The organism is Nocardioides sp. (assembly GCF_030150155.1).
GTDB lineage: Bacteria > Actinomycetota > Actinomycetes > Propionibacteriales > Nocardioidaceae > Nocardioides.
The window spans coordinates 1-110,217 of sequence record NZ_JASLGR010000018.1 but is presented as its reverse complement, the minus strand read 5'-3'; the positions used below and the strand labels follow the sequence as shown (position 1 = coordinate 110,217).

Here is a 110,217-nt window from a genome sequence, read left to right as displayed (position 1 = left end):
TCGACGAGGTCGTGATCGAGGGTGGTGCGGCGGTCGGCGTACGCGGTGCGGTGCTGGAGCCCAGTGGGATCGCCCGCGGGCAGGAGTCCAGCCGGGTCGAGGTCGGCGAGTTCGAGCTGCGCGCCCAGGCCATCGTGGTCACCAGCGGCGGCATCGGCGGCAACCTCGACCTGGTCCGCAAGAGCTGGCCCGAGCGGCTCGGCAAGCCGCCCAAGAGCATGGTGCGCGGCGTCCCGGCGCACGTCGACGGCCGGATGATCACGATCACCGAGGCGACCGGCGCCCGGGTGATCAACCGCGACCGGATGTGGCACTACGTCGAGGGCATTCGCAACTGGGACCCGATCTGGGGCGACCACGGCATCCGGATCCTGCCCGGTCCGTCGAGCATCTGGCTCGACGCCACCGGTGAGCGGCTGCCGGCACCGTTCTTCCCCGGCTTCGACACCCTCGGCACCCTCAAGCACCTGCGCCGCACCGGCCACGACTACTCGTGGTTCGTGCTGACCAAGTCGATCATCGACAAGGAGTTCGCGCTCTCGGGCTCGGAGCAGAACCCCGATATGACCGGGAGGTCGGTCAAGGGCGTCCTTGAGCGGGCCCGCAAGGGACCCGACCCGGTGCACGCCTTCATGGAGCACGGCGAGGACTTCGTCGTCGCCGACACGCTCGCCGACCTGGTCGCCGGGATGAACCGGCTCGCCGACGTCGAGCCGACCGGTCCGCAGCTCGACGAGCACCGGCTGCGCCAGATCCTTGAGGCCCGCGACCGGCAGATCGCCAACCCGTTCGCCAAGGACGCTCAGGTCACGGCGCTGTACGCCGGCCGGCACTACCGCGGCGACAAGCTCAGCCGGGCGGCCAAGCCGCACCGGATCCTCGACCCCGAGCACGGCCCGCTGATCGCGGTGAAGCTGCACCTGCTCTCGCGTAAGACCCTCGGCGGCCTGGAGACCGACCTGGCGGGACGCTGCCTGACCAGTGACGGCACGCCGCTGCCGGGGCTCTACGCGGCCGGCGAGGTCAGCGGCTTCGGCGGCGGCGGGATGATGGGCTACAACGCACTGGAGGGCACCTTCCTCGGCGGGTGCCTGTTCAGCGGTCGCGCTGCGGGCAGGGGGGCAGCCGCGGACCTGTGATGCTCAGGCGTGGGTGCCGCTGAGGTTGAGACCGACCACGCCGCCGATGATCAGCATGATCGAGACGACCTTGATCCAGTCCAGGGTCTCGTCGAGGAAGATCGCTGCCAGCACGGCGGTGGCGGCGGTGCCCGCACCGGCCCAGATCGCGTAGGCGACCGAGACCGGGATGTCCTTGACCACCACGGTGAGCAGGTAGATCGCGCCTGCGTAGCCGGCGACCACGAGCAGGCTCCACAGCGGGTCGGTGAACCCCTTGGCCTTGGGCAGGGCGAGGCTGGCCATCACCTCCACGGCGATGGCTCCGGCGAGCAAGAGTCCTGCGTACATGTCGATCCTCCAGGTGTAGCGCTCGCTACAACGGAGCAACTGTAGCACTCGCTACACTCGCCCCATGACGCGTCGCGAGGATCTGCTCGACCGGGCCACGGACCACGTCGTGGCCGAGGGCCTGATCGGCCTGACCCTGCGCCCGGTCGCCGCCGCGATCGGGACCAGCGACCGGATGCTGATGTACCACTTCGGCTCCCGTGACGGCCTGGTGTCCGCCGTACTGACACGGACGGAGGAGCGCTCGATCGACGCCCTGGAGGCGCTGCCCGCCGTCGACGGGGTCGCCGCCGGGGTGCGGGCACTGTGGGAGGCCTACCAGCAGCCGCCGCTGTCGGGCTGCCTCTCGGTCTACCTCCAGGCCGCGGCCACCGGACTGATCGGCTCGGAGCCGTACCGTTCGATCGCGCGCGAGGTGAACCAGCGCTGGGACGATGCCCTGAGCCGGTACGTCGTCCGCTGCGGCGCCCCGGCCGAGCGTGCCGCCCGGGTCACGACGCTGGTCGACTCGGCCCTGCTCGGCTTCTATCTGGACCTGCCCACCGAAGTTTCCGAGGAATTAACACAGGGCGTGCACGACCTCGCCGAGGCCGCTGAAACCCTCGCTACAGTGCAGCGGTGACTGAGCGACTCAAGGCGGTCTCCGCCCCCACCATGCACCTGTGGCTGATGCTGGTGCTGACCTTCACCACCGGGATCAACGACGCAGTCGGCTACCTCGGACTGGACAAGGTGTTCACCGGCAACATGACCGGCAACGTGGTCGTGCTCGGCATGGCCGTCGTGGGTGGCAACGGCCTTCCGGTGGTCGGCCCGGCGCTCGCCCTGGTCGGCTTCATGGTCGGAGCCGCCCTCGGTGGTCGGGCGTTGCGCCGCTCCGGTGCTGCCTGGAGCCCGATCTGCACCGGGATCTTCGGGGTGGTCGCCGTCCTCATGCTCGCGCTCGGGATCACCCTGCTGATCGACGGCGACCGGCCGGTCAAGCCGCTGGAGGTCACCATCACCACGATCGCCGCCGTCGCGATGGGGATGCAGGCCGCCGCGGCCCGCCACATCGCGGTCAAGGACGTCACCACCGTCGTGGTCACCTCGACCCTGACCGGTCTGGCCGCCGACTCCCGGTTCGGGTCGGGCAAGGGCGGCGGCTCGGGTCGGCGCTTCGCCGCGGTCGCGCTGATCCTGCTCGGCGCCCTGGTCGGTGCCGCACTGCTCAAGGCCCACCTCGGGCTGGCGTTGCTGCTCGCCGGGGTGCTGATCGCCGGTGCCACCGCTGTCGGCGAGTGGCACCGACGCCTCACTGCATGAGCCGCCAGACCCGGTCCCGGCTCATCGGGAGCTCGTAGGGACGGCGCCCGATCGCGTCCCGGACGGCGTTGGCCAGCGCCGGGGCGACCGGGTTGTACGGCGCCTCGCTCATCGACTTCGCACCCCGGGCACCGGTGGTGTCGTAGGTGTCGGCGAAGAGCACCCGGGTCCGCGGCAGGTGCCCCATCTGCGGCAGCCGGTAGTTGCGCAGCGTCCGGGTCAGCACGACACCCTCGCGCAGCACGATCTCCTCCTGCAGGGCCGTGCCCAGCGCCTGGGCGGTGCCGCCCTCGACCTGGCCGGTGAGCTGCTCGGGGTTGATCACCCGGCCCGCGTCGACGGCCTGGACGCTGTCCAGGATCGCGATCTCCCCGGTCGCCGGATCGACGGCGACCCGGAAGGCGTGCACGTTCCAGGCCAGGGAGCGCAGCGAGCCGTCGTGGGTGCCGGTGGCGGTGATCGGCTCGGTCGGGGAGGCGGTGGCGCGCAGCCGGGTGACCTCCATCGCGGCACGGTGCACCGCGACCCCGGCGACCACCGATCCGGCCGAGCCGAACGCACCGGTGTCGTAGCCGCTGGTGTGGGTGTCGGAGACCACCAGCCGCACGCGGCTCGGGGCGATGCCCAGCTCCTCGGCGACGATCTGGACGTGCACGGTCGCGGTGCCGTTGCCGAACTCCGCGGTGCCCACAGCAACCTCGGCCGTCCCGTCGGGGAACAGCGTCACCCGGGCGTGGGAGTAGTGCCCGCGGGGCGGCATCGTCGCGATCATGGTCGCCGCCATGCCCTCACCGACCCGCCAGCCGGCGTACCGCTCGGGAAGCGGCCCGCGGGACTCGGCCAGCGCGGTCTCGGTCAGGTCCAGGCACTGGCCCAGGCCGTAGGAGCCGAAGACCACGTCGGTGTCGGGGGAGTGGCTGGCGACGATGTCGTCGCCGGGGACGACCACGTTGCGCCGGCGCAGCTCCCACGGCGAGATCCCGACCTCGCGGGCCAGGTCGTCCATCGCCGACTCGACGGCGAACTGCACCTGGCCCAGGCCGTAGCCGCGGAACGCCCCCGAGGGCAGGTTGTTGGTGTAGACCACCTCGGCATCGACCCGCTTGTTGGCGACTCGGTAGAGCGCCACCGACTCGTGGGTGGCGTGGAACAACACCCCGACAGCGTGGTTGCCGTAGGCGCCGGTGTCGGACAGTACGTCGATCGAGATCGCGCTCAGCACGCCGTCGGCATCGGCACCCAGCTCGACCGCGACCCGCATCGGGTGCCGCACCGGGATCGCGGTGAACTGCTCCTCCCGGGTCATCTCCAGCTGCACCGGGCGGCCCAGGCGCAGGGTCGCCACGGCCACGACGTCCTCGACCAGCAGCTCCTGCTTGCCGCCGAAGCCGCCGCCGACCCGGGCGGCGATCACCCGGATCGTGGCGGGGTCGCGGCCCAGGATGTGGGCCAGCTCGTCACGGACCAGGAACGGCACCTGGGTCGAGGAGCGCACCACCAGGGTGCCGTCGGGCTCGATCCACGCCCGCGCCCCGTGGGTCTCCAGGGAGACGTGGCTGATCCGGGCGGTCTGCCAGCTGCCGCTGACCCGGTGGGTGGCGCTGGCCAGTGCCGCGGTGACGTCGCCGATCTCGCCGTGGTTGCTGGCCACCACGTTCCGTTCCGGCTCGCTGATCCGGCTGGTCGCGGCGTCCTTGTCACCGTGCAGCAGCGGTGCTCCGGGACGGCGGGCCTCCTCGGGGTCGAAGACCGCCGGCCGCAGCTCGTAGGTGACCTCGACCAGCGCCGCGGCCCGCTCCGCGATCGCGACCGACTCGGCGATGACGGCCGCCACCCGCTGGCCGTGGAAGCGGACCACCTCGTCGAAGAGCCGGGTGTCGTCGGGGTCGTCCAGCCGGTTGTCGTGGCGCCCCGTGGAGTAGAGCACGCCGAGGTCGTCGGCCGGGGTCAGCACCGCGACCACTCCGGGCAGCGCCTCGGCAGCACGGGTGTCGATCGCGGTGATCACCGCGCTGGCGTGCGGAGCACGGACCAGCTTCACGTGCAGCACGCCGGTGTCGGGCAGGTCGAGGGTGTACGGCTCGGCCCCGCACACGATCCGCTTGGCGGCCGGGGCGCCGATGGAGCGCCCGAAGCCGCCCGCGGTCTCCGCGGGGTCTCCCGTCGGGGTCACGGTGCAGCGTCCCGCGAGCGCGTCCTTGATCGAGCGATAGCCGGTACAGCGGCACAGGTTGCCCTTGAACGAGCGTTCGGCCTCCTCCTCGCGCGGTGCGGCGTCGAGGGCGGTCGCGGTGACGACGTACCCGGCGGTGCAGAAGCCGCACTGGAAGCCGGCTGCCTCGACGAAGTTGCGCTGCCGGGCACTGAGGGCGTCCGGGGTGCCCAGGCCGGAGGCCGTGGTGACCTCGGCGTCGATCGCCCGCATCGCCGGGGTGATGCACGAGTGCACCGCGCGGCCGTCGAGCAGGACCGAGCACGCGCCGCAGTCGCCCGCGTCGCAGCCCTTCTTCGGGGCGAGGTCGCCCTGGGCGCGCAGGAACGTGCGCAGGCACTGTCCGGGGGCGGGGATCGCGTCGACCTGGCGGCCGTTGAGCTTCATCGGGACTCCTTGCTCGTGCCGGTGGTGACGTCGGTGACGGTTGTGACCGCTGCGACCGCCTCGACCGCGAGGGTCTCGGTGGTGGCGCGGCGCCAGTCCGGGGCACCGTGCACGTCGTCGTACCAGTGCTGGATGGTCTCCAGGGCGGCGCGGACGGCCTCCGGTGTGGGATCCGGGCCGAGGTCGAGCACCCGAGGTGCCGGGGTGGAGGCGGTCACGGTCAGCAGCACGGTGGTCGGGGTGCGACGGGCGATCACGAGCGCCGCCGAGCGCCCGTACGTCGTCAGCGAGACCCGCCGCATGGCGTACCGATCCGCGAGGGCAGGTCCGGCGACCTCGACCGCCCGCAGCACCTCACCGGGGGCCAGCGACGTGGTCAGCACCCCCTGGACGAGGTCGGCGACCGGCTCGCGCCGCTCGCCCCCCTCCGGGGTCCAGATCACCGCCTCGGCGCCGAGGCCGGAGAAGAGCGAGATCATCGCTCCGGCGGGCAGGGCCAGGCACAGGTTGCCGCCGACGGTGGCGGCACCCTGGATCTTGAACGACATCAGGAACGCGTCGGCGCACTCGCGCACCAGGGCCGCGATCGGGGTCGGCCACGGCGCGGTCTGCACCTGCGCGATGGTGCAGGTCGCCGCGATCCGCAGCCCACCGTCGGGCAGCGGCTCGGCGGCGGGCCAGTTCAGTGCGGTCAGGTCGACCAGCCCGCTGACCGAGGGCTGCGGCTCGGAGAAGAGCCAGGTGCCACCGGCGACCAGCCGTTCCCCGGCGGCCAGCCCCAGACCGGTGCGGTCGCGCGGGGTGCGCCAGGAGTCCACCCAGGCCAGGTCCACTACTCCTCCACCTCCCCGATCTCGTCGTAGGCGCCCGCGATCCGCGAGACCCGCTCGTGGGCGGCGGCCCCGCGGGCCGAGAGCACTCCGTCGGCCAGCACGCTGGCCAGTGCGGCCGCGGCGGCGTAGGAGTCGAACGCCAGGCTGGTCTCCACCTGGCACTCCAGCCAGAGGTCGACCTGGGCGAGGTGGCCGACGTGACCGGTCACGGTCGGATCGGCGATCAGGATCACCCGGGCGCCGGTGGCGCGGGCCCGGACCAGCAGGTCACCGAAGATCCGCGGGCGACGCCGGATGCCGACCACCAGCAGCACCGAGCCGGGACCCAGCGAGGCGAGGTCCTCGCCGATGGACTGGCCCGGCACCGGACCGACGGTGACCGCACCGCGGGCCTGGATCAGGTGGTGGCGCAGGTTGAGGGCGACCGAGTGGCTGCCCCGCCAGCCGAGGATCACGACCTCGTCGGCCTCGGCCAGCCAGGCCACCGCGGTGGCGACCCCGGGCTGGGTGATCGCTGCGGCGACGTGAGCCGCCTGGGTGGCGGTGAGCGTCTCCAGATCGGGGACGCCGTCGACGCGCTGGGGGAGGCCGGCGCTGCGCAGCGTGCGGACGTGCTCGCGGACCTCCTCGAAGTCGGCGAAGCCGAGGGAGCGGAAGAGCCGCGACATGGTCGCCTTCGACACCCCGGCCAGCTCGGCGAGCTCGGAGGCGCGGTAGGTCGCCAGGTCGTCCAGGTTCGCCATCAGGGTGTCGGCCGCCCGCCGCTCCTGGGGGGAGAGCTCGGCGTGGGCCCGCGCGATCCGCTCGTCCAGACGCATCGCTCAGCCCTGTCCGGGGGTGCCGGTGCGTGGGGGCCAGGTCTCGGCGACGGCGAGCACGGCGGCCTCCAAGGCGTCGAGGGCCCGGGCGACGTCGATCTCGCGCACCGACTCACCCGGGTGGTGGCTGATCCCGTCGAAGCAGCGCACGAAGAGCATCCCGATGTCGGCGACCTCGGCGATCGCCATCGCGTCGTGGCCGGCCCGCGACCAGATCCCCATCGGGGTGTGGCTGTCGCGGTCGTCGGTGGCACCGATCCCGTCGATCACCGCCTGCTGGAGCCACGGGGCGCACGGTGCCGCGGTGGCAGCGTGCGTCTCGACGTACGCGAAGCCGAGGCCGCGCGCCTCGCACTCGGCACCGATCTGGGCCACGATCGTGTCGAACATGGTGTCGCGCTCGGCGTCGGTGGCCGCCCGCAGGTCGAGGGTGAAGTCAGCCCGGCCGGCGATCACGTTGACCGCTCCGGGGTGGGCCTCGATCTTGCCGACGGTGGCGATGCACTCGCTGGCCCTGGCCAGCCGTTCGATCGCCACGATCGCCTCCGAGGCGCCCACCAGGGCGTCCTTGCGTCGCGGGTACGGCGTCCCGCCGGCGTGCCGGGCCTCGCCGAGGATCGACAGCACGAAGCGCCGGGCCCCGGCGATGGTGGTGACGTAGCCCAGCGAGCGGTCGGCGGCCTCCAGCAGCGGGCCCTGCTCGATGTGGGCCTCCAGGTAGGCCACGATCGACTCCGGGCTCCGGGCCGCGTCGGCGATCCGGTCGGGGTCCAGGCCGAAGTCGAGGAACGCCTGGCGCAGGGTGATCCCGGCTGCGTCGGTCTGCTCCCACCAGGCGGGGTCCCAGCGTCCGGCGACCGACTGCGAGCCGAGCAGCGCCTTGCCGAACCGTGCGCCCTCCTCGTCGGAGAAGCCGACCACCTCGAGCGCGAACGGCAGCGCCGTGCCACGCAGCCGCTCGGCGACGGCGATGGCCAGCATCACGCCGAGCATCCCGTCGTAGGAGCCGGCGTCGGGGACGGTGTCGAGGTGACTGCCCAGCACCAGAGCCGGGCCGCCGGGCACGGGGCCCTCGCGGCGGCCCCACTGGTTGCCGGCGGCGTCGACCCACGGCGCCAGTCCGGCCTCGGCCATCCACTGCGCCGTCTGGGCGTTGGCTGCCGCGTGCTCGGGGGTCAGGTAGGTCCGCTCCAGCAGCCCGGGGTGGGCGGTGAAGGCGTCGAGGGCGGCGCAGCGCGCCAACACCTCGGCAGCGTCGATGGCACCGGTGTCGATGGCGGTCACTGGTAGACCTCCTCGGCAGCGCGCACACCGCCGTCGGCGGCCAGGGTCACGCCCTCGGCGCGCAGCACCTGACCGAGGGCGGCGAGGGTGGTCAGCACGGCGTCCTTGCGTGCGTTGTAGCCCATCGTCCCGATCCGCCAGACCTTGCCGTGTAGGGGACCGAAGGAGGTGCCGATCTCGATCCCGAAGTCGTCGAGCATCGCGGTGCGGACCCGGTCGCCACCGGAGGACCCGAGCGCGTCGGGGATCCGGACCGCGACGACGTTGGTCATCTTGTGCGCCAAGTCGCCGAAGGTGTCCAGCCCCAGGCCGGTGACCCCGGCGAGCATCGCCTCACCGTGCAGAGTGTGTCGTGCGACGGCGGCGTCGACCCCCTCTTCGACCAGCAGGCTGGCGGCCGCGTGGGCGGCGTACAGCATCGAGGTGGCCTCGGTGTGGTGGTTGAGGCGACGGGGGCCCCAATAGTCCATGATCTGCGCCAGATCGAAGTAGTTCGACGCGATCACCGGACGGGTGCGGCGACCTTCGGCGGTGTCGTCGTCGGCGGTGCGGACACCGGCCTCGACCTGCTTGCGGGCGTTGATCCGCTCTGCGGCGGCCGGGCTGATCGTGATCGGAGCCGAGCCGGACGGACCGCCGAGGCACTTCTGCAGCCCGGCAGTGGCCACGTCGATGCCCCAGGCGTCGGTGTGGAACTCGTTGCCGCCGATGGAGGCGGTGGCATCGACGTAGAGCAGCGCCCCGGCGTCGTGGGCGATCCGGCCCAGGTCGGCCAGCGGCTGGCACATCGTGGTCGAGGTGTCGCCCTGGACGATCGCGATCAGGTCGGGGCGGACCCGGGCCACCGCCGTCTCGATCAGCGCGGGGTCGACCACCTCGCCCCACGGGACCTCCACGGTGTGCACCTCGGCACGGCAGCGGGTGGCGATCTCGACCAGGAGGTGGCCGAAGCGACCGAAGATCGGCACCAGCACCCGCATCCCCGGCTCGATCAGGGAGACCAGGGCCGCCTCGATCCCGGCCCGGGAGGTGCCGTCGACCAGGAAGGTCTGCTCGTGGGCGGTGTCGAAGACGGTGCGGTACAGCGCCATCGTCTCGGTCATGGTGTCGGTCATGAACGGGTCGAACTGACCCACCAGCTGCAGGCTCATCGCCTGCAGCACCCGGGGGTCCACGGTGATCGGCCCCGGCCCCATCAGCAGCCGCGGCGGGACCTGCAAGGGGGACCGGTGGGTCGGATCGGTCATGCGCTCACCTCATCGGGTCGGCGGAGCTGGGTGCCCCAGCTCCAGTCGGGGTGCTCGACGTCGAGGGCGTTGCCGCGCACGATCGAGCGGGTCACACGGCCACCGAGGCGGAGGCCGTCGTAGGCGGAGATCGGGTTCTTGTGGGCCAGCCGGGCTACGTCGATCCGCAGCTCCACCCCGGTGTCGTAGATCGCCAGGTCGGCGTCGGCCCCGACCTCGATCCGGCCCTTATGGGACAGACCGACCAGGTCGGCGGTGGTGCGGCTCATCCAGCGGCTGACCTGGGCCAGCCCGAGGCCACGACGTCGTGCCTCGAAGGCGACGGCGCTGAACCCGACCTGGAGACCGGAGACACCGCCCCAGGCCTGCTGCAGGTCGCCGTCGCCGCGGGTCTTCTCCTCGACCGTGGCCGGGGAATGGTCGGAGACCACCACGTCGATGATCCCCTCGCGCAGCGCCGCCCACAGTGCCTCACGCGTGCCGGAGTCACGGATCGGGGGACAGCACTTGAACTGGGCGCTGGCGTCGGGGATCGTCTCGGCGGCGAAGGTCAGGTAGTGCGGGCAGGTCTCCACCGTCAGCCGCAGGCCCTCGTCCTTGGCGTCCTTGATCAGGTCCAGGGGCTCGGCGCTGGCCAGGTGGAGCAGGTGCACCCGTGCCCCGGTCTCCCGGGCACCCTGGATCACCGTCCGGATCGCGGCGACCTCGGCCGCGTCGGGGCGCGAGACCAGGAAGTCACGGTAGGCGCGGCTCGGCGGCGTCGGGGCCTCGGCGAGCACCGTCGGGTCCTCGGCGTGCACGATCATCCGGCCGTCGAACCGGGCGATCTCAGCCAGGGCGCGGTGGAACTGCGGTGTGCTCAGGGGCGGGAACTCGTCGACGCCGCTGGGCGAGAGGAAGCACTTGAAGCCGAACACCCCGGCCTCCCACAACGGCTCCAGGTCGGCCAGGTTGTCGGGCACGGCGCCGCCCCAGAAGCCGACGTCGACCATCAGCTGCTCGGCGGCCGCGGCCTGCTTGCGCCGCAGCCCCGCCACCGTGGTGGTCGGCGGGATCGAGTTGAGCGGCATGTCGATCAGGGTGGTGGCGCCCCCGAGAGCAGCGGCCTCGGTGGCCGAGGAGAACCCCTCCCAGTCGGTGCGGCCGGGCTCGTTGATGTGGACGTGGGTGTCGACGATCCCCGGGACGACGTACGCCGTCTCGGGGACGCGCAGCACCACGCCTTCGACCTCGGCGTCGGCCCCCTCGATCGAGGAGATCACGCCCCGGTGGAACCGGAGGGTCGCAGGGACGAAGGTGTCGCCGACGAGCACCCGGGAGGCGCTGACGGCATCGATGCGCATCGCGAGGACCTCAGGCGAAGGCGGGGATGCCGGCCCAGGCCCGAGGCTGGGGGGCATGGTCGTCGTCGACCACAGTGGTCTGGATCAGGCCGTAGCACCGGTCCGCGGCGTAGAAGACCTCGCCAGGGTTCTCCAGACCGAACGGGGCCAGGTCGACCACGAAGTGGTGCTTGTTCGGGCACGAGATCCGCAGCTCGACGATCTCGGGGAACGCCTCCAGCACGGCGGCTCCCATCGCGTAGATGGTCTGCTGCAGGGCCAGGGAGTGGATGTCGGCGAAGGTGTCGAGCAGGACCTTCTTCACGCCGTCGTAGAGGGCGTTCCAGTCCCGATCCTGGCCCGCGGCGTCGTCGGCGAAGCGCCACCAGGCCGTCACCGAGGTCGCCATGATCCGGTCGTCGGTCTCGCCCAGGGCGGTGTAGCGATCGCGCGGGAAGCCGTGGAACTCGCTGCCGGTGGACTTCATCACGACCAGGTCGCTCAGCCCGGCGACCACGAAGGTCTCGGCCTGCTCACCCGAGCCGTAGGTCTGCACCACGCAGGTGCGGGTCTCGGTGCCGGTCCGGGCGAAGGAGTGGCCCGCGCCCAGGGTGCCCTCGCCGATCCGTGACCAGGCGAACTCCTCGGCCTTGAACCAGGTCGAGTCGACGTACGGCTGCTCGGCCCAGTAGCGCGAGAGCCCGATCAGGAACTCCTCGACCGAGGTGATGCCCCACTCCCGGGCCTTGGCGTAGACGGTGTTCTTCTGGGTGTCGGTGGCGTGCACGTGGGAGTTGTCGCCCTCGGTGAACGCGGTGTCGAAGTCGCCGCGCAGCTGGGTGGTGACGTTGAGGTCGTGCAGCACGTGCACCTGGCCCGCCTCGTCGGCACTGGGGTAGCCGGCCGGTCGATCGACCTTGACCAGGCGGACCTCGGCCTTGCCGTACTGGTTGGCGCCTACCTTGATCGTCACGTGAAGAGTCCTTCCAGGCGTCGCAGGGCGATCTCGCCCAGGTTGCTCGCCGTCACGGCGAGCTCGGTGGTGGGGTCGTTCGTGAGCCGCTGCTCCAGGAGCGCCAGGAGCTCCTCGGCCGTGCGCCCGGCCGCGCGGACCAGGTAGATCCGGCCGAAGCGCTCCTCGTAGGCTGCGTTCCCGGCCTCGAGCCGGGCGGCCAGCGTGGCGCTGGCCAGGCCCAGGTCGGCCTGCTCGGCGTGGCTCATCGCCGCGCTGGCGCCCTCGCCCCGGTGGCGCTGGCCGATCCGGGGATGGTCGGCCAGAGCGCCCTCGACCTCGGCGTCGGTCCAGGTCGAGACCTGGATCCGGGCGCGCTCCAGGAGCGCGCCGAGATCGGCGTACGGGCGATCGGCGACCACCTCGCGGGCGAAGGAACCGATCGCCACGCACGGGGCGATCAGGGCCTCAGCGACGGCCGCCGAGGCCGTGTTGAAGTCGTCGAAGCTGCTCACATCGTGAGCGTAAGAAACGGATGTTTCAGAAGCGTGTCAGTTGTTTCACGACTGACAACACGTCCTTGTCACGTCCCGGAGCGGCGATCAGACAGACCCCGCACGGCAGCCCTTCGGCGGTCGTGAGCGGCACGGTGACGGCCGGGAGACCGCCCAGGCCGGCGATGCTGGTCAGCCGCATCGTGGCCTCGCGGATCGCCTGGGTGTCCTCGCTCGGACGCGGCGCCACCGAGCTGGCTGCGGGCAGCACCAGGATCCGGTCGCCGACGAAGGCGCGGATCGCGTCGCGGGCGACGTCGGCGGCCTCGGCAGCGGCTTCGGCGGCCTCGTCGGTGACGTCGCGTGCGGTCTCGAACCGTGCGCGTACGTCGTCACCGAGCGTGTCCAGCCGGGTGGCGAGCCACGCGCCGTGCACGTCCCAGGCCTGCTGTGCCTGGAAGGTGACGTAGACCTGACGCCAGGCCTCCAGGTCGGCGTCCCAGCGCTCGCGGCGCGGTGCGGCGGGCAGGGCGTCGATCCAGGCGCGGATCGCGGCGGCGACGTCGGGCTGGGCGAGGTCGAGCAGGCTGTCGACGACGACCAGGTCGGCCGGGGTCGCGCTCGGCACCCGGTGCGAGCCGGGGAGCAGTGCCTCGCCGACGCTGGCGAGCAGGGCCGCGTCGCGGGTCATCCAGCCGACGGTGTCGAAGGTCGGGGCCAGCGGGAGCAGGCCGTCGACCGGGATGGCCCCGTGGCTGGTGCGGATGCCGTACAGGCCCTGGTAGGCGGCCGGGACCCGGATCGAGCCGCCGGTGTCGGTGCCCAGGCCGATGCTGGCCTGGCCGAGGCTGACCGCACTGGCCGAGCCCGAGGAGGAGCCGCCGCTGATCCGGTAGGGGGCCTGCGGATTCGGCGGGGTGCTGTAGTGCGCGTTGGTGCCGGCCAGGGAGTAGGCGAACTCGTCGGTGCGGGCGATCCCGCGTACATCGGCGCCCTCGTCGAGCAGGCGCTGCACGGCCCAGGCGTGGGTGGTCTCCGGGGTGGCCTGAGCCAGCCAGGCGGGGTTGCCGGCACCGATGGGCTGGCCCGCGACGGCGTACAGGTCCTTGACGGCGACGCTCTCCCCAGCGAGGTCGCCCTCGGTGTCACCGGCCACGAGCGGGTCGCCGACGACCCGCCAGATCCGGGTGTCCAGGGCCGGTGCGGGGACCGAGACGTGGGCGGCGGTGACCTTCCAGCCGTCGTCGAGGCGGGCCCAGAGCTGGCTCTGCTGGCCGCGTCCACCGGTGGCGAGCTCGGTGACGGCGACGATCAGGGCGTGGTCGGCGTCGATCGCCTGGACGTGGGTCTGGACGATTCGCCTCCAGGGCTTGCCGTCGGCGGGGACGGCGCGGTTGCCGCGGAAGGCGCTGATCTGGTCGTGCCCGACCAGGAGGCCGTTGGCGTCACCGCGCAGCGTGCCGGGGCCGGGGGCGAAGAGTCGGTCCAGCTCGGCGAGGTCGTTGGCCATCAGGGCGCGCTCGTACGCCCAGAAGGCCTCCTGGAGCGTGTCGTGGGGGTCGCTCATGCGAAGTCCGACTTCCTGATGGTGGCGTGTACGCCCTTCACGATGTCAACGACCTGGCTGATACGGAAGTCCGTGGCCGCCGAAAGATAGGCGTAGGCGAGCCGCTGATCCATCCCGAAGCGGGCCTGGATCAGGGCGATCGCTGCCCGGACCGCCTTCCGCATCGCCTCGTCGAGGTCCTCGTCCATCCCGGTCGGGATCAGGAACTCGGCTGTCTCGGCCAGCGGGCCAGTGAGCTCGCCGAACTCGCGCAGGGCGTCCTCGCGGGCGATCACGGTCAGGGAGAGGGTGGCGCGCAGGCTGGCCTCCATCGCGGTCAGGCTGACCTCGCCGTCGCCCTGGGCGAAGTGCGGGTCGCCGACGTAGGCCAGCGCCTCGTCGACCTGGACGGGGAGGTAGAGCGTCGAGCCGGCGGTGAGGAGCCGGATGTCGATGTTGCCGCCGTGGGAGCCGGGCGGCACCGAGTGCGGCCGCTGGCTGCCGGGCACGGCAACGCCCATCACGCCCAGGAACGGGGCCAGCTCGAACCTGACGCTCGGCGCCTCGCCCTCGTGGCGGGGGAGCAGCCCGAAGCGGCCGTCGTCGGAGACGGAGGCGAAGGCGCTGTAGACCGGCGCGTCGTCCAGCGGGTAGGCGTCGGGCAGGGCGCCCTTGGCGTGCCGGTTGCTGATCACGCCGTAGGGCACGCGGGGGAGGGTCTCCTCGACGGTGAAGGCGAGCAGGTCGCCGACCCGGGCGCCCTCGACCGCGATCGGCCGGGAGACGACGTGCGGGCCGTCGACGCCGAACGTGCGCGGGTAGTCGCTGGCGGCCAGCTCGATGGCGTCGCGCAGCACCTCGGTGGCGCCGTGGCGGGTGAAGAAGGCCTCGGGATCGCGGCCCTGGTCCTCCAGGAGGCCCTCGTGGCTGAGGGTGTCGATGGTGAGTCGGGTGCCCGAGGCGACGCTGAGGATCGGGGAGTCAGCGGCGCACGGGAGCCGGCCCCACAGGCTGGTCTCGACCCCGGAGGGGAGGTACGTCGTCGAGGTGATCGGTCCGGCGCCGGGCTGCAGTGCACTCACGGTCGGTGACCCTAGGGGCCGAATGTTTCAGGCTTGTGAGACGACACCCCTCACAGCACGAAGGCGACCGACAGCGCGACCGCGACCAGGCAGATCCCGGCAGCGATCCAGCCGGTGAAGCCGAAGCCCGGCAGCGGCAGCCCGAGGCGCATCGCCTTCTCGGTGCGGGCCCAGCGGATCGAGGCGCCGACGGCGATCGCCCCGGCGCACAGCAGCAGGGCGATGACCAGCACCGTGCGCACCCAGACGGTCTCGGGGACGCGCAGCGAGTGCAGCGCGACCGCACCGGCGATGATGCCGAGGCAGGTGCGGACCCAGGCCAGGAAGGTGCGCTCGTTGGCGAGGCTGAAGCGGGGGTCGGGCTCGTTGCCGTGGGAGTAGACCGCGCTGGGTCGGCGCTCGGGCCTGTCGCTCATGGGCTTCAGTGTGGCGGGTCCAGATGAACAGCGGAGGTTACTGGTCAGTAATATCAAGAGCATGGCGCAGTACGACGACGACATCGCGGTGCAGGCTCTGGGCGAGGGACGGTTCTCGGCCGACCTCCTGGGGGAGTGGACGGTCGGGGGTGGCCTCAACGGCGGCTACCTGCTCGGCGTGATCGGCAACGCGATCCGCCAGGTGGTGCCGGCCAAGCCCGACCCGATCACCGTCAGCGCCTTCTACCTCGGCCCGGGGCGCCCCGGACCTGCCGAGGTGGTCACCGAGATCAAGCGCGACGGCGGCTCGCTGGCCGTCGTCGCCGCGGACCTGGAGCAGGAGGGTTCGAAGCGGATCAGTGTGCTGGCGACGTACGCCGATCGGGCATCGATCAGCGGCGAGGTCCACACCACTGCCGTCGAGCCCGAGCTGCCGCCGGTGGAGGCGTGCGTCTCCACCGACGCGATGGGCCCGGCGATGCTGGAGATCGCCCCGATGTACCGCAAGTTCGAGATGCGCTTCCCGGCCTCGCGGGTCGGCTGGGCCCAGGGCGCACCGAGCGGCGAGGGGATCATCGAGGCCTGGTTCCGCTTCCGCGACGACCGCCCCGCCGACGCCTTCTCCCTGGTCACCATCGCCGACCTGCTGCCCCCGGTCGCCTTCGACCTGGGCCTGCCCGGTTGGTCGCCGACCCTGGAGCTGACCGTCCATGTCCGCGGGGTCCCTGCCCCGGGCTGGCTCAAGGTCCGCCACGCCACCCGGAACCTGGCCGACGGGATGTTCGAGGAGGACTGCGAGATCTGGGACTCCGCCGGCCGCCTGGTCGCGCAGAGTCGGCAGCTGGCGCGGACGCCCCGCGCCTGAGTCATTCGACGACGACGCCGTTCTCGACGACGCCCAGCGCGGTGCTGTCGCGTTGGATCCGGTACACGTCCGGGCCTGAGGACGTTGATCCCTGCCCTCCGAGGACGGCGACGACGTCGCCCAGAGCCTTGATCCCCGTGAGGGCGACGTCGATGTCCTCGGTGCCGTTGAAGGGAAGCATGACCTTGACGGTGTCCTTGCCTGCGACCTTCGGGCCCCAGGCGTCATCGACTGCGATCGTCACCGTCACCTCGCGCCAGTCGGCGTCCTTGCTGTCCACGGGGACCGGCGTGCCGGCAGCGAGTTACTCGCCGCTCTCGTCGCTGGCCACCGTGCCTGCGAAGGCCACGACTGCATCGATGACATGGCCGTGAATCACCCCGTCGGTCACAGGCTGCGGTGTCGCCCCGTCCACGATCACGGTCTGGTTGGGCAGGTACTCCGCGAGAGTCTGCGCGTAGTCGGAACCATCGGCTCCTGTGGCGCGGGCGCGCAGAGAGCTGATGACAGCCGTCGCCGCGTCATGCTCCTGCCCGGCCTTGGAGTTGTCCGAGCAGCTGGTGAGGCCTGCCGTCACGACCGGCAAGGCGAGAAGTGTGCCGAGGATCCGGTATCGGGTGTTCCGTGCCATCGAGACTCCCTGTCGGGCTGGCGGGTTGAGGGATGCGGACTGGGGTCAGTAGTAACCGTCGATGTGTGGGCTGAGCCGGGGTGGATGCACGCACCGGCTAGTCCCCTGACCAGCCCCAGACGTAGATCTCGGTCGGACGCCCGTCATCGTGCAGCGTGGCGATCCGTCCGCTCCAGGGTTCACCGATGAGGTCCTCGAGCGGGTTCTGTGGGCCAAGGGCCAGAACCCGATCCACGTCGGCCGTGGTGGGATGCTCGGTCGCGAACGTCGACAGGTACTCCGCTGCGGTCAGCGGCTGGATCGCTCCTGATCCGCCGTCGGCGTCGATGCCCTCCGTGTCGAGGACCGAGTGCGTTCCCGACTCCCAATACTCCTGAAGCCCCTGGGCGGCGCTCACGTCGTCGAGGGTGGTGGGAGTGGGCGCTTCCTCATCGTCGTCCTCGAAGGGCCAGATGAAGGCACCGGTGGCCACCACGTGCTCCTTCAACGCGTGCAGCGACGCCGCCTCGTCCGAGGTGTAAGGGAATCGATAAGACCAACCTGAAGCGCCCATGCCCTGCCACTCGTTTGTCCGCTGGGAGTCCTTCGTGACTCCTGGCGGGAGTTCGCCCATGCTTCCAGGCACTATGGTCCATTCTTCCCGGTATCGGCAGGTTCTCGGCGAAAGGATTGTCGATGGAGTTCGGTCCCCACGTAGCGCCGGCTGGGCTGGCGGCGATCATCAACCTTGAGGTCCCGACGGACCCAGCCGTCTGGGAGGAGGTGGTCCGGCCGTGGGCTGAGGGTGGTGTGGCGGCGTTGGCCTCGGGGGCGGTGGAACGGTTGCTTGCTGCGCCGGCGTTGACGACGAGGAATCTGGCTCGGAACACGGAACCGCTTGGGCTGCCGGGCACGCCGTGGGGATCCCTTTCGGTAGAACCGGAGGACCGCCGTCGGAGCGGTCCGTTGTACGCCTGGACGAAGCCGACGTGGGCGAAGTTCCTCAAGGCGTTAGGCGAGAACCCGCGTCATCTTGGGGTCTCGTTCTGCAGTCTTGATGAGGAAGGCTTCAGCGGCGGAGGAGTCACGTTCCGGTTGGCTGCGGGTCTGGGAGTTCTCCCTCGGGGGTGGGGCGCCCTGACTCTGTTTCAGAAACCGGTCGGCGACGCTGAGAGAGACGACGTGGCTCAGAGGTGGGTGGATTTCGTGAGGGATTTCGTTTCGTCGGTGCCGGTCCCGGTCGCCTTCGGATCGATCGATCAAGATTTGAGCGTTTATCAGACGCCGTTCGAGGAGTCCACGCGGACGAGGTTCGGTGGGGCTTTGGGGACCGGTTTCCTTCGAGGCTATTCGTGGGTCACGATCGTGGGTGCCAGTGCGATGGAGCGGATCGGCGGGATCGAGGCGTTGCGCTCTTCGGGTGCGTTCGTCTCTGTGGACGAGGTGGGGTTCGGCTCGGTGATGGTCCAAGCGACCGAGCGGCTCAGTGACTACGACGAGGAAGCTGTTCGTCGTGTGTTCGAGGCTCTGGCACCAGCGCTTCCGGCAGGCAAGGCGCACCCGACCTTCGACGCTCGCGCGCGGCTGGTCCTGAGGGACGCAGCGGAGGTTGCTCCACGCTAGGTCGTGGCCTTGGAGGCGCGGGGCGCTCCAGCCCCGACGCGACCAGACCGACCACCCCGACTAACCTGCCGCACATGGAGCCTCAGTCCCAGCCCAGCCGCCTCGGGCCCCGCGGTGTCTTCTTCGATGAGGACGCTGCCCGCACGGTGATCGCCCGGCTGGGTGCCGAGGGGTGGGAGAGCGAGCTGAGTCGCGACCACTTCTCCGGCGAGGACGACGACGAGGACCATCCCTGGACCGTGACCACCGACGCCCCCGGCCTGGTGCTGGAGATGATGGTCGACGAGTTCGACGGCTGGTTCGAGGACGCCCCGAGCGTCGAGAGCAGCCCGCTCCCACCGCTCCCGCCCCTGGATCTCCCGGCGGCCCCGAAGCGCATCAAGCGCCCCGACCTAGGATCGAACCCGTGACCCGACCTGCCCAGCGCCTCCTCCTCGTCCACGCCCACCCCGACGACGAGTCGATCGGGAACGGCGCCACGATGGCCAAGTACGTCGCCGAGGGCCGCGGCGTCACCCTGGTGACCTCCAACGCCGGGGAGATGGGCGAGGTTCTCGTCCCCGAGCTCGAGCACCTGGCCGCCGACCGCGACAACACGCTCGGCGAGCACCGCCGCGGTGAGCTCGCCGACGCGATGGCGGCCCTCGGGGTCACCGACTACCGCTTCCTGGGTGGCTACGGCACCTACAGCGACTCCGGGATGGCCTGGCACGAGGACGGCCACGCGATCGCGGCACCGAACACGCCCGACAACGCCTTCTCCAAGGTCGACCTGACCGAGGCCGCCGACAAGCTGGTCGCGATCATCCGCGAGGTCCAGCCACAGGTGATGGTGACCTACGACCAGTTCGGCGGGTACGGCCACCCCGATCACATCCAGGCCCACCGGGTGGCGATGTACGCCGCCCAGCTGGCCGCCGTGGCGTCGTACAGGTCCGACCTCGGCGAGCCCTGGGAGATCTCCAAGATCTACTGGAACGCGATGTCGTGGTCGATGATGCGCGACGGGATGAAGGCTGCCCGCGACGCGGGTGTCGAGACCCCGTTCAGCGGCACCGACCTCGACGGTCCGCCGCCGTTCTTCGCCGTCGACGACGACGCGATCGCGGCCCGGATCGACGGCACCGACCACTTCGACCAGAAGATGGCTGCGCTGCGGGCCTACCCGACCCAGATCGCCGCCGACGGACCGTTCTTCTCGATGGCCAACGCCCAGGGCGGCTCCGCGTTCGGCTACGAGGTGTATCGCCTCGCTGCCGGGACAAAGGGCCCGACAGGGCCGAGTGGGTTCGAGGAGGATCTGTTCGCGGGCCTGTAGCCTCGCAGGGTGGGTGATCTCTTCTCTGACGACACGGCAGAACGTCCGGTGGTCACGGCTGACACGGCGAAGTCTGACCGCAAGCGGGGGATCGGAGCCTTCGTCGCGGTGATCGTCGCGCTGCTGGTCGTCGTCGGTGGCGTCTGGGCGGGTGCGTACGCCTTCGCCGACAACAAGCTGCCGCGCAACACCAAGGTCGGCGGCGTCGACATCGGCAACCTCAGCCCTGCCGCGGCGCAGAAGAAGCTCACCACCACCCTCGCTCCGACCGCCGAGCAGAAGGTCACCGTCACGGTCGGCTCCAAGAGCGTCCAGATCACGCCGCAGGCCGCCGGGATCACGCTCGACGCCGCCGGCACCGTCGCCGAGGCCGGCGTCGGACAGAGCTGGAACCCGAAGGACCTGTGGAACCACTACACCGGTGGGTCCACGATCGCGCCGGTCGTCACGGTCGACAAGGCCGCCTTCGACAAGGCGCTGGCCAAGGTCAACTCCGGGGTCGGCGTGGCGAAGAAGGACGGTGCCGTCGCCTTCACCACCGACGGCGTCAAGGTCACCGACGCCGTCGTCGGCAAGGGTGTCGATGCCGGGGAGCTCCAGGCCGGTCTCACCGAGGCGATCACGACTTCGTCGGGTCACCGCAGCCTCGACCTCAAGGTCGTCGACGACGTGCCCGCGATCGACTCCGACGACGTCCAGAAGGCCGTCACCGAGTTCGCCAACCCCGCGATGTCCGGACCGGTCACGCTCACCTTCGGCAAGTCCCCGATCGTGCTGCGCCCGGCGCAGTACGCCGGCCTCATCTCGCTCAAGGCGACCGACGGCTCCCTCGTCCCGACCGTCGACGCGACCAAGTTCACCGCCCTGCTCAAGGCCTCGACGGTCGCCCGCGCCGACGCACCGGTCGACGCCACCGTGGTGCTGCGCAACGGTCACCCGACCGTCGTCCCGGCCAAGCCCGGTGTGAGCTTCGACGCCGAGCAGGCCCAGACCGTCTTCACCCAGCTGCTCACCAAGCCCGAGGGCCAGCGCACCGGCACGATCAACTCCAAGACCGCCGACCCGGCGGTCTCCACCGCCGACGCCGAGGGGTGGAAGATCAAGGAGAAGATCTCCAGCTTCACCACGTACTTCCCCTACGCCGAGTACCGCAACATCAACATCGGGCGGGCCGCCGAGCTGGTCAACGGCACGATCATCAAGCCCGGTGAGACGTTCAGCCTCAACGGCACGGTGGGGGAGCGCACCCGCGCCAACGGCTTCACCGACGGCTGGACCATCCAGGAGGGCGTCTTCAAGTCCGACCTCGGCGGCGGTGTCTCGCAGATGGCGACGACGACGTTCAACGCCGCGTTCTTCGCCGGCCTCCAGGACGTCGAGCACCACGCCCACTCGCTCTACATCTCGCGCTACCCGGTCGGTCGCGAGGCCACCGTGGCGTGGGGCGCCAAGGACCTCCGGTTCAAGAACAACACCCCCTACGGCGTGCTGATCCGGGCCGCGATCAAGAAGGCCACGCCTGGCAGCCAGGGCGTGCTGACCGTCTCGATGTGGTCCACGAAGGTCTGGGACATCACCACCAGCACCGGGGCACGGTACGCCTCGACGCCGTACAAGAAGCGCGACATCGCCGGTGACAACTGCGAGGCCACCGTCGGGGCCAACGGCTTCCAGATCGACGTGAAGCGCTACTTCCACAAGCCGGGCCAGAAGGCAGTGGTCAAGACCGAGAACTTCCACACCACCTACATCCCGCAGGACGCGGTGACGTGCACCGGGACGGTCAAGAACCCGGCGTAGCCACCACGCTCGGCGTCTCGACGCTGATCGCCTTGGCGATGTCGCGGACCGCCTGACCCGACGCCGCCCAGTCGCCGACCATCTCCTCGCGCTCCAGGGTGCGGCCGCGGCGGACCTGGACCCACCAGCGCTTGCCGAAGAACATCCGGCCGACGATGGCGAAGGGGAGGACGGCGAGGATCAGGATGAACTCCACCCCGGTCAGCATCACCAGGATCAGGATCGGGGCGAGCAGCACGAACAGAAGCCCGAGCACCAGCGCGAGCGCCAGCCCGGCCAGGTCGTCGACGCCATCGATGCCGTCCAGGATGCTGGTGAGATCGCGGTCGGGCTTCAGCTTGCGTGCCTTCGGGTTCCACGGCACCCACCGCCGATGCACCCGCCACGTCTGACCCGACGGGTCCTTCACCTTCATGCCGAGAAGTCTGGCGCACCCAGGTAGCGCAGCGTGTGGTGGTGGGAGAATCCGAGACGCTCGTAGAGGTCGAACGCGCCGGTGTTCTCGGTCTCCACGTGCAGCCAGGCGGTGCGAGCGCCCTGCTCGGCACCCCACTCCAGCAGCGCCGCCATCAGCGTCCACGCCACACCGCGTCGCCGATGGTCGGGGGAGACCGCGAGCTGGTGGATGCCCAGCCAGTCCCCGTCCAACGCCGCCTCCCCGGTGCCCCAGACCTCCCCGGCGGGGCCGGCGGTGATCACCACGCGCGGCCCGTCCACCGCGACCGACAGCGGGGCCGCCGGCTGCCGTCGTACGCCGGCCAGCCGCAGCGCCCGGGAGACCGATGCCAACGCCAGGTGGGCGTCAGCCCCCTCGATCGGCGTCCAGCCCAGCGCACGTAGGGCGGCCTCAGTCGGGGAGTCGAGCTCGACCTGAGCCAGCGCCGGACGTCCGCGCTCGGCGTAGAACGCCTGCACCCGCTGGGCTGCCAGCGAGAGGTCCAGACCGGGATCGCCCAACGCCAGACACGAGTTGGCCCGCTTGATCAGGCGCCGCGCCCCGTCCCCGGCAGCCGCCGGGTCGTAGTCCCGATCGGTGCGCAGCTCCCACTCGCCCAGCCCGATCCGCTCCACCCCGGGCCAGATCGGCCCGGCATGGGACTCCGCCTGGCGCGCCGAGACCCGGAGCCGGACCGAGGGGCGCGGCGGCACCGGCTTGCCCGAGACGATCAGCTCGATCGGGACCGCGACCGGAGCCCCGGAGGCCGGCTGCACGACGCACAGACCGTCGGCCCACGACGTACACACGCCGAGCACATCGGTGAAGGCAGGTCCGCCGGTAGGACCCTTCCGGCCCGGGACGAGGCGGCGCACGACGATGCGGGAGCCGACGACATGTGGACCCAGGGCGGTGGAAGGCACCTGCACAGATTAGGCTGGCTCTGCATTTCCTTTGGCCTTACCCATGCTCCCTCAGGAGGATCCAGATGACCTACGTCATCGCCCAGCCGTGTGTCGACGTGAAGGACCGCGCCTGTGTCGACGAGTGCCCCGTCGACTGCATCTACGAGGGCAAGCGGATGCTCTACATCCACCCCGACGAGTGCGTCGACTGTGGCGCCTGCGAGCCGGTCTGCCCGGTGGAGGCGATCTACTACGAGGACGACACCCCCTCGGAGTGGAAGGAGTACTACGACGCCAACGTGAAGTTCTTCGACGACCTCGGCTCGCCTGGCGGCGCCACCAAGATGGGCGTCATCGACAAGGACCAGGCCTTCATCGAGGCACTGCCGCCGCAGAACACCGACCACTGACCCGGTCGGGCCCCGCATGTACCAGGTCTCGCGTCAGCTCCCCGACTTCCCGTGGGACAACCTGACGTCGTACGCCGCCACCGCCCGCTCGCACCCTGACGGGATCGTCGACCTCTCGGTGGGCACACCGGTGGACCCGACGCCCGCCGTCGTGCAGAAGGCGATGGTCGACGCCGTCGACTCGCCGGGCTACCCGCTCACCATCGGCACGACCGAGGTGCGGCAGGCGGCGATCGACTGGCTCGCGCGCAACCACGGTGTCACGGGGCTCAGCCTCGATGCGGTCATCCCGGTGATCGGCTCCAAGGAGCTGATCGCCTCGCTGCCGCTCCACCTCGGTGTCGGCCCCGGCGACCTCGTGGTGTTCCCCGAGCTCGCCTACCCGACGTACGAGGTCTCAGCTGCGCTGGTCGGCGCCGACACGCTCGCCGCCGACTCGCTCACCGCGATCGGGCCGGCCGTGCCGAAGATCCTGTGGATCAACTCGCCGTCCAACCCGACCGGCAAGGTGCTCCCCGTCGAGCACCTGAAGAAGGTCGTGCAGTGGTGCCGCGAGCGCGGCACGCTGCTCATCTCCGACGAGTGCTACATCGAGTGCGCCTGGGACGCCGAGCCGGTCTCGGTGCTCCACCCCGACGTCTGCGGTGGCTCCCACGAGGGCATCCTCGCGGTGCACTCGCTCTCCAAGCGCTCCAACCTGGCCGGCTACCGGTGTGCCTTCGTGGCCGGTGACCCGGTCGTGATCGGCGAGCTGCTCGCGGTCCGCAAGAACCTGGGCCTGCAGATGCCCGGTCCGCAGCAGGTGGCGATGGTCGCCGCGCTCTCCGACGACGAGCACGCCGCGGCCCAGGCCGAGGTCTATGCCGCCCGCCGGCTCAAGCTGCGGGGCGCCTTCGAGGCGGCCGGCTTCACGATCGACGACTCTGAGGCCTCGCTCTACCTGTGGGCGACCCGGGGCGAGTCCTGCTGGGACACGGTGGCCTGGCTCGCCGAGCGCGGCATCCTCGCCGCTCCCGGCGACTTCTACGGCACCGCCGGCGCGCAGCACGTCCGGATCGCGTTCACCGCGACCGACGAGCGCGTCGAGGCCGCGGTGGCACGCCTCACGGCGTAACGGTCAACACCAGGGGGCCGGGGCTCTTCGCATTCGCCGAAGCCCCGGTCCACTGCTCTTTTCCGGACCAGACCCGGCCGTCGTACTTCACGCTGGTGACGCCGAGCCGGTTGGCGTAGGCCACCGTCCACTGCGCGATCGCCCAGCCGGTGGCGGCGTTGGCGGGGGTGAGGGTGACGGCCCGGCCGGTGATCACCGGGGTGCCGGCATGGGTGCCGAACGTGCGGACGAGCTTGGCGCGAACCGTGGTGGCGCTGCCGGCCTTGAACGAGCCGAAGCGGCAGGAGAACGCCGCCGGGCTCTGCCCGGTCAGGGCGCTGGCCAGCGCCCGTGCACCCGGCTCGTGATCGGCGTACGCATCGGGGAAGGCGCTGCGCTGCACCTTCTGCGCGGCCACCGTGATCTCCATCGTCTCGTAGCCCTTGACCCGCACCAGCGCGTCGTAGAACGCGTTGGTCGCGTAGGTCTCGTCGGTGATCTGCTTGGCGGTGCCCCAGCCCTGGGAGGGGCGCTGCTGGAAGAGCCCGAGGGAGTCGCGGTCGCCGTAGTTCAGGTTGTAGAGCTTCGATTCCTGGTACGCCGTCGCCAGCGCGATCGTCGCCGCCCGGGCGGGCAGGCCCCGCTTGACCGAGATCGCGGCGATCAGGGCGGCGTTGCGGGCCTGCTCCGGGTTGACCCGGGCATCGAGCGAGTTGACCGTGGCACGGCACTCGTCGGGGAGGAGGCGTGCCGCCTTGTCACCGAACTGGCGCCAGGCCACTGTCGCTGCTGCCGCCAGGAAGGCGACAACGACGACGGCGGTGAAGAGACGTCGCATCAGAGCCCTTGTTCGTCGCGGGAGTTTCGCGATTCATCCTCCCCGACGCGCCCAACATGTTCTAATTCGACGTCGTGTCGAGGCGTCATCGGTGGGTTCTGGTCGTGCTGGCCCTGGTGCTGGCGACCCTGGTCGACTCCGGAGCCTCGGCGGTGGCGGCCGGGCAGGACGTGCCGGGGCCGAGCCTGAAGGCCACGACGACGAAGACCGCGACCGCCTCGACCTCTGCGGGCCTGCGGCTCCGCCCGGCCCACCCGACAGTGGGGGAGCGGACCCAGGTCAGCGGCACGGCCCCGGGCCGGCGTCGCCGCGCCGTCATGCTCCAGGTCGCCTCCGGTGGCCGGTGGAGCACGCTCAGCCGCTCCACCGCACGCCGCAGCGGGGCGTTCACCCTGGTCCGGAGGGCCACGGCGACCGAACGGCTCCGGGTGGTAGCGCCGCGGGTGGCAGGCTCGCGGCACCGGCGCGGGCTGGCCCGCTGGGTCTCGCGGACGGTGGTGCTGACCCCGAGAGCCGCCACGGTCACGAGCCCTGCCACACCGACGCCTCCCTCGACCTCGACTCCCACTCCGACCCCGGAGGCCGCCCCGACGGTGGTCCTGGACGCTGTCGCGGCGGTGATGGTCGAGGGGCTGGCGACGACCGTCGGAGCCCGGGTCACCCCGATCGTTCCGGGGCGCGGCGTACGTCTCGAACGGGCTGAGGGCACCGACTGGGTCACCGTCTCCACGGCGCCGCTCGCTGCCGACGGCACGGTCGCGCTCCCCGTGACTCCCGGCGCTGCCGGCACTACCGAACAGCTCCGCGCGGTGGCTGAGGCCGCCGATGGGTGGAGCGCCACCGTCGCCTCCGCGGCGGTGCCGGTCACGGTCCAGGCCGGGCTGGCCCGGGTGGACCTCACCACCGACGACGCGCTGCCGATCGGCGCGGCGGTCGACCGCGATGGCGACGGTGACGTCGACCTCGACGACAAGTTCGCCTACACGACCGGGGCGATCGCGGTGGCTCCCCGCGGCTCGACGGCGACCGCGGTCCCGGCGCTCGGCTCGCGGTTCCGGGTGCGGGGCAACTCCACCTCCTGGGTGCTGGTGAAGCTGTCATACAAGATCAAGCTGGACACGAAGGCAGCGCTGCTCGGCCCGGGCGGCTCGACGTCGAAGAACTGGGTGCTGCTGGCGAACTTCTACGACCGCTCGCTGCTGCGCAACGACCTCGCCTTCGAGACGGCGCGGCGAATGGGGATGGCCTGGACCCCGCGGATGACCAACGTCGAGGTGTGGCAGAACGGCACGTACGTCGGCGTCTACCAGCTCGGCGAGAGCATCGAGACCAACACCGACCGGATCGCGATCGACGTCGACGGCGACAACGCGAAGGGGTCGAAGGCGGCCAACGGCGGCTACCTGCTCGAGATGGACTCCTGGCCCGACTCCGACCCGCATCTGACCACCGGCCACGGGGCCCAGGTCTTCCTCAAGGAGCCCGAGTACGACGTCGCCTCCGACGCCGACCCCTACCTGGCGGGAGTGAAGACCTCCCTCGACGAGCTCGAGTCGGCCCTCTACGGACCGGACGTCACCGACCCGGTGATCGGCTACCGCGCCCTCGTCGACGTCGACTCGTTCGTGGACTGGTACCTGGTCAACGAGCTGACGAAGAACGTCGACGCTGGCTTCAACAACAGCGTCTGGCTCTACCGCGGCAACGGTGGGCGGCTCACGATGGGGCCGGTCTGGGACTTCGACCTGTCGGCCGGCAACGGTGCGGTGGGCGGGGTCGACGACCCGACCGGGTGGCTGCTGCGCAAGCTCCCGCTGACCTCACCGATCAGCCCCTCGATGTTCACCGGCCCCGAGGGGCACTGGCTCAACCGGATGCTCGTCGACCCGTGGTTCGTGGGTCGGGTCCAGGAGCGGTGGTCGCAGGTGCGCACGGCGCTCCTCGGCTTGCCCGACTACCTCGCAGCGGAGCGTACGTCGCTGGCGGCCGGTGCCACCCGGAACTTCGGGCCGGTTGCGGCCGGAGGTGCGGGGATGCCGCTGGGGGCGACGTTCCTCGACGGTGCGGGTCCGTTCTTCGCCACCTGGGGGGAGAACGTCGATCACCTCGACGGGTGGCTGCGGGAGCGGCTCGCCTGGATGGACGAGCAGCTCACCGCAGCCTGAGCACGTCAGTTGGCGTGCAGCGCCTCGTTGAGGACGATGCCCTCGCCCTGCCAGGCCACGGCCTCGATCGCACCGGAGACCGAGTTGCGGCGGAAGAGGATGTTGGAGGCACCGGAGAGCTCGAGCGCCTTCTTCGTGGTGCCGTCGGCGAGGGTCACCTTGGTGCCGGCGGTGATGTAGGTGCCGGCCTCGATGACCGCGTCGTTGCCGAGGGAGATCCCCAGGCCGGAGTTCGCGCCGAGCAGGCAGCGCTCGCCGATCGAGATGACCTGCTTGCCGCCGCCGGACAGGGTGCCCATGATCGAAGCGCCACCTCCGACGTCGGAGCCGTTGCCGACCACGACGCCGGCGCTGATCCGGCCCTCGACCATCGAGGCACCGAGCGTGCCGGCGTTGAAGTTCACGAAGCCCTCGTGCATCACGGTGGTGCCCTCGGCCAGGTGGGCGCCGAGCCGGACCCGGTCGGCGTCGGCGATCCGGACGCCCGAGGGGAGCACGTAGTCGGTCATCCGCGGGAACTTGTCCACGCCGTAGACCGCGACGTTCTTGCCCGCGGCCTTGAGCCGGGCACGGGTGAGCTCGAAGCCCTCGATCGCGCACGGACCCTCCGAGGTCCAGGCGACGTTGGCGAGCAGGCCGAACTGGCCGTCCAGGTTGACGCCGTGCGGGGCGACCAGACGATGGGAGAGCAGGTGCAGTCGGAGCCACACGTCCGGGGTCGTGGTCGGAGCGGCGTCGATGTCGATGGACACCAGCTCGACCTTCTTCTCGACCTTGCGCAGCGCGTCGGTGCCGGCCAGCGCGAGCAGCTCGGCCGGTGCGGCGGCGTCGGCCGGGGCCTCGCCGAGGGCGGGCGCCGGGAACCAGGCGTCGAGGACGGTGGCGTCGGAGTAGGTCACGAGGGCGAAGCCCCAGGCAGTAGTCACGTGGAGTGAGTTTAGGGGAGGTCCCCGCCCGCGGGCCCCTGTGGATAACCGACGCCCAGCATCCGGGATCCGTGTGAGGGTGGCCCCTACACGGGTTGGCGGTCACACTGGAAGGAGTCTGCATGTGTCTGTCGCATCTGGAGCCGCGATGTCAGTCCCCGTGGAGGAGCCGCTGCGTCGGGTCCGCATGTCCTGGGAGGAGTTCCTCGCTCTTCCGGACCATCCGCGCGCGGAGTGGGTCGACGGCGAAGCGGTGCTCCAGGTGACGCCCCCGGTGTGGGGCCACGGCTCGACGCAGGCGAGGGTGTGTGCCCTGCTCCTGGAGCACTTCCCGCAGGGGCACGTCGCGGTGGAGGCGTTCCTCCAGCTGCCGCGCAACCGGGTCAGGCTCCCCGACGTGATGATGATCGCGCAGCCGCCCGGCGCCGACGGCTGGGTCCGGACGGCGCCGCTCCAGGTCGTAGAGGTGCTCTCGCCCTCGACCCGCACCGAGGACACCGTCGGCAAGTACGCGGAGTATCTCGAGGGCGGGGCCGAGCACTACTGGATCCTGGACCCGGAGTCGGTGACGCTGGATGCCTGGCGCAACGTCGGGGTCGACGGGGTGCGGGCCTGGGAGTCGATGCTCCATCTGGACGCCGGCCACCCCGTCGGCGAGGTGGAGGTCGCCGGCGTCGCGGTCGGGCTCGACCTGGACGTGCTCCTCCGGCGGTGAGGTGAGGGTGCTGTCGGCCACCGGCGGTCGGACACTGTTGGTCGCTCGTTCCGTCACGGTTCGGGCTGCGGCTCGCCGAGACTCCTAGCGTTCCTGCCCGGTGGGGGGAACCATCGAGTGAAGTCGGAGAGTCCAGTGCGTCTCAGTACCCGTATCACCAGCATCGCCGCCACCGTCGCGGTGGTGCTCCTGCTGGCCAGCCAGGCCGCGAACGCCGCCTACTACAACACCTACGCCGACGTGGCGAGCACGCCCGACGTCTCGGGGGCCACGTCCACCCAGGGCTTCGCCGCCGGCAGCACGTACCTCTACTCGGTCAAGACCCGCAGTGCCCAGGACGACGACCGTGCGGTGATCTACCGGGTGAACAAGGACACCGGCGCCACCGAGGTGATGACCAACGGCACCGACGGGCTGGGCTACAACACCTGGCTCGGGCACGCCAACGACATGACCATCGTCGACATCGACGGCGACCACCACCTGTTCGTCGTCACGATGGCGGCCACCGGCGCGCAGCTGGTCAAGCTGCGCTACGACGGCGCGACCTACTACAAGGTTGGCTCGTACGCGATCGAGCTCAACGGTGCGGTCAAGGCCGTCTCGGGGATCGCGAAGAGCAGCGTTACCTCGACCGCGATCAACTTCCTGTTCAAGAGCGGCACGCAGATCTACACCGCCTCGCTGCCGCTGCGGGCCAACTCCGGGACGATCGCGCTGACCAAGGCGTTCTCCCTCGACATCGCCAACGCGCAGGTCAACGGGGCGACCGTCTCGAACATCGGCGACTACCTCACCCAGGGCATGTTCTACGACGCCGCCCACGACACCCTGTACTTCCCGCTCACCCTGGAGAACCGCAGCATCGTGCTGGTCTACCCGGGCGTGACGCCGAGCAGCACCGGGACGGTGTCGGCCGCCTCCGACCTCTCCTTCCGGATCACCTCGTCGAAGTACACCCTCTTCGAGATCGAGGGGGTCGGGGTGAGCAACGGGACGCTGTGGTTCAACACCAACCGCGCCAACGCCGACGGCGGGTTCGACGCCGTGCACTCCTTCGACGGCTACACGGTCTCCTGACCGCACCCCGTCACAGACCGGTACGGCCGTCGAGGCACTCGCGCAGCAGGTCCGCGTGGCCACAGTGTCGGGCGTACTCCTCAACCAGGTGGACGAGGATCTCGCGCAGGCTCAGGTCGGCGCCGTGCCGGTCTCGACGGAGGTCGCCCAGATCGACCCCGTCGAGCCGGTCCAGGCTGCCGTCGGCGTACTCGCGCCAGGTCCGCCACCGGCCGAACGCCTCCTCGACGCTGGCCCGGGTCGGCTCCACCCGGTGGAACCCGCCGGTGGGGTCGTCGGCGTCGAGGCGCTCGATGCCGAGGTCACCGTCGATCACCATCGAGAACCAGTAGTGCTCCACCCGCGCCATGTGTCGGACCAGGCCGAGCAGGCTCAGGTCACTGGGCGGCACCGACCGGGTGGCGAGCTGCTCCGGGCTCAGGTCCTGGCACTTCATCTCCAGGGTGAGGCGGAAGTTGTCCAGATAGTCGCGGTACGTCGCGAGCTCCCCGACCGCGCCACTGTCACCGCGCGGGTCGTCCTGCGGGGCGACGAACATGCCATCGAAAGCCATCACCCCAGCCAACCCGCAACGGCGGCGGAAGGGAAGTGGATTTCGGCAGCCGGCCTTGCGTGACCCTAGAGGTCGGTCCGTCCGTCGAGGCATTCGCGCAGCAGGTCGGCGTGGCCGCAGTGCCGGGCGTACTCCTCGACCAGGTGGACCAGGATGTCGCGCACCGTCGTGGTGGCGCCGTCGCCGTTGTAGACCACGACCCGGGCCATGTCGGCGTCGCTCTGGGCGTCGAGCCAGGCGTCGGCCCGGGCGATCTCGTGGTGCCAGGCGTCCATCGCCTCGCTCACGCACGCCAGCGACCCGTCCGCCCCGTTGAACTCGATGTCGGGGTCGGACGGGTCGGTGAACGGCCGAGGCTCAGCGAGGTTGCCCTGTAGCGCCCGCTGGAACCAGGTCTGCTCGACGTACGCCATGTGACGGACCAGGCCGAGCAGGGACAGCGTGCTCGGCGGGACCGCGCGGGTGGCGAGCTGGGCCGGTGTCAGGTCCGCGCACTGGCGGGCCAGGGTGGAGCGGAACTGGCCCAGATAGGTGCGGTACGTCGAGAGCTCACTCATGGCACCAGTGTGCGACGAGCCCCCTCCGGTCGTCGCACACGGGTGCCGCGGCTCAGCGTGCGAGCGAGGACAGGTGACGGACCAGGGAGCGGCTGGTCCGGCTGGTGGCCTTCACGTAGGAGGCGACGTCGTCGGTCGACCCCTCGTTGGAGGTGGTGCTGACCAGCAGCAGCCAGCGACCCGAACGGGAGACCTGGTCGATCTTGAAGCCGACGGAGTAGTCCCAGGTGCGGGTGACGGTCAGGCTGGGCGCGCCGGTCTTCGCCGTCACGAAGCCGACGTTGAGCTTCTTGCTGGTCTGACCGCAGGTGCGAGCGACCCGGGCGACGCGGTTCTGGGCGCGGGTGGCGGCCTTGGCCGTGCTGTAGTGCACCAGGGTGCGGATCGAGGAGGCCTGCGGGTCCTCGGCGCCGGCGGTGAGCGACTGGGTGGCGCCCTTGCCGGGCATCACCTGGGTGCCGCAGAAGCTGAGCCGGTGCGCGGCCTTGAGGCCGGTGGTCGGGCCCCAGCGGGTGATGTGGCCGTCGGCCTTCGGCAGGCCCTTGGCGATCGGGAAGGAGGTGATCGGCTTGCCCGCGGTGGCCGTCGAGGCGGTGGAGGAGCCCGACGTCGTGGGGGTGGCTGAGGCCTGCGAGATCCCTGCCGTGGTGGTGGCGAGGGTGAGACCGGTCAGGGCGAGGGCTGCGAGTGTGACGCGTGCCCGAGAGGAAGTAGTCATACTCCACTGACGCACAGCGGGCCGGTGAGGTTGCGTCCTGTACGCCGTGTCGTGGTGGTTACCCAGATTGGGGGAGACCCGGCGTGCTCGTGCTCGTACCCGTGCCCGCTGCGGCACCGTCCTCGCGCAGGCTGGCCTTGATCTCGTTCTTGAGCACCTTGCCCACCTTGGACCGCGGCAGGTCGGGCCACACGAAGACCTCCTTCGGGGTCTTGACCGAGCCGATCCGCCCCTTGACGAAGGCCTGCAGGTCAGCAGGGTCAGGAGAGGCGCCGGGGACCGGCTGCACGACGGCCACGACCCGCTCGCCCCACTTGTCGTCGGGCAGGCCGATCACGCCGCAGTCGTGCACGTCGGCGTGGGCCAGCAGGGCCTGTTCGACCTCGGTGGAGTACACGTTGAAGCCACCGGTGATGATCATGTCCTTGGCGCGGTCGACGATCTGCAGGAAGCCGTCGGCGTCGAGGTGGCCGATGTCGCCGGTGTGGTGCCAGCCGCCGGCGAAGGCCTCGGCGGTCGCCTCCGGGTTCTTGTAGTACCCCGCCATCACCAGGGAGCCGCGGACACAGATCTCGCCGTCGGTGCCGGTCGCGACCGGCTCGCCGTCGGAGCCCAGGATCGACACGGTGCACAGCGGCGTCGGCCGTCCGGCCGAGGTCAGGCGCTCGGTGGCGATCGAGCCGTCGGCCCGGCGGTGGTCGGCCGGTGCCAGGGTCGCGATCATCATCGGTGCCTCGGTCTGGCCGAACAGCTGGGCCATCGGGCCGATCCGGTCCAGCGCCTCGGCCAGACGGCTCGGGGACATCGGGGCGGCGCCGTACCAGAAGCACTCCAGGGAGCCGAGGTCCGTGGCGGGCAGATCGGGGTGGGCCAGGGCCAGGTAGATCAGGGTCGGCGGCAGGAACGTGTGCGTGATCCGGTGGCGCTCGATCAGGGCGAGGAACTCGGCGACATCGGGATGACGCATCACCACGATCTCGCCGCCGCGGGCCAGCACCGGGAAGCAGAGCACGCCGGCGGCGTGGGTCAGCGGGGCCAGGGCGAGATACCGGGGTACGCCGCTGAAGGGATAGCTCATCAAGGTCAGCGAGGTCATCGTCTCCAGGTTGGCGCACGTCAGCATCACGCCCTTGGGCCGGCCGGTGGTGCCACCGGTCCCGACGATCATCGCCAGGGTGTCGCCCGGCGTCGACGGGCCGGACGACCCCGACGGCACCGGCGGCGCGGTGGCTGCCCTGGTGGCCAGGAAGTCGGCCCAGGTCAGCACTCCGGCGAGGTCGGGCAGGTCGGCGTCGAAGCAGACCAGGGTGGTCAGCCCCGGCAGCCGATCGCGGATCTGGGCGACCAGCGGGGCGTAGGCGGAGTGGAAGATCAGCGCGACGCAGTCGAAGAGCTCCAACAGCTCGCGGTTCTCCTCGGCCTCGTTGCGGGGGTTGATCGGGCACCACACGGCGCCGGCGGCGCTGATCCCGAAGACACAGCTGAACGCCGTCGGATCGTTGGCCGACAAGATCGCGACGCTCTGGCCCGGCCGCACGCCGCGGGCCCGCAGGCCCGCGGCGATGGCGTCGCTCAGCTCGACCACCGTGCGGTAGGTCCAGGTCTCGCCGTCGGTGGTGAGGCAGGGCGCCTCCGGGGCGAGCGAGGCGCCCTTGTGCAGGTAGTCGACCAGGCGCATCGTTCAGGCCTGCACCGTCAGCACCGGGGCCATCACCAGGCCGAAGGAGCGCAGCACCCGAGCAGCTCGTGGTGGCCGAAGGCCTGGCAGCCCGAGGCGAAGCCGACCCGTCGCGGTGGCGTCTGCAGCAGTGAGTACGCCGCGAACGCCTGCATCAACCCGGTCTGCTTGTAGTTCGAGTTCCCGTGGATGACACAGTGCGCCCGGCCCAACGGCCCCGAGGCGTGCACCGAGTCCAGGGACTTGTTCAGCCGCGGGTTCTCCCGCGGCGGCATCTGGTTCATCACCTGGGCGGCGGTCGCGGTCAGGGCGGCGTCGCGGTCGGCGTCGTTCATGTCCTTGGTCGCCTCCAGGGCGGCCGCCACGATCTGCGGCACGCCGTTCATCAGGGCGGCGTTGAAGACCCCGCCCTGGGCCTTCACGTTCGCCACCCGCGGATCGCGCTTGAACCAGACCGGGTGCGACGTACCGCCCCAGGGCAGCGAGAGCGCGAGCTCGTGCTGTCCGGGGACCACCAACGGGACCAGGCCCTGGTTCGGGTCGAAGTCGACGTACTGGTTCTGCTCCAGATAGTGCGCTGCCGACGTGGCGGCGTTGACCAGGATGGTCCGGGTCGAGGCGATCGTCGGGCTGCCACCCCAGAACACCGCGATGTCGAGGGTGTCCAGGCCGGGCTGGTCCAGGCACAGCTGTGCGGCGATCTCGCCGGTGGTGTACATCTGGGCCAGGCCCGGGGAGAGCAGCAGCCCCGCGGCGGCGAAGTCGGCGCCGTAGGTCTCGTCGCAGCTGATCAGCCAGTCCTGCTCGCCGGTGGTGTCGGTGTAGTGCGCGCCGGCGGCCAGGCACGCCTGGACCACCTCGTGGCCGTGGGCGCTGAACGGCCCGACGGTGTTCAGCACGACCTTCGCGCCGGTGAAGAGCCGGGTCAGGGACTCGACGTCGTGGCTCACCTCGACGATCTCGTAGTCGGCCGTCTCGATCCCGGGGACGTGGGCGTTCATCGAGGCCGTCAGCGTGTCGGCGCTGCGTCCGGCGGCGATGAACCCGACGCCGTACTCACGGAGGTACTCGCACACCAGGCGTCCGGTGTAGCCCGAGGCCCCGTAGACCACGACCTGCTTGTCACTCGTGCTCGTCATCGCACTCACATCCCCATCCCGCCGTCGACCGGCAGCCCGATGCCGGTGATGAACCGGGCCTGGTCCGAGGCCAGGAAGACCACGGCGTCGGCCATGTCGGCGACCTCGCCCAGCCGGCCGGCGGGGGTCTGGTCGATCACTCCTGCGACCGCGGCGTCGGGGGAGTCGAAGAGGCCGAGGGCCGCCACGTCCTGGGCGAGTCCGGCGCCCATCGCGGTGGGCACCAGGCCCGGGTAGACGCAGTTGACCCGGACGCCGTAGCCGAGCTTGCCGGCCTCCATCGCCGCGACCCGGGTGAGCCGGTCGACGGCGGACTTGGTCGCGGAGTAGCCCGCGATCCCGGGGAACGCGATCGTGGCGGCGACTGAGGAGATGTTGATGATCGTCCCGCCGTGACCGGCAGCGCCGCCGGGGCGCATCGCACGCAGCCCGTGCTTGACCCCCAGGGCGGTGCCGAGCACGTTGATCTCCAGCATCCGACGCAGGCCGTCGGGCTCGATCTCGGTGATCAGGCTGGTGATCTCGACCCCGGCGTTGTTGACCACGATGTCGAGGCCGCCGCACTGGTCGACGGTCCGCTCGACGGCGGCGATCCAGTCGGACTCCTGGGTGACGTCGAGGTGGACCGAGCCCGCCCCGCCGCCGAGGCCGGCGGCCACCGAGGCGGCCAGGTCGTCTTGAACATCGGCGACCATCACCCGGGCACCGGCTCCTGCCAGTGCCTGGGCCATGCCTTCGCCGAGCCCTTGGGCAGCGCCGGTGACGAGTGCTACCCGTCCTGTCAGATCAGTCATCGAACGTCCTCCGAGTCGGTGCAGTGAGGTGATGTGCCTCACACTCCGTCCGATCTTGACGACTGTCAAGATTTTTCTGGACAGTCGTCAAGATTGAGGGTGGAGGACGTACGCTGACCCCATGAGTGCCGCCGCCGTCCGTCAGGTCGACAAGTTCGATCAACGCCGAGCCCAGCTCGCCGCGTCGGCTCTGGCGACCCTGGGGGAGCGTGGCTACGCCCGTACCTCGCTGCGCGAGATCGCCCAGAACTCGCCGTTCTCACACGGCGTCGTGCACTACTACTTCGCCAACAAGACCGAGCTGATCGTGCACTGCGTGCGGGAGTACAAGAAGGTCTGCGTCACCCGCTACGACGGGGTGATCGACGCTGCGGTGGACGCCGACGACCTCGTCGCGCGGTTCGCCGACAAGCTGGTCGAGACCCTGTGCGAGGACGTCGCGATGCACCGGCTCTGGTACGACCTGCGCACCCAGTCGATGTTCGAGGACGAGCTGCGTGCTGACGTGCTGGCGATCGACCATGCCCTGGAGGAGATGATCTGGCGGGTCGTGCAGCGGTACGCCGATCTCGCCGACCGCGAGCCGGTCTTCGACCCGCCCGCGGCGTACGCGCTGCTCGACGGGCTCTTCGAGCAGGCGGTGCTCGCCCATCTCGCCGATCGCCCCGCGGCCGAGGCCCTGCGGCTGCGTGCGGCTCAACTCATGCCATTGCTGCTCGGCTGAGCGGGTAGCATGGGCACACAGCGTTCGAGCCGTCATCAGCGGCGAGCTCCGGGAAGAACAGCCCTCCTGACCAGGGGAGCCCAGTAGAACCCGGCGGGTGGCCCGTCACAGCCTGCTTCATGAGTGGTCGATGAAGGTCGGCAAACCAGGTGGTACCGCGGTCCTGACGGATCGTCCTGGTGGGCAGAGCAGACCGACCACCAGGAGAGACCCGATGACCTATCCCAAGGTCAGCACCGACCCGTCGCACGACGGCGTTCCCGCCAGCCCCCGCTTCCCGCAGATCGAGGAGCGCGTGCTCGCGTACTGGAAGGACGACAGCACCTTCCAGGCCTCGATCGACGCCCGCGACCCCGGTGAGAACGGCTCCAACGAGTTCGTCTTCTACGACGGCCCGCCGTTCGCCAACGGTCTGCCGCACTACGGTCACCTGCTCACCGGCTACGTCAAGGACATCGTCCCGCGCTACCAGACGATGAAGGGCAAGCGCGTCGAGCGCCGCTTCGGCTGGGACACCCACGGCCTGCCCGCCGAGCTCGAGGCGATGCGGCTGAACAACATCAAGACCACCGACGAGATCGTCGAGATGGGCATCGACAAGTTCAACGCCGCCTGCCGTGAGTCGGTGCTCAAATACTCCGGCGACTGGCAGTCCTACGTCACCCGCCAGGCCCGCTGGGTCGACTTCGACAACGACTACAAGACCATGAACCCCGAGTTCATGGAGTCGGTGATGTGGGCCTTCAAGAGCCTCTTCGACAAGGGCCTGATCTACGAGGGCTTCCGGGTCCTGCCGTACTGCTGGAACGACGAGACCCCGCTGTCCAACCACGAGCTGCGGATGGACGACGACGTCTACAAGATGCGGCAGGACCCCGCCGTCTCGGTCGGCTACGACGTCACCGGTGGCCCGGTGGCCGAGCTGGTCGGCGCCAAGCTGGTGATCTGGACGACCACCCCGTGGACGCTGCCCTCCAACCTCGCAGTCATGGTCGGCTCCGAGATCGAGTACGTCGCTGTGGAGTCCGCCCAGCCCACCGGGACGCCCGAGCGCTACATCCTGGCCGCCGCCCGGGTGGATGCGTTCAAGAAGGAGCTCTTCGCCGAGCTCGACGAGGCTCCCGTGGTGTGGCGCGGCACCGGTGCCGACCTGGTCGGCCTGACCTACACGCCGCCGTTCTCCTACTACCTCGGCCACGAGAACGCCTTCCGCGTGGTCGCGGCCGACGACGCCGTCACCACCGACTCCGGTACCGGCCTGGTGCACACCGCCGGCGCCTTCGGTGAGGTCGACAAGGAGATCACCGACCGCGAGAACATCGTCGCGGTGATGCCGGTGGGCAAGGACGGTCGTTTCACCGCTCCGGTGACGGAGTACAAGAACACGCTCGTCTTCGACGCCAACAAGCCGATCATCGCCCACCTCAAGGCCGTCACCGCCGGCAACACGGAGGCCGGCGCTGCAGGATCCGTCACGCCCGGCACCGTGCTGGTCCGCCAGGAGTCCTACGAGCACTCCTACCCGCACTGCTGGCGCTGCCGCCAGCCCCTGATCTACAAGGGCGTCTCGTCCTGGTTCGTCGAGGTCACCGCGGTCAAGCAGCGGATGCTGGAGCTCAACCAGCAGATCAACTGGACCCCGGAGCACATCAAGGACGGCCAGTTCGGCAAGTGGGTGGAGAACGCCCGCGACTGGTCGATCACCCGCAACCGGTTCTGGGGCTCCCCGGTGCCGGTGTGGAAGTCCGACAACCCCGACTTCCCGCGGATCGACGTCTACGGCTCGTTCGAGGAGATCGAGCGCGACTTCGGTCGGCTCCCGCTCAACGCCGACGGCGAGCGCGACCTGCACCGCCCGTGGGTCGACGAGCTGACCCGGCCCAACCCCGACGACCCCAGCGGCGCCTCCACGATGCGGCGCGTGGCCGACGTGCTCGACGTCTGGTTCGACTCCGGCTCGATGTCGTTCGCCCAGAACCACTACCCGTTCGAGGCCAAGGACTGGTTCGAGCACCACTTCCCGGCCGACTTCATCGTCGAGTACATCGGTCAGACCCGCGGCTGGTTCTACACCCTGCACATCCTGGCCACCGCGCTCTTCGACCGACCGGCGTTCCAGTCCTGCATCAGCCACGGCATCGTGCTGGGCTCGGACGGCAACAAGATGTCCAAGAGCCTGCGCAACTACCCCGACGTCTCCGAGGTCTTCGACCGCGACGGCGCCGACGCGATGCGCTGGTTCCTGATGGCCAGCCCGATCCTGCGCGGCGGCAACCTCGTCGTCACCGAGACCGGCATCCGTGACTCGGTGCGCCAGGTGATGATCCCGCTGTGGAACAGCTGGTACTTCTTCAGCCTGTACGCCAACGCCGCCGGCATCGACGCCGAGTGGTCCACGGCGTCGGAGGACTCCCTGGACCGCTACATCCTGGCCAAGACCCGCGAGTTCGTCGGCACCTACACCGCGGCGATGGACTCCTACGCGATCGCCGAGGCCTGCGAGGCGACCGGGGAGTTCCTCGACGTCCTGACCAACTGGTACATCCGGCGTTCGCGCGAGCGGTTCTGGTCCGAGGACCGCGACGCGTTCAACACCCTCTACACCGTCCTGGAGGTCACCACCCGGACGATCGCGCCGCTGCTGCCGCTGGTCACCGAGGAGATCTGGCGCGGCCTGACCGGCGAGCGCTCGGTCCACCTGGCCGACCTGCCCACGGTCGAGGACCTGCCCGGCGGTGCCGAGCTCGACGCCCTGGTCGCCGCGATGGACACCGTCCGCGACGTCTGCTCCACCACCTCGGCGCTGCGCAAGGCCCGCAAGTTGCGCAACCGGCTGCCGCTGGCCGGCCTGACCATCGTCGGCCCCGGCATCGGTGGCTTCGAGGCGCTGGTCGCCGACGAGCTCAACCTCAAGTCGGTCACCCTGCTCGACGCCGACGCGCCCGAGGCCGCCTCCTACGGCGTCTCGCAGAAGCTGTCGGTCAACGCCCGCGCCGCCGGTCCGCGGCTGGGTAAGGACGTGCAGCTGGCGATCAAGGGCTCGAAGTCCGGTGACTGGTCCGTCGCGGCCGACGGCACCGTGACCGCCGGTGGCCTGGCCCTGGTCGAGGGGGAGTACACCCTGGAGACGGTCGCCTCGGCCGACGGAGAGGAGACCGCTGTCGCGATGCTCCCGGCCGGCGGCTTCGTCGTGCTCGACACCGTGGTGACGCCCGAGCTCGCCGCCGAGGGTCTGGCCCGCGACCTGATCCGTGCGGTCCAGAACGCCCGCAAGGAGGCCGGTCTGGACGTCTCGGACCGGATCGAGCTCGTCGTCGCCGGTGGCGACGAGGTGCAGGCTGCGGCCACCACCCACGGCGACCTGATCGCCCGGGAGACGCTGGCGACGACGTACGTCGTGGGCGAGACGGCCCAGGGTGCCGCCGTCACCGTCGGTGACGGCCTCAGCGCCACGGTCGCGGTGACCAAGGCCCACTGACCCCGTACGACGCAGCACGGCCCCTCCCCGACGGGAGGGGCCGTGCTGCGTTTCTCGGGCTGTGAGGCTGCTCAGTGGGCGGCGCCGGCCGCCAGCCAGGTCAGCAGGGTGCGCGCCCCGAAGGCGGTCGGGCCCTGCGTCCACTCGTCGCGATCGGCGGGAGCGTCGCCCACCGAGGCGATGTCGAGGTGGGCCCAGGGCAGGCCACCGGTGAAGTGCTGGAGGTAGAGCGCGGCCGTGATCGAACCGGGGCCGCCGGCGGAGTTGTCGCCGTCCCCGATCGTGGCCGAGATCCGCTCCTCGTACAGGTCCGAGAGCGGCAGCCGCCACCACGGCTCGCCGGCTGCGGCACCGGCGTCGCGGATCGCGGCAGCGAACTCGTCGGAGGTGGCGAAGAGACCACCGAGCTGCTGGCCCAGGGCGACCTTGACCGCACCGGTGAGGGTGGCGATGTCGAGGATCGCGTCGGGCTTGATCTCCCGCACGGCGTAGGACAGTCCGTCGGCCAGCACCAGGCGCCCCTCGGCGTCGGTGTTGTTGACCTCCGAGGTCCGCGCGGTGGCGTCGCCGGGGTAGTGCCGCAGCACGTCGCCCGGACGCATCGCGGCACCGGAGACCAGGTTCTCGGCGATGCAGAGCAGGCCGACGACCTTGACCGGGACGTCGAGCGACTGCAGCGCCGCCATCGTGGCCAGCACGATGCCCGCACCGGTCATGTCGCGCTTCATCGTGCCCATCGACTCGCCCGGCTTGAGGTTGTAGCCGCCGGAGTCGAAGGTGATGCCCTTGCCGACCAGCACGATGGTGGGCGTCTTGCGCGAGGACTGCGCCGGCGTGTAGTCCAGCCGGACGAACCGCGGCGGGTTTGCCGAGCCCTGACCGACCCCGAGGATGCCGCCGAAGCCCTCGCGGGTCAGCGCCTCCTCGTCCCAGACCTTGATCTGGAGACCGGCCGCGGCAGCGGTCGCCTCGGCCTGCTCGGTCAGCCACTGCGGCGACTTCACGTTGGACGGGACGGTCGCCAGGAACCGCGCCTGCCAGCCCGCCTCGGCGATAGTGACGGCACGGTCGCGGGCCTCGGCGTACGCCGGGTCGAGCTCGGCCAGCACCACGGTGCCGACCGGGGTCGACGCGGGTCCGTCGGCACGCCAGTCGAACGAGAACGAGGCCAGCACGACCCCGGTGACGAACGGCTCCAGGCCGACCTCGGGCTCCACGGCGGGCACCGAGGTGTGCACGGTGGCGCGGTCGCGGACGGCACGGGCCAGTGCGGCGCCTGCCTTGCGGAACTCGTCGACGCTCGCCGAACCCACCCCGACCAGGAGCACCTGGCGGAGGGCGGGGTTCAGCGGGGTGCCCGAGGGGACCGGGAGGCTGACGATCTCACCGGCCTTGCCCGTGGCCTTCTCGAACTCGAGTGCGGCGAGCAGGTCGATCTCGTCGGCCAGGCTCGCAGAGCCCGGACCGAGCACGAGGGCGTCGTCCTCGCGCAGCACCGGCAGAGCGACGATCTCGGCACCGGCGAGGTGCGGATCGCGTCCGTCGAGCGTGATGCTCGGGGGAGTGACCTGGGCCGGCAGCTCAGGCAAGGGCTGCGTTGAGGGCGCCACCGAGGGAGGCGACCTCGTCTGCGTTGAGCTCGACGACCAGGCGTCCGCCACCCTCGAGCGGGATACGCATGACGTAGCTCCGGCCTTCCTTGGTGACCTCCATGTCGCCGTCACCGGTACGTGGCTTCATCGCCGCCATCTGCGACCTCTTCCTGTGCGGCCCGACGAGTCGGGCAGGGTCAAGGACCCCGAGTGTGGAACTCCATGATCCCACATCGACGAATCAGAGGGCCAACGTTCCACCCAGGTCCGTGATTCGTCACACCCGGACGCGACTGCTCAGCGGCTGCTCGGCGACCGGTCGGCGGCCGTCGGGAGACGGCTCGGCGGCGTCAGATCTTGCTGGTCACGTAGGCGAACGTGAACCAGCCGACCACGATGAAGAGCGACAGGTGCGCGGCGATCGAGAGCCACGGGGTGGTCGACCAGGAGTCGGCCGAGGTGGACAGCGCGGCGGCACGCTTGCCACGGGCACTGGGCTTCCAGCGGGCCAGCAGGAACAGGCCGGTGATCGCCACCACCCACCAGCAGCCCAGGCCGATCACGCCGACCAGCGAGGTCCAGTCCGAGTCGGAGGAGGCGACCAGGAAGATCAGCCACAGCACGAAGCCGATCCCGCCCAGCCAGGTGTGCAGGCGCAGCGTCAGCCCGGGGTGGGTACGACGCAGCCGCAGACGGGTCAGCAGCACCACCAGGCCGGCCAGCAGGCTCAGGGCGAGGGTGATGCTCAGGGGCAGGGTGAAGTCGCGCACAACGGGACGGATGCTAGTGGTCGTCGCCGCGGTCGGCGACTTCGGGCGTCTCAGTCACCGGATGATCGGTCGACTCGGGGGCGCTGGTGGACTCCGTCGAGGGCTCCGTGGTGGGCTCGACCGGGGGCTCGATCGCCTGCTCGGGAGCGGGCTCGACCGCCTGCTGCGGGGCCTGCTGCCGGGCGGCGGCCAGCTGCGCCTCCAGCCGCGCCACCAGGGCGTCGACCTCGCTGGTGCGGTAGCCCCACACACTCATCGTGAAGCGGACCGAGCGCAGATCCTCGGGCCCGAGGTCGCGGGTCGTGGGCAGCAGCACGTCGCGCCGGTCGTCGTACGTCGGCGCGAGGCCGTCCCCGTGACCGGCGGCGACCACCACGACCGCCCCGAGCAGGAGCACCACGATGATGGCGAAGATCCACAGCATCGGCGCTACTCCTGGGTCTGGGCGTCGCGGGCGCGCACCATCAGCTCGACGGCCTCGTCGACGTCGTCGGTGATGGTCAGCATGTCGAGGTCGCTCTGCTTGATCCGGCCGTCGACCAGCATCGTGTCGCGCATCCAGTCGACCAGGCCGGTCCAGGCCGACACGCCCATCAGGACGATCGGGAAGCTGTTGATCTTGCCGGTCTGGGCCAGCGTCATCGCCTCGAAGAGCTCGTCGAGGGTGCCCAGACCACCGGGCAGGACGACGAAGCCCTGGGAGTACTTGATGAACATCGTCTTGCGGACGAAGAAGTAGCGGAACTCCATGCCCTGGTTGACGAAGTCGTTCATCGAGGTCTCGAAGGGGAGCTCGATGCCCAGACCGATGGACTGGCCGCCGGCCTCGGTGGCGCCCTTGTTGACCGCCTCCATCGAGCCCGGTCCGCCGCCGGTGATGACGGCGAAGCCGGCCTGGGCCAGGGCGCTGCCGACCTTGACGCCGAGCTCGTAGGTGGGGTGCTCGGGGGCGGTGCGCGCCGAGCCGAAGATCGACACGGCCGGGCCGAGCTCGGCGAGCTGGTCGAAGGCCTCGACGAACTCGGACTGGATCTTCATCACGCGCCAGGCGTCGGTGTGGTGCCACCCGGCCGGGCCACGGCTGGCCAGCAGGCGCTCGTCGGAGGTGGTCCCGGGGCGGGCCTCGTTGAGTCGGGGTCCGTTGAACGTGCCGCGCATCAGTTGCCTCCCAGCCACGCGCTCAGGGCGCGCTCGCAGTGCTCGATCTCGGCCACGCGCACGTGCTCGTCGGCCTTGTGGGCGAGGAGCGGGTCGCCCGGCCCGTAGTTCACCGCCGGGATCCCCAGCGTGGTGAACCGTGCCACATCGGTCCAACCGAACTTCGGTGCCACCTCGCCACCCACGGCCTGGATGAAGGCCTGCGCCGCGGGCCGGTCCAGACCGGGCAGCGCGCCCGGAGCCGAGTCGGTCAGCACGACGTCGTACGGCGCGAAGAAGTCGCGCACGAAGGCGAGCGCCTCGGCTTCGGAGCGGTCGGGGGCGAAACGGTGGTTGACGGTCACCACGCACTCGTCGGGGATCACGTTGCCGGCCACCCCGCCGGAGATGAAGACCGCGTTGAGTCCCTCGTGGTAGGTCAGGCCGTCGATCACCGGCTGGCGGGCCTCGTAGGCCGAGAGCCGGGTGAGGATGTCGGCGGCGGCGTGGATGGCGTTGGAGCCGACCCAGCTGCGGGCCGAGTGGGCTCGCTCGCCGGTGGTGCGGACCTGGACCCGCAGAGTGCCCTGGCAGCCCGCCTCGACCCCGGCGTTGGAGGGCTCCATCAGGATCGCGAAGTCGCCGGCGAGGACCTCGGGGTGTTGCTGGGTGAGCAGGTTGAGGCCGTTGAGGCTGGCCTCGATCTCCTCGCAGTCGTAGAGCACGAAGGTGAGGTCGCGGCTCGGCTCGGTCAGGGTGGCGGCCAGCCGCAGGATGACGGCGTCGCCGCCCTTCATGTCGCAGGTGCCCAGGCCGTGCAGGATCTCGCCGTCCAGGCGCGAGGGGAGGTTGCCGTTGACCGGCACCGTGTCGAGGTGGCCGGCCAGGATCACGCGCTCGGCGCGACCCAGCTCGGTGCGGGCCACCACGGTGTTGCCGAACCGCTCCACCCGGAGGTGGCCCAGGGCCCGCAGTGCCGCCTCGACGGCGTCGGCGATCGGCCCCTCGTTGCGGCTCACCGACTCGATGTCGACCAGCTGACGCGTCAGCGTGACGACATCGGTGGTCAGGTCGAGGGGAGCGGCAGTCGAGGTCATGCCCCTAGTCAATCAGCCTGCCACTCGCGCTTGGCGAGCAGCAGTCCGTCGCCGATCGGCAGCAGCAGCGGCACCAGGCTGTCGTGGGCGGCGATGGTGCGACCGAGGTCACGCACCGCCATCGTCTCGGCGTCACGCTGCGAGGGGTCGGGGACCTTGCCCGACCGCAGCGCGTTGTTGAACGCCACCACGCCGCCGGGGCGCAGCAGCCGCAGGGCCTCGGTCAGGCAGGCCTCGGACTCCTCGATGTCGGCGTCGACGAACATCAGGTCGTAGTGGCCGTCGGTGAGCCGGGTGAGCACGTCGAGGGCGGCACCGCTGATCGTGCGGGCACGCTGGGTGGGGATGCCGGCCGCGGTGAAGGTCTGGCGGGCGAAGCGCTGGTGCTCGGCCTCGATGTCGATCGAGGTGAGCACGCCGTCCGAGCGCATCCCGCGCAGCAGCCACAGGCCCGAGACGCCGGTGCCGGTGCCGACCTCGATCACGGCGCGGGCGTCGAGGACGGAGGCGAGGAAGCGCAGGGCGCTGCCGACGCCGGGGTTGACCGGTGTGATCCCGGCGTTCGCGGCCCGCTCCCGGGCGGCGACGAGGATCTCGTCCTCGGGCACGAATTCGTCGGCATAGATCCAGCTGGCAGCACTGATCGGGTCGCTCACGGTTCCCAACCTAACGTGAGCGCCGGGTAGCGTCGGGAACGAAACCCCGTGCAGGCTCGTTGACAACTCTCAGAGAGCCTTCAGATGAGGTTCGTAGTGTGAGGATCCCCGGACCGATCGGTCGGGGGAGAAGGAGCAGAGACATGTCTCTCTTGGAGAGTGATGCGCTGGCCGGCGTCCCCACCTGGGACGAGGTCGTCGAGCAGCACTCAGACCGCGTCTTCCGGCTGGCCTACCGGCTCACCGGGAACCGGCCCGACGCCGAGGACCTGACCCAGGAGGTCTTCGTCCGCGTCTTCCGCTCGCTCGACACGTACACGCCCGGCACCTTCGAGGGCTGGCTGCACCGGATCACCACGAACCTCTTCCTCGACCAGGCGCGCCGTAAGCAGCGGATCCGCTTCGACGCGCTCTCCGACGAGCGGGCCGACAAGCTCGCCTCGGCGCAGCCGACCCCGGACCTGGCCTTCACCGACCAGCGCTTCGACGACGACATCGAGGCCGCTCTGCAGGCGCTACCGCCGGACTTCCGTGCCGCGGTCGTGCTCTGTGACGTCGAGGGCCTCTCCTACGAAGAGATCGCCCAGATCCTCGGTGCCAAGCTCGGCACCGTCCGCTCCCGGATCCACCGGGGCCGCTCGATGCTGCGCGAGGCGCTCGCGCACCGGGCGCCCAAGGCCGGTCGCCTGCGCTACTCCGGGCCCAAGGTGCTCAGCTGGGGGTCGAAGTCGTGAGCATGTGGCAGGTGGGCGGTCACCTCGGTGACCGCGCCAGTGCGCTGCTCGACGGCCAGCTCTCCGAGGCTGACTCGGACCGGGCCTGGTCCCACGTCGCCACCTGCCAGTCCTGCAACGACCTGATCGAGCGGGAGAACTGGATCAAGCGCCGCCTCGCCGGCCTGACCTACGACCCGGCCGCGGCCTCCGACGGCCTCAAGGGCTCCCTGCTCGGTGCCGGCGGCTGCGAGCCGGGCGCCTTCTTCGGGGCCGAGCACCACCGTCGCAACGTCGCGCTCGCCGCGATCGGCGGCAGTGCCGTCGGCGCTGCGGTGATGGGCGTCCTCGCCCTCGGCGCGGCCCCGGCCAGCGCCCCCACGATCGCCCCGACCACCGTCAGCGGGATCGCCTCGTCGGTCTCCTCGCCGGTCGTCGACGTCCGCAAGCCGTAGAGGCTGAGCGCGTCTGCCCCCGCTGGCCCCGCTCAGGGGCCAGAATGGCGGGGTGACCGAGCCGACGTCCGATCCCTGGGGCCAGCCCCTGCCGCCCGCCGCGCCGACCGGACCCGTCGCCCCGGTGCCCGCACCCCGGGCTCGGCCCAGCGGCTGGGTGTGGCCCGTCGTCGCGGTGCTCGGCCTGCTCTGCGGTGCCGTCGGCGGTGTCGGGGGAGCGGCGTTGTGGGACCACTACGGCTCCGACGACTCGAGCTCGGCCACGACGTCGTACGACGGCGGCTCCACGATCGTGCAACAGGCGCCGATCGACCCGGCTGACGCCTCGGTGGTCACCGTCGCCCAGACGCTGCTGCCCTCCACCGTCCAGATCGTCGCCGAGTACGGCGGCCAGGATGCCGGTGCGACCGGCTCGGGCTTCGTCTTCGACACCGCCGGGCACATCATCACCAACAACCACGTCGTGGCCGCTGCGGCCAAGGACAAGGGCCCCGTCTACGTGATCGACGGCGAGGGCACCAAGGTCAAGGCGACGATCCTGGGCCGCTCCACCGTCTACGACCTCGCCGTCCTGGACGCGCCGAAGGCCAAGGGGCTCAAGGCTGCCTCCCTCGGAGCGTCCGAGGCGCTGCGGGTGGGAGAGCAGGTGGTTGCGATCGGCTCACCGCTCGGGCTCTCCTCGACGGTCACCAGCGGCATCGTCAGCGCCCTCAACCGACCCGTCTCGACGGGCGACTCCGCCGACGACCTCAGCTACATCAACGCGATCCAGACCGACGCCGCGATCAACCCGGGCAACTCCGGCGGTCCGCTGGTCAACCTGCTCGGCCAGGTGGTCGGCGTCAACAGCGCGATCGCGACCGCCGGGGGCAGCGGCTCGACCGAGTCGGGCAGCATCGGTGTCGGCTTCGCGATCCCGATCGAGCAGGTGAAGGTCACCGCCCAGCAGCTGATCAGCAGCGGCAAGGCGACGTACCCGATCATCGGCGCCAAGGTGAGCACCGTCGGCGACGACCCGACCGGCGACGGCGCGGAGGTGATCTCGGTCGAGCCGGGCTCACCCGCGGCGAAGGCGGGCCTGGCCAAGGGCGATCTGATCACCAAGGTCGGCGACCAGGTGGTGCGTGACGGGGTCGGCCTGATCGTGGCGATCCGCACCCACCTGCCCGGCCAGACCGTCGAGGTGCGGGTCAACAGCGCGGGCAAGGACAAGGTGCTCAAGGTGACCCTGGCCGGCCAGTCCGACTAGCGGAAAGCCGCCAGGTCACTCCGCAGCGTCGGCGTCGGCCTCGGCGAACGGGTGGGTGTCGACGAACTCCCGGGTCTCGGTGTAGAGCCCCTGGATGAACTCCTCCAGCTTGGTCGCCTCGACCCGCCACTGGCCGCGGCCGCCGAGCTTGATCGCCGGCAGCTCGCCGCGCCGCACCAGGGCGTAGACCTGGGCGCTGGAGGTGTTGAGGACCTCCGCGACGTCGGCGAGGGTCAGGAAGCGGGGAGTCCCTGGCATGGGGACCATGTAACCACTTCGAGCCAACCTCCCGGCGTGGGCCTGTGGAAAAACCCGAACTCGCTGACAGGCAGCGGATCGGCGTTCATGATGTCGGCGTGACGAGAAATCTCGGGCTTGTCGCGACGCCTGGAGCTCCCCTGGCGACTCGCGCGTCACGCGCCGGCTGGCGTGACCCCCGACTCTGGGTGGGAGTGGCGGTCGTGGCCGTCTCGGTGATCCTCGGTGCACGGCTGCTGGCCGACAGCGACGATCGGGTGCTGGTCTCGGTCGCCTCGGGCGACATCGCGGCCGGCACCGCGCTGGCCGACGTCGACCTCGACAGCACCGAGGTGGCGGTCTCCGACCGGGTCGCGGCGACCCTGATCGGGCCGGGCAGCGACCTGGGTGACGGGCTGGTCTTCGCCCAGCCGGTCCGGGCCGGGGAGCTGGTGCCACGCTCGGCACTGAGCCCCGCCACCGCGACCGGACTGGTGCAGGTGCCGATCTCCGTCGACCCCGACCAGGTCCCGCCCTCGGTCGGCCCCGGTGGCGTGGTCGACGTCTACGTGCTCGAGCGCGGTGCCCGGCTCGGGGCCGCGGCCGAGCCGGCGCTGGCGGCGGCCAGCGTCGTGGAGGCTTCGGCGGCCGACTCGGCGATGGTCTCCACCGGAAAGCGACAGCTCGTCGTCGCGGTCCCCGACGAGGACGCGCAGGCGTTCTTCGCAGCCCTCGGTGCCGCCGACCAGCCCACCGTGACCGTCGTACGGCGGCAGTGATGCGTCGGGGCATCCTGGTGCTCGCGGCCGGAGCGGGCTGGGAGTCCGAGGCGCTGGCACTGCTCGAGGGCGAGGCCCGCACCGTCGTGCTGCGCCGGTGCGTCGACGTCGACGACCTGCTCGCCTCGGTGACCCTGGGCCAGGCCGACGGCGCGCTGGTCAGCCTCGACGCGCCGGGCCTGGACACCGACGCCGTCGCCCAGCTGGGCAGGGCGGGGGTGCTGGTGGTGGCCGTCGCGGCCGGACCGTCGGAGGCGGCCCAGGTCCGCGCCCAGCGGATCGGGATCGGGCTGGTGCTCGACGACGGTGCGCTGGGGAGGCTGCCCGACCTGCTCGCGCACGGCCCGACAGCCCGCCAGGATGAGCGCGATCACCGCGCTCCCGGTGAGGAGGCCCCCGAAACCCTCCCGCCGACCGCAGAGTCCTCAGCGCAGGAGAGCACGTGCCGGGTGCTGGCGGTGTGCGGCGCCCGCGGGGCGCCCGGCGCCTCCACCGTCGCGCTGGCCACGGCCGCCACGCTGGCCGCCGCGGGGGAGCGCGTCACCCTGATCGACGCCGACCCGCTCGGCGGCTCACTCGGACAGCAGCTCGGCGTCCTCGACGAGGTCTCCGGGCTGCTCGCGGTGGGACGGCTGGCGGCCTCGGGCCGGATCGCCGAGGGCTGGCAGAACGCGGCCCGGACGGTGGCGCCCGGCTGGCAGGTGCTCACCGGGGTGCCACGTCCCGACCGCTGGCGTGAGGTGCCCGAGGGGGCGCTGAGCACCCTGGTCGAGGCCGCCTCGGGGTGGGGCTGGGTGGTGGTCGACGTCGGCACCGACACTCGGAGCGAGGTGCTCGACCTCGCCGACGAGGTGGTCCTCGTCGGGCTGCCCGACCCGGTCGGTCTGGGCCGAGCCTGCCGGTCGCTGGCCGACCTGGAGGAGCACGGCGTGAGCGGCGTACGGGTGGCGCTCAATCGGTGGCGGGACTCGCTCGGCACGCGCGAGGAGGTCGAGGGGGTGCTGCGTCAGGTCGGTGCCCCGACGTCGGTGCACCTGCTGCCTGAGGACACCGCCGCCGCGGACCGGGCGCTGCTTGCGCAACGCTCCGTGGTCCAGGTCGTGGGCAGCTCGGCGCTGACCCACGCGCTGCTGGGCCTGGGCCACGCACAGACGCCCGCCCTGACCCCGGCGGTGAGGCCGAGGAGGGCGGGCGCCGTCGCCCTGATGCCGGGGCTCAGGAGGAGAACAGCAGGTACAAGCCACCGGCGGTGAAGGCGACCATCGCGAAGAGCAGTGGCAGCTGACCGGTGAGCTGGTGGCGTTTGGGCAGCACCGCGATCGAGCGGTCGTGCGCGGCGATCACGCCGAGCACGTGGCCGATCACGACCGCGGAGACCTTGATCACCGCCAGCAGCGTCGGGTGGTAGGCGAACCAGTAGCTCACCGACCAGTCGCCGGTGCCGAACCAGTTCGATCCGTCGGAGAACGGGTCGCTGACCTTGATCAGGGTCGCCTTGCCGCCCTCGAGCAGGTAGGTGAGGTAGTGCGCGACGACGTACGCCACGATGATCGGCAGGATCGAGTGCGCGAACGTCGCCGGCAGCGAGCGTCGTGAGCGCTCCGGGCCGACCCCGGTCGCCATCGTCGCGCCGACGAAGATCAGGCCGACCAGCACACACATGCCGAGCAGGCCGGCGAAGTTCACCAGCGTCGGCGCCCAGCTGTGGGCGTTGATGAAGTCGTTGCTCTGGAAGAACTTCACCCAGGTCGGCGAGTCCTTGAACGAGTCGAACCCGGTCGACCCGAAGAGCACCGCCGCCACCGCCACCAGGCCCGGACGCGGCACCACCGTGGCGAGGTTCGCCAGCGGCGAGCGGAGCCAGAGCCGACCGTCGTGGCGACCCCAGATCGACAGCTTCGCGACCAGGGAGCTGTACACCTCGAACGGGTCGGCGCGGGCGTAGAAGACGTTGCCCCACAAGGCGCCGCCGACCAGCATCACCGCAACGTAGACCGCACACCACAGCCGGACCGGGCCGAGCTCGGTGGAGTTGGGGTAGACCAGCTCCATCCAGACGAACGCGAACAGCCCGAGCGCGGCGGGCCAGTGACCGAGCCACTCGGGGTAGCGGTACAGGCCGTGCTCGGGGTCGTTGCCGGTGAGCTTGGACAGGCCGGCGTTGATCGTGCGGACCGGGCTGATCGCCTTCCAGACCGGACCGAAGAAGAGGGAGAGCGGGACCAGGCCCACCCACCACCAGATGTAGTAGATGCCGAAGAACGGGTTGGTCAGCAGGTCCTTGCCGAAGACCGCGACCATCACCGTGTAGGCGAAGATCGCGAAGCCGACGACCCGCCACAGCACCTTCCACGTCGTCGAGGCGACGACGGCCGAGAGCAGCAGCGGGGCGGGCCGGCCGCGAGCGGCGTTCGCCGGGCCGTCGTACCGCGGAGTGCGCCAGGCCAGCGCCAGCACCGAGAAGGAGAGCACCAGGGCCGCGACCGCACCGGCGATCGCGAGCTCCCGCGGGATCGGGAGGTCGCGCGCACCACCGATGCCGTGCGCGGCCATGCCGCCGGGGACGGCCGTGATCACGGCCGCCGCGAGCGCCGAGCTCACTGGACCTGGAGCTGGACGATGGTCTTGTTCAGGCTGTGCGACTCCACTTCGATCACACCGGCCCGGTCGAAGCTGCCGACCTCGAGGATGGTGGTCCCCTTGTTGTAGGTCAGCTCCTTCTCGGGGTCGGAGTGGACGTGGATCTCGCCCTCGGAGTCCGAGGTGACGACGAACTGGATGGGTTGACCGATCTTCACACTGACACGGTCCCCGTTCGGGGTGATTGAGTTCCCCTCGACGTTGATAGTGATCTTCTTGACCGCGTCGGTGGCGGCCGTCCCGCCACCGTCGGAGGAGCCTCCGCAGGCGGACAGGCTGAACAGCGCGGTCAGCGCCGCGAGCATGACAACGATCCGTCGCAACACTCTGTCAGAATCGCATGTGAGTCTGAGAGGGGACCAAGAGCCCCCAGAGAGTTGGAGGTCGCGCACATGGGGGACCGCCTCACGCCTCGGGATCTGACCTTCCTCGTCGAGGAGCGCCCGTCAGCCCCGCGGCACAACGCCACGGTCGAGATCTTCGAGCCCGGACCCGAGGGATTCCGGTACGACGACCTCGTCGCGCTCGTCGAGGATCGGCTCTCGTTCGTGCCGCGCTACCGGCAGAAGCTCCGGTTCATGCCCGGCGGGGTGGCCAACCCGGTCTGGGTGGACGACCCCGCCTTCGACATCAGCTACCACGTCCGGCTCTCGGCTCTGCCGCGTCCGGGCTCGGCCGAGGAGCTCGAGGACCTGGTCGGGCGGATCGTCGCCCGGCCCCTGGACCGGCAGCGGCCGCTGTGGGAGATGTACCTGATCGAGGGCGTCGACGGCGGTGAGAGCGGACGGTTCGCGATCCTGACCAAGTCCCACCAGGCGCTCGTCGACGGTGTCGAGACGATCGACCTGGGTCACCTCCTGCTCGACCTCAAGCCCGACGTCGACCTGCTCGGCGAGGACGTCGGCCACGCCCCACCCAGCGCCCGCCCGACCGCGATGCGGATGCTGCTCGGCGTCGCCCACGACGCCCTCACCGACCCGCACATGGTGCTGGAGACGGTCAGCTCCCGGGGCCTGGTGCTGGCCCGCGCCGTCAACCGGGCCGCCCGGCTCAGCCGCGGCCAGGAGCGCATCACGCCGCTGACCGGCCGGCTCTCCCAGCAGCGTCGCTTCGTCGGCGTCGACACCCCGCTGGCCGACCTACGTCGGGTCCGGTCCGTCCACGGCGGCACCGTCAACGACGTCATCCTGGCCGTGATCGCCGGAGCACTGCGCTCGTGGCTGATGAGCCGGACCGAGTCCGTCGGCGGTCTGCGCCAGCTCCGTGCCGTGGTGCCGGTCGCGGTGATCGACGAGAACGAGGAGGCCACCTCGCTCGGCTCCCAGATCGCCGTCCACGTCGTCGACCTGCCGGTGGGCGAGGCCAGCCCGGTGGTGCGGCTGCACCAGGTGTCGTGGTCCTTCGAGTCCCACCAGGAGGCAGGTCGCGGGGTGCCCGCCTCCCGGCTGGCCGGGATCACCGGCTTCGCGCCGACCACCTTCCACGCGGTCGGCAACCGGGCCGCTGCGGCCCGCCCCGACGACTCCTACCACCTGGTCGTGACCAACGTGCCGGGCCCGCAGACACCGCTGTACGCCGCCAGTGCCCGTATGGTGGCGACCTATCCGGTGCCGCCGCTGACACCGGGCCATGCGCTGACCATCGGGGTGACGTCGTACGACGGCACTGTGTATCTCGGGATCAACACCGACCGTGACCTGATCCCCGACACCGAGACGCTGCGGCAGTGCTTCGTCGAGGCCATCGACGAGCTGGTCGACAGTGCCTCGGGGACGCGGCAGCGGGCGCCGCGCGGCCGCGCACCGGGCACCACCAGCGACACCCCCTCGACACAGACAGGCAGCGATTCGTGAGGCTCTACCTTCCCGCCACCCTCGAGCTGCTCGCCCAGTGGCACGCCGCCGGCGAGGTCGCCGCGACCGAGGACGCCTTCGAGGCGCCCGACGACACCGAGGAGGGCGAGTACGCCGCCCTGATGAGCGCCGCCGATGCCTCGGCAGCGCTCGGTGGCCGCGGCGGTCGACGGGTGGTGCTGGTCCTGGACGGTGCGCTCTCGCCCTACCCGGTGACGAGTTGGGCCGCGGTCCACGCCGACGTCAGCGACCGCGGTGCCGACGCCGATCCCGACGAGGACCTGGGCTGGTTCGCGATTCCGGAGATCCCGGACCTACTCTGAGGGCGTGATCGCGCAGCTCGTCCTCTGGCACCTCGGCGCCCTGCATCCGATGGAGAAGGGCCTCACGCTGGGGCTGGCGTTCGGCCCGTTCCTGATCCTGTTCGTGGTGATCGCGGTCCGGCGGCGTCAGGACCAGGCTGCCGAGTCCGCTGCCGAGCGCGCCACGGGGGAGCAGGCCGACGCCGCCGAGGTCAGTGGCTCTGGAGCCACTCCTGACCAGCCTGGGACTCCTTCGCCAAGGCCTTGAGCAGCAGCTCGCGGATCATCGCCTCGACCTTGCCGCCCACCAGCGGCACCTTGGCGGAGATCTCCAGCATCACCCGCTGAGTGGTGGTGCCGTCGGACTCGGTCAGGGTGAAGGTCCCGGTCGCACCGCCCGGCTTGCCCGGCACCGTGATCTCGACGGTCGCGTTGGTCGGGCTCCACTGCTCACGCTGCACGATGGTCAGGCTCTCGCCGACCAGCTTGCGGGCGAAGGAGGGCACCTTGTCGGTGGCCTGGGCGTACTCGACCTTGACCAGGTCTCCGCTGATGTCGACGGTGCTCGTGACGGCGTGCTGGGCCTCGCACACCTGGATGCGGAACGCCGGGTCGAGCAGCATCGCCCGTACGTCGGCGAGCGGGGCGGGGTAGGTCCACGAGTGCGTGAGCGACGTCGTCATAGCCCCATCATGCCGGGTCGCTCGGCTCAGCCCGTGGCTGCCTCTCCCCGATGGGCCTTGGCGTCGGCGACGGACTTCTGCAGCGCCGCGAGCAGGTCGACGACCTGTGCGGTGGGCTCGGTGGTGACCTCGGGCCTGGTGATCTCGCCGCCCTCGATCTTGCGCTGCACCAGGTCGTGCACGGCGGTGGCGTAGTCGTCCTCGAACTCGCTGGGCTCGAAGTCGCCCGAGAGCGTCTCGACCAGCAGGTGGGCCATCTGCACCTCGGCGTCGCTGACCTCGCCCTCGGCGTCGCTCAGCAGGGCGAAGGACGGGGTCCGGATCTCGTCGGGCCACATCAGGGTCTGGAGCGCGATCACGTCGTCGTACACGCGCAGGAGGGCGATGGTGGTGCGCTGGCGCAGGGCGACGGTCACGACGGCGACCCGGTCGGTGTCGCGCAGCGCCTCGCGCAGCAGCCGGTAGGGCTTGACCGCGGTGGTGTCAGGCTCGAGGTAGTAGGACTTCTCGAACATCAGCGGGTCGATCTGCTCGCGCGGCACGAACCGCTGCACGGCGATCTCGCGGCTCGACGTCGAGGGCAGCGAGGCCATGTCCGAGTCGGTCAGGATGACCATCTCGCCGTCCTCGGTCTCGTACCCCTTGGCGATCTCGGAGTAGGCCACCTCCTCGCCGTCCAGGGAGCAGGTCCGCTGGTACTTGATCCGACCTCCGTCGGCGGCATGGACCTGCCGGAAGGAGAGGTCGTGGGACTCCGTCGCCGAGTAGAGCCGGACCGGCACGTTGACCAGACCGAACGAGACGGCGCCCTTCCAGATCGCTCGCATTGCTCCATCATGCCGTCTGGGGCGTCAGGATGGGACCCATGCGTGTCGATGTCGGCGGTCGGGTGCTCACGCTGAGCAACCTGGACAAGGTGCTGTACCCGCGTACGGGCACGACCAAGGCCGAGGTGCTCGACTACTACGCCCGGGTGGCGCCGCGGATCCTGCCGCAGCTGCGCGAGCGCGCCGTGACCCGGGTGCGGTGGCCCGACGGGGTCAGTGGGCAGAGCTTCTTCGAGAAGAACGTGCCCTCGCACGCTCCCTCGTGGCTGCGCACCGTGCAGGTCGGCCGGACCCGGTTCCCCCTGATCGACGACGTCGCCGGGCTGACCTGGATGGCGAACAGCGCCGCGCTGGAGCTCCACTCCCACCAGTGGCGGGTCGCCGCCGACGGTACGCCGGACGCCGCCGACCGACTGGTCGTGGACCTGGACCCGGGGGAGCCGGCCGGGCTGCCCGAGTGTGCCCAGGTCGCACTGGCGGTCCGGACGCTGGTCGGCGGCCTGGGTCTGGAGGCGTACCCGGTCGCCAGCGGCAGCAAGGGGATGCACCTCTACGTTCCGCTGCCGACCCCGGTGCCGGATCCGTCCGGGGTGGCCCGCCAGATCGCCGAGCAGATCACCGCAGCGCTGCCGGCTTTGGTGGTCACCTCGATGGCCAAGCAGCGTCGCAGCGGGAAGGTCTTCTTCGACTGGTCGCAGAACAACGCCTCCAAGACCACGGTGACACCGTGGTCGCTGCGCGGTCGGGATCGTCCGATGGTGGCGATGCCGCTGACCTGGGACGAGGTCGAGGCCGGGGCCGAGGACCCGCTCGCGATCGAGCAGGTCTCCCTGGCCGAGGCCCTGCGTCGGCTCGACCAGGCACCGGAGGTGCCCTGACCTGCGCTGACCTGCGCTGTTCTCCTGCGAGGGGTGCTGGAGCGCGGTGGACGCGGGAACGTCACGATGCCGCAGGTGTCGCTTACCATTCCGACATGGCTCATACGGTGCTTGTCGTCGAGGACGAGGAGGACATCGCGTTCCCCCTCGTCCGCACCCTGGAGCGCGAGGGGTACACGGTCACGTGGGTCGACAGTGGGACGAAGGCGCTCGAGGAGCTCGGCGCCCGTCCCACCGACGTGCTGATCCTCGATCTCGGGCTGCCGGACATGGATGGACTCGACGTGTGTCGCACCGCTCGGGAGAGCGGCTACGACGGCGCGATCATGATCGTCACCGCCAGAGCAGGTGAGCTCGACCGGGTGGTCGGGCTGGACTACGGCGCCGACGACTACCTGTCCAAGCCGTTCGGTCTGGCCGAGCTCCAGGCCCGGGTGCGTGCGCTGCTGCGTCGTACCGGCAGCAACGGCTCCGACGGCCTGCCCGAGGGCGCCCTGCGGATCGACGTCGGCGCGCGCCGGGTGCACACCGGCTCGACCGAGGTGGCGCTGACCGGCAAGGAGTTCGACGTGCTCGCGGTGCTCGCCGCGCAGCGCGACAAGGTCGTCTCCCGGGACCGGCTGATGGCCGAGGCCTGGGACGAGAACTGGTTCGGATCGACCAAGACGCTCGACGTGACGATCGGGCGTCTTCGTCAGAAGCTGGAGAGTGCGGGAGTGACCGACAAGGTCGTCGCCGTGCGTGGAGTCGGTTTCCGCCTGGAGGGCGGAAACCGGGATGCGTAGACGCCTCACCCTCAGCTTCGTCCTCCTCGCCCTGCTGCTGTGGGGCGTCGTCTTCGCGCTGCGCTCGATCTCGCTGACCTCCTCGGTCACCGATCGCGAGCGCGAGGAGGTCCACCAGGCCGCGACCAGCATCGCGGCGGCGGTCCGGGTGCAGGCCGCGGCCGGCGGTGAGGTGACGCCGTCGTTCCTGGACAGCTTCCGTGCCGACGACCAGATGGTCAGGCTGCGGTGGCGCTCGGGGGCGACGGTGGTGAGCAAGGGCAAGGCCTTCGAGGGCAGCCCGGACCCGAGCCTGTCCAACGACATCTGGTCGGCGATGGAGCTGTCCAACGGCTATGTGATCGTCAGCCAGGCCCGCACCGTGGTCGGCGAGATCGTCTTCAAGGACCCGTGGCTGGTGGTGCTCTCCTTCCTCGGCCTCGGTGCTGCGGCCGCGCTCAGCGGCTCGCTGGTGGCCCGTGCGCTGGCCTCGCCGTTCCGCAAGCTCGCTCAGGCCGCCGGAGCGTTGGGCCGGGGGCGGTTCGACCTGGACCTGCCGCGCTCGCGGATGCCGGAGGTGCAGGCGATCGCGGCGGCGTTGAAGACGTCGGCCTCCCAGCTCCAGGACCGGATCAGCCAGGAGCAGTCGTTCGCCGAGCATGCCTCCCATGTCCTGCGTACGCCGCTGACCTCGCTGCGTCTGGAGCTCGACGACCTGGCCATGACCGAGTCGATCCCCGACCATGTCCGTGACGCCCTGGACCGATGCGTGCAACGGATCAACGCCCTGGACGTGGTCACCGGCGAGCTGGTCGAGCTGGCCCGGCAGACCTCACGGGTGCCGGGGGCCGAGATCACGGTCGCGGAGCTCGTCACGGGCTGTTCGCAGCGCTGGGCCGACGAGCTGGCGCACCATGACCGGGAGCTGGGGCTGTCGACCGAGGGGGATCTGGACGTGCTGTGCACGCCGGGCCCGCTGGAGCACCTGCACGAGCTGTTGCTGGTCGATGTGCTGCATCGGTCCCGTGGCGACGTACGGCTGGGGGTGGTGGCCGACGGTCGGGCGTTGCGGATCTCGATCACCTCGGACCATCCGGCGCGGATCCGGGGGACGGTCCGGGGTCCGGGGTCGACGTTCCTGCAGGCGCGTGCGGTGGTGACGGCGTTGGGTGGTCGGATGGAGGGCGATCAGTTCGACACCGGGGTGAACCTGCTGATTCCGCGTCGTTAGCGCGGTTTGTGTCGGGAATCTTGTGACGGTGGTGACAAGTTTCCGAATTGCTTGATCGGCGTCTCTCCACAGGGGGTCAAAAGTCCTCTGGCCGTGTTCCGTGTGGATGCCTACTCTCCGGTGGCAGTGGCTCCACTCGGGAAGGGGTTCCGGTCATGGTGGCTGGGCTGGCACTGTCGTTGGTCGACACGCTCGACGCCTCCGTGCGCGATCGCGTACGTCGTGAGGGCGTCGATCCGCAGCTGGATCATGCTCTGGTCCGCAGGATCGCCGAGGCGGTGGTGCGTGACCACGACCAGCGGGCGATGACCGGTGCGGTGGCGTCGGTGCCCGATGCTGCCGAGGTGGTGGCCGAGCTGGTCGCCCGCGTGGCGGGGTTCGGGCCGTTGCAGACCTTCCTCGACGACGAGTCCGTGGAGGAGATCTGGATCAACGGTCCCGATCGGGTCTTCATCGCGCGGGCCGGGCGGCACGAGCTGACCAACGTGATGCTGAGCCCGGACCAGGTCGAGGAGCTGGTCGAGCGGATGCTGAAGTCCTCGGGCCGCCGCGTCGACCTGTCCCAGCCGTTCGTGGACGCGATGCTGCCCGGTGGGCACCGGCTGCACGTGGTGCTGGAGGGGATCAGCCGCGGGTTCGCGGCGATCAACATCCGCAAGTTCGTGGTGCGCGCGGCGCGGCTGCGGGACCTGGTCGAGCTGGGGTCGCTCACGCCCTCGGCAGCGGAGTTCTTGGAGGCGTGCGTCAGGGCCGGTCTCAACATCGTGGTGGCCGGGGCGACCCAGGCCGGCAAGACCACGATGCTCAACTGTCTGGCCGCCGCGGTGCCCGGCGGCGAGCGGGTGGTCAGCGCCGAGGAGGTCTGGGAGCTGCGGTTCCCGCATCCGGACTGGGTAGCGCTGCAGTGCCGCCAGGCCGGGCTCGAGGGCACCGGCGAGGTCACCCTGCGCGACCTGGTCAAGGAGTCGCTGCGGACACAAATGGCTAGTTCTCGCATCATGAACACTGGTGGTGCGTGGCTGGCTGAGGCTTGAGTTGGATGCCCCTAGGATTCTTCCGTGACGGGCGGCGGCGCAGCGACCAACTCGGGTATCGACTTCCAGCATCGGGTTGGCGCATTGGCGTTGGTCGTGATGGCAACCGACATTGTCGATCTCAGCCTGGTCGGACTGGGCGGTGTGGAGGAACGCCCATCCGAGGCTCGGTTCGAGACCGCCGACGGCATCGACGACATCGTCCTGATAGTCCCGGGAGGCAGGGTTCTGATTCAGGCCAAGAACACGCTGTCTCTGTCGACGGGCGAAGACTCCGAGTTCGCGAAGGTGATCCGCCAGTTCGTGCGACAGTCCCGCGACGGCAGCAGTGGGGACGATCGGTATGTCCTGGCCGTTTCGCCCGGCGCCTCCAGCAAGATCCGATTGGACCTCAAGAAGCTCTGTGAGTCGATCCGGCTGAACGAAAGCGGTAGGGATAAGAATCCGCTCACGAAGAACGAGCGCGACGTACTGGACGTCGTGAACGCGCATATCGATCGCGAGTTCACGAGTCTCACTGGCGCCGCCTGCGACGAAGGAACGCGCACGGCACTGCTTCGCAAGATGCATGTTGAGACGCTCGACCTGGCAGACGGTGGCGTAACTGAGCGGCTAGCGGTGACAGCGCTGGCGCCTGTGGCGCTCACCGACCCGATGCTGTTGTGGCGCAACCTCGTGGCAATCTGCCTGGGCCTGGCTCGAGGAAGACTCTCGATCGACCTCGGAGGTCTGCAGTCCCGAGTGGGGGCGCTCATCACGATGCGGTCCGGAGAACAGGTGGGTGGCCCGGACACCCCAGAGACGTTTCGCATTCAAGTTGAGCAGATGGGCGACGTGTCGATGGGAAGGGAAGTCCTGCTCGTCCACGACGAAGAGTTGGACAAGACAATCCTTGCTGACGTCCGCCGGTTTGATGACTCCGGAGATAGGCGGATCAAGTTTGTCGACGGCTACGTGGAGTTAGCCAACGGCGTCAGATGGAAGGTTCTCCGTCGAACAGCGACGTACCGCGGGATGGAGCGTGAGATCGAGGACGGCCTGCTGACCGAGGATCACGAAGTCATCATGATGCCCGGAAAGTTTGACGATCCTGAGGCGGATCCGGTGGTGCGGGCGCACGCCGACGCATTCCGCCGCGCGGTACACGAGAACGCCGACTTTCTGACTTGCCTGGTTTGCGGACGCCAGGTCTCGGAGCATTCCGCTTACACGGTCGAGATCGATGAAGATACACATCCCTACGAAGCCGGTGTGGTCCATCGCGACTGCTTGAGGCCAACTCATCGCATTTTGGGAGTGATCGGAAGCGAAGGCCTTGCCGAGCATCCCTTACTCACTGACTTCGACTTTCGAACCTGGATCAAGCAACTCAGGAGCGGACAAGGCTTGTTCAACTCCGCTCGCGATGGCCGCCGCCTATCGGGCGTGACCCCGATCGCTTGGAACCCGGACAACTCCTCGCGAGAGACCGGTGGCTATGGCGTCGCATACGACCTGGATGACGGGAGCACTCGATACGTCCTGGTACGCGGCAGAGTGCATCGCGCGTCGCGAGCTCAGGCAGAGCGGGAAGCGGCTGAGATGAACGCGAGCATCGAGCGCGCAAAGGAAGCGGGCGACCCCTTCTGCGCGGATGAGCATGGCTTCGGAAACTACTCCCACATGGTCTCGGCTGAGACTCCCAACCCTCCGAAGGTCGTCTCGGCCTCGGCGCGAGAAATCACACGCGCAACGGTGGCTGCGCACAGCACTGTCGAAAACTTCTACGCCCCGCTCGTCTGTTTGGCAGATCGCGAGAGCGGCTCCATGTATGCCATCGGTGATGCCGTGGTCCTATTGACCGACCCGCTGCGGCTCGATGCGTTCCTCGAGAACTGGCGACAAGCGGGGTTCGATTTCGACGCTCCGGCCACAGTAATCTTGGCTGAGGATCGCGATTTCGATCTGTTTGTGCGCGAGGCCGAGGAAGAGTCGATGATCGTCGTGATCGACCCCTTGTTTGACGCCGAGGGAAACCCGATCGCCGGATACCGAGTCACCAATATGAAGTCGCTAGTGGCGAAGGCAGCCGCCGATGGAACCGCCGAATGAAGACTTGGAGCCCCTGTCCTTCACGTACCGCCGTTCGTAAGTTTGGACGCTGAGAGTGGACGGCGGGCGTCGACCGCCATGTAGCGGAGCGCCTTACCGACATCCGATGCGCACTGTTTCACGCGGTCGGGAAGTTCCTTCATCCTGTCCTCACTCGCCTTGTTGTTGCGATAGCGAATAGCGAGAAACCATCCCTCGTTCGCTTGGTCCGACACCAAGTAGCTCGGCAACTGTTGCTCAAGGCCGTTCCAGAACTTGCCGTTATGCGCCTTCTTGATCTCAATCAGCAGGCGCTTGGATGAACCAGACGAGATCTTGAAGTCGACAGGTCCGCGACCGAGGTCGACTTCGCGATCAACCTCCACATCGAAGAGTCGCAGGTAGTGCTGCGCCATGGCGACGAACATCAACTGAGCGGCACTCTCAGGCTTTTCGGTTCCGTCCGAGTTCCAGAGCATCTGCCAGCCGCCCTGTTGCTCCAAGAAGTGCTTGTACTTCTCGAGAACTTCCCGGACGAGGTCAGACAACTCTGCCTGCGTCTTGGGGATCTCGAAACCCTGAAGAGCATGCATCATGGCGAAGGCCACCGGCGGTCCGTCGAAGTTGGCCACGCCCTTGGGGTCATCCTCGAAGTCGTAGCCCGACAGATCGCTACGACTGGTCTGTTGCCGTGCCCAGTCTCTGACGCGCTCGGGACGTCGTCGTGCGAACTCGACGATGTGGCGCTTCGCGACGTGTTGGCCGACCTTCAGGTTCAACTGAGTCCTGATGTCGTCGTTCAACCCGCTGTCGAACCAATCGTCCGCGTTCAGGACAGGAAGATCGTTAAGCAGCCTGCGGGGGAGGAGGAGGATCGGATCCCCGGTCTCGGGATTGCTTGGCAGGTCGGCCATGACGTCGAGCCAGCGATTCTGTTTGATGTCGAAGCCAGCGCGCCGAATCTTGAACGTCTCGGTGGGCAGGCCGTGCCGCTGTACGACCTGCTGGGTGTAGGCGATGAACTCGGCCTTCAGGACGTTGCAGGCAGCGTCAGAAATGCGGTCTGCGCCGAATCCTTCGTTCAGGATGCCAATCTCCTCGATGTGCTCAGGTTGCGTGAGACCGGCGGCGATGGAAACAGCGATTCCGTCTGCGATCTGACCCGCCTGTCCGCCGCCTGATCCCGAGCCTCGTGTTCCGCTCTTGGTGTACCCCAGACCGAACTCGTAGGGCTCTGGGAACGTGAGAACGGACCGAGCGGTCCTAGCTGAAAGCGAGTTCGGTCCGCTGGCCTTGGCCACCAGCGTGTAGGCATGAGCGAAGTGCTTCACCAACCTGGCGTGTTGCTTCTTCCAATGACCACCGGCGGCGAGCAGCAGGAACGGGTCCAGGAAGAGGGCTGTGTCGATGGTGAGGTGCGGATCAAACCAGTCGTCCGCGTCTGTGAGGGTGATGCCAAACGCCTCTGAGAAGCGCATCCGTTCTCCTGTCAGTCCTCGTGGCCAGCTTGCGAATGAGCTTCTATGGTTTGGGGTCGGATTTCCTCGCGCGCAACTCCGCTGGCGTAATGATGGGCCGGTGCCTGTGCAGCACTCGATGGCACGTAGGGCAGACCAGAGCAAGATCACTCATCGTCGTGACGCTCTCGCCGATCTTGTGGAGGGGCACGACGTGGTGGACGTCGATGACGCCCTCGACGCCGTAGGCCTCCGATGACTCGAAGTCGCAGACTTCGCAGGCGAGGCGACCCGTCTTCCTGAGCACGGCCGCCTTCTTCTTGGCCACTAGCTTTCGGTCCCGCTCGTAGCGCCGGTGCTCTCGGAACAGGATGCGCCCCTCGGCAGCCTCGTACTCTTCGTCCTCGCCGGTGTCTGCCGGTGCGTCGTCCGTCTCGCCCCGCGCACGGATGAGGGCGACTGCCTGGGCAAGCTCGTCGGGTCGGTGTGCCCAGTCCTGCCAGACTGACCGATCTCCGGCGGCGCCGTGGCCCATCCCCTTGCCCTCGTGGTTGGGGTCGATGGATGAGAAGTTGTGGAGTTTGAGCGCGACACCGGAGGGGTTCCGGAAGCGCGGCACTGCGCGAATCTCTTCCGGGAAGATCCGAAGTGATCGGAGCTCTGCGCTGAGGTCAGTGACAACCTTCGTGGTGGCGCTGTAAGAGATCTGGCCGTGCGTGCGCAGGTAGAGGTCGAGAGCCAGCATCAACTCATCGACGGACCAGTCCGGGAGGTTCACAGGGCGAGTGACCAAGAAGCCGAGCTTCTCGAGCCGGTTTGCGACCGTGCTGTCTCCACCGGAGAAGTCGCCAGCGCTCAGGAGCTCACCGTGCTGGTAGCGGTGCGCGACGCCTGTGATGGCCTTCGAGTCGTAGCGCTTGCCGTCGAGCTCGATGAAGTAGTCCCTGGCCGGGTGGAAGCCGTACTCCTCGAGGAACGCGTCCCGCCCTCGCTCGTCGAACTCGGCCATCGCCTTGCGTACTGCATCAGGGTCGGTCAGGTCCGCGAGCGCCATAGGTGGAACCTAACCACCCATTCTCCGTCATTTGCCTGGAATGCGCGGAACAGCTCGTGTTTCGCCAGAGCGTGATAGGTAGTGGTTTCGGTTTGACGTAAGGAGAACGGGGACTTCATGCCGAACGTGTTCGCTGTGTACGTGGCCGCCAGCGAGGTGGGTCAGCGCAATCTCGAGGCGGGTCTGCGGAACCTCGTGTGGGGATGGCGGGACTCGGTGCTGGACAGGAAGGACCACCGCCAGATTGTGAGCCAGATCCGGCCAGGCGATCTCCTCATCATGGGGACCCAAGGTCCAAACCCTCGGGTGGCCGAGGGTGGTTGGGACACGGCCCGTCTGGGCCGCGCGCTCTTCCTGCGATTCACCTCATCGCTGCATCAAGGGCAGACCCCGGTATGGCCGGATGAGATCGATGCTCGTGCGGTCCTGTACCCCAACAGGGTCGCCTTCGAGGTGCTGTACGAGGTGCGCGCACCAGAGGTCGTCACCCTGGAGCCCGCTGTATTGGAGGCCCTCCGCTGGTCGGCGAACACCCAAGGCAGTGCCGTGCTCGTTGACCTTGCCGACGATCGCGCGCCGCAGATCTCGATCGTCGAGCAAGACGGCCCCGACGACGGACAACTCGATCACACGGGAGAGTTCGACGCCCTGGCCCAGGTGCTCGTCCGTCGTGAGCAGCGCAAGCTCCGCGCCCGGAAGTTCGGGGATCGGACGGAACTCACCTGCGCGGTGTGCAGCAAGACGTATCCCGCCCGACTCGTGCGAGCAGCCCACATCAAGCGACGCTCTGCCTGCACGCCCGATGAGCTTCGGGATCTGAACAACGTTATGCCTGCTTGCGCTCTTGGGTGCGACGAGATGTTCGAGCACGGCTTCCTCGCTGTCGACGACACGGGGCAGGTCGTCGCACACCGCCCTTCCACCGGTGACCTTGCGTCCGCTGTAGGCGACCTCGCCGGTCGGCGGTGCTCTGCGCACGACAACGCCTCGCGAGGCTACTTCGCCTGGCATCTGGCCAGCCACAACTAGCCGATCAACTCGAATACGCTCGCCACGTGGACCACGATCTCGAACATCTGGCAGCCCGAGTGCGGGACTTCGCGGATCGGCGCGACTGGGGCCAGTTTCATAGCCCGAGGAACCTCGTTCTCGCCTTGGTTGGTGAAGTCGGTGAGCTGGCGGCCGAGGTCCAGTGGCTCACCGACGACGAGGTCGTGGCGGCCCTAACGAAAGCGGAGTCCCGCTCGCGAATTGAAGACGAGCTCGCGGACGTTCTGATCTACCTCACCCGGCTTGCTGATCAGTGCGACATCGACCTCGTGGCGGCTGCCCACGCCAAGGTCAACCGGAATGAGGAGCGCTACCCCGAGAGCAAGGCCAAGGGCGTGGCTACTAAGTACACGGACATCTAGTCGCTGTCGCCCGCCAACCGTGCCCAGGCCACGGCTCGACGCAGCTCGAACTCTGCATCGGCCAGGTGTCGGCGGTCCTCGTTCATCCTGGCATGCAAGCGCTCGCGCCGATCGTCGATGACGTCGGACCCGAGGAATCGTTCAGCCTGGTAGGCCTTTGAATTCCTGAAAAGAGTAGCGGCGATCGACGCGATGGCTGCAGGGTCGTCCGTGCCGTCTGGACCCATCCGTCGCGCATGGACTTGTTCTGCGGTGAGCCCTGCCCGCTCCAGCGCCTCTGTTACGCCCGGCGCCCATGCGCCACCACGCAGGGGATCGTAAACGAAGTCCACGTGCAGCCTCAGGCGCCGGTAGAGACCGCGTCGCCGGTACTCGGGGCGGGTCCACGCGAAGTCGCTGACCGGCTGTTCGAGACCGGGCAGGAAGGTCAGAAAATACAGGGCGGCCGCCTCGCTTGAGTCCGGATCGAGTAGCCCCACGGTGATGGCATGAGGCGCGGCCCGCCAGCCATTGAGAATCGGTGACTGTTGCCCAGCGTCCAGAGGCCATCCCTCGTACAACGGCAGGCCAGGCTCGCGCATCGCCGCACCTTCAGCGACGTGCGCTCGAAACGCTGGACCGACCAACGCCGCGACGCGACAGGCATCCTCGGTGTTGTCCACCTGTGAGTTGTCATGTGTCACCAACGTGAAGTCGGAAGCTTCGGCCCCGGACGGGCGCACGGGATCAACAAGCCTGTCGAGGTCGAGAACGACCTCAGCCGGTTCGTGTACCTGCGGTGCCCGCATGTCTCGCTCTGCCATGGCCCTCAACTCTCGGTTCGCTGCCCGGTCTGTAGACGCTCGCGACTTCGGGACGCAAGCCTCGCCCCAAAGTCATCGCGCCAGCCGAATCCCAGGTAGGCCATCCGCCACGGTGGAGAGGCGCCTCGCCATTTCGGCGACGCCCTGACCGATTGCTTTCATCGGGCCTCTAAGCGCGCCGGGCGCTGGATAGCCTCAGGGCCATGGGAACCATCGACAGCGCCACCATCACGTTGACCTGCCCTGGGTGCGGGCTCACGGAGTCCGACCGCATACTCGACAAGGGCAATGGGTGGAGTGGCTCCCACTGGCAGCGGCCGACCTTCAAGAAGTTCCATGCCACCGTCACCGGTAGCGAGAAGACAGACTTCGACGTCTCCGGAACGTGCCCAACGTGCAAGGTCTCGGCCGACGTGGACACTCGCTACGGCACCTGAGCCGCACGCCGAGGCGGTGGGGGTCCCCTCGAGCTCGGCGCCAACCCCAGCCGGTCGCAATAACCACCCTGGCCCTGTACGGGTTCCAACGTTTGTCAGCTACCTGGTTGAGAACCAGCCTGGGGGCCGCCTGGGGCCGTTTACGCCCACCATCACGGCGTCGTCGGTGGCCCTCGACCTGGCCCGCCCTCGCCCTCAAACATCGAAGTGTGCGAAGTGTGCGGAAGTGTGCGAAGGCCTCTGGTCCGCACGCTTGGCAGTGAAGTGTGCGAGTGTGCGACAGCGTACGGAGTACGCACGCTCCGCACGGTTCACGCCCCCAGCGGCCGGACGGTTTCAGGTCTGGAAGTGTGCGGGGTTCTTGATCCCTCCCCGATCCCGGCGGCGACGGTGCTGTGGTCCGCCCTGGCGCCCTCGCTCGCTTGGTCCGTGTAAACGACCGGTGCCTACACCCACATGACGGGGCGCCAGACTTTCTTGGCCTCATCTGCACTTCGAGCCTTCGAGCTCAGTAATCTTGTTAGCAGTGAAGGAGCAAGGTCTCCTCCACCCGCTCGATTCCCATCCGGGACCTTCAGCAGCGGTGACTCAGATTGCCTGTCACCCAACTGGAGGTAACCCCCGTGATCGACCGCAGCAAGTGCCGCCAACTCCCCGACGGAACCGACCTGATCGGCACCCTCGGCGCCGCACACGAGTACAAGACCACTCCGCCCGCCTTCATCGAGGCCGCCAAGAAGGCTGGCCTCAAGCGCTACGCCACCCGCACCGTTCGCGGCCAGGTCGCGCACCTGTGGGAGGTCGACGCCGTCGAGGAGCTGGCCCGCCAGCGCTTCGCGAACTCGCTCGTCGTCGAGACCGACGACATCGTCGAGGCCCCGTACGAGTCCGAGGGCAACTGACCCATGGACACCGCTCTCGCAAACGAGAACGGCGCCACCCCGGCACAGGGTGACGCCAACGCTCTCGCGCTCTCAAGTCTACTTGGCGACGTCGACACTTCTGGTGCGTCGCCGTGGGAGCCCGAGGACGCCGACGAGATGGAGCGTCGGCGCCATGAACGCAACCGCCTCCGGGACCTGCAGTGGGAGGCTGACCAGCGGAGGCTCAAGCAGGCCGAGGAGAAGGCCGCCAAGGAGCAGAAGGCCGAGGAGGCCCGCAAGGCCTTCATCGAGCGGGAGGTGAAGCACGCTCGGCTGCAGGCCGAGGCCAAGGCCGCCATCGCCGCCGACAAGGCCGGATCGCTCGACTTGCCGGAGATCCCGACGCTGGCCGAGTTCCTGACCGCCGACTTCGACACCCCCAAGTACGTCGTCGGCGACCTCTGGCCCGCCGGTGGCCGCGTCGTGTTCGCCGCCTACCAGAAGTCCGGCAAGTCGACGACGACCCACAACCTCGTCGCCGCCCTGGCCGACGGCAAGCCGTTCCTGGGCGAGTTCGACATCGAGCGTCCGCACAAGGTGGCGCTGCTCGACGCCGAGCTCCCGCAGCAGACCTTGCAGGAGTGGCTGCGCGACCAGGCCATCGAGAACGCCGAGAACGTCCTGCCGATCTCGCTGCGTGGTCGCGAGGCGGCGTTCAACATCCTGGACGACGCGACCCGCGCGCGCTGGGCCGAGACCCTGGCTGGCCTCGACGTGGACGTCCTGATCCTGGACTGCCTGAGCCCGATGCTGACCGCGTTCGGCCTCGATGAGGACGGCGCCGCACGGCCCTTCCTCGACGCCCTCGGCGTGCTCTGCGAGGAGGCCGGGATCGCCAACCTGCTCGTCGTCCACCACATGGGCCACGGTGCGAACCGTGCTCGCGGTGACTCCCGCATCCAGGACTGGCCCGACGCCAACTGGAAGCAGGAGCGTGTAAACGCTCGCAAGGAGGACTCGCCCCGGGTCTTCTCGGCGTTCGGCCGCGACGTCAGCGTGGGCGAATCCCGGCTGGACTTCGACGCCCACACCCGCAAGGCGGCCATCGCCCTCGCCACCGGCTCGCGCAAGGACGTGAAGATCGCGGCGGCCGTGGATGACGTGGTCTGCTTCGTCACGGAGAACCCCGGTGCGTCGGTGCGCGGCATCCAAGACGGACTCAAGGAGTCGGGCCACGCTCGCGACCGCATCCGCGACGCGATCAAGCAGGCCATCGAGGACGGCTACGTCGAGGCCCGGCCCCACGAGGGTCGCGGTGGCGGCCTGCGCCACTTCGCCGTCGAGGACGAGTCATGACGTGCTGGTGCTGCGGCCAGTGGCTGCACCTCGAGGAGTGGACGGGCGAGGTCCCGGAGTTCTGCCCGGCGTGTGGTGAGCCGACGTCCGGCCGCGACGACAACAACCTCCACGGCGGCTGCGGCGACGACGAGTGCTCGTTGCACACGGGCCACTGCCTGCTCGAGGAGCCCCGCTACCGGCCCGACGAGTGCGACTACTGCCGGGAGGCGCTGTGACCACCCTCCTCCTCGCCGCGCTCCTCGGGGCATGGCTCTACATCCTGTTCAACGGAAGGACCAACCCGTGACCGACCAGCCCTACGAGATCGTCCGGCGCGGCTACCCGACCATCGACAGGCCGCCCGCGCCGCCCACCGGTGACGAGTTCGCCAACGCCCGGATCATCATCAACAGCGCCCGTCTCGTGCTGCCCCCTGGCATGCCGAGCCCGAAGCTCACGATGACCGACACCGCCGAGGACCGGCGCATCCTGGCGGCCTTCCTCCGCGAGCACGGGGTGCCGACGCCGGACTTCGTGCCCGTCGTCTACGGCTGGCTGGACTGCTACACGGGACTCCTCGCCAACCCAGCCCACGAGCCCGGCGCCGACGGTCGGCGGTTCTCCTGATGGCCTCCGGAAAGTGGGCCGACAGCGACAGGCGCTCCCGGCTCCCGGGTGACTGGGAGACGCGCCGGGCGGCCGTCAAGCAGCGCGCCGGTGGACGGTGCGAGGCCTCGCTACCTCGCACCGGTGCTCGCTGCCCGCACCCCGGCACCGACTGCGACCACATCGAGGCGGGCGACAACCACGACCTGTCGAACCTGCAGTGGCTCTGCCGCCATCACCACAAGCAGAAGACGAGCGGCGAGGCCATCGCGGGCCGCGCCGCCAAGAAGGCCAACCCCCGCCGGAGCCGCCGCACCGAGCAGCACCCCGGACTCATCAAGCGATCCCAGGAGGAAGCATGACCATCACCGCCAACACCGCCGAGCGCGAGCGCTTCATGGGCGTTGCTCCGAAGACCCGCCCCGCTCGCATCGAGAGCCTTGTCGTCGAGGGCCGCGTCCGGGTTGCCCGGGTGCTCTGCTCCTTCTGCGGGAAGACCCACGAGCACGTCGTCCCCGAGGACATCCTCGACATGGCACCTCTGGTCCGCACGGCGAAGTGCAAGGGCAGCCCTGAGTACCGGCTCATCCTCCCGGGCGACTGGACGGACGAGCACGAGCTCCAGAGCCAGGGCTCGCGCCCGAAGACCGCCGGACCTCGCGAGTACGTCCGCAAGCCGCTCGACGGCACGATGCTGGGCGGCCTCCTGGTCCTCTGCGACGGGCCGGACCTGATCCGTCAGGACACCGTGCGGGGCAAGAAGCGGCGCCGCATCTTCGGGCGCTGTGGGTGCGGCAACGTCGTCCTGGTCGAGGTCCAGTCCAAGGCCCAGTCCTGCGGCTGCAAGCGCGGCCACGCCACCGACGACACGGCGCAGTACGAGGCCTGGGTCGCCAGCCAGAGGCAGACCGTCAAGGCCTGACCTACCGGACATTCGAGTCCGACAACGACTTACGGAAGGAGAGGCACATTGAGCCCGGCCACGAGGCGCCGGGACGCCCAGAACAGGTCGCCAAGTGGAGCGGCCGGAAAGCAGGACATCGTGACCAACATCCTGATCGGCGGCCAGACCGCCATCGAGGAGGGCGACGAGCGCATCGTCCGCACGTACACCCCCTCCGTCCAGGAGACCGCCGAGGAGCAGGCCGACGAGGCCCCCGACAAGGCGCCGATCTCCGACACCGAGCGCCAGCGTCTCGACACCGCGACCGAGTCCACCTTCCAGAGCGTGTTCGAGGACGGCCAGCAGGCCCACGGCGACCGCGCCGCCGAGTACGTCGTGCCTGGCGAGTGGGTCAGCCCCGCCGTGAAGCAGCGCCGCAAGCAGGCGATGCTCCTCCCGCCGTTCGGCCAGATCAAGGATCTGAGCGAGCGCCTGTCCTTCGTCACGCAGTTCGACGGGATGCCCAAGCACGTCGCCGAACTCGCCCAGAAGGCCCGTCTCGCGATCGGCGCCGCCACTGAGGCCCACGAAAGCGCGAGGCACCCCGACAACCGCCGGTACGCCGTCGGCACGGCCGCCAAGGACTCTGTCGTCCTGGCGATTGCCGAGGCCACCGCCGCCTTCGGTGCGTTCCAGGCCGCCGTCGATGAGTCGGTGGACGAGTGGTTCGACGGTCTGACCGCGAGCGTCGACAAGCAGCGGGCGGATGCCCTCAAGGCACTCCGCGCTGCAGAGAAGGCCTACTCCGCCTTCCGCTCGACCGTGAGCGCCGCCAACATGCTCGCGATCGAGACCGGGCGCTGGGACAAGTCCTGGCACTCCTCGACGATCCGGGAGCACGACCTGGACGTCCCCACGTCGTCGATCCGGGACGCGATCGGATTCCTCGAGGGTGACGACGACTTCGCCTCTGGTGCGTTCCTGACGGCCGACTACGGCGACTCGATCCCGCCGCACACCCTGGCGAAGCTCAAGCGCGGCGCCGAGGTCTCTGGTGGTGGCTCGTACGCCCAGCAGGTCTACCTCCGCGCCGTCAGCCCGACGGACTTCGAGGCTCGCCTCGCGGTCGAGACCAAGCACCTCATCCCGTTCCTCAACTCGGCCCCGACGGCTCCCGACCAGGCGGCTCCGGGCGAGAACGTGGCCGGTCGCAGCACCGGCGGCCCCCAGTGACCGTCGCGGCCGAGGCCGACGTGGCCCACGAGGAGTTCAAGCGCCGGATGCAGGCTCTCGAGGTCGAGGTCGCCACGTTCGTACGCGAGACGATCACCCGCGACCTCCCGGACGTGATCGACGTCCTGGCCGAGCCTCAGGCCTGGGTGCCCTACAACACCCGCGCCTTCGCCCGCTGGTTCACCGTGGCCCTCCGGAGCCAGGCCGACCGGCTCGTGGACGTCCAGCCCACCGGAGCGGCTGGATAGGTCCGGCTCCTAGGCTGGCGTGCCAGACCGGACCAAGAGAGGCCCCATCGAGTTTCGCTCGGCGGGGCCTCTCGCCGTCCCTTCGCTGTCACAATGGTGTTGTGCCCCTCGATATGGCGTAGGGGCGCACCGGCACCGGCTCCTATTGTCAGGGTTTGGTCGGCCCGGAAACGCAGAAGCCCCTCGATCGAGACCGAACATAGCGATCTCGCACGGGGGGGCTCTTGCATGTCCGCTACGCAGGAGGGACGCCTCTAGGGTACGGGGCGGCTACGCGGGCTCCGGCTCGTCGGCGAACCAGTCCACCTTGATCCGATCGAGGTTGACGACCTTGCCGCGTCCTGGCCCCTGCTTGGGCTTGCCGCGTACGACGACGATGGGCCTCGCGAGGTTCTCAGCAAGCATCTGGCGGCGTCCCTCGAGGTTGCTCGTCGCCCATCGCTCGGCGACCGTCTCCCCGGTCAGGTGAATGGTGTCCATGCGCTGCACGGGCGTCGCCTGGGCCGCTTCCAGTGCCGCCCTGGCCTTCTGCGCGGCCTCGAAGTTCTCGGCAGTCAGTGCCTCACCCAGAGCCTTTTGGGCAGCGGCGTCGGCCTCCTTGGCGGCCTCGAGCTCCTCGCCGCCCATGAGCACCGTTCGGATCTCGCTGTAGGGCTCGTCGCCGAACCGCTCGAGGAACCGGCGCTCGATCTCGTCGTCACAGGCCTTGGCTCCGATGGTGGCGCCACCTGGGCATGTGCCGTTCTGGCCCTGTCGGAGGCAGACGTACCGGGTCGGATAGTTGGTGCCGTCGCCCTTGGGTCGTCCTCCGGCCGTTGTCAGGTTGCCGCCGCAGCCACCGCAGCGCCCGAGGCCGCTAACGAGCAGATGGGCAGCCGGTCGACCGCCGTTGTGCTTCTTCACCCCGTGCCGCGAGGGCTGCAGCCGCTCCCCGAGAGCGCGGTACGTCGCGGCGTTGAAGATGTGCTCCCTCGACGGCTCGCTCAGGAGGGTGTTGATCAGCGTGGTGCGCTGCCACTCGAAGCCGCGCCGCGTCTTGTGGCCCTCGCGATTCAGCCAGAAGACCGTCTGCCGGAGCGAGTCTCCCCGGAGCACTCGGGCAGCCGCCTCCTCGAGGACGACCGCCTCGGCGTCGTCGCGCTCGAGGTACTTGCCGACCTTGCCGCCGTCCATCGGGTCGGGGCGCTCAACGACCCGGCAGCCGAACGGGATGGCGCCACCCGGGAAGCGCTTGGAGTTGGCGAGGCGCTGCTTGGTGTCGATGTTCCGCTGCTTGATCCGCTCGCGCTCTGCTCGGGCGACCTCGGCGGCGATGACGAAGCGCCAGCGGAAAGCCTCGGCGTCGCGCTCGGAGTCGAGGCCGTCCACGGTGACCAGCCGGGCGGGGGAGCGGACGACAGCGCCGGTCGTGGAGTCCTTGCCCTCGACGACGTCGAGCACCATGGCGGCGGCGTTTACACCCTCTCGCGTGAGCCGGTCGCTGTGGCTCGCGATGAGGGTCCAGACGTGGCCCTTCCGTGCGTCGGCCAGCCAGGCCAGGAACTCGGGCCGGTTTCGGATGGCGCCGCTGGTGCCGTTGTCGACGTGGACGGCGTACACGTCCAGCCCCAGGCTCGCGGCGAGCTTGTGACAGTCGTCGATCATGCCCTCGAGGCTGAGGTTCGACCCCTTGGCCTGACGAGACAGACGGATGTAGAGCGAGGCGCTCCCAGCGGCATTCTTCATGCGAAAAGTATATCTGTGTGCAGATGCGGCCCAGCCGGATCCTGATCGGCGAGGTCCGTGCCGCCGAGGCACTCGACCTGCTGCTGGCCCTCAACTCCGGTGTCCCCGGGATGGGCACCGTGCACGCCAACTCCGCACGCGAGGCGCTGAGCAAGCTCGCCGCGCTGCCGCTGCTCGCCGGGGAGAACATCTCCTCGCGCTTCGTCGTGCCGACCGTCGCCTCGGCGATCGACCTGGTGATCCACCTGGACCTGGACCAGCGCGGCGTCCGGCGGGTCACCGAGATCATCGGGGTGTCGGGCCGCGTCGAGGGTGACGTGATCGAGACCTCGACCCTGTTCGAGCGTCGCGACGGCGTCCTGACGCGCGGCGCCGGGCTGGCTCCGCGACCGGAGCGGTTCGAGCGGCTCGGGATCGACATCGGGCGCGTGCTGGCGGAGGCGATCTGAGATGGGTGCTCTGGTCGGTCTCGGGGTGGGCATCGGACTGGTGCTGTGCTGGTCGGCCTTCGCGCTGCCGCGAGCGCCGCGCCGACCCCGCTCGGGGCCGGGGCCGGGGCAGGGGCTGCTGACCCAGGCCGGGCTGAGCGGCGTCTCGTCGACCAGCTTCGTCGGGCTGTGCGCGGCGGCCGCGCTGGTGGTCGCCCTGGCAGTGCAGGTGCTCTCCTCGGCGCCACCCGTCGCGGTCGCGTTCGGGGCGATGGCGGGCTATCTCCCGGTCGCGGTGGTCCGGGGCCGGGGGCGCCGGCGCCAGGCCGAGCTGGCCCAGGTCTGGCCCGAGGCGGTCGACAACCTCGCCTCGGCGGTGCGGGCCGGGATGTCGCTGCCCGAGGCACTGGGGGCGCTGGCCGAGCGTGGCCCCGAGGTGCTGCGCGACGCGTTCGCCGCCTTCGCCCTCGACTACCAGGTCTCGGGCCGTTTCGGGGCGGCCCTGGACCGACTCAAGGCGCGGCTGTCCGACCCGGTCGGGGACAGGGTCGTCGAAGGGCTCCGGATCGCCCGGGAGGTCGGCGGCGGCGAGCTCGGGCCGATCCTGCGCAACCTGTCGGGCTTCCTGCGCGAGGAGGCCCGCACCCGCTCCGAGCTGGAGGCGCGCCAGGCCTGGACCGTCAACGGCGCCCGGCTCGCCGTCGCAGCACCGTGGCTGGTGCTGCTGCTGATGTCCTTCCAACCCGAGGTGATCGCGCGCTACGCCACCCCGGGCGGCGCACTCGTCCTCGCCGTCGGTGGGGTGCTGTGCGTGGCCGCCTACCGGGCGATGATGCGGATCGGCCGGCTCCCGGTCGAGCGTCGGGTGCTGTCATGAGCCTCGCGGGTGCGGTGCTGGGCGGGTGCGCCGGGGTGGGCCTGCTGGTGATCGGCGTACGGGTGCGGGCGATCCGTCGTCCGCCGTACGCCGACCGCGTGCTGCCCTGGCTGCGGGACCTGCCCGCCCTGGCGACGGTGCCGGGGCGTCAGGTCGAGGCCGGCCCGCAGGGGCTGGGCGGCCTGGTCGGCCTGCTGCTGGCCTCGGCTGCCGGCGTCGTCGAACGCGGCCTGGGCGGCACCGCCTCGGTACGGCGGCGTCTGGAACGCGCCGGCCTGGAGCGCAGCGTCCAGGAGTTCCGGATCGAGCAGGTGCTGTGGGGGCTTGGCGCGTTCGCGGTCGCCGCGGTCTGGGGGCTTCTCCGTGCCGGGACGGGCAGCGGCTCGGCGGTGGCAGCCCTGGTCTTCTGCGGCGCGGCGCTCCTGGTCGGCGTGCTCGCCCGCGACAACCGGCTGAGTGCTCAGGTCAAGGCCCGGGAGCGACAGATCCTGGTCGAGTTCCCGACCGTCGCCGAGCTGTTGGCCCTGGCGGTCGGGGCGGGGGAGAGCCCGGTGGTGGCACTCGAACGGGTGGTCGCCCGCAGCGGTGGTGAGCTCTCCCGCGACCTGGCCCGGGTGCTGGCCGAGGTCCGCACCGGGACGCCCGTCGCTCAGGCGTTCGACGCCCTCGCGTCTCGCACCGGTCTGGCGGTGGTCGCCCGGTTCGCCGCCGGGATCGCGGTCGCGATCGAGCGGGGCACCCCGTTGGCCGACGTACTCCATGCGCAGGCGGCCGACGTCCGTGAGGCGGGTCGGCGTGAGCTGATCGAGGTCGCCGCCCGCAAGGAGGTCCTGATGATGGTGCCCGTCGTCTTCCTGATCCTGCCGACCACCGTCGTCTTCGCCTTCTACCCGGGCCTGATCGGCCTCCACCTGGTCGTCTCCTGATCCACCTCACTCTCGGGAAGGTCACACCATGCATCACATCGTCCGTCGCAGCACCCTGCTCCGACTCTCCGCCCTCGTCACCCTCCTCACCGTCCCTCCGGCGCGTCGCGGGCAGCGCGGCGACGTGCCCGGCTGGGTGCTGGTCACGGTCATGACCGCGGGCCTGGTCGCCGCGCTGTACTCGATCGCCGACGACCAGCTCCGCGCGCTGCTGACCAGCGCGCTCAACAAGGTCTCGTGAGGTGCGACGCCAGCGCGGAGCCGCGGTGGTCGACTTCGTCCTGATCCTGCTGATCCTGGTGCCGCTCTTCCTCGGCATCCTGCAGGTGTCGCTGGTCCTCTTCGTGCGCAACACCCTGGCCAGCGCCGCGGCCGAGGGCGCGCGCGTCGCCGCCGCCAGCGACGGCGATCTGCCCGGCGGCGTGCGACGCACCCGTCAGGAGCTGCGCGGTGTGGTCGCCGCCCGGTACGCCGACGACGTCCGTGCCACCACGGTGCTGATGGATGGGGTCCCGGCCGTCGAGGTGAGCGTGCACGCCACGGTCCCCGCCCTCGGGATTGGCGGGCCCGGCATCGCGCTCACGGTGCGGGGCCACGCGATCCGGGAGCGGCCGTGAGGATCGTTCGGCGGCACCGGCGCCTGCGCCGCCGGAGCCAGCGGGGGAGTGCCCTGGTGGAGTTCAGCTGGCTCGCGATCATGCTGATGGTGCCGGTGGTGTGGCTGGTGCTGGCGGTCTTCGACGTGCAGCGGGCCTCCTTCGCCCTGACCAGCGCCGCCCGTTCCGCTGGCCGGGCCTACGCCCTGGCCGAGACCGACGCCGCCGGACTGGCCGCCGCCCACGCCGCGGTCCGGGTAGCCCTGGCCGACAGCGGCGGGCAGGCCCCGCCGGTCTCGCTCACGGTGACCTGCACACCCCGCCCACACTCCTGCCACGACGCCTCGTCGGTGGTCACCGTCCGGCTCCACACCGCCGTCGGACTGCCCTGGCTGCCGGCCTCGTTCGGCCTCGGGCACCCGACCTTCGCCCTCGAGGCCCGCCACGTGGTGCCGATCGGGCGCTACCAGGAGTCCGACGATGCGTCGTGAGCGCGGATCGACGATCCCCCTGATCATCGGCTTCACCGTGATCCTGCTGCTCGCCGCGGTGGTCGTGATCGACGCGACTGCCGCCTGGCTGCAACGCCAGTCCCTCGACAACGTCGCCGACGGTGCCGCGCTCTACGCCGCCGACGCGGCCGCCGAGGGACGCGAGGTCTACACCGACGGGCTCGGGTCCACCCTGCGACTCGACCCGGCGGTGGCCCGCCGCGCCGTCCACGAGTACGTCGTCACGTCGGGCGCCCGGGAGCGGTACCCCGACCTCACCGTCGGAGTGCGGATCGAGGGCAACCGGGTCCGGGTCGACGTACGGGCACGACTGGACCTGCCGTTGCGGCTGCCGGGCGGGCCGAGGTCGCCGGTGGTCAGCGGTCACGGCGCGGCCCTCACCCAGGTCGACGGGCTCGGAGACTGAACCGATTCGGGGCCGGCCCCGCGGGCCGGTAGCCTCAGGTGTTGTGGCTATCGACTTCGACGCGGAGCTCAAGCAGCTCGCCGCGACCATGCACACCATCGAGCAGGTGCTCGACATCGAGGCGATGCAGCGCGAGATCGCCAGCCTCGAGGACCAGGTCGCCGCGCCGGACCTGTGGGACGACCAGGCCAACGCCCAGAAGGTCACCGGCCGACTCTCCACCCTGCAGGGGGAGATGGAGCGCTTCACCAGCCTGACCAGCCGGATCGAGGACCTCGAGGTCCTCTTCGAGTTGGCCGGCGAGGAGGGCGACGCCGACACCCTGGAGGAGGCGGCCGCCGAGCTCGAGCGGGTGAAGAAGTCGGTCGAGGGCATGGAGGTCCGCACCCTGCTCAACGGCGAGTACGACGCCCGTGAGGCGATCATCTCGATCCGTTCCGGTGCCGGTGGCGTCGATGCCGCCGACTTCGCCGAGCAGCTGATGCGGATGTACACGCGCTGGGCCGAGCAGCACAAGTACCCGGTCGAGGTCTACGACGTCTCCTACGCCGAGGAGGCGGGGATCAAGTCCGCCGAGTTCGCCGTGCACGCGCCGTACGCCTACGGCACGCTCTCGGTCGAGGCCGGCACCCACCGGCTGGTCCGGATCAGCCCGTTCGACAACCAGGGCCGTCGCCAGACCTCCTTCGCCGCGGTCGAGGTCGTGCCCGTCCTGGAGCAGACCGACGACATCGAGGTCGACGAGAACGACCTGCGCGTCGACGTCTTCCGCTCCGGTGGCCCCGGTGGTCAGTCGGTCAACACCACCGACTCCGCCGTCCGCCTGACCCACCTTCCCACCGGGATCGTGGTCAGCTGCCAGAACGAGAAGTCCCAGCTGCAGAACAAGGCCTCCGCGATGGTCGTGCTCAAGGCCAAGCTGCTGGCGAAGAAGAAGGCCGAAGAGGCAGCGCTGAAGAAGGACCTCAAGGGCGACGTGGCCGCCTCCTGGGGTGACCAGATGCGCAACTACGTGCTCAACCCGTACCAGCTGGTCAAGGACCTGCGCACCTCGCACGAGTCCGGCAACCCGGCCGCCGTGCTCGACGGTGACATCGACGCCTTCATCGAGGCCGGCATCCGCTGGCGTCGCGGCGCCGACAAGGACGACTGACCCAACGCAGCCGACCGTCCCGGCTCAGTGTGAGCCGGTCAGGGCTGGGCCGTCGGCGCCCTCTGGGCCGCCAACGCCACGCTGGCGCACCAGCGCAGTGCCAGCGGGGTCGTCGTCGCGCTCGGACCGGTCAGCGTGCAGACCAGCCAGGCGTCGCCGTACAGGCCCCGGTAGCTCACCGTGTCGCCGCAGCTCAGCGCGATCGAGGGCGAGCCGAACGCGGGGGCGCCCGGGATCGGCGTACAGCCCTTGACCGCCTTCGCGGCGGCGACCAGGTCACCGGCCTCGGCGACGGTGACCGGGGGAGCGAAGACCCAGGCCGACGCCGAGCGGGCACCGGCGGTCCACGAGCAGCCGTACTCGTGGGCGACGTCGGAGACCGAGCCCAGCGGTGCGGTGTCGCCGTTTTTCCAGGTCGTCGACGTAGCGGCGCCGGCCCCGAGGGCGGCGGTCACGTCGGCAGCGTCGACCGCGCCGCACATCGGTGCCCGCGCCAGCGTCATCGTGGTGGTGTCGAGGGTGCTGAGGCTGTGCGCCAACGGGGTCGCGACAGGGGCCGCGGGGTCCGACAGCGACACGCCGACACCGACCGCGACCGCCGATGTGATGACCGCCACCGCGAGGGGGCGCCATCGCCTGAACAACCAGGTCACACCCCGAGCCTATTGGCCCGACCCTCACGGCGCGGATCCCGGGATACCACCACCCAGCGCCTATCCTCGATCGGGTGATTCGCTTCGAGAAGGTCACCAAGACCTATCCAGGGACCGGTCGCCCGGCGCTGGATTCGGTCTCCGTCGACGTCGAGAAGGGCGAGTTCGTCTTCCTCGTCGGCCAGTCCGGATCGGGCAAGTCGACCGCGCTGCGGCTGATCCTGCGCGAGGCCCGGCCCACCGAGGGACGGGTCTACGTCGCCGGCAAGGAGATCAACCGGCTCGCCGGGTGGAAGGTGCCGGGCCTGCGCCGCCAGATCGGCACCGTCTTTCAGGACTTCCGGCTGCTGCAGAACAAGACCGTGACCGAGAACGTCGCCTTCGCGATGCAGGTCACCGGGCACAGCCGCGCCGAGATCGCCCGCCGCGTCCCCGAGACCCTGGAGCTGGTCGGCCTCGACGGCAAGGGCGACCGGCTGCCCGACGAGCTCTCCGGTGGCGAGCAGCAGCGCGTCGCCGTGGCGCGGGCGTTCGTCAACAAGCCGATGATCCTGATCGCCGACGAGCCGACCGGAAACCTGGACCCGGCCACCTCGGTCGGGATCATGAAGCTCCTGGACCGGATCAACCGCACCGGCACCACCGTGCTGATGGCGACGCACGACGCCGGCATCGTCGACCAGATGCGCAAGCGCGTCGTCGAGCTGGCCGATGGTCGCGTCGTGCGCGACCAGAGCCAGGGCAGCTACGGCGTCTGAGCCGGACCGGAAAAGGGATCTCATGCAGCTTCGTTACGTCTTCACCGAGCTCGGCCAGGGCCTGCGTCGCAACCTGTCGATGCACATCGCCGTCGTGCTCACCCTGTTCGTCTCGCTCACCCTGGTGGGCTTCGGTGCGATGCTAAACCAGCAGGCCACCAAGGCCTCGGACCAGTGGGGCAACGCGCTCCAGGTGACCGTCTACCTGTGCCGGGACAAGGACAGCAACCCGGCCTGCACCTCGCCAGCCACCGACGCGCAGAAGTCGGCGATCGAGAAGGTGCTGACCGACAACTCCAACGTCAGTTCCTACTACCTGGAGTCCAAGGACACCGCGTTCAAGAAGATCAAGGAGCTCTACGGAGCCGACCGCTTCACCGGCCCGAACGCGGTCGCGACCGTCGACATGATGGCCGAGTCCTACTGGGTCACGCTCAAGGACCCGCACCAGGCCGACCTGGTCAAGGAGGCCGTCGTCGGACTCGACGGGGTCTCCCACGTCCAGGACCTGCGTGGCGTGGTCGGACCGATCCTCAACACGATCGATGCGATGAAGTACGCCGCCCTGGCGATCGCCGCGTTCCTGGTGATCGCCGCACTCCTGCTGGTCGCGAACACGATCCGGCTCGCGGCCTACGCCCGCCGGCGGGAGATCGCGATCATGCGGCTGGTGGGTGCCTCCACGCTCTACATCGCACTGCCGTTCCTCCTGGAGGCGCTGGTCACCGCGGTGATCGGGGTGGCATTGACCGCGGGGGCGATGTGGGCCTTCATGGAGTTCGCGGTGCGCCAGACCCTGGCGCCGAAGCTCGACTTCATCCTCTGGGTGGGCTGGCACGAGTTCGGCATCGCACTGGCCGTGGTGGCGATCCTGGGGCCGCTGCTCACGCTGCTGCCGACCCTCTTCCTCACCCGGAAGTACCTCCGCGTCTGAGGCGTCGGCACCTCGGAGTCTGCTGTGGATCGGCGACACGGCGCAGGAAATGCGCCGGTCGCCGATCTTTGCGTCTTACCGTCGACAGACACGTTTTTCGACCTCTTCCCCAAACAAAGGCGACACGGTGCGTACCTTCCCCCGCGCCCGGAGCCGGCGACTTGCGGCGGCCTCCCTGGCCACCCTCACGATCGGTGCTCTGGCTGTTCCCCTCGTCGATCCGGCGATCGTCCCCTGGGCCTCGGCCTCCGACGGCGACAAGCTGAAGAAGAAGCAGAACGACGTCAAGCAGCAGCTCAAGAGCGCCGGCGCCGACCTGGACGAGTCCAGCACCGAGCTGGCTGCGGCCAACACCAGCCTGGCCAAGGCGAACGCGACGCTGTCGGCGGCGCAGACCAAGCTGGCCGCCGCGAAGGCGAGCCTGGCCAAGGCCGAGGCGGCGCTGGCCACGGCTCGTGCCGAGGACGCTCGGATGCAGGCGGCCCTGGCCGCCGCCCAGGCGCGACTGGCCCAGGCCAACACCGACCTCAAGACCGGCACCGCCGCTGCCGCCGTCCAGCGGGAGAAGGCCGAGTCGACCCTGATCAGCTTCGCCCAGGGCGGTGACCCGCGGGTGCTGGCACTCTCGGCGCTGCTCAACACCAACGGTCCGGAGGACCTGGCCCGGCAGCAGGAGTTCAGCTCCACCGTGGTGGACGGCCAGACCCAGGCGTACGCCGAGCTGCGGGCCGCCGAGGTGCTGCTGACCGTCCGCAAGCGCCAGGTCAAGGACGCCACCGCCAAGGTGGCGGTCCAGCGCCAGGAGGCCGCCGACCACCTCACCGTGGTGCAGGGGCTGGAGACGCAGGCCTCCCAGGCTCAGGCCCAGGTGGCCTCGTGGGTGAGCCAGGCCGCCGGTGCGCAGAAGGCAGCGCAGAACGCTGCCGCCACTGCGGCCAAGCAGAAGGCCCACGACGTGTCGGTGCTCAAGGCGCTGAAGAAGGAGGACCAGCGGATCCGGCTGCAGATCCTCGCTGCCTCCAAGAACGCCACCAACCACAGTGTCGGCAGTGTCTCGGGGCTCTTCATCCAGCCGGTGGCGAACTCGTACATCACCTCGCCGTACGGCTGGCGCAAGCACCCGATCTACGGCTACTGGGGCCTGCACGACGGCGACGACCTGCACGCCCCGTGCGGCACCCCCGAGGTCGCCGTGGGTGACGGCAAGGTGACCGACGAGTACTTCTCCAGCGTGTGGGGCAACCGGCTCTTCCTCGACCTGGGCAAGTTCAACGGTCACAACTACACCGCGATCTACAACCACATCTCGGCCTACAAGGTCGGGGTCGGGGCCGTGGTCGCGCAGGGTCAGACCCTGGCACTGGCCGGCACCACGGGCTGGTCGACGGCCTGCCACCTGCACTTCACCATCCTCAAGGACGGGACCGCGATCGACCCGCAGACGGTGATGTGAGTGGAACTCGGTTGACCTCATTTGGGATGATGGGGGCATGGTACGCGAACAGGGGCAGAAGCTCATCGCCCAGAACAAGAAGGCGCGCCACGAGTACATCATCGAGGACACCTACGAAGCCGGCCTGGTCCTCACCGGCACGGAGGTCAAGTCGCTGCGTCAGGGACGCGCGTCCCTCGTCGACGGCTTCGTGGACTTCGACGGCGGCGAGGCGTGGCTGCTGGCCGTGCACATCCCGGAGTACTCCCAGGGCACCTGGACCAACCACAGTGCGCGGCGCAAGCGGAAGCTGCTGCTGCACAAGATGGAGATCGCCAAGATCGAGCGCAAGGTCGACGAGAAGGGCATGACGGTCGTGCCGTTGAGCCTCTACTTCAAGGACGGCCGCGCGAAGGTCGAGATCGCCGTGGCCAAGGGCAAGAAGTCGTGGGACAAGCGCCAGGCGATCGCCGAGCGCACCGCGAACCGCGAGAAGGAGCAGGCCGTGGGCCGCTACCTCAAGGGCATGCGGGACTGAGTCAGTACTTCGCGAAGTCCTGGACGTACCAGGGCTGCCCCTTCGCGTCCCGGGCGAAGCCGATCCCGATGCTGGTGAAGTCACCGAGCAGGTTGGCCTTGTGTCCGGGGCTGGCGTACCAGGCGGCCGTGATCCGGTCGACGGAGTAGCCCATCCCGATGTTCTCGCCGATCCGGCGCCAGGCGCCCGGGACCTGCGAGCCGAGCTGGGAGTTGTGCACCATCGAGCGGTTCGTGGCCATCCACGTCGCCCAGTTCTGGGCGACCGTGGTGAGGTCGGCCTTGAGCACGAGGGGCGCGAGCCCGGCCGCAGCCCGGTAGGCGTTGGTGTCGGCCAGGATCTGCTGGCGGGCGCGGTCCACCTCGGAGCCGGCGGCGACCGGGGGAGTGACCCCGGTGAGCGTGACCACCCGGGAGCGGGCCGCGCGGAGCTTCTTCGTGGCGGTGGTGAGCACCCGGTAGGCGTGCGCGCCGGCCCGCACCGAGACGGTGAACGCGTAGGCCTTCCGCTTGCCCTGGCGATGGGTGGCCAACGTCTTCCAGCGGCCCCCAGACCGGGTCTGCAGGCGCACCTTGAGGCCGCTGGCGCGCTTGCTCACGGTGCCGCGGACGGCGACGTTGGTCCCTGTCGTCGCGGTGGCGGCGGCACTGATCGTGACGGTCGGCGGCGCCGCCGAGGCCGGGGTCACCAGGCCGACGGACCCGATCAGGACGGCCAGCAGCGTGCTGAGGGCGGCGATGCGCTTCGACATGAGACTCCCGAGTGGAGACGAACGGCGGACACCCGCCACGACGGACCCCACGGCGGATACCCAGATTGAGGTAAAAGTTTCTCCTAGCCGCCCAGGGTGCCGGTTTGGGACCCCTGCTGTCGAGGGCCGGCGGCGGCCCACGGTCCTGAGTCGGTCCTGGGTCGGTCCTGTGTCGATCCGGGGCGTCTCGGTGCTCCCGGACGGCATGGGACCGTGGACGTGGGGGCCGGGGCGCGCGACACTGATCGGAGATGCCAGGATTGGCCCGTCCCAGCCTCCGTAGCTCAGGGGATAGAGCAGCGGCCTTCTAATCCGCCGGTCGAAGGTTCGAATCCTTCCGGGGGCGCCAGTCCTGCTCGTCAGGCGTCGTCGCGGGCGGTCTGCTCGGCGTGATCGGCGAGCCAGACGAGCAGCGGGCGCAGCATCAGCGCCAGTTCCTCGCCCGCCCGGGTCAGGCTGTAGTCGACCCGGGGTGGCATCACCGGCTGCTGCTCGCGGTGGACGAAGCCGTCGGCCTCCAGGATCTTCAGGGTCTGGGCCAGCATCTTCTCGCTGACCCCCTCGGCCCGTCGGCGCAGCTCGCTCCAGCGGTGCGGTCGCTCGGCCAGCGAGACCAGCACCAGCACGCCCCACTTGCTCATCACGTGGTCGAGCAGCGCCCGGCTCGGGCAGTCGGCGGGGAAGACGCCTCCGGGGAAGCGGGTCTGCAGCTCGATCAGGTCGGGGGCGGTGCTCATCGCGCCACCTTACTTGAAAGTGCGTACTGTCATCTGGGAAGTGACTCTCTTCAGGATGGGTTAGACCTGATGTCACCCTCGAAAGGACCACTTCCATGACCATCGCCGTCACCGGTGCCACCGGCCACCTCGGCCGCCTCGTCATCGACGCACTCCTGGCTCGCGGCGTCGCCGCCTCCGACCTCGTCGCCGTCGGCCGCAGCGAGGAGCGCCTCGCCGCCCTTGCGCCCCTCGGCGTCCAGACCCGCGTCGCCGACTACACCGACGTCGCCGCCCTGACCACCGCCTTCGCCGGCGTGGACCGCGTCCTGCTGGTCTCCAGCAGTGAGGTCGGCCAGCGTCTGCCCCAGCACCTCAACGTCATCACCGCGGCCCAGGACGCCGGCGTCGCGCTGCTGGCCTACACCTCGATCGCCAACGTCACCGAGGGGTCGATGGCGCTGGCCGCCGAGCACCTCCAGACCGAGCTCGCGATCGAGGAGTCCGGCCTGCCGCACGCCTTCCTGCGCAACGGCTGGTACATCGAGAACTACACCGACCAGCTCGGCGTCCAGCTCCAGCACGGTGCCGTGCTGGGCAGTGCCGGCACCGGCAAGGTCTCGGCCGCCACCCGCGCCGACTACGCCGAGGCTGCCGCCGCGGTCCTCCTCGACCCCGCCCCGCGCGAGTCCTACGAGCTGGGTGGCACGCCGTTCACGCTGCCCGAGTACGCCGCCACCGTCACCGAGGTCACCGGCACGCCGGTGGTCTACACCGACCTGCCCGCCGCCGAGTACATCGAGGCGCTCACCGGTGCCGGCGTCCCCGCGCCGTTCGCCGAGATCCTGGCCGACTCCGACCTCGGCCTGGCCCGCGGCGACCTGTACGTCGACTCCGGCGACCTCAGCACCCTGATCGGCCGGCCCAGCACCCCGCTGGCCGACGTGGTCCGGGCCGCCACCGCCTGAGTCACCTCGGCCAGTCGCCCCCGGCAGTACGACGATGGCGGGACCACCCCTCGGGGCGGTCCCGCCATCGTCGTACGGGAGCAGCGATCAGGGCAGAAATCAGGGGATGAGGCGACCCATCCACTCCTCGATCGCCTCGACCTCGCGCGGCAGCGCCGCCGACAGGTTCCGGCTGCCGTCGGCGGTCACCAGCAGGTCGTCCTCGATCCGGATGCCGATGCCACGCAGCTCCTCGGGCACCAGCAGGTCGTCGATCTGGAAGTAGAGGCCCGGCTCGACGGTGAGGACCATGCCCTCGGCCAGGGTGCCCTCCAGGTAGGCGTCGGGCGCCGAGGAGGCGCAGTCGTGCACGTCCATGCCGAGCATGTGGCTCACCGAGTGCAGCGTCCAGCGCGAGTACACCTTCGAGTTCTCGTCCAGAGCCTCCTCGACGGAGACCGGGAGCAGGCCGAGGTCGCCCAGGCCGTGGGCCAGCACCTCGACCGCGGCGTGGTGCGAGGCCCGGAAGGCGGCACCCGGCTTGATCGCCTCGATCCCGGCCTGCTGAGCGCGCAGGACCAGGCTGTACAGGTCGCGCTGCAGCGGCGTGAACGTGCCGCTGACCGGCAGCGTGCGGGTGATGTCGGCGGTGTAGAGGTTGCGGCCCTCCACGCCCATGTCCAGCAGCGCCAGCTGGCCGTCGCGGACCGGGCCGGTGTTGTCGATCCAGTGCAGGGTGGTGGCGTGCGAGCCCGCGCCGACGATCGAGTCGTAGCCGATGTCGTTGCCCATCGCGCGGGCCCGACGGAAGAACGTGCCCTCGATCCAGCGCTCGCCGTAGGTGCGGACGTTGTCCCACTCCTTGACGGAGTCCTCGAAGCCCAGCGCCGTGATGTCGCAGGCCTCCTGGAGCTCGCCGATCTCCCAGGCGTCCTTGACCAGACGGGCCTCCGAGGCCACCCGGGTCAGGTCCTCGTCGGTGCCGTGCACCCGGGTGGGGGTGGCGTCGCGCAGGGCGGCGTCGAGGTCGTCGACGTGGCGGACCTCGATCCCGAGGGAGTCGCTGATCTCCTTGGCCGAGGGGCGACGGCCCGCCCACAGCTCGCCGTAGACCCGGTCGCGGAAGAACTCGTCGGTCTCACGCGAGGAACGCGGCCGGGCGTACAGCACGGCACCACCGTCGGGCTCGATCACCAGGGTCGCGTCCGAGGTCTGGTTGCCGGTGAAGTAGGTGTGCGCCGTCTCGGGACGGAACCGGTAGTCGGTGTCGTTCGAGCGCACCTTGTAGGTGCCCGACCCGATCACCAGGCGCTCGCCGGGGAATTGCGCGGCCAGGCGCTCGCGGCGGGCGGCGGCCAGCGCGGCCACCGGATGCGCGGCGACGTCGAGCTCGCGATCGCCCCAGCCGGACCGCATGAAGCTCGACCACGCCTCCGGCACCTTGCCGTCGTGGGACTGCGTCGCGGGGGTCGTGCTGGGAGTCTGCTCGGTGCTCATGACTCCACTGTAATGAGCGCGAACAGGCTCCCGGATGGGATGGTTGGTCCCATGCGTCGGGAGCGGAGGGATCACGCGGTGAGCACGGGGCGTGCCTTCACCGTGATCGTCTCCCTCGTGGTCGTCCTCGCGGCCCTGCCGACCGTGACGGTCCTGGCCCTGTCCGGCGCGCCCCGGACGATGGTGGTGGCGACCGTGCTGGCAGCGCTGCCCGTGGTGCCGCTGGTGTCGGCGTACCTCTGGCTGGACCGCTACGAGCCCGAGCCGCCCTCGCTGCTCGCCCTCGGCCTGGCCTGGGGCGCCTTCGTCGCCGTCTTCGCCGCCGTGGTCCTGGAGGGCATCGGCGGCGTGATGGCCGGCCTGAGCAGCGATCAGGGCGTCGCGTTCGGGGCGCCGGTGATCGAGGAGGCGGTCAAGGGTGCGTTCCTGGTCGCCCTGCTGTGGTGGCGCCGCGACGAGCTCGACGGCATCCTCGACGGCATCGTCTACGCCGGCATGGTCGGCATCGGCTTCGCGTTCACCGAGAACATCCTCTACCTCGCCGCCGCCTACAATGGCACCGACGGGATCGGGCCGGGCGGCACCCAGGCGCTCACCGAGACCTTCGTGATCCGCTGCCTGGCCAGCCCGTTCGCGCACCCGCTCTTCACCGCGTTCACCGGTGTCGGCGTCGGCCTCGCTGTGGGCACGCGGAGCCGGCTCGGGCGCGTGCTGCTGCCGCTGGGCGGGTACGTCGTCGCCGTGATCGCCCACAGCGTCTGGAACGCCTCGACGGTCTACGGCATGGGTGGCTTCGTCTCGGTCTACACGGTGCTGATGGTGCCGGTCTTCGCCGGCGTCGGAGCACTCGCCCTGTGGGCCCGCGGCTCGGAGGCCAAGGTGCTCGAGATCGCGCTGGTGGACTGCGCCGAACGTGGTCTGCTGCCACGCAGCGACATCGGCTGGATCGTCGATCTCCGGGCCCGCCGCCAGGCCCGCCAGCACGCCCGACAGGTGGGCGGTGCAACGGCTGAAGCAGCGATGAGGGAGTATCAAGGGGCAGCGATCGAGCTCGGCTTCTTGCACTACCGCTTCCTGCGCGGCACTCCTCCGCCTGATTTCACGGCGCGAGGACAGGCGTATGTCGACAGGATCGGTAAGGTCAGGCCGACCATCGCATTTCCCGGACAGGTGGTGCTCAACCCATGACGGCTTCGGACGCCGGCAACAGTGCTGACGGCACGCGGATGGTGACCGCACTGGTGCGACTGCGCCAGGCGCTCGCCGACGCGGTGCTGCCCCTCGACCTGCCCGGAGTGGATGCCCAGCGCGCCACTCGGGGCGAGCTGATCGGTCAGCTCGAGGACTACGTCATCCCTCGGATGATGACGATCGACGCGCCGCTGCTCGCGGTCGTCGGAGGCTCCACCGGCGCGGGCAAGTCCACGCTGGTCAACTCGCTGGTGGGGGACCGGGTCACCACGCCCGGCCTGCTCCGCCCGACAACCCGGTCCCCAGTGCTGGTGCACAACCCGGCCGATGCGGACTGGTTCGGCCAGGACCGGCTGCTGCCGGACCTGGAGCGCGTCACGCACGCCACCAACGACCCGCACGCCCTCCAGCTCGTCGCCTCGGAGAAGATCCCGGCCGGGCTGGCGATCCTGGACGCCCCCGACGTCGACTCGGTCGAGGAGCAGAACCGCGTGCTCGCGGCCCAGCTCCTCGCCGCCGCCGACCTGTGGGTCTTCGTCACCTCCGCGGCGCGCTACGCCGACCAGGTGCCGTGGGAGTTCCTCCGCTCCGCCGCCGAGCGCTCCACGGCCGTCGCCGTGGTCCTGGACCGGACCCCCACCGACGCGGTCCGCACCGTGGCCACCCACCTGGCCCGGATGCTCGCCTCGCGGGGCCTCAAGGACAGCCCGCTCTTCATCGTCAACGAGGGCAAGGTCTCCGACGACGGCCTGCTCGACGCGTCCTACGTGGCCGAGATCCGCGGCTGGCTGGAGATGCTCGCCGACGACGCCGGTGCCCGGCACGCGGTGGTCCAGCAGACCCTCGATGGAGCCGTGCGGATGGTCGCGCGCAGGTCCTACCCGGTCGCCGATGCCTCGGGCCAGCAGGCGAGTGCCGTCACCGTCCTGCGGTCCGACGCCGTGGCGGCGTACGAGAACAGCGTCGCGGCCATCGTCGCCGCGACCGCCGACGGCACCATGCTGCGGGGCGAGGTCCTGGCCCGCTGGCAGGAGTTCGTCGGCACCGGTGACCTGCTGCGCTCCCTGGAGTCCAAGGTCTCCAAGCTGCGCGACCGCTTCGTCAGCGCCGTCAAGGGCAAGCCGCAGGAGGCCGAGCACGTCTCGGTCGCCGTCGGCTCCGGCCTGGAGCTGCTCATCCTCGAGCACGCCGAGGCCGCCGCCGAGCGTGCCCAGGCCGCCTGGCTCCAGCTGCCCGCCGGGCGTGGCCTGCTCGACGCCGCCCCCGGCGACCTGGGCCGCGCCTCGCGCGACCTGCGCCGCCAGGCCGAGCGCGCCGTGCGCGAGTGGCAGGGCGAGGTCCTGGAGATGGTCAAGGCCGAGGGTGCCGACAAGCGCGCCACCGCGAAGTTCCTCGCCTACGGCGTCAACGGGCTCTCCGTCGCGCTGATGATGGTCGTCTTCGCCAGCACGGCGGGGCTGACCGGTGCCGAGGTCGGCATCGCCGGTGGCTCGGCCGTGGTGGGGCAGAAGCTCCTGGAGGCCGTCTTCGGCGACCAGGCCGTCCGCACGATGGCCCAGCGGGCCCGGGCAGCCCTCGAAGCACGGGTGCGGAACCTGTTCGCCGTCGAGGAGGCGCGCTACACCGAGCTGGTCGACGCCCTGGCCATCGACGCCGACGCTCCCGAGCGTCTGCGTCAGGCGGCCCGCCGTGTCGACGACGCTCGCTTCGCCGCGCAGCAGGGCGAATAGCCCTTCATGGTCCCTCGACCGTTAGGCTGAGGGCGTCGTGACACGCGGTCAGGGTCGATGAAGTGGGAGTCCGGGAGAGTTCATGAGTTCGCTGTTGCAGGGTGCCAAGGACCTGATCACCAGGGGCGGCACCGACATCGGTGAACGTATCGACGGACTGGCCACCGCCATCACCGCCGCCGAGGGGCGTCTGCCCGCGTCGGCGTTGGGTGAGGCGCAGAGCGTCGTCGACCGGGCCAGCAGCCGGCTTAAGCTCTCCGCCGACCACACCGTCGTCGGTGTCGCCGGTGCCACCGGCTCGGGCAAGTCCTCGACGTTCAACGCCCTCACCGGCCTGGAGCTCTCCGCTGTCGGCGTACGCCGGCCCACGACCTCCTGGGCGACCGCCTGCGTGTGGGGTTCGCAGGGGGCGCGGGAGCTGCTGGAGTGGCTCGGCATCCCCGAGCGCCACCAGACCACCCGCGACTCGATGCTCGACACCCGCCGCGAGGCGGGCGACCTCGACGGCGTCGTCCTGCTCGACCTGCCCGACCACGACTCCACCGAGGTGGCCCACCACCTCGAGGTCGACCGACTGGTCGTCCTGGCCGACATGCTGATCTGGGTCCTGGACCCGCAGAAGTACGCCGACGCCGCGATCCACGACCGCTACCTGCAGCCGCTGCGCAGCCACTCCGAGATCATGGTCGTGGTGCTCAACCACATCGACGAGGTCCCCGAGGAGCGCCGCGAGTCGATGCTCGCTGACGTCAAGCGCCTGCTGGAGGCCGACGGTCTGCCCGACGTGCCCGTGATCGGGCTGTCGGCCAAGCTCGGCTGGGGCGTCGACGAGCTCCGCGGCGAGGTCGTGCGCCGGGTCGCCGACAAGAAGGCCACCCGCAGCCGCCTCGAGCTCGACATCAAGGCCGCCGCCACCGCCCTGGAGGGTGTCTCCGGGGACGCCAAGCCGCGCTCGCTGGCGCCGTCGCGGGTCGAGGCCCTCGACGACGCGCTGGCCGAGGCGGCGGGGGTGCCGACCATCGTCGACGCCGTCGAGCGGGCGACGTCGATGCGCGCCAACCGGGCCACCGGCTGGCCCCTGATCTCCTGGATCTCCGCTCTCAAGCCCGATCCGCTCAAGCGCCTCCACCTCGAGCTCGGCGACTCCGCCAAGGAGCTCACCGGCTCACCGCGCACCTCCGTCCCGTCTGCCACCCCGGTGCAGCGTGCTCGGGTCGACACCGAGGTCCGGGCGCTGGCCGAGGACGCCGGTGTCGGGCTCGGTGCGCCGTGGCAGGAGTCGATCCGCCGCGCCTCGCTCTCCCGGGTCGACGACCTCGGCGACGCTCTGGACAAGGCGCTGGGGCAGACCGACCTCGGCGCCTCGAAGCTTCCGGTCTGGGCCGGTCTGGTCCGGGTCGTGCAGTGGCTCCTGATCCTGGCCGCCGTCGGTGGCGGGGTCTGGGCGATCGCGGCCGCCGTCTCCGGTGGGCTCTCGGACTCCTCGATGCCGAAGATCGGTGGGATGGCGCTGCCGCTGGTGCTGCTGATCGGCGGCATCGTGCTCGGCCTCGTCTTCGCCGTGGTCTGCCGGATCCTGGTTGCCTCGACCGCCCGCACCCGGGCGGCCCGTGCCGACGAGCGGCTGCGCTCGGCGGTCAGCGGCGTCACCCAGGAGCTGGTGGTGGCCCCGGTGGAGCAGGAGCTGGCGGCGTACTCGACGGTGCGCACCGCGCTGTCGCGCGCGATGTCCTGACCCCACCCGTCCCACGCGGAGCCACGAACTCTCCCGGAGAGGGCTGCGGCTCCTGCTTATCCCCAGCCTGACGACGTACGTCGGTCGCGGGGCGTGCTGCGGGGGAGGCTCGTGCCGAACGGACCACCAGGGTCCTGAGGTCAGGAGCTTCGATGAACGACACCACCATCACGCTGCGCGGCAACGTCGGCAGCGACGTCGTCCTGCGGGACGTGGGCGAGACGCAGGTCGCCAACTTCAGGGTCGGCGCCACACCGCGGGTGCTGAACCGGGCCACGGGTCAGTGGCACGACGGCGTCACCCAGTGGTACACGGTCAATGCCTGGCGTCGGCTCGCCCCCAACGTCAAGCGGTCGATCTTCAAGGGCGATCCCGTCCTGGTCCACGGCCGGCTCACGGTCAAGGAGTGGGCCGACAAGGACGGCGTCCTGCGGACCACGCTGGAGGTCGAGGCCGACTCGGTCGGCCATGACCTGATGCGTGGCACCACGTCCTTCGCCCGGCCGCAGCGGGTCGAGGGGCAGCCGGCCGAGGGCGTCGCTGAGCCGTCCTCGGAGGTGGCCGCCGCTCCGTCGGGGGAGACGCCGCCGTGGGCGGTGCCGGGCACCGATCTGCTCGGTGGTGCTGCCGCGGAGACGGTGCTGGCCTCGACCCTGGACGGAGTCGAGTCGGGCCCTGCCGAAGGTCCGGGTGAGGGCGGCGATCCGGTGTCGGACTGGCGGGCGGCCTGAGTCCGGGGGAGGAGCGTCTCACTCTCGACCCTGTCAATATTGTCTACTGACTTAGTTGGCTATGATGGGGACATGGTCACGCTCCTCCCTGCCCCCGCCACCGTTCTCAGCCGCGCCGAGCTCGCCGGCGTGACGCGGGCCTTCGCCGACCGGGTCCTGGCCGGGGAGTTCGCTGTGGAGTCCGACCCCGACCAGCGCTGGCACGTCCGGATCCACGCCGACGACCAGGTCGACGTCTGGCTGATCAGCTGGACCACCGATCAGGGCACCGAGCTGCACGACCACGGTCCCTCGGCTGGGGCGTTCACCGTCGTCGAAGGCACCCTCAACGAGGCCGTCTGGGTGACGGGCGAGGCCGCCGACGAGGGCGGATTGATCGATCTGCCCAGGTCACAGGGGCAGACAGTGACCTTCGGGACCGGTTACGTTCATGATGTGCGAAACCTGGAGCAGCCGGTCGCGGTGAGTGTGCACGCCTACTCGCCGCCCCTGAACGTGATGCACTACTACGACGTCGACGGTGATCGGCTCCACACCCGAGCCTCGCAGTGGACCGACGACCCGGAGGCTCCGGCCCCGGACCGGGTGGCCTCGTGATCTACGCCAGCGTCGATGAACTCCTGGCGACCGCACGCGAGGGTCTGACGCGCCTGCGACCCGCCGAGGCGGCGGCAGCGGTGGCCGATGGAGCGCTCCTGGTCGACATCCGGCCGGCGTGGCAACGCGAGTCCGACGGTGAGATCCCCGGCGCCCTGATTGTCGAGCGCAACCACCTCGAGTGGCGGCTCCACCCCGGATCGGGGGCGAGCCTGCCGGTCGCCGTCGAGGGGCAGCGCTGGATCCTGTACTGCACCGAGGGGTACACCTCGTCGCTGGCGGCCCGCTCCCTGCTCGACCTGGGCCTGCACGCCGCCGACCTCGAGGGCGGCATCGAGGCCTGGCGCAGTGCCGGATTCGCCGTACGCCCCGGTCCGACCCCGATCGAGCAGGTCGTCCCCACCGCGACGGTGGAGTCCGCATGATCGAGTTCCGGCACGTCGCCAAGACCTGGCCCGACGGCACCGAGGCGGTGCGCGACTTCTCGCTCACCCTGCCCTCGCGCAGCACCACCGTCTTCGTCGGCTCCTCGGGGTGTGGCAAGACCACCCTGCTGCGGATGATCAACCGGATGGTCGAGCCGACCTCCGGGTCCGTGCTGATCGACGACGTCGACGTCGCCACCCAGCCGGCGGTGGAGGTGCGCCGTCGGATCGGCTACGTGATGCAGCACGCCGGCCTGCTGCCGCACCGTCGGGTGATCGACAACGTCGCCACCCCACTGCGCCTGGCCGGGGTCGACAAGGCCGAGGCCCGCAGCCGTGCCCGGGAGGCGCTCAAGCAGGTCGGCCTCGTCGACGAGCACGACCGCAAGTACCCCGCCCAGCTCTCCGGCGGCCAGCAGCAGCGGGTCGGCGTGGCGCGGGCACTGGTCGGCGACCCGAACATCCTGCTGATGGACGAGCCGTTCGGCGCCGTCGACCCGATCGTGCGCGACGGCCTCCAACAGCAGCTCCGCCACCTGCAGAGCGAGCTCGGCAAGACCATCGTCTTCGTCACCCACGACATCGAGGAGGCCTTCTTGCTCGGTGACCGTATCGTCATCCTCGGGGTCGGTGGCGAGATCGCCCAGGTGGGCACGCCTGCGGAGATCCTGGCCCACCCCGCCAGTGACTTCGTCAGCAGCTTCGTCGGCCTGGACAAGGCCAAACGCTCGCTGCGGATCGAGGTGGTCGACGGCCAGCAGGTCGTCGTGGACGGCGACGGTCGGGTCGCGGGCCGACTGACATGACCTGGGTGAACGCCAACCTCGGGCGGTTGTGGGACCTCAGCGTCCAGCATCTGTGGCTGAGCATCGTCCCGGTCCTGGTCGGCCTGCTGATCGCGATCCCGATCGGCTGGCTCGCACACCGCTGGAAGGTCGGCGGCAGCGTCCTGCTGAGTGTGGCGGGCCTGCTCTACACGCTGCCCTCGCTCGCGCTCTTCGCGATCCTGCCCGGACTGCTGGGCACCAGCTTCCTGGATCCGCTCAACGTCGCCATCGTGATGACCCTGTACGCCGTCGCGCTGCTCGTCCGGGTGGTCGCCGACGCCTTCAGCCAGGTCTCGGAGGTGGTGCTCGACGCCGCCTCGGCGACCGGCTACTCCCGGGTCCAGCGCTTCTTCGCCGTGGAGCTGCCGCTGGCGGGTCCGGTCGTCCTGGCCGGCGTGAGGGTGGTCTCGGTCGGCACCGTCAGCCTGGTCACGGTCGGCTCCCTGATCGGGGTCAGCAATCTCGGGTCGCTCTTCACCGAGGGGTTCCAGCGTGACTTCCCGACCGAGATCGTCACCGGGATCGTGCTCGTGATCGCGCTGGCCCTGATCCTCGACGGACTCTGGGTGCTGCTCGGCCGGGTGCTGCTGCCGTGGGCGTGGGTGCGCGGATGAATGTGTTCGACGAAGGCTGGACCTGGCTCACCACCTCGACCCAGTGGCATGGCGAGGACGGCATCCCGCATCGGGTCCTGCAACATCTGGGCTATACCGGGCTCACCTTGCTGATCGCTGCGGTGATCGCCGTACCGCTCGGGCTCTGGATCGGCCACACCGGTCGTCTGCGGGGGGTGGCGGTGGTGGTCTCCGGGGCGCTGCGGGCGCTGCCCACCCTCGGTCTGGTCACCTTCGTGGTGCTGTGGCGCGGCTTCGGCCTGACCCCGCCCATCACGGCGCTCGTCGTACTGGCCATCCCGCCGCTGCTGGCCGGTGCCTATGCCGGCCTGGAGGCGGTCGACCGCAACACCGTCGACGCCGCCCGGGCCCTCGGCATGACCGAGTGGCAGATCCTGACGAAGGTCGAGATCCCGCTGGCCTCGCGCCTGATCATCGGGGGCTTCAGATCCGCGGTGCTCCAGATCATCGCCACCGCGACGGTCGCGGCCTACCCTGGGTTGGGTGGCCTCGGCCGCTACCTGATCGACGGGCTCGCGGTTCGCGACTATGCGCAGATGGTCGGTGGATCGATGGTCCTGATCGTGCTCGCGCTCGCCTTCGATGCACTCTTCGCCGGCGTCCAGCGCCTGGCTCCTCGTACGTGAGAATCACCCACCCGGAGAAAAGGCAGGAACCATGAAGTTCACTCGGATCAGCGCCAGTCTCGCTGTCGTCGCGCTGGGGCTCTCCCTGGCGGCGTGCGGCAGCGACCCGACCAAGGCCGGGGACACGGGCTCCTCGGGCACGTCCGGCTCCTCGGGCGGCTCCTCGAAGATCGTGGTCGGCTCGGCCGCCTTCGGTGAGAGCGAGATCCTCGCGGAGATCTACGCCGGGGCGCTCAAGGCCAAGGGCGTCGATGCCTCCACCAAGCTCGACATCGGCCAGCGCGAGGCCTACATCGGGGCGATCAAGGACAACACCATCCAGCTGTTCCCGGAGTACACCGGCAACCTGCTGACCTACTTCGACCCGAAGGCCACCGCCACCTCGACCGATGACGTCAACACCGCTCTCGAGGCGGCGCTGCCGTCCGAGCTTCAGGTGCTGGCGCCGGCGCCGGGGGAGGACAAGGACTCCCTGAACGTGACCGCCGACTTCGCCCAGAAGAACGGCGTCAGCTCGATCGGTGACCTGGCCAAGGTCAGCGGCCTCAAGCTGGCGGCGAACCCGGAGTTCAAGACCCGCTCGTACGGGATCCCCGGGCTGGAGAAGGTGTACGGGATCAAGAACATCTCCTTCACTCCGATCAACGACGGGGGCGGGACTGCCACGCTCAAGGCGCTGACCTCGGGCAAGGTCGACGTCGCCGACATCTACTCCACGACGCCGTCGATCGTTGAGAACAAGCTCGTCACCCTGGCCGACCCCGAGCACCTGATCGCGGCGCAGAACATCGTGCCGCTGATCCGCAAGGACGCCAACACGTCCCAGGTCGCCGATGTTCTCAACGCCGTCTCGGCCAAGCTGACCACCGAGCAGCTGCTGAAGCTCAACAGTGCGTTCGCCGCCTCGGACAAGCCCACTGCGGCCAAGGTGGCGGCCGACTGGCTCCAGGCCAACGGTCTGTCCTGATCTCAGCACCGCGGGGAATGGGCTCGGCCTTGGGACGCCACTAGGCTTGCGTCCCATGGCCGAGTACATCCTTTCCCTGCGCAACGTCCGCAAGGCCCACGGCGACAAGGTCGTTCTGGACAACGTCACGCTCTCGTTCCTGCACGGGGCGAAGATCGGCGTCGTCGGGCCGAACGGCATGGGTAAGTCGTCCCTGCTTAAGCTGATGGCCGGGCTCGACCAGCCCAACAACGGCGACATCGTGCGTGACCCCGACGCCACGGTCGGCATGCTCCAGCAGGAGCCGCCGCTGAGCGAGGGCAAGACCGTCCTCGAGAACGTCGAGGAGGCCGTCGCCGACGTCAAGGGGAAGATGAAGCGCCTCGAGGAGGCGTACGCCGAGATGGGCGACCCCGACGCCGACGTCGACGCCCTGATGGCGGAGACCGGTGAGCTCCAGACCTACCTCGACAACGTCGACGCCTGGGACATCGACTCCAAGCTCGAGCAGGCGATGGACGCGCTGCGCTGCCCGCCGGCCGACGTCCTGGTGGACAACCTCTCCGGTGGTGAGCGCCGCCGCGTCGCGCTGTGCAAGCTGCTCCTCCAGGAGCCCGACCTGCTGCTCCTCGACGAGCCCACCAACCACCTCGACGCCGAGTCGGTGCAGTGGCTCGAGGGTCACCTCAAGACTTACAAGGGTGCCGTCCTGGCCGTCACCCACGACCGGTACTTCCTGGACAACGTCGCCGAGTGGATCGCCGAGGTCGACCGCGGCTCGATCCACGGCTACGAGGGCAACTACTCCACGTACCTGGAGACGAAGAAGGAACGTCTCAAGATCGAGGGTCAGAAGGACGCCAAGCGCGCCAAGATGCTCGAGAAGGAGCTGGAGTGGGTCCGCTCCAACGCCAAGGGGCGCCAGACCAAGTCGAAGTCGCGTCTGGCCCGCTACGAGGAGCTCGCCGCCGAGGCCGAGAAGGCCCGCAAGATCGACACCTCCGAGATCAACATCCCGGCCGGTCCGCGTCTGGGTGACATCGTCCTGGAGGCCAAGCACCTCACCAAGGCGTTCGAGGACAAGACGCTGTGGAACGACATCTCGTTCACGCTGCCGCGCGCCGGCATCGTCGGCGTCGTCGGCCCCAACGGCGTCGGCAAGACCACGCTGTTCCGGATGATCACCGGTGGCGAGACCCCCGACTCCGGCGAGCTCGTCGTCGGCCAGACAGTGAAGATCTCCTACGCCGACCAGAGCCGCGCCAACATCGACCCCAAGAAGAACGTCTGGGAGGTCGTCTCCGACGGGCTCGACTTCATCAAGGTCGCCAACTTCGAGATGAACTCCCGTGCGTACGTCGCCTCCTTCGGGTTCAAGGGCCCGGACCAGCAGAAGCTGGCCGGCGTCCTGTCCGGTGGTGAGCGCAACCGACTCAACCTCGCGCTGACGCTCAAGCAGGGCGGCAACATGCTGCTCCTCGATGAGCCCACCAACGACCTGGACGTCGAGACCCTGTCGGCCCTCGAGGACGCGCTCCTCGACTTCCCGGGCTGTGCCGTCGTGACCTCCCACGACCGGTGGTTCCTCGACCGCATCGCCACCCACATCCTCGCCTGGGAGGGCACCGAGGACGAGGAGGGCAAGTGGTTCTGGTTCGAGGGCAACTTCGCCTCCTACGAGGCCAACAAGATCGAGCGGCTCGGCGTCGAGGCGGCCCGTCCGCACCGCGTCACGCACCGCAAGCTCACCCGCGACTGACCAGTCTCACCACGAATGCCCCGGCCATCGGCCGGGGCATTCGTCGTTCAGCGAGAGGTTCCGCAAGATGCTCAGGAGGCCTCGGGGAGCCGGCGCAGGAGCTCGGCCAGCATCGAGGTGTGGGTGGTGAGGGTGTCGTCGACCCGGATGAGGCGCAGGTCGACGGCGCCGAAACGGGTGTCCATCTCGGCACGCAGGTCGACGAACTGTTGCTCTACCGCCGCGAAGCGGGCATCGGTCTCAGCACGGAAGGTCGCGAACTCTTGCGCGACTTCCGTGCGGAAGGCGGTGAGCACTTGGGCGAACTCGGCCCGGACGCTTGCGAACTCTTGGGCGACCTCAGCGCGGAAGTCGGCGAGTTCCTGGGCGACCTCGGCTCGCACGTTCGCGAACTCTTGGGCGACTTCCGTGCGGAAGGCGGTGAGTTCCTGGGCGAATTCGGCCCGGACGCTCGCGAACTCTTGGGCGAACTCGGCCCGGACGTTCGCGAACTCCTGAGCGACCTCGGCCCGGAAGGTGGCGAACTCCTGCGCCACCTCGGCCCGGAAGACCGTGAGCTGCTGGTCGACGTCCGCGCGAAAGTCCCGCAGCTCGCGGTAGACCTCGACGATCGAGTGACTGGGGTGATGCGGGCGTTGCATGGGCCCCTCCTGTCCGTTGCGAGAGGACAGTAGGTCGGTGCTCGGACCCTCCGCTAGCCCCGTTCGCGGATCTGTGGATAACTAGGGCTTCTCCACAGATCCGCGACCAGATTGTTCACAGATGCGGGTGTCAGATCCGCTCGACGATCATCGCCATGCCCATGCCGCCACCGACGCACATCGTGATCAGGCCGGTGGACTTGTCGTGCCAGTCCAGGCTGTTGAGCATGGTGTTCTGCAGCCGGGCACCGGTCATGCCGAACGGGTGCCCCACGGCGATCGCGCCACCGTTGACGTTGAGCTTGTCGAAGTCGACGCCGAGGTCGCGCGCCGAGGGGATCACCTGCGCGGCGAAGGCCTCGTTGATCTCGACCAGGTCGATGTCGCCGATGGTCATGCCCGCGCTGGCGAGCGCCTTCTTCGAGGCCTCGACCGGACCCAGGCCCATGATCTCGGGGGAGAGGCCGGAGACGCCGGTGGAGACGATCCGGGCCAGCGGGGTCAGGCCGAGCTCGGCGGCCTTGGTGTCGCTCATCACGATCACGGCGGCGGCGCCGTCGTTGAGTGCGCAGCAGTTGCCGGCAGTGATGGTGCCGTCCTCGCGGAAGACCGGCTTGAGACCGGCGATGCCCTCGAGGGTGACGCCGGCGCGGGGGCCGTCGTCGGCGGAGACGACGGTGCCGTCGGGGGTGGTGACCGGGGTGATCTCGCGGGCCCAGAAGCCGTCGGCGATCGCCTTCTCGGCCAGGTTCTGCGACCGTACGGCGAACTCGTCCTGCTCCGCGCGCGAGACGCCCTTGAGGTTGGCGACGTTCTCGGCGGTCTGGCCCATCGCGATGTAGACGTCCGGGAGCAGGCCGTCGACGCGCGGGTCGTGCCACGGCGCGTTGCTGGCAGCGGTGGCCTCGGTGCGCTCCTGGGCGGGCTTGAAGAGCTGGTTCTTCGTGCCGGGGATGTGGTCGGAGGTGCCGAACTGGAAGCGGGAGACGGTCTCGACACCGGCCGAGATGTACACGTCGCCCTCGCCGGCCTTGATCGCGTGGAACGCCATCCGCGAGGTCTGCACCGACGAGGAGCAGTAGCGCGTGATGGTGGTGCCGGGCACCGCGTCGTAGCCCAGCAGGACCGAGACGTTGCGTCCCATGTTGTTGCCCATCTCGCCACCGGGCAGGCCGCAGCCCAGCAGGAGGTCGTCGATGGTGTTCGGGTCGAGCCCGGGGATCTTGTCCAACGCCGCCTGCACGATCAGCGCAGAGAGGTCATCGGCGCGGAAGTCCTTCAGGGACCCCTTGTTCGCGCGACCGATCGGGGATCGGGCGGCAGAGACGATCACGGCCTCGGGCATGACACTCCTTCTATCGGCGCGATCTCACGCGCCTGTTACTCGTGAGTAGGTTCGGCGAGCCTAGTGGCAGGATTCAGTTGTGCACCACACCTACACCTGCGATGTCCGCTGGGGCGACATGGATGCCCTCGGCCACGTGAACAACGTCGTTTTTGCAGACTACCTCCAGGAAGCGCGCATCGACCTGCTCCGTGCCCAGGGAGCGGGAGCACCCACCGACACACTCACCGAGGCGATGCTCGTGGTCTCCCAGCACGTCGAGTACAGCGCGCCGCTGCACTACGACGGCAAGCCGGTGCTGATCGACGTGTGGACCGCCGACGTCAAGGCGGCGACGTTCACGCTGGCCTACGAGATCTACCGTGAGAGCGACGACGGCCGCACCGTCTACGCGACCGCGCAGAGCACGCACACGCTCTTCTCCTTCGTCGACCAGCGTCCGCGTCGGCTCAACGAGACCGAGCGTGAGCAGCTCGGCCTCTACCTGGAGCCGACCCCGGTCGCCCGGGTCCGCTTCGGTGCGCCGGCGCCCAGCGACGCCGCCCACTACCCGGTCCAGGTGCGCTTCTCCGACATCGACGCCTACGGGCACTCCAACAACGTGATCTATCTGGAGTACTTCCAGGAGGCCCGGATCGCGGTGATGGGACGCGAGCTGGCCAAGCTCGCCGAGGATCAGGAGACCGTGACGTTCCCGGCGATGGTGGTCGCCGCCCAGCACCTGGAGTACAAGCGTCCGATGGTGCTCCGCTCCGAGCCCTACGACGCCTGGACCTGGGTCGCCCGGTGGGGCACCACCTCGATGGTGCTCGAGGCCCAGATCTGCGACACCGACGGCACGGTCGTGGCGCGAGGCCAGTTCGTGATGGTCTTCGTCGATCCCGAGACCGAGACGGCGATCCAGCCCGCCCCCGAGTTCCGCGCTCTGCTGGAGCGTGAGATCACCGCCGTGTGACGTGACTCACTCCTCGCGCTAGGGCGGGTGGTCCCAAGGTGGAGGGCCGTTGGTCCCGGGCTGTTTTACTTGAACGGTCCGGCCGTGGGGAGTGGAGGTCGGGCACAAGGTCTCGGGGGAGAGAAAGAGGAGACCTGTGGGAGAGGGGCACCCGGCCACGGGGCATGCCAGGGAGGACTCTCGGGAATCGCTCGGCCGCTTGGGGCGGCTGGACGCTGCGGCGCTGATCGCCGTCTTCGAGGCGGCGGTGGACTCGCTGATCGTGATCGACGAGCGCGGCGTCATCCAGGCGATGAACACCTCGGCACTGGAGAACTTCGGGTACGTCGAGGAGCAGCTGCTCGGCGAGGGCATCGCGATGCTCATGCCCGAGCCTGATGCGAGCCGGCACGACCAATACGTCGCCCACTACCGCGCCACGGGCGAGCGCAAGATCCTCGGCATCGGACGCGAGGTCACGGGCCGCCGCAGTGACGGCACGACCTTCCCGATGCACCTGTCGATCAGCGAGTTCCGCTCCGAGGGGCAGCGCCTCTTCCTGGGCATCTGCCACGACATCACCGAGCGCCGTGAGTTCACTGACCGGATCTCGGCGATGGCCCGGATCGACGCCCTCACCGGCTGCGCCAACCGCTCCGAAGGGATCCGCTTCCTCGACGACCTGATCGCCGCGCCCGATGCTGCGGCCGAGGGCATCGCGCTGCTCTTCGTGGACCTCGACGACTTCAAGCAGGTCAACGACAACCACGGGCACAGCGTCGGCGACATCGTGCTGCGCGAGGCCGCCAGCCGGATCGCCTCGCTCGTGCCCGAGGGGGGCATGCTCGCCCGGATGGGCGGGGACGAGTTCCTGGTCGTCGTACCGCTGGAGGGTGCGCTCGCCACGGCATCCCAGGTGGCCGAGCGGATCGTGCACGAGGTGGCGGTCCCGATCCCGGTGGAGAGCCGTCACCTCCGGCTCGGGGCGTGCGTGGGGATCAGTCGCTACCCGCGCGACGCCGACAGCGCCGAGGAGCTGATCAGCCTGGCCGACATCGCGATGTACGACGCCAAGCGCGGGCACCGCTCGCCGGTGCGGCTCTTCGACCCGGTGCTCAAGCAGCGCGCGGAGCGCAACTACGCGACCCTGAGCCGCCTCCAGCAGGGCATCGAGGACGGCGCCTTCGAGCTGCACTACCAACTCCAGTTCGACGTGATGACCCTGGAGCCGACCGGAATCGAGGCGCTGGTGCGCTGGCGCGATCCGGTCCGCGGCCTGGTCGCGCCGGGGGAGTGGATGGACCTGGCCCTGCAGTGGGGCCTGACCCCGGCGATCGGCCGGTGGGTGATCGATCGGGCCTGCCGCGACAACGCCCGGCTGATCGCCGAGGGCGTGCTGGACGTGCCGGTCGCGATCAACATCTGTGCGCCGCTCTTCGGCGAGCGCGACTTCGTCGACGTGGTCACCTCGGCGATGGCGACCCACGGCCTGCCGGTGGACCGGATCGAGCTGGAGGTGGTCGAGAGCGTCGCGATGACGCCGACCCCGGTGCTGGCCGCCAATGTCGAGGCGATCCGTCGGGCGGGGATCTCGTTGGCGATGGACGACTTCGGCACCGGCTTCTCCTCGCTGCAGCTGCTCAACCGCGGCACGTTCTCCCAGCTGAAGGTCGACCGCAGCTTCGTCGGGCGGCTGCCCGGGACGGCGTCGGACCGGACCATCGTCAGCGCCACCATCGACCTGGCCCGCAGCCTGGGGCTCACCACCGTGGCCGAGGGCGTCGAGGAGTTCGAGCAGCTCGAGCTGCTCCGGGAGATGGGCTGCGACCGCGCGCAGGGCTACTGGTACGCCCGACCGCAGCCGTACGACGCCCTCGTGGCCGCGGTGGCCGAGCTGCCGGCTCTGATCAGGTCGCGAGGGCTCACCGTGGCAGTCTGAGCAGGCGGCGCTAGGCCGACTCCTCGGCCTTCTCCGCCTCCTCGGTCTCCTCGACGGTGGCGGCCAGTGCCGTGCGCAGCAGTGCCCGGCTGTCGGGGGTGAGGTCGAAGAGCACCACGACGTCGACCAGGTCGACGTCGGCGCCGACGGCGGTCAGGCGCAGCGGGCGACCCAGCATGTTGAACTCGACCCCGTCGGCGGTGAACTGGATCGCCAGCTCGTAGTCCGGATCGAGCTGGGCCGCGTCGCGCCGGGGGAGCCGGGCGCGCAGGCCGACCTCGCTGAGGTCGACCAGCAGGCAGGTCGCCAGCGGCTCGAGGTCGCCGACGATGCCGAGCGTCATCGGGACGTTGACGTCGACCCGGCGGAAGGCCCGGCGGTCGAGCTCGACGGGCACGCCGATGGTGCGCAGCGTCCAGGTCTGGAGCCCGGTCTCGGTCGAGGCCCTGACGATCTCGGCTGGGATCAGCTGCTCCCCGGCGGTGCCCGACCAGGTCACGTCGATGGTGGTGCCGAGGTCGAGTCCCTCGGCGGCGGTCAGGGAGCTGGGCCGGCCGACGACGGCGAGCTCGTCGTCGTGGCGGAGCACGACGACGCTGTAGCGGCCGCCGGCGCTGGTGTGCAGGGCGGCCGTCTTGTTCTGGGCCGGGAGGTGGGAGAAGCTCATGTCGGGCTGTTGATCATGAAGTCGGCGGCGTGGGTGACGTAGCCCCAGAACTGCGCGTCCTGCTCCGGGGTGAGCTCGACGGCGTCGAGACCGGCCCGGAAGTGGGTCAGCCAGGCGTCGCGGGCCGCGGGCGTGACGGCGTACGGCGCATGGCGCATCCGTAGCCGGGGGTGCCCGCGCTCCTCGGAGTACGTCGTCGGGCCACCCCAGTACTGGGTCAGGAAGAGGCTCAGGCGCCTCTCGGCGCCGACCATGTCGTGTGTGGGATACATCGGAGCCAAGATCGGGTCGTGGGCCACTCCTTCGTAGAACTTCGCCACGATCTTCTCGATCGTCGCCTCGCCGCCGATCTCCTCGAAGAAGTTCTGCCCCTCGCTCATCCCTCCATTGTGCCGGACGACAGGGGTGGGGCGACGTGTTCGGGTGGAGATGGCAGGATCGTCACATGGCCACTACACGTATCGCTTCCACCGTTTGGGAAGGCTCCCTGTTCGAGGGTGCCGGCAAGGTCACGTTCGAGTCCTCCGGGATCGGCACCTACGACGTCTCCTGGCCCGCACGCTCGGAGACCAACGCGAACGGCAAGACCAGCCCCGAGGAGCTGATCGCCGCCGCTCACTCCGCCTGCTTCTCGATGGCCTTCTCCAACGGCCTCGCCAGCAACGGCACCCCGTCCCAGCAGCTCGACGTCTCCGCTGCCGTCGAGTTCACCCCGGGCACCGGCATCACCGGGATCGCGCTCACCGTGCGCGGCAAGGTCGCCGACCTGACGAACGAGAAGTTCGTCGAGCTCGCCCAGGAGGCCAAGGAGGGCTGCCCCGTCTCGCAGGCGCTCAAGGCCGTCCCGATCACGCTCGACGCCGCACTGGCCTGAGGCCGTGGCGTCGGTCCGGACCCGGGGAAGTATGCTCAGCACCGTGATGAACTCCCGCTTCGCCCGTCGGGCTGCCGCCGTCGCGGCCGCCGCTTCCGGGTTCACCCTGCTGATGACCGCTCCCGCCCTGGCCGCCGTGCCTGAGGGCTGGAGCAACCCGGAGCACGTCAGCGCCTGGTCGTGGCTGCTGGTGATCCTGATCCTGCCGATCGGCGCGGCGATCGTGATCACGCTGATCTTCTTCGGTCCCGGCTTCCTCAAGGGCAAGGGCTTCACCGGCGGTCAGCCGAAGCCCGTCCCCGGTGCCTCCAGCGAGCGCCGCAGCGCTCACTGAGCCACCTCTGACCGGCCTCGCCGGTCACTGACGTACGAAGGCCCGCCCCAGGATCTCCTGGGGCGGGCCTTCGTGTCTGCTGCCGCGGGCTCAGCGAGCGTCGCGCTCCTGGGCGGCCAGGGCGCGGGCGGCCAGGTCTCGGCCCTCGCGCACGTAGCGCTTGGCAGCGGGCTCGGCGGGCGAGCTCTCGAGCCAGGCGTCGCACTGCTCGAGCAGGGCGGGGGAGGCGGCCAGTCGCGGGAACATCGCGATCAGCGCCACCGAGGCCTTGTGTGAGCCGAGGTGCGTCCACAGCGTGTCAGCAGCGGTGAGGTACGTCGCCACGTAGGGCGCCAGCACCTCGTCCTGCCCGACCTGGTGGAAGGCCCCCGCGGTGGAGCGCATCGTCTCGTTCGGCGTGGAGGTGTCGACCATGACGGCCTGCCAGGCGGCCTGCTTGGCCTCCGCGGTCGGCTGGGCCGCCCGAGCGGCGGCGGCCTTCTCCTGACCCGAGATGGTCGGGTCGTTGTCGAGCTCGGCGGCGATCTCGCCCTCCCCGACGGAGCCGGACGCGGCGAGGCCGGCCAGCAGGCTCCAGCGCAGGTCCTGGTCGACGGCGAGGCCTTCGACGCTCAGGTCCCCGGACAGCAGGGCGCGCAGGTCGGCGATCGCCGTCTGCGAGCGGGCCGCCTGGGCGTAGGAGCGGGCGAAGGTGAGCTGGTGGTCGCTGCCGGGCTCGGCGGCCAGCAGCAGCTCACGCAGGCCCGACTCCCAGCGACCGGCCAGGGCGGCACGGTGGGCCGGGGCCGAGAACTGCGACACGGCCTGGGCGGCGTTGGCCGGGATCCGGGTGACGCCCCAGGCGTCGGTCTCGGAGCCGATGTTGGCCAGCACCAGGTCGACGTAGTCGGTGGCACTCATCTCGGCGTCGCGGGTCATGTCCCAGGCGGCGCCCCAGACCAGGGCGCGGGCCAGGGAGTCCTCGATCCGGGACAGCCCGGTCAGGGCGGTGGCCAGCGAGCGCTCGTCGAGCCGGATCTTGGCGTAGGCCAGGTCGGAGTCGTTGAGCAGCAGCAGCTCGGGCTGGGCCAGGCCGGCGGCCTCGGTGATCGCGGTGAGCTCGCCCTCGACGTCGACCTCGAGGTACTGGGTGCGCACCAGGGCGCCGGCCTCGTTGGTGTTGTAGAAGCCGATGCCGACGCGGTGGCGACGCAGGGTCGGCCAGTCCGGGTGGGCGCTCTGGCGGATCGCCAGCGACTCGTAGGTGCCGTCGGTGGCGACGCTGAACTCCGGGGTGAAGGTGTTCACGCCGGCGGTCTGGAGCCATTCGGCGGCCCAGGAGGTGAGCTCGCGGCCCGAGGACTTCTCCAGGGCGGCGAGCAGGTCCTTGAACTCGGGGTTGCCGAACTCGAACTCCTTGAAGTACGCCTGCAGGCCGGCCAGGAAGGGCTCCAGGCCCACCCAGGCGACCAGCTGCTTGAGCACCGAGGCGCCCTTGGCGTAGGTGATCATGTCGAAGTTGACCTCGACGGCCTGCAGGTCGTAGTTGTCGGCGGCGATCGGGTGCGTCGTGGGCAGCTGGTCCTGGGTGTAGCCGGTGACCTTGCGTGCGTTGGCGAAGCCGGTCCAGGCGTCGGAGAACTCGGTGACCTCGGCCTCGGCCCAGTAGCAGGCCCACTCGGCGAAGGACTCGTTGAGCCAGAGGTCGTCCCACCACTTCATCGTGACCAGGTCGCCGAACCACATGTGCGCCATCTCGTGCAGGATCACCGAGGTGCGGAACTCGTAGAACGAGCGCGGCTGCTTCGAACGCGGCAGGTACTCATCACGCAGCGTGACGGCGCCGGCGTTCTCCATCGCGCCCATGTTGTACTCCGGCACGTAGAGCTGGTCGTACTTGCCGAACGGGTAGGGGTAGTCGAACTTCTCCTCGAAGAAGGCGAAGCCCTTCTTGGTGACATCGACGATCGCCTCGCGGTCCATGAACGGCAGCAGCGACTCGCGGCAGTAGTGGCCCAGCTCGATGGTGCCGTGCTTGCCCTCGTAGGTGTCGTGCACGCCGACGTACTCGCCCGCGATCAGCGCGGTGATGTAGGTCGACATCCGCTTGGTCGGCTCGAAGGCCCACACGGCCTTGCCCTCGCCGAGCGAGGTCGGCTCGGGGGTGGGGGAGTTGGAGACCACGACCCAGTCCTCGGGGGCGGTCACGACGAAGGTGTACGTCGACTTGAGGTCGGGCTGCTCGAAGGTCGTGAAGACGCGGCGGGCGTCGGGGACCTCGAACTGGGTGTAGGTGTAGACCTTGCCGTCGGCGGGGTCGACGAAGCGGTGCAGTCCCTCGCCGGTGTGGCTGTAGGTGCAGTCGGCCCTGACCACGAGGGTGTTCTCCGCGGCGAGGTCGGCGAGCTGGATCCGCGAGTCGGCGTAGACCGTGCTCGGGTCGAGCTCGCGCCCGTTGAGGGTCACGGCGTGGACCGTGGCGCCGACCAGGTCGGCGAAGGTGGACGCGCCGGGGGTGGTGGCGGTGAAGGTGAGCGTCGTGGTGGACGCGAAGGTCTGCTCGCCGGTGGTGAGGTCGAGTTCGATGGTGTAGCCCGTGACGTCGAGAAGGGCAGCGCGCTCGCTGGCCTCGGCCCGGGTGAGGTTGGTTCCTGGCATGGTTCGATCCTCTCACCAACCTCGGAGCGGGTGCTGATTCTGGTGGTGTCGGCCACGTTTTGGGTCCCGTTTCACGCTCAGCGGGGTCCTCAGCACCTAAATTACAAAAATGTAGTTCGCTCCCCGGCGTGTCGCTCTTGACGACGAGCGACTAACTTACTCACGTGCCACTCCAGTCACAGGTGTCCCAGAACTCACGCCGAGCGCTCTTCGGAGCCCTCGCGCTGGCGCTGCTTCCTGTCTTCTGGCCTTCGGCTGGTTCGACACCGCGCGCGTCGGCCGATGCGGCTCCGTCGATCACGTTGTGTGTGGGATTCGACTCCTGCGCCAGCTCGGGTCGGTCCCACGACGGGTACAAGAGCGCCAAGTCGAGCATGTACTGGAACATGTACTCCGGCGTGAACTGCACCAACTACGTCGCCTACCGGATGATCCGGGCCGGGATGCCCTCGGCGCGGCCCGCCCAGCTCAAGGCCGGGATGGGCAACGCGACCTACTGGGGTGGTTCCTTCGGGAACCTGACCACCTCGACCCCGACGGTCGGGTCGGTCGCCTGGTGGAAGGCGAACACCAACGGGGTGGGCTCTGCGGGCCACGTCGCCCGGGTCGAGGCGGTCCTGGCGAACGGCGACATCCAGATCTCGGAGTCGAACTACGGCTCGGAGTTCTCCTGGCGCCAGATTGCCAAGAACGGCAGCCGTTGGCCGTCGGGATTCATCCACCTCAAGGACGCCACGCTGAACGCCTCCGCGGCGCCGACGGTGATCGGCTCGCCGCAGGTCGGTGTCGCCCTCCGTGCCAAGGTCGGCACCTGGTCGCCGGCCGCATCCAGCTACAGCTACCAGTGGTACGCCGGCGGCACCGCGATCAGCGGAGCCACGGCCGCCACGTTCACGCCGTCGGTCGCACAGCTCGGCAAGGCCATCCAGGTTCGGGTCGGGGCCTCGCGCAGCGGCTACGGCAGCGGGACCTCCTCGTCGGCCGCCTCGTCCGTGGTGCAGCCCGGCACCCAGGTCGCCACTGACGACCCCGCCGTCTCGGGCACCCCGCAGGTCGACGAGACGCTGACCGCGAACACCGGCTCGTACTCGCCCGGCGCCCAGAGCACCGCGGTGCAGTGGCTGGCCGACGGCAAGGCGATCTCCGGGGCGACCGGGACGACGTTCACTCCGAGCGCCGCTCAGGCTAACGCCCGGATCTCGCTCCAGGTCACCGCCGTGCGCAGCGGCTACAAGAACCTGGTGAAGACCTCGGCGGCCACCACCCCGGTGCTGGCTCCGACGATCAGGTCCGCGGCCGGCGCCGCCTCCCTCCAGGGTGCGCACCGGGTCGGTGAGGTGCTGACCGCGTCGATGCCCGCCACGACCCCGGCTGCGGTGACGAAGGTGTACTCCTGGTTCCGCGACGGCGTCCGGATCCCGGTCGCCAAGGCGGCGACGTACCGCCTCCGTCCGGTCGACGTCGGTCACACCATCAGCGCCTCGGTCGCACTCTCGGCCAAGGGCTACCTCGGCCGGTCGGTCAGGTTCGGCTCGGTGAGCGGGATCCTCACGCCCCTGAAGGCGACGATCCGCACCGACGTGCGCAGCTCGTCCTCGGTCTGGGTCAAGGTGATCCTGACGCCGCCGCTCGGCACGGTGCCCACCGGCACCGTCGACATCAAGGTCGGCAACGAGCTGCACCGCGGCGTGATCGCGAAGAACGGCAGCGTCCGGCTGCACTTCACCCACCCGGGGGCGGGTCGACGCACGATCAAGATCTACTTCAAGGGCAACGCCCGGTTCGTGAAGACCAAGGCCTCCACCACGGTGAAGATCCCGGCCGCCCCGAAGAAGAAGGCGCGCAAGTAGCCTGGGGGCATGACCAAAGCCGACTTCTGGTTCGACCCGGCCTGCCCGTTCGCCTGGATCACGTCCCGTTGGATCCTGGAGGCGGCTCAGGTCCGTGACATCGAGGTCACGTGGCACATCATGAGCCTCGCGTACCTCAACGCCGACAAGGACATCCCGGAGTCCTACCGGGAGTTCCTCAAGGACGCCTGGGGCCCGGTCCGGGTGCTCGCGGCGGCCGAGCAGCGCCACGGCAAGGACGTGCTGCTCCCGCTCTACACCGCGCTCGGCACCGCCCGGCACCTGGAGGGCAAGACGTTCACCCGCGAGGTGATCGCCGATGCCCTGGCCACCGCCGGTCTGGAGGCCGACCTGGCCGACGCGATCGACGACGGCTCCTACGACGAGGCGATCAAGACCTCCCACCACCTCGGCATGGACCAGGTCGGCAACGAGGTCGGCACCCCGACGATCGCGATCGAGGGCCAGGCGTTCTTCGGGCCGGTCATCTCCAAGGCCCCGAAGGGCGAGGAGGCCGGCGAGCTGTGGGACGGCTTCGTGCTGGTCACGAAGTACCCCTACGTCTACGAGCTCAAGCGCGCCCGCACGCACGACCTGGACTTCAGCTGATGGAGACCGACAGCTCCGTCGAGGGCCCCGAGGTCGTGGTCAACCTGGACGCCCAGATGGGCATCCAGGCGCTGATCCGGTCCCTGACCCAGGCCGGTGAGCTGCTCGACACCGTGACCGAGGCGGACCTGGGCCGCCCGACGCCGTGCGTGGAGTGGGACGTGCGCAAGCTCGCCAACCACCTGATCGCGCAGCCGCGGATCTACGTCACCATGCTCCAGGGTGCGCCGCCGGGATGGAACGGGCGCGAGGACTACGCCGCCCACCTCGGCGACGAGCTGCGCACCCGGGGCAACACCCTGGTCAACCTGTGGCGCGAGGTGCCCGCCGCCGATGCCCTGATGGTGGGGGACCCGGATTGGCAGAGTGCCGAGATCGCGGTGCACACCTGGGACCTGGCTGCAGCGCTCGGACGGTCGACGTCCGACCTCGACCAGTCGGTCGCCCAGCGGGCGCTGGTCACCCTGGACCGCACGCTCGGCCCGGTCCGGCAGGGGCGGGCCTGGGGCGACGCCCGTCGGGCACCCGAGGGTTCGGACGCCTACCAGCACCTGGCGGCGTACGCCGGCCGGATCGTGCCCTGGGAGCCGCCGGCCTGAGGCTGGGCGACGCCGACGCGGGGACGTGGGCGGTCGGTCATTAGGATTGAGCGGTGAGCAAGATCCTCAGCGCAGTCGCCTGGCCGTACGCCAACGGCCCCCGCCACATCGGCCACGTCGCCGGTTTCGGCGTGCCCTCCGACGTCTTCTCCCGCTACATGCGGATGGCGGGCCACGACGTGCTGATGGTCTCGGGCTCCGACGAGCACGGCACCCCGATCCTGATCGCCGCCGACGAGGCCGGTCTGACGCCGCAGGAGCTGGTCGACCTCAACCACCGGCTGATCGTCTCCGACCTGGTCGGGCTGGGGCTCACCTACGACCTCTACACCCGCACCACCACCGGCAACCACCACGCCGTCGTGCAGGAGCTGTTCAAGGGCGTCTACGAGAATGGCTACTTCGTCGAGCAGACCACGACCGGTGCGATCTCGCCCTCGACCGGCCGCACCCTGCCCGACCGCTACATCGAGGGCACCTGCCCGATCTGCAAGTACGACGGCGCCCGCGGTGACCAGTGCGACAACTGCGGCAACCAGCTCGACCCGGCCGACCTGATCGGGCCCCGGTCCAAGATCAACGGCGAGACGCCGATCTTCCGCGAGACCGAGCACTACTTCCTGGACCTGCCGGCCTTCGCCGAG

The 110,217-nt window shown here is 69.9% G+C and carries 121 protein-coding genes and 1 tRNA gene (1 of these 122 only partly in view); 72 read left to right on the top strand and 50 right to left on the bottom strand.

Translation table 11 applies throughout. The features are described 5' to 3' along the window. A protein-coding gene (locus Q1V88_RS04900; protein ID WP_300678694.1) for an FAD-binding dehydrogenase crosses the window boundary here: on the top strand, positions 1-1,139 show its 3' portion. The gene continues 544 nt to the left of window position 1, outside the view; only the last 1,139 of its 1,683 coding nucleotides appear in the window; its start codon lies off the left edge, out of view; its stop codon occupies positions 1,137-1,139. A 3-nt stretch (positions 1,140-1,142) separates the two neighbouring features. Here the strand turns inward: Q1V88_RS04900 and Q1V88_RS04895 are convergent, their stop codons facing one another. After that, positions 1,143-1,469: an SMR family transporter gene (locus Q1V88_RS04895; RefSeq protein WP_300678691.1), complete on the bottom strand. Its 327-nt coding sequence runs from the start codon at positions 1,467-1,469 to the stop codon at positions 1,143-1,145. Between the two features lie 64 nt (positions 1,470-1,533). On the opposite strand from Q1V88_RS04895, the gene Q1V88_RS04890 reads away from it, so the two are divergent. Together Q1V88_RS04890 and Q1V88_RS04885 are read left to right on the top strand one after the other, a co-directional pair. Further along, positions 1,534-2,091 carry a TetR family transcriptional regulator gene (locus tag Q1V88_RS04890; protein ID WP_300678688.1) on the top strand — a complete coding sequence of 186 codons (558 nt, stop codon included), beginning with the start codon at positions 1,534-1,536 and terminating at the stop codon, positions 2,089-2,091. After that, on the top strand, positions 2,088-2,774 hold the full coding sequence (locus tag Q1V88_RS04885; RefSeq protein ID WP_300678685.1) for a YoaK family protein: 687 nt from the start codon (positions 2,088-2,090) through the stop codon (positions 2,772-2,774). The genes Q1V88_RS04890 and Q1V88_RS04885 overlap by 4 nt, the downstream gene beginning before the upstream one ends. Here Q1V88_RS04885 and Q1V88_RS04880 read toward each other — a convergent pair. The 11 genes from Q1V88_RS04880 to Q1V88_RS04830 are packed head-to-tail and all read right to left on the bottom strand — an operon-like array spanning position 2,764 to position 15,367. Next, entirely contained in the window at positions 2,764-5,373 is a 2,610-nt protein-coding gene (locus tag Q1V88_RS04880; RefSeq protein WP_300678683.1) for a molybdopterin cofactor-binding domain-containing protein, read from the bottom strand. The two genes, Q1V88_RS04885 and Q1V88_RS04880, sit on opposite strands and share 11 nt — an antisense overlap. Beyond that, positions 5,370-6,206, bottom strand: coding sequence for an FAD binding domain-containing protein (locus tag Q1V88_RS04875; protein WP_300678681.1), 837 nt, complete (start codon positions 6,204-6,206; stop codon positions 5,370-5,372). The genes Q1V88_RS04880 and Q1V88_RS04875 overlap by 4 nt, the downstream gene beginning before the upstream one ends. Further along, positions 6,206-7,024: a MurR/RpiR family transcriptional regulator gene (locus Q1V88_RS04870; RefSeq protein WP_300678680.1), complete on the bottom strand. Its 819-nt coding sequence runs from the start codon at positions 7,022-7,024 to the stop codon at positions 6,206-6,208. The genes Q1V88_RS04875 and Q1V88_RS04870 overlap by 1 nt, the downstream gene beginning before the upstream one ends. A 3-nt stretch (positions 7,025-7,027) precedes the next feature. Continuing rightward, the gene (locus tag Q1V88_RS04865) at positions 7,028-8,308 is read right to left on the bottom strand and encodes an allantoate amidohydrolase (protein WP_300678678.1); all 1,281 of its coding nucleotides are present in this window, start codon (positions 8,306-8,308) and stop codon (positions 7,028-7,030) included. Continuing rightward, a complete protein-coding gene (locus Q1V88_RS04860) occupies positions 8,305-9,555 on the bottom strand; it encodes an alanine--glyoxylate aminotransferase family protein (protein WP_300678675.1) in 1,251 nt (416 codons plus the stop codon). Before Q1V88_RS04860 ends, Q1V88_RS04865 begins: the two co-directional genes overlap by 4 nt. After that, positions 9,552-10,898 carry an allantoinase AllB gene (allB, locus tag Q1V88_RS04855; protein ID WP_300678634.1) on the bottom strand — a complete coding sequence of 449 codons (1,347 nt, stop codon included), beginning with the start codon at positions 10,896-10,898 and terminating at the stop codon, positions 9,552-9,554. The genes Q1V88_RS04860 and allB overlap by 4 nt, the downstream gene beginning before the upstream one ends. Positions 10,899-10,908: 10 nt before the next feature. Then, positions 10,909-11,850, bottom strand: coding sequence for a factor-independent urate hydroxylase (pucL, locus tag Q1V88_RS04850; protein ID WP_300678632.1), 942 nt, complete (start codon positions 11,848-11,850; stop codon positions 10,909-10,911). Beyond that, positions 11,847-12,344 carry a 2-oxo-4-hydroxy-4-carboxy-5-ureidoimidazoline decarboxylase gene (gene uraD, locus Q1V88_RS04845; protein ID WP_300678625.1) on the bottom strand — a complete coding sequence of 166 codons (498 nt, stop codon included), beginning with the start codon at positions 12,342-12,344 and terminating at the stop codon, positions 11,847-11,849. Before uraD ends, pucL begins: the two co-directional genes overlap by 4 nt. A gap of 25 nt (positions 12,345-12,369) precedes the next feature. After that, positions 12,370-13,890, bottom strand: coding sequence for an AtzH-like domain-containing protein (locus tag Q1V88_RS04840; RefSeq protein ID WP_300678623.1), 1,521 nt, complete (start codon positions 13,888-13,890; stop codon positions 12,370-12,372). Further along, the gene (locus tag Q1V88_RS04835) at positions 13,887-14,951 is read right to left on the bottom strand and encodes an acetamidase/formamidase family protein (RefSeq protein ID WP_300678620.1); all 1,065 of its coding nucleotides are present in this window, start codon (positions 14,949-14,951) and stop codon (positions 13,887-13,889) included. Before Q1V88_RS04835 ends, Q1V88_RS04840 begins: the two co-directional genes overlap by 4 nt. Positions 14,952-15,001: 50 nt before the next feature. Beyond that, on the bottom strand, positions 15,002-15,367 hold the full coding sequence (locus tag Q1V88_RS04830) for a DUF202 domain-containing protein (protein ID WP_300678618.1): 366 nt from the start codon (positions 15,365-15,367) through the stop codon (positions 15,002-15,004). A 61-nt stretch (positions 15,368-15,428) separates the two neighbouring features. On the opposite strand from Q1V88_RS04830, the gene Q1V88_RS04825 reads away from it, so the two are divergent. After that, complete coding sequence (locus tag Q1V88_RS04825) at positions 15,429-16,232, top strand: thioesterase family protein (RefSeq protein WP_300678615.1); 804 nt, start codon at positions 15,429-15,431, stop codon at positions 16,230-16,232. 1 nt (position 16,233) lies between these two features. Here Q1V88_RS04825 and Q1V88_RS04820 read toward each other — a convergent pair whose 3' ends face one another. The 3 genes from Q1V88_RS04820 to Q1V88_RS04810 all read right to left on the bottom strand — a co-directional run bounded on the left by Q1V88_RS04820 (position 16,234) and on the right by Q1V88_RS04810 (position 17,416). Further along, positions 16,234-16,512 (bottom strand): hypothetical protein, encoded by a 279-nt coding sequence (locus Q1V88_RS04820; protein ID WP_300678612.1) that lies wholly within the window; start codon positions 16,510-16,512, stop codon positions 16,234-16,236. Between the two features lie 24 nt (positions 16,513-16,536). Beyond that, positions 16,537-16,863, bottom strand: coding sequence for a hypothetical protein (locus Q1V88_RS04815; RefSeq protein WP_300678610.1), 327 nt, complete (start codon positions 16,861-16,863; stop codon positions 16,537-16,539). Between the two features lie 97 nt (positions 16,864-16,960). Beyond that, positions 16,961-17,416: a hypothetical protein gene (locus Q1V88_RS04810; protein ID WP_300678607.1), complete on the bottom strand. Its 456-nt coding sequence runs from the start codon at positions 17,414-17,416 to the stop codon at positions 16,961-16,963. Between the two features lie 122 nt (positions 17,417-17,538). Here Q1V88_RS04810 and Q1V88_RS04805 point away from each other — a divergent pair, with 122 nt between their 5' ends. From Q1V88_RS04805 to Q1V88_RS04790, 4 genes are all read left to right on the top strand, one after another. Beyond that, positions 17,539-18,465 carry a hypothetical protein gene (locus Q1V88_RS04805; protein ID WP_300678605.1) on the top strand — a complete coding sequence of 309 codons (927 nt, stop codon included), beginning with the start codon at positions 17,539-17,541 and terminating at the stop codon, positions 18,463-18,465. Between the two features lie 74 nt (positions 18,466-18,539). Continuing rightward, positions 18,540-18,875 (top strand): hypothetical protein, encoded by a 336-nt coding sequence (locus Q1V88_RS04800; RefSeq protein WP_300678602.1) that lies wholly within the window; start codon positions 18,540-18,542, stop codon positions 18,873-18,875. Next, complete coding sequence (mshB, locus tag Q1V88_RS04795; protein ID WP_300678600.1) at positions 18,872-19,783, top strand: N-acetyl-1-D-myo-inositol-2-amino-2-deoxy-alpha-D-glucopyranoside deacetylase; 912 nt, start codon at positions 18,872-18,874, stop codon at positions 19,781-19,783. Before Q1V88_RS04800 ends, mshB begins: the two co-directional genes overlap by 4 nt. Before the next feature lie 48 nt (positions 19,784-19,831). Then, complete coding sequence (locus Q1V88_RS04790) at positions 19,832-21,583, top strand: VanW family protein (protein WP_300678598.1); 1,752 nt, start codon at positions 19,832-19,834, stop codon at positions 21,581-21,583. Here Q1V88_RS04790 and Q1V88_RS04785 read toward each other — a convergent pair. Both Q1V88_RS04785 and Q1V88_RS04780 read right to left on the bottom strand, forming a co-directional pair. Then, positions 21,567-21,998 carry a hypothetical protein gene (locus Q1V88_RS04785; protein ID WP_300678596.1) on the bottom strand — a complete coding sequence of 144 codons (432 nt, stop codon included), beginning with the start codon at positions 21,996-21,998 and terminating at the stop codon, positions 21,567-21,569. The two genes, Q1V88_RS04790 and Q1V88_RS04785, sit on opposite strands and share 17 nt — an antisense overlap. Next, a complete protein-coding gene (locus tag Q1V88_RS04780) occupies positions 21,995-22,942 on the bottom strand; it encodes a GNAT family N-acetyltransferase (protein ID WP_300678595.1) in 948 nt (315 codons plus the stop codon). Before Q1V88_RS04780 ends, Q1V88_RS04785 begins: the two co-directional genes overlap by 4 nt. A 65-nt stretch (positions 22,943-23,007) precedes the next feature. On the opposite strand from Q1V88_RS04780, the gene fdxA reads away from it, so the two are divergent. Continuing rightward, a complete protein-coding gene (fdxA, locus tag Q1V88_RS04775; RefSeq protein ID WP_300678592.1) occupies positions 23,008-23,334 on the top strand; it encodes a ferredoxin in 327 nt (108 codons plus the stop codon). A gap of 16 nt (positions 23,335-23,350) precedes the next feature. Further along, complete coding sequence (gene dapC / locus Q1V88_RS04770) at positions 23,351-24,448, top strand: succinyldiaminopimelate transaminase (RefSeq protein ID WP_300678590.1); 1,098 nt, start codon at positions 23,351-23,353, stop codon at positions 24,446-24,448. Here the strand turns inward: dapC and Q1V88_RS04765 are convergent. Beyond that, positions 24,438-25,265, bottom strand: a complete 828-nt coding sequence (locus Q1V88_RS04765; RefSeq protein WP_300678587.1) for a hypothetical protein — start codon at positions 25,263-25,265, stop codon at positions 24,438-24,440. The genes dapC and Q1V88_RS04765 overlap by 11 nt on opposite strands. Before the next feature lie 104 nt (positions 25,266-25,369). On the opposite strand from Q1V88_RS04765, the gene Q1V88_RS04760 reads away from it, so the two are divergent. Continuing rightward, positions 25,370-27,430, top strand: a complete 2,061-nt coding sequence (locus Q1V88_RS04760; RefSeq protein WP_300678585.1) for a CotH kinase family protein — start codon at positions 25,370-25,372, stop codon at positions 27,428-27,430. A 5-nt stretch (positions 27,431-27,435) separates the two neighbouring features. Here Q1V88_RS04760 and dapD read toward each other — a convergent pair whose 3' ends face one another. Next, positions 27,436-28,356 (bottom strand): 2,3,4,5-tetrahydropyridine-2,6-dicarboxylate N-succinyltransferase, encoded by a 921-nt coding sequence (gene dapD, locus Q1V88_RS04755; protein WP_300678584.1) that lies wholly within the window; start codon positions 28,354-28,356, stop codon positions 27,436-27,438. A 124-nt stretch (positions 28,357-28,480) separates the two neighbouring features. Between dapD and Q1V88_RS04750 the strand changes: the two genes are divergently transcribed. Together Q1V88_RS04750 and Q1V88_RS04745 are read left to right on the top strand one after the other, a co-directional pair. After that, complete coding sequence (locus Q1V88_RS04750) at positions 28,481-29,071, top strand: Uma2 family endonuclease (RefSeq protein ID WP_300678581.1); 591 nt, start codon at positions 28,481-28,483, stop codon at positions 29,069-29,071. Between the two features lie 135 nt (positions 29,072-29,206). Further along, positions 29,207-30,151, top strand: a complete 945-nt coding sequence (locus Q1V88_RS04745; RefSeq protein ID WP_300678578.1) for a hypothetical protein — start codon at positions 29,207-29,209, stop codon at positions 30,149-30,151. A 10-nt stretch (positions 30,152-30,161) separates the two neighbouring features. Here Q1V88_RS04745 and Q1V88_RS04740 read toward each other — a convergent pair whose 3' ends face one another. From Q1V88_RS04740 to Q1V88_RS04715, 6 genes are all read right to left on the bottom strand, one after another. After that, positions 30,162-30,704: a DinB family protein gene (locus Q1V88_RS04740; RefSeq protein WP_300678575.1), complete on the bottom strand. Its 543-nt coding sequence runs from the start codon at positions 30,702-30,704 to the stop codon at positions 30,162-30,164. Positions 30,705-30,769: 65 nt separating this feature from the next. Continuing rightward, positions 30,770-31,261, bottom strand: a complete 492-nt coding sequence (locus tag Q1V88_RS04735; protein ID WP_300678572.1) for a DinB family protein — start codon at positions 31,259-31,261, stop codon at positions 30,770-30,772. 52 nt (positions 31,262-31,313) lie between these two features. Continuing rightward, positions 31,314-31,979, bottom strand: coding sequence for a hypothetical protein (locus tag Q1V88_RS04730; RefSeq protein WP_300678566.1), 666 nt, complete (start codon positions 31,977-31,979; stop codon positions 31,314-31,316). A 58-nt stretch (positions 31,980-32,037) separates the two neighbouring features. Beyond that, positions 32,038-33,657: a long-chain fatty acid--CoA ligase gene (locus tag Q1V88_RS04725; RefSeq protein WP_300678563.1), complete on the bottom strand. Its 1,620-nt coding sequence runs from the start codon at positions 33,655-33,657 to the stop codon at positions 32,038-32,040. A gap of 32 nt (positions 33,658-33,689) precedes the next feature. Then, the gene (locus tag Q1V88_RS04720) at positions 33,690-34,796 is read right to left on the bottom strand and encodes a DUF5938 domain-containing protein (protein WP_300678561.1); all 1,107 of its coding nucleotides are present in this window, start codon (positions 34,794-34,796) and stop codon (positions 33,690-33,692) included. A gap of 5 nt (positions 34,797-34,801) precedes the next feature. Continuing rightward, complete coding sequence (locus Q1V88_RS04715; protein ID WP_300678558.1) at positions 34,802-35,590, bottom strand: SDR family oxidoreductase; 789 nt, start codon at positions 35,588-35,590, stop codon at positions 34,802-34,804. Positions 35,591-35,711: 121 nt separating this feature from the next. On the opposite strand from Q1V88_RS04715, the gene Q1V88_RS04710 reads away from it, so the two are divergent. Then, positions 35,712-36,314: a TetR/AcrR family transcriptional regulator gene (locus tag Q1V88_RS04710; protein ID WP_300678555.1), complete on the top strand. Its 603-nt coding sequence runs from the start codon at positions 35,712-35,714 to the stop codon at positions 36,312-36,314. Between the two features lie 214 nt (positions 36,315-36,528). Next, positions 36,529-39,792, top strand: a complete 3,264-nt coding sequence (ileS, locus tag Q1V88_RS04705) for an isoleucine--tRNA ligase (RefSeq protein WP_300678552.1) — start codon at positions 36,529-36,531, stop codon at positions 39,790-39,792. A gap of 71 nt (positions 39,793-39,863) precedes the next feature. Here the strand turns inward: ileS and Q1V88_RS04700 are convergent, their stop codons facing one another. The 7 genes from Q1V88_RS04700 to Q1V88_RS04670 all read right to left on the bottom strand — a co-directional run bounded on the left by Q1V88_RS04700 (position 39,864) and on the right by Q1V88_RS04670 (position 45,044). Next, entirely contained in the window at positions 39,864-41,381 is a 1,518-nt protein-coding gene (locus tag Q1V88_RS04700; protein ID WP_300678550.1) for a M17 family metallopeptidase, read from the bottom strand. Beyond that, entirely contained in the window at positions 41,374-41,541 is a 168-nt protein-coding gene (locus Q1V88_RS04695) for a DUF3117 domain-containing protein (protein ID WP_300678547.1), read from the bottom strand. Before Q1V88_RS04695 ends, Q1V88_RS04700 begins: the two co-directional genes overlap by 8 nt. Before the next feature lie 193 nt (positions 41,542-41,734). Then, on the bottom strand, positions 41,735-42,154 hold the full coding sequence (locus Q1V88_RS04690) for a hypothetical protein (protein WP_300678546.1): 420 nt from the start codon (positions 42,152-42,154) through the stop codon (positions 41,735-41,737). Between the two features lie 13 nt (positions 42,155-42,167). Then, the gene (locus Q1V88_RS04685) at positions 42,168-42,578 is read right to left on the bottom strand and encodes a DivIVA domain-containing protein (RefSeq protein ID WP_300678543.1); all 411 of its coding nucleotides are present in this window, start codon (positions 42,576-42,578) and stop codon (positions 42,168-42,170) included. A 5-nt stretch (positions 42,579-42,583) separates the two neighbouring features. Then, positions 42,584-43,312 carry a TIGR00730 family Rossman fold protein gene (locus Q1V88_RS04680; protein ID WP_300678540.1) on the bottom strand — a complete coding sequence of 243 codons (729 nt, stop codon included), beginning with the start codon at positions 43,310-43,312 and terminating at the stop codon, positions 42,584-42,586. Further along, on the bottom strand, positions 43,312-44,388 hold the full coding sequence (gene dapE / locus Q1V88_RS04675; RefSeq protein ID WP_300678538.1) for a succinyl-diaminopimelate desuccinylase: 1,077 nt from the start codon (positions 44,386-44,388) through the stop codon (positions 43,312-43,314). The genes Q1V88_RS04680 and dapE overlap by 1 nt, the downstream gene beginning before the upstream one ends. Positions 44,389-44,396: 8 nt before the next feature. Further along, on the bottom strand, positions 44,397-45,044 hold the full coding sequence (locus Q1V88_RS04670; protein WP_300678536.1) for an O-methyltransferase: 648 nt from the start codon (positions 45,042-45,044) through the stop codon (positions 44,397-44,399). Positions 45,045-45,187: 143 nt separating this feature from the next. Here Q1V88_RS04670 and sigE point away from each other — a divergent pair, with 143 nt between their 5' ends. The 3 genes from sigE to Q1V88_RS04655 are packed head-to-tail and all read left to right on the top strand — an operon-like array spanning position 45,188 to position 47,461. Next, positions 45,188-45,778 (top strand): RNA polymerase sigma factor SigE, encoded by a 591-nt coding sequence (gene sigE / locus Q1V88_RS04665; RefSeq protein WP_300678533.1) that lies wholly within the window; start codon positions 45,188-45,190, stop codon positions 45,776-45,778. Next, a complete protein-coding gene (locus Q1V88_RS04660) occupies positions 45,775-46,212 on the top strand; it encodes a hypothetical protein (RefSeq protein WP_300678530.1) in 438 nt (145 codons plus the stop codon). The genes sigE and Q1V88_RS04660 overlap by 4 nt, the downstream gene beginning before the upstream one ends. 52 nt (positions 46,213-46,264) lie before the next feature. Next, on the top strand, positions 46,265-47,461 hold the full coding sequence (locus tag Q1V88_RS04655) for a trypsin-like peptidase domain-containing protein (protein ID WP_300678527.1): 1,197 nt from the start codon (positions 46,265-46,267) through the stop codon (positions 47,459-47,461). A 15-nt stretch (positions 47,462-47,476) separates the two neighbouring features. Here the strand turns inward: Q1V88_RS04655 and Q1V88_RS04650 are convergent, their stop codons facing one another. Next, positions 47,477-47,719: a helix-turn-helix domain-containing protein gene (locus Q1V88_RS04650; protein WP_300678524.1), complete on the bottom strand. Its 243-nt coding sequence runs from the start codon at positions 47,717-47,719 to the stop codon at positions 47,477-47,479. Between the two features lie 194 nt (positions 47,720-47,913). On the opposite strand from Q1V88_RS04650, the gene Q1V88_RS04645 reads away from it, so the two are divergent. Beyond that, on the top strand, positions 47,914-48,477 hold the full coding sequence (locus Q1V88_RS04645; RefSeq protein ID WP_300678522.1) for a hypothetical protein: 564 nt from the start codon (positions 47,914-47,916) through the stop codon (positions 48,475-48,477). Next, positions 48,477-49,730: a hypothetical protein gene (locus Q1V88_RS04640; RefSeq protein ID WP_300678520.1), complete on the top strand. Its 1,254-nt coding sequence runs from the start codon at positions 48,477-48,479 to the stop codon at positions 49,728-49,730. The genes Q1V88_RS04645 and Q1V88_RS04640 overlap by 1 nt, the downstream gene beginning before the upstream one ends. On the opposite strand, the gene Q1V88_RS04635 is transcribed toward Q1V88_RS04640, so the two are convergent. Continuing rightward, positions 49,693-51,078 carry a hypothetical protein gene (locus Q1V88_RS04635; protein ID WP_300678519.1) on the bottom strand — a complete coding sequence of 462 codons (1,386 nt, stop codon included), beginning with the start codon at positions 51,076-51,078 and terminating at the stop codon, positions 49,693-49,695. The two genes, Q1V88_RS04640 and Q1V88_RS04635, sit on opposite strands and share 38 nt — an antisense overlap. Next, positions 51,075-51,422, bottom strand: a complete 348-nt coding sequence (locus tag Q1V88_RS04630; protein WP_300678517.1) for a hypothetical protein — start codon at positions 51,420-51,422, stop codon at positions 51,075-51,077. Before Q1V88_RS04630 ends, Q1V88_RS04635 begins: the two co-directional genes overlap by 4 nt. Positions 51,423-51,509: 87 nt before the next feature. Between Q1V88_RS04630 and Q1V88_RS04625 the strand changes: the two genes are divergently transcribed. The 3 genes from Q1V88_RS04625 to Q1V88_RS04615 are packed head-to-tail and all read left to right on the top strand — an operon-like array spanning position 51,510 to position 53,540. Further along, a complete protein-coding gene (locus tag Q1V88_RS04625) occupies positions 51,510-52,970 on the top strand; it encodes a wax ester/triacylglycerol synthase family O-acyltransferase (protein ID WP_300678514.1) in 1,461 nt (486 codons plus the stop codon). Next, entirely contained in the window at positions 52,967-53,293 is a 327-nt protein-coding gene (locus Q1V88_RS04620) for a hypothetical protein (RefSeq protein WP_300678511.1), read from the top strand. Before Q1V88_RS04625 ends, Q1V88_RS04620 begins: the two co-directional genes overlap by 4 nt. A 4-nt stretch (positions 53,294-53,297) precedes the next feature. Further along, positions 53,298-53,540: a hypothetical protein gene (locus Q1V88_RS04615; RefSeq protein ID WP_300678509.1), complete on the top strand. Its 243-nt coding sequence runs from the start codon at positions 53,298-53,300 to the stop codon at positions 53,538-53,540. On the opposite strand, the gene Q1V88_RS04610 is transcribed toward Q1V88_RS04615, so the two are convergent. Together Q1V88_RS04610 and Q1V88_RS04605 are read right to left on the bottom strand one after the other, a co-directional pair. Next, the gene (locus Q1V88_RS04610; protein WP_300678507.1) at positions 53,485-53,955 is read right to left on the bottom strand and encodes a DUF2505 domain-containing protein; all 471 of its coding nucleotides are present in this window, start codon (positions 53,953-53,955) and stop codon (positions 53,485-53,487) included. The genes Q1V88_RS04615 and Q1V88_RS04610 overlap by 56 nt on opposite strands. Positions 53,956-53,981: 26 nt before the next feature. Beyond that, the gene (locus tag Q1V88_RS04605) at positions 53,982-54,782 is read right to left on the bottom strand and encodes a Ku protein (RefSeq protein WP_300678505.1); all 801 of its coding nucleotides are present in this window, start codon (positions 54,780-54,782) and stop codon (positions 53,982-53,984) included. 38 nt (positions 54,783-54,820) lie between these two features. Between Q1V88_RS04605 and ligD the strand changes: the two genes are divergently transcribed. The 5 genes from ligD (at position 54,821) to Q1V88_RS04580 (ending at position 60,780) form a co-directional block, all read left to right on the top strand. Next, on the top strand, positions 54,821-55,660 hold the full coding sequence (ligD, locus tag Q1V88_RS04600) for a non-homologous end-joining DNA ligase (protein ID WP_300678503.1): 840 nt from the start codon (positions 54,821-54,823) through the stop codon (positions 55,658-55,660). 95 nt (positions 55,661-55,755) lie between these two features. Beyond that, positions 55,756-56,445 carry a response regulator transcription factor gene (locus Q1V88_RS04595; protein ID WP_300678500.1) on the top strand — a complete coding sequence of 230 codons (690 nt, stop codon included), beginning with the start codon at positions 55,756-55,758 and terminating at the stop codon, positions 56,443-56,445. Further along, entirely contained in the window at positions 56,438-57,655 is a 1,218-nt protein-coding gene (locus tag Q1V88_RS04590; protein WP_300678498.1) for a HAMP domain-containing protein, read from the top strand. Before Q1V88_RS04595 ends, Q1V88_RS04590 begins: the two co-directional genes overlap by 8 nt. 155 nt (positions 57,656-57,810) lie before the next feature. Further along, positions 57,811-58,689, top strand: coding sequence for an ATPase, T2SS/T4P/T4SS family (locus Q1V88_RS04585; protein WP_300678496.1), 879 nt, complete (start codon positions 57,811-57,813; stop codon positions 58,687-58,689). 24 nt (positions 58,690-58,713) lie between these two features. Next, positions 58,714-60,780 carry a hypothetical protein gene (locus Q1V88_RS04580; protein WP_300678493.1) on the top strand — a complete coding sequence of 689 codons (2,067 nt, stop codon included), beginning with the start codon at positions 58,714-58,716 and terminating at the stop codon, positions 60,778-60,780. A 20-nt stretch (positions 60,781-60,800) separates the two neighbouring features. Here Q1V88_RS04580 and Q1V88_RS04575 read toward each other — a convergent pair whose 3' ends face one another. Further along, positions 60,801-62,237: a hypothetical protein gene (locus Q1V88_RS04575; RefSeq protein WP_300678490.1), complete on the bottom strand. Its 1,437-nt coding sequence runs from the start codon at positions 62,235-62,237 to the stop codon at positions 60,801-60,803. A 43-nt stretch (positions 62,238-62,280) separates the two neighbouring features. Beyond that, positions 62,281-63,270 carry an HNH endonuclease gene (locus tag Q1V88_RS04570; RefSeq protein ID WP_300678487.1) on the bottom strand — a complete coding sequence of 330 codons (990 nt, stop codon included), beginning with the start codon at positions 63,268-63,270 and terminating at the stop codon, positions 62,281-62,283. Positions 63,271-63,387: 117 nt separating this feature from the next. On the opposite strand from Q1V88_RS04570, the gene Q1V88_RS04565 reads away from it, so the two are divergent. Both Q1V88_RS04565 and Q1V88_RS04560 read left to right on the top strand, forming a co-directional pair. Next, positions 63,388-64,299 (top strand): hypothetical protein, encoded by a 912-nt coding sequence (locus tag Q1V88_RS04565; protein ID WP_300678485.1) that lies wholly within the window; start codon positions 63,388-63,390, stop codon positions 64,297-64,299. A 26-nt stretch (positions 64,300-64,325) separates the two neighbouring features. Then, positions 64,326-64,682, top strand: coding sequence for a nucleotide pyrophosphohydrolase (locus Q1V88_RS04560; RefSeq protein ID WP_300678483.1), 357 nt, complete (start codon positions 64,326-64,328; stop codon positions 64,680-64,682). Here Q1V88_RS04560 and Q1V88_RS04555 read toward each other — a convergent pair. Further along, positions 64,679-65,485: a hypothetical protein gene (locus tag Q1V88_RS04555; RefSeq protein WP_300678480.1), complete on the bottom strand. Its 807-nt coding sequence runs from the start codon at positions 65,483-65,485 to the stop codon at positions 64,679-64,681. The two genes, Q1V88_RS04560 and Q1V88_RS04555, sit on opposite strands and share 4 nt — an antisense overlap. A gap of 203 nt (positions 65,486-65,688) precedes the next feature. Between Q1V88_RS04555 and Q1V88_RS04550 the strand changes: the two genes are divergently transcribed. The 9 genes from Q1V88_RS04550 (at position 65,689) to Q1V88_RS04510 (ending at position 71,093) form a co-directional block, all read left to right on the top strand. Continuing rightward, a complete protein-coding gene (locus tag Q1V88_RS04550; RefSeq protein ID WP_300678478.1) occupies positions 65,689-65,922 on the top strand; it encodes a hypothetical protein in 234 nt (77 codons plus the stop codon). A gap of 623 nt (positions 65,923-66,545) precedes the next feature. After that, complete coding sequence (locus Q1V88_RS04545; RefSeq protein ID WP_300678475.1) at positions 66,546-66,824, top strand: hypothetical protein; 279 nt, start codon at positions 66,546-66,548, stop codon at positions 66,822-66,824. 3 nt (positions 66,825-66,827) lie between these two features. Further along, positions 66,828-68,141 (top strand): AAA family ATPase, encoded by a 1,314-nt coding sequence (locus Q1V88_RS04540; RefSeq protein ID WP_300678472.1) that lies wholly within the window; start codon positions 66,828-66,830, stop codon positions 68,139-68,141. Next, the gene (locus Q1V88_RS04535; protein WP_300678469.1) at positions 68,138-68,359 is read left to right on the top strand and encodes a hypothetical protein; all 222 of its coding nucleotides are present in this window, start codon (positions 68,138-68,140) and stop codon (positions 68,357-68,359) included. Before Q1V88_RS04540 ends, Q1V88_RS04535 begins: the two co-directional genes overlap by 4 nt. A 67-nt stretch (positions 68,360-68,426) precedes the next feature. Beyond that, complete coding sequence (locus tag Q1V88_RS04530; protein WP_300678466.1) at positions 68,427-68,750, top strand: hypothetical protein; 324 nt, start codon at positions 68,427-68,429, stop codon at positions 68,748-68,750. Next, the gene (locus Q1V88_RS04525) at positions 68,750-69,091 is read left to right on the top strand and encodes an HNH endonuclease signature motif containing protein (RefSeq protein WP_300678463.1); all 342 of its coding nucleotides are present in this window, start codon (positions 68,750-68,752) and stop codon (positions 69,089-69,091) included. Before Q1V88_RS04530 ends, Q1V88_RS04525 begins: the two co-directional genes overlap by 1 nt. After that, positions 69,088-69,651 (top strand): hypothetical protein, encoded by a 564-nt coding sequence (locus Q1V88_RS04520; protein ID WP_300678460.1) that lies wholly within the window; start codon positions 69,088-69,090, stop codon positions 69,649-69,651. The genes Q1V88_RS04525 and Q1V88_RS04520 overlap by 4 nt, the downstream gene beginning before the upstream one ends. Before the next feature lie 120 nt (positions 69,652-69,771). After that, positions 69,772-70,845 (top strand): hypothetical protein, encoded by a 1,074-nt coding sequence (locus Q1V88_RS04515; protein WP_300678458.1) that lies wholly within the window; start codon positions 69,772-69,774, stop codon positions 70,843-70,845. Then, positions 70,842-71,093, top strand: coding sequence for a hypothetical protein (locus Q1V88_RS04510; RefSeq protein WP_300678455.1), 252 nt, complete (start codon positions 70,842-70,844; stop codon positions 71,091-71,093). Before Q1V88_RS04515 ends, Q1V88_RS04510 begins: the two co-directional genes overlap by 4 nt. Before the next feature lie 270 nt (positions 71,094-71,363). Here the strand turns inward: Q1V88_RS04510 and Q1V88_RS04505 are convergent, their stop codons facing one another. Further along, positions 71,364-72,818 carry a recombinase family protein gene (locus tag Q1V88_RS04505; protein ID WP_300678452.1) on the bottom strand — a complete coding sequence of 485 codons (1,455 nt, stop codon included), beginning with the start codon at positions 72,816-72,818 and terminating at the stop codon, positions 71,364-71,366. Positions 72,819-72,841: 23 nt separating this feature from the next. Here Q1V88_RS04505 and Q1V88_RS04500 point away from each other — a divergent pair, with 23 nt between their 5' ends. From Q1V88_RS04500 to prfB, 8 genes are read left to right on the top strand one after another with little or no spacing between them, the layout of a single operon-like run. Next, positions 72,842-73,267 (top strand): ATPase, T2SS/T4P/T4SS family, encoded by a 426-nt coding sequence (locus Q1V88_RS04500; protein ID WP_300678844.1) that lies wholly within the window; start codon positions 72,842-72,844, stop codon positions 73,265-73,267. Position 73,268: 1 nt separating this feature from the next. Further along, positions 73,269-74,123 (top strand): type II secretion system F family protein, encoded by an 855-nt coding sequence (locus Q1V88_RS04495; RefSeq protein WP_300678450.1) that lies wholly within the window; start codon positions 73,269-73,271, stop codon positions 74,121-74,123. Next, positions 74,120-75,049, top strand: a complete 930-nt coding sequence (locus Q1V88_RS04490) for a type II secretion system F family protein (protein WP_300678448.1) — start codon at positions 74,120-74,122, stop codon at positions 75,047-75,049. Before Q1V88_RS04495 ends, Q1V88_RS04490 begins: the two co-directional genes overlap by 4 nt. A 28-nt stretch (positions 75,050-75,077) precedes the next feature. Continuing rightward, entirely contained in the window at positions 75,078-75,290 is a 213-nt protein-coding gene (locus Q1V88_RS04485) for a hypothetical protein (protein ID WP_300678445.1), read from the top strand. A 1-nt stretch (position 75,291) separates the two neighbouring features. Further along, a complete protein-coding gene (locus tag Q1V88_RS04480; protein ID WP_300678442.1) occupies positions 75,292-75,666 on the top strand; it encodes a TadE/TadG family type IV pilus assembly protein in 375 nt (124 codons plus the stop codon). After that, entirely contained in the window at positions 75,663-76,136 is a 474-nt protein-coding gene (locus Q1V88_RS04475; RefSeq protein WP_300678441.1) for a hypothetical protein, read from the top strand. Before Q1V88_RS04480 ends, Q1V88_RS04475 begins: the two co-directional genes overlap by 4 nt. Next, positions 76,126-76,563, top strand: a complete 438-nt coding sequence (locus Q1V88_RS04470; protein WP_300678439.1) for a pilus assembly protein TadG-related protein — start codon at positions 76,126-76,128, stop codon at positions 76,561-76,563. Before Q1V88_RS04475 ends, Q1V88_RS04470 begins: the two co-directional genes overlap by 11 nt. A gap of 4 nt (positions 76,564-76,567) precedes the next feature. Then, positions 76,568-77,716, top strand: coding sequence for a peptide chain release factor 2 (gene prfB / locus Q1V88_RS04465; RefSeq protein WP_366914061.1), 1,149 nt, complete (start codon positions 76,568-76,570; stop codon positions 77,714-77,716). 38 nt (positions 77,717-77,754) lie between these two features. Here prfB and Q1V88_RS04460 read toward each other — a convergent pair whose 3' ends face one another. Then, complete coding sequence (locus Q1V88_RS04460) at positions 77,755-78,369, bottom strand: hypothetical protein (RefSeq protein ID WP_300678435.1); 615 nt, start codon at positions 78,367-78,369, stop codon at positions 77,755-77,757. 74 nt (positions 78,370-78,443) lie between these two features. On the opposite strand from Q1V88_RS04460, the gene ftsE reads away from it, so the two are divergent. The 4 genes from ftsE (at position 78,444) to smpB (ending at position 82,031) form a co-directional block, all read left to right on the top strand. Then, positions 78,444-79,127 carry a cell division ATP-binding protein FtsE gene (ftsE, locus tag Q1V88_RS04455; RefSeq protein WP_300678433.1) on the top strand — a complete coding sequence of 228 codons (684 nt, stop codon included), beginning with the start codon at positions 78,444-78,446 and terminating at the stop codon, positions 79,125-79,127. A 22-nt stretch (positions 79,128-79,149) separates the two neighbouring features. Beyond that, the gene (ftsX, locus tag Q1V88_RS04450; RefSeq protein ID WP_300678431.1) at positions 79,150-80,061 is read left to right on the top strand and encodes a permease-like cell division protein FtsX; all 912 of its coding nucleotides are present in this window, start codon (positions 79,150-79,152) and stop codon (positions 80,059-80,061) included. A 127-nt stretch (positions 80,062-80,188) separates the two neighbouring features. After that, entirely contained in the window at positions 80,189-81,514 is a 1,326-nt protein-coding gene (locus tag Q1V88_RS04445) for a M23 family metallopeptidase (RefSeq protein ID WP_300678429.1), read from the top strand. A gap of 37 nt (positions 81,515-81,551) precedes the next feature. Further along, positions 81,552-82,031: an SsrA-binding protein SmpB gene (gene smpB, locus Q1V88_RS04440; protein ID WP_300678427.1), complete on the top strand. Its 480-nt coding sequence runs from the start codon at positions 81,552-81,554 to the stop codon at positions 82,029-82,031. 1 nt (position 82,032) lies between these two features. Here smpB and Q1V88_RS04435 read toward each other — a convergent pair whose 3' ends face one another. Beyond that, positions 82,033-82,782: a CAP domain-containing protein gene (locus Q1V88_RS04435; protein ID WP_300678424.1), complete on the bottom strand. Its 750-nt coding sequence runs from the start codon at positions 82,780-82,782 to the stop codon at positions 82,033-82,035. A gap of 273 nt (positions 82,783-83,055) precedes the next feature. Here Q1V88_RS04435 and Q1V88_RS04430 point away from each other — a divergent pair. Further along, positions 83,056-83,131, top strand: a tRNA-Arg gene (locus Q1V88_RS04430). A 10-nt stretch (positions 83,132-83,141) separates the two neighbouring features. Here Q1V88_RS04430 and Q1V88_RS04425 read toward each other — a convergent pair. Further along, complete coding sequence (locus Q1V88_RS04425) at positions 83,142-83,519, bottom strand: helix-turn-helix domain-containing protein (protein WP_300678421.1); 378 nt, start codon at positions 83,517-83,519, stop codon at positions 83,142-83,144. 95 nt (positions 83,520-83,614) lie between these two features. Here Q1V88_RS04425 and Q1V88_RS04420 point away from each other — a divergent pair, with 95 nt between their 5' ends. Continuing rightward, positions 83,615-84,466: an SDR family oxidoreductase gene (locus Q1V88_RS04420; protein ID WP_300678419.1), complete on the top strand. Its 852-nt coding sequence runs from the start codon at positions 83,615-83,617 to the stop codon at positions 84,464-84,466. A 99-nt stretch (positions 84,467-84,565) separates the two neighbouring features. Here the strand turns inward: Q1V88_RS04420 and Q1V88_RS04415 are convergent, their stop codons facing one another. Next, on the bottom strand, positions 84,566-85,942 hold the full coding sequence (locus tag Q1V88_RS04415; RefSeq protein ID WP_300678418.1) for an aminopeptidase P family protein: 1,377 nt from the start codon (positions 85,940-85,942) through the stop codon (positions 84,566-84,568). Between the two features lie 78 nt (positions 85,943-86,020). Between Q1V88_RS04415 and Q1V88_RS04410 the strand changes: the two genes are divergently transcribed. The 11 genes from Q1V88_RS04410 (at position 86,021) to ettA (ending at position 97,144) form a co-directional block, all read left to right on the top strand. Further along, on the top strand, positions 86,021-87,130 hold the full coding sequence (locus tag Q1V88_RS04410) for a PrsW family intramembrane metalloprotease (protein WP_300678415.1): 1,110 nt from the start codon (positions 86,021-86,023) through the stop codon (positions 87,128-87,130). Then, positions 87,127-88,863, top strand: a complete 1,737-nt coding sequence (locus Q1V88_RS04405; protein WP_300678412.1) for a dynamin family protein — start codon at positions 87,127-87,129, stop codon at positions 88,861-88,863. The genes Q1V88_RS04410 and Q1V88_RS04405 overlap by 4 nt, the downstream gene beginning before the upstream one ends. A gap of 82 nt (positions 88,864-88,945) precedes the next feature. Beyond that, positions 88,946-90,598, top strand: coding sequence for a GTPase (locus Q1V88_RS04400; RefSeq protein WP_300678409.1), 1,653 nt, complete (start codon positions 88,946-88,948; stop codon positions 90,596-90,598). Positions 90,599-90,750: 152 nt separating this feature from the next. Further along, the gene (gene ssb / locus Q1V88_RS04395; protein ID WP_300678407.1) at positions 90,751-91,329 is read left to right on the top strand and encodes a single-stranded DNA-binding protein; all 579 of its coding nucleotides are present in this window, start codon (positions 90,751-90,753) and stop codon (positions 91,327-91,329) included. 72 nt (positions 91,330-91,401) lie between these two features. Continuing rightward, entirely contained in the window at positions 91,402-91,926 is a 525-nt protein-coding gene (locus Q1V88_RS04390; protein WP_300678404.1) for a cysteine dioxygenase family protein, read from the top strand. After that, positions 91,923-92,351 carry a rhodanese-like domain-containing protein gene (locus tag Q1V88_RS04385; RefSeq protein ID WP_300678401.1) on the top strand — a complete coding sequence of 143 codons (429 nt, stop codon included), beginning with the start codon at positions 91,923-91,925 and terminating at the stop codon, positions 92,349-92,351. Before Q1V88_RS04390 ends, Q1V88_RS04385 begins: the two co-directional genes overlap by 4 nt. Next, the gene (locus Q1V88_RS04380; protein ID WP_300678399.1) at positions 92,348-93,157 is read left to right on the top strand and encodes an ATP-binding cassette domain-containing protein; all 810 of its coding nucleotides are present in this window, start codon (positions 92,348-92,350) and stop codon (positions 93,155-93,157) included. The genes Q1V88_RS04385 and Q1V88_RS04380 overlap by 4 nt, the downstream gene beginning before the upstream one ends. Next, positions 93,154-93,792, top strand: coding sequence for an ABC transporter permease (locus Q1V88_RS04375; RefSeq protein ID WP_300678396.1), 639 nt, complete (start codon positions 93,154-93,156; stop codon positions 93,790-93,792). Before Q1V88_RS04380 ends, Q1V88_RS04375 begins: the two co-directional genes overlap by 4 nt. After that, positions 93,789-94,439 carry an ABC transporter permease gene (locus tag Q1V88_RS04370; RefSeq protein WP_300678393.1) on the top strand — a complete coding sequence of 217 codons (651 nt, stop codon included), beginning with the start codon at positions 93,789-93,791 and terminating at the stop codon, positions 94,437-94,439. The genes Q1V88_RS04375 and Q1V88_RS04370 overlap by 4 nt, the downstream gene beginning before the upstream one ends. Positions 94,440-94,470: 31 nt before the next feature. Next, entirely contained in the window at positions 94,471-95,406 is a 936-nt protein-coding gene (locus Q1V88_RS04365; RefSeq protein WP_300678390.1) for an ABC transporter substrate-binding protein, read from the top strand. Positions 95,407-95,461: 55 nt separating this feature from the next. After that, complete coding sequence (gene ettA, locus Q1V88_RS04360; RefSeq protein WP_300678388.1) at positions 95,462-97,144, top strand: energy-dependent translational throttle protein EttA; 1,683 nt, start codon at positions 95,462-95,464, stop codon at positions 97,142-97,144. A gap of 71 nt (positions 97,145-97,215) precedes the next feature. Here the strand turns inward: ettA and Q1V88_RS04355 are convergent, their stop codons facing one another. After that, complete coding sequence (locus tag Q1V88_RS04355) at positions 97,216-97,785, bottom strand: hypothetical protein (protein ID WP_300678387.1); 570 nt, start codon at positions 97,783-97,785, stop codon at positions 97,216-97,218. Positions 97,786-97,915: 130 nt separating this feature from the next. After that, positions 97,916-99,130 (bottom strand): acetyl-CoA C-acetyltransferase, encoded by a 1,215-nt coding sequence (locus Q1V88_RS04350; protein ID WP_300678384.1) that lies wholly within the window; start codon positions 99,128-99,130, stop codon positions 97,916-97,918. A 79-nt stretch (positions 99,131-99,209) separates the two neighbouring features. Here Q1V88_RS04350 and Q1V88_RS04345 point away from each other — a divergent pair, with 79 nt between their 5' ends. Beyond that, on the top strand, positions 99,210-100,085 hold the full coding sequence (locus tag Q1V88_RS04345) for a thioesterase family protein (protein WP_300678381.1): 876 nt from the start codon (positions 99,210-99,212) through the stop codon (positions 100,083-100,085). A gap of 199 nt (positions 100,086-100,284) precedes the next feature. After that, positions 100,285-102,003, top strand: coding sequence for a bifunctional diguanylate cyclase/phosphodiesterase (locus tag Q1V88_RS04340; protein ID WP_300678378.1), 1,719 nt, complete (start codon positions 100,285-100,287; stop codon positions 102,001-102,003). A gap of 10 nt (positions 102,004-102,013) precedes the next feature. Here Q1V88_RS04340 and Q1V88_RS04335 read toward each other — a convergent pair whose 3' ends face one another. Then, positions 102,014-102,670: a PilZ domain-containing protein gene (locus Q1V88_RS04335; RefSeq protein ID WP_300678374.1), complete on the bottom strand. Its 657-nt coding sequence runs from the start codon at positions 102,668-102,670 to the stop codon at positions 102,014-102,016. Next, positions 102,667-103,050, bottom strand: coding sequence for a globin (locus tag Q1V88_RS04330; protein ID WP_300678371.1), 384 nt, complete (start codon positions 103,048-103,050; stop codon positions 102,667-102,669). Before Q1V88_RS04330 ends, Q1V88_RS04335 begins: the two co-directional genes overlap by 4 nt. Before the next feature lie 65 nt (positions 103,051-103,115). Here Q1V88_RS04330 and Q1V88_RS04325 point away from each other — a divergent pair, with 65 nt between their 5' ends. Together Q1V88_RS04325 and Q1V88_RS04320 are read left to right on the top strand one after the other, a co-directional pair. Further along, positions 103,116-103,544: an OsmC family peroxiredoxin gene (locus tag Q1V88_RS04325; RefSeq protein ID WP_300678368.1), complete on the top strand. Its 429-nt coding sequence runs from the start codon at positions 103,116-103,118 to the stop codon at positions 103,542-103,544. A gap of 43 nt (positions 103,545-103,587) precedes the next feature. Continuing rightward, positions 103,588-103,878 carry a hypothetical protein gene (locus Q1V88_RS04320; RefSeq protein ID WP_300678365.1) on the top strand — a complete coding sequence of 97 codons (291 nt, stop codon included), beginning with the start codon at positions 103,588-103,590 and terminating at the stop codon, positions 103,876-103,878. A gap of 90 nt (positions 103,879-103,968) precedes the next feature. Here Q1V88_RS04320 and pepN read toward each other — a convergent pair whose 3' ends face one another. Then, positions 103,969-106,515 carry an aminopeptidase N gene (gene pepN, locus Q1V88_RS04315; RefSeq protein ID WP_300678362.1) on the bottom strand — a complete coding sequence of 849 codons (2,547 nt, stop codon included), beginning with the start codon at positions 106,513-106,515 and terminating at the stop codon, positions 103,969-103,971. A 308-nt stretch (positions 106,516-106,823) separates the two neighbouring features. On the opposite strand from pepN, the gene Q1V88_RS04310 reads away from it, so the two are divergent. The 4 genes from Q1V88_RS04310 to Q1V88_RS04295 all read left to right on the top strand — a co-directional run. Further along, positions 106,824-108,365, top strand: coding sequence for a CHAP domain-containing protein (locus tag Q1V88_RS04310; protein WP_300678359.1), 1,542 nt, complete (start codon positions 106,824-106,826; stop codon positions 108,363-108,365). A gap of 9 nt (positions 108,366-108,374) precedes the next feature. Then, positions 108,375-108,974 carry a DsbA family protein gene (locus Q1V88_RS04305; RefSeq protein ID WP_300678356.1) on the top strand — a complete coding sequence of 200 codons (600 nt, stop codon included), beginning with the start codon at positions 108,375-108,377 and terminating at the stop codon, positions 108,972-108,974. Next, the gene (locus Q1V88_RS04300; protein ID WP_300678353.1) at positions 108,974-109,573 is read left to right on the top strand and encodes a maleylpyruvate isomerase family mycothiol-dependent enzyme; all 600 of its coding nucleotides are present in this window, start codon (positions 108,974-108,976) and stop codon (positions 109,571-109,573) included. Before Q1V88_RS04305 ends, Q1V88_RS04300 begins: the two co-directional genes overlap by 1 nt. A 53-nt stretch (positions 109,574-109,626) precedes the next feature. Further along, positions 109,627-110,217, top strand: a 591-nt coding sequence (locus Q1V88_RS04295; protein ID WP_300678351.1) for a class I tRNA ligase family protein, incomplete at its 3' end; no start/stop codon positions are given.

Coding starts and splice junctions, on each gene's coding strand:
- Q1V88_RS04895 (WP_300678691.1), bottom strand. CDS start 1,469: ATGTACGCAGGACTCTTGCTCGCCGGAGCCATCGCCGTGGAGGTGATG.
- Q1V88_RS04890 (WP_300678688.1), top strand. CDS start 1,534: ATGACGCGTCGCGAGGATCTGCTCGACCGGGCCACGGACCACGTCGTG.
- Q1V88_RS04880 (WP_300678683.1), bottom strand. CDS start 5,373: ATGAAGCTCAACGGCCGCCAGGTCGACGCGATCCCCGCCCCCGGACAG.
- Q1V88_RS04870 (WP_300678680.1), bottom strand. CDS start 7,024: ATGCGTCTGGACGAGCGGATCGCGCGGGCCCACGCCGAGCTCTCCCCC.
- Q1V88_RS04860 (WP_300678675.1), bottom strand. CDS start 9,555: ATGACCGATCCGACCCACCGGTCCCCCTTGCAGGTCCCGCCGCGGCTG.
- allB (WP_300678634.1), bottom strand. CDS start 10,898: ATGCGCATCGATGCCGTCAGCGCCTCCCGGGTGCTCGTCGGCGACACC.
- Q1V88_RS04840 (WP_300678623.1), bottom strand. CDS start 13,890: ATGAGCGACCCCCACGACACGCTCCAGGAGGCCTTCTGGGCGTACGAG.
- Q1V88_RS04830 (WP_300678618.1), bottom strand. CDS start 15,367: ATGAGCGACAGGCCCGAGCGCCGACCCAGCGCGGTCTACTCCCACGGC.
- Q1V88_RS04825 (WP_300678615.1), top strand. CDS start 15,429: ATGGCGCAGTACGACGACGACATCGCGGTGCAGGCTCTGGGCGAGGGA.
- Q1V88_RS04815 (WP_300678610.1), bottom strand. CDS start 16,863: ATGGCACGGAACACCCGATACCGGATCCTCGGCACACTTCTCGCCTTG.
- Q1V88_RS04810 (WP_300678607.1), bottom strand. CDS start 17,416: ATGGGCGCTTCAGGTTGGTCTTATCGATTCCCTTACACCTCGGACGAG.
- Q1V88_RS04805 (WP_300678605.1), top strand. CDS start 17,539: ATGGAGTTCGGTCCCCACGTAGCGCCGGCTGGGCTGGCGGCGATCATC.
- Q1V88_RS04800 (WP_300678602.1), top strand. CDS start 18,540: ATGGAGCCTCAGTCCCAGCCCAGCCGCCTCGGGCCCCGCGGTGTCTTC.
- Q1V88_RS04785 (WP_300678596.1), bottom strand. CDS start 21,998: ATGAAGGTGAAGGACCCGTCGGGTCAGACGTGGCGGGTGCATCGGCGG.
- fdxA (WP_300678592.1), top strand. CDS start 23,008: ATGACCTACGTCATCGCCCAGCCGTGTGTCGACGTGAAGGACCGCGCC.
- dapC (WP_300678590.1), top strand. CDS start 23,351: ATGTACCAGGTCTCGCGTCAGCTCCCCGACTTCCCGTGGGACAACCTG.
- Q1V88_RS04765 (WP_300678587.1), bottom strand. CDS start 25,265: ATGCGACGTCTCTTCACCGCCGTCGTCGTTGTCGCCTTCCTGGCGGCA.
- Q1V88_RS04740 (WP_300678575.1), bottom strand. CDS start 30,704: ATGGCTTTCGATGGCATGTTCGTCGCCCCGCAGGACGACCCGCGCGGT.
- Q1V88_RS04735 (WP_300678572.1), bottom strand. CDS start 31,261: ATGAGTGAGCTCTCGACGTACCGCACCTATCTGGGCCAGTTCCGCTCC.
- Q1V88_RS04730 (WP_300678566.1), bottom strand. CDS start 31,979: ATGACTACTTCCTCTCGGGCACGCGTCACACTCGCAGCCCTCGCCCTG.
- Q1V88_RS04725 (WP_300678563.1), bottom strand. CDS start 33,657: ATGCGCCTGGTCGACTACCTGCACAAGGGCGCCTCGCTCGCCCCGGAG.
- Q1V88_RS04720 (WP_300678561.1), bottom strand. CDS start 34,796: ATGACGAGCACGAGTGACAAGCAGGTCGTGGTCTACGGGGCCTCGGGC.
- Q1V88_RS04715 (WP_300678558.1), bottom strand. CDS start 35,590: ATGACTGATCTGACAGGACGGGTAGCACTCGTCACCGGCGCTGCCCAA.
- Q1V88_RS04710 (WP_300678555.1), top strand. CDS start 35,712: ATGAGTGCCGCCGCCGTCCGTCAGGTCGACAAGTTCGATCAACGCCGA.
- ileS (WP_300678552.1), top strand. CDS start 36,529: ATGACCTATCCCAAGGTCAGCACCGACCCGTCGCACGACGGCGTTCCC.
- Q1V88_RS04695 (WP_300678547.1), bottom strand. CDS start 41,541: ATGGCGGCGATGAAGCCACGTACCGGTGACGGCGACATGGAGGTCACC.
- Q1V88_RS04685 (WP_300678543.1), bottom strand. CDS start 42,578: ATGCTGTGGATCTTCGCCATCATCGTGGTGCTCCTGCTCGGGGCGGTC.
- Q1V88_RS04680 (WP_300678540.1), bottom strand. CDS start 43,312: ATGCGCGGCACGTTCAACGGACCCCGACTCAACGAGGCCCGCCCCGGG.
- dapE (WP_300678538.1), bottom strand. CDS start 44,388: ATGACCTCGACTGCCGCTCCCCTCGACCTGACCACCGATGTCGTCACG.
- sigE (WP_300678533.1), top strand. CDS start 45,188: ATGTCTCTCTTGGAGAGTGATGCGCTGGCCGGCGTCCCCACCTGGGAC.
- Q1V88_RS04650 (WP_300678524.1), bottom strand. CDS start 47,719: ATGCCAGGGACTCCCCGCTTCCTGACCCTCGCCGACGTCGCGGAGGTC.
- Q1V88_RS04640 (WP_300678520.1), top strand. CDS start 48,477: ATGCGTCGGGGCATCCTGGTGCTCGCGGCCGGAGCGGGCTGGGAGTCC.
- Q1V88_RS04630 (WP_300678517.1), bottom strand. CDS start 51,422: ATGCTCGCGGCGCTGACCGCGCTGTTCAGCCTGTCCGCCTGCGGAGGC.
- Q1V88_RS04625 (WP_300678514.1), top strand. CDS start 51,510: ATGGGGGACCGCCTCACGCCTCGGGATCTGACCTTCCTCGTCGAGGAG.
- Q1V88_RS04610 (WP_300678507.1), bottom strand. CDS start 53,955: ATGACGACGTCGCTCACGCACTCGTGGACCTACCCCGCCCCGCTCGCC.
- Q1V88_RS04605 (WP_300678505.1), bottom strand. CDS start 54,782: ATGCGAGCGATCTGGAAGGGCGCCGTCTCGTTCGGTCTGGTCAACGTG.
- ligD (WP_300678503.1), top strand. CDS start 54,821: ATGCGTGTCGATGTCGGCGGTCGGGTGCTCACGCTGAGCAACCTGGAC.
- Q1V88_RS04595 (WP_300678500.1), top strand. CDS start 55,756: ATGGCTCATACGGTGCTTGTCGTCGAGGACGAGGAGGACATCGCGTTC.
- Q1V88_RS04590 (WP_300678498.1), top strand. CDS start 56,438: ATGCGTAGACGCCTCACCCTCAGCTTCGTCCTCCTCGCCCTGCTGCTG.
- Q1V88_RS04585 (WP_300678496.1), top strand. CDS start 57,811: ATGGTGGCTGGGCTGGCACTGTCGTTGGTCGACACGCTCGACGCCTCC.
- Q1V88_RS04575 (WP_300678490.1), bottom strand. CDS start 62,237: ATGCGCTTCTCAGAGGCGTTTGGCATCACCCTCACAGACGCGGACGAC.
- Q1V88_RS04570 (WP_300678487.1), bottom strand. CDS start 63,270: ATGGCGCTCGCGGACCTGACCGACCCTGATGCAGTACGCAAGGCGATG.
- Q1V88_RS04565 (WP_300678485.1), top strand. CDS start 63,388: ATGCCGAACGTGTTCGCTGTGTACGTGGCCGCCAGCGAGGTGGGTCAG.
- Q1V88_RS04555 (WP_300678480.1), bottom strand. CDS start 65,485: ATGGCAGAGCGAGACATGCGGGCACCGCAGGTACACGAACCGGCTGAG.
- Q1V88_RS04550 (WP_300678478.1), top strand. CDS start 65,689: ATGGGAACCATCGACAGCGCCACCATCACGTTGACCTGCCCTGGGTGC.
- Q1V88_RS04540 (WP_300678472.1), top strand. CDS start 66,828: ATGGACACCGCTCTCGCAAACGAGAACGGCGCCACCCCGGCACAGGGT.
- Q1V88_RS04535 (WP_300678469.1), top strand. CDS start 68,138: ATGACGTGCTGGTGCTGCGGCCAGTGGCTGCACCTCGAGGAGTGGACG.
- Q1V88_RS04525 (WP_300678463.1), top strand. CDS start 68,750: ATGGCCTCCGGAAAGTGGGCCGACAGCGACAGGCGCTCCCGGCTCCCG.
- Q1V88_RS04520 (WP_300678460.1), top strand. CDS start 69,088: ATGACCATCACCGCCAACACCGCCGAGCGCGAGCGCTTCATGGGCGTT.
- Q1V88_RS04505 (WP_300678452.1), bottom strand. CDS start 72,818: ATGAAGAATGCCGCTGGGAGCGCCTCGCTCTACATCCGTCTGTCTCGT.
- Q1V88_RS04500 (WP_300678844.1), top strand. CDS start 72,842: ATGCGGCCCAGCCGGATCCTGATCGGCGAGGTCCGTGCCGCCGAGGCA.
- Q1V88_RS04495 (WP_300678450.1), top strand. CDS start 73,269: ATGGGTGCTCTGGTCGGTCTCGGGGTGGGCATCGGACTGGTGCTGTGC.
- Q1V88_RS04490 (WP_300678448.1), top strand. CDS start 74,120: ATGAGCCTCGCGGGTGCGGTGCTGGGCGGGTGCGCCGGGGTGGGCCTG.
- Q1V88_RS04485 (WP_300678445.1), top strand. CDS start 75,078: ATGCATCACATCGTCCGTCGCAGCACCCTGCTCCGACTCTCCGCCCTC.
- Q1V88_RS04470 (WP_300678439.1), top strand. CDS start 76,126: ATGCGTCGTGAGCGCGGATCGACGATCCCCCTGATCATCGGCTTCACC.
- ftsX (WP_300678431.1), top strand. CDS start 79,150: ATGCAGCTTCGTTACGTCTTCACCGAGCTCGGCCAGGGCCTGCGTCGC.
- smpB (WP_300678427.1), top strand. CDS start 81,552: ATGGTACGCGAACAGGGGCAGAAGCTCATCGCCCAGAACAAGAAGGCG.
- Q1V88_RS04435 (WP_300678424.1), bottom strand. CDS start 82,782: ATGTCGAAGCGCATCGCCGCCCTCAGCACGCTGCTGGCCGTCCTGATC.
- Q1V88_RS04425 (WP_300678421.1), bottom strand. CDS start 83,519: ATGAGCACCGCCCCCGACCTGATCGAGCTGCAGACCCGCTTCCCCGGA.
- Q1V88_RS04420 (WP_300678419.1), top strand. CDS start 83,615: ATGACCATCGCCGTCACCGGTGCCACCGGCCACCTCGGCCGCCTCGTC.
- Q1V88_RS04415 (WP_300678418.1), bottom strand. CDS start 85,942: ATGAGCACCGAGCAGACTCCCAGCACGACCCCCGCGACGCAGTCCCAC.
- Q1V88_RS04405 (WP_300678412.1), top strand. CDS start 87,127: ATGACGGCTTCGGACGCCGGCAACAGTGCTGACGGCACGCGGATGGTG.
- Q1V88_RS04400 (WP_300678409.1), top strand. CDS start 88,946: ATGAGTTCGCTGTTGCAGGGTGCCAAGGACCTGATCACCAGGGGCGGC.
- ssb (WP_300678407.1), top strand. CDS start 90,751: ATGAACGACACCACCATCACGCTGCGCGGCAACGTCGGCAGCGACGTC.
- Q1V88_RS04390 (WP_300678404.1), top strand. CDS start 91,402: ATGGTCACGCTCCTCCCTGCCCCCGCCACCGTTCTCAGCCGCGCCGAG.
- Q1V88_RS04380 (WP_300678399.1), top strand. CDS start 92,348: ATGATCGAGTTCCGGCACGTCGCCAAGACCTGGCCCGACGGCACCGAG.
- Q1V88_RS04375 (WP_300678396.1), top strand. CDS start 93,154: ATGACCTGGGTGAACGCCAACCTCGGGCGGTTGTGGGACCTCAGCGTC.
- Q1V88_RS04370 (WP_300678393.1), top strand. CDS start 93,789: ATGAATGTGTTCGACGAAGGCTGGACCTGGCTCACCACCTCGACCCAG.
- Q1V88_RS04365 (WP_300678390.1), top strand. CDS start 94,471: ATGAAGTTCACTCGGATCAGCGCCAGTCTCGCTGTCGTCGCGCTGGGG.
- ettA (WP_300678388.1), top strand. CDS start 95,462: ATGGCCGAGTACATCCTTTCCCTGCGCAACGTCCGCAAGGCCCACGGC.
- Q1V88_RS04355 (WP_300678387.1), bottom strand. CDS start 97,785: ATGCAACGCCCGCATCACCCCAGTCACTCGATCGTCGAGGTCTACCGC.
- Q1V88_RS04350 (WP_300678384.1), bottom strand. CDS start 99,130: ATGCCCGAGGCCGTGATCGTCTCTGCCGCCCGATCCCCGATCGGTCGC.
- Q1V88_RS04335 (WP_300678374.1), bottom strand. CDS start 102,670: ATGAGCTTCTCCCACCTCCCGGCCCAGAACAAGACGGCCGCCCTGCAC.
- Q1V88_RS04330 (WP_300678371.1), bottom strand. CDS start 103,050: ATGAGCGAGGGGCAGAACTTCTTCGAGGAGATCGGCGGCGAGGCGACG.
- Q1V88_RS04325 (WP_300678368.1), top strand. CDS start 103,116: ATGGCCACTACACGTATCGCTTCCACCGTTTGGGAAGGCTCCCTGTTC.
- pepN (WP_300678362.1), bottom strand. CDS start 106,515: ATGCCAGGAACCAACCTCACCCGGGCCGAGGCCAGCGAGCGCGCTGCC.
- Q1V88_RS04305 (WP_300678356.1), top strand. CDS start 108,375: ATGACCAAAGCCGACTTCTGGTTCGACCCGGCCTGCCCGTTCGCCTGG.
- Q1V88_RS04300 (WP_300678353.1), top strand. CDS start 108,974: ATGGAGACCGACAGCTCCGTCGAGGGCCCCGAGGTCGTGGTCAACCTG.